Origin of the sequence: Frondihabitans sp. PAMC 28766 (assembly GCF_001577365.1) — a bacterium.
In the GTDB taxonomy this organism is placed as follows: Bacteria; Actinomycetota; Actinomycetes; order Actinomycetales; family Microbacteriaceae; genus Frondihabitans.
Genome location: NZ_CP014513.1, coordinates 1,461,121 through 1,572,579, shown reverse-complemented (window position 1 = coordinate 1,572,579; position 111,459 = coordinate 1,461,121). Strand labels below are relative to the sequence as shown.

Here is a 111,459-nt window from a genome sequence, read left to right as displayed (position 1 = left end):
GGCCGAACCAGATCCGGCCCAGCTCGATGGTGCCGGTGCGCGGCTGCCCGGTGTCGCGCTGCCAGCGGTCGATCGCGACGCGGGTGTTCCAGTCGAAGTGCTCGGTCGGCGCCTGGCCGAGATAGCCCCAGGTGTGCAGGTTCTCTTCGAGCTGCTTGATGTCGGGGCCGTCGTTCATGCCCTGCTCGAAGGCGCGCCACTGCGGCAGGGCGCCCGAGAAGTAGGTGACCGGCTGGTTGTCGACGCGGTAGAGCTCGTCTCGCGGCTTCACGACGGTGCCGACTGCGGGGATGCTCGTCAGGGTGCCGGAGGGCCCAACGGGCACGGTCGCGCCCGGAGTGCCGGCGAGGGTGCCCTGCTTCGTGGTCGTGCCGCGCAGGTCGCCCTCATCGACCACGGCCGTGCCGGTGCGCACCGTCTGTGAGACCGAATCGGCCTTCGCCTCGTCTCCGTGACGGTTGGACAGCAGGATGCCACCGGTCACCAGGACGGCCGCCCCCGCAATGCAGGCGGTCGCCGCGACCGCTCGTCGCCGCCTCACTTGCCGCCACCTCCGACGTTTCGCTGTTCGCCGAGCCCGCATGCGGACAACTCGGCCTCGGGTACCTCGTCGTCGAAGGTGATTCCGCCGCCGGAGTCCTTCACCGCGTAGCCCTTCTTCCGCAGGCAGTCGGCGGCCTTCGAGTAGACGCCCTCCCACTTCGTGGCCTCCTCGGAGAGCGGCTCGTCGCCCAGTTTCTGCTTCACCGTGGTCGTGCACTTCTCGTTCGCATCGTCGTACGCGTCCTGATCGTCGATTTTCTGCTGGCTCGCTCCGCCGTCGGGGTCCGGGTCCTTCCAGTCGAGTCCGTGGTCGCGCATGCACGACGCGAAGGCGAGCTGCCAGTCGAGGGCAGTGGCCTGCGCCTTCGTGTCTTTCGCCGGGGATTCCTCCTCCGCCGAGGAGGTGCACGAGGTCAAGCCGAGTCCGAGTGTCAGCACTGCGGCAAGGGCGATCGCGGTCTTGGTGAGTGTCATGGGGTTCCTTTCTCTGGTCGGGCTGGGAGCCGACACGGGCGTCGGCCATGAACCCACTTCATCGGGGTCGGCATTGCGAGAGCGTCAGTGATATTTCTTATCTTTCTCTGATGTCCGTCGCGTATCGTCGATGCGTCCGCCCGACGAGAGGAGTTTCGATGCGAGTGCTGATCGCCGAAGACGAGGTGTATCTGGCCGAGGCCGTCCAGACGGTTCTCAGTCGCGAGGGCATGGCCGTCGACGTCGTCCACGACGGTGCCGAAGCCCTCGAGCGCCTGAGCTACACCGACTACGACGTCGTGGTGCTCGACCGCGACCTGCCTGAGGTGCACGGCGACGACGTCTGCCGTGCCATCGCGACCGACGGGTCGGGCACGGCCGTGCTCATGCTGACCGCTGCGGGGCGTCTCGACGAGAAGGTGCGAGGGTTCGAGATCGGCGCCGACGACTACCTCGCCAAGCCGTTCGAATTCCGCGAGCTGGTGGCCCGGCTGCGGAGCCTCGCGAGGCGCCCGCGCGAGGCGAGGCCCCCGATCCTGGAGGCCGGCGATCTGAAGCTCGACGTCTTCCGCCGCGAGGTCTACCGCGACGGCCGCTACATCAAGCTCAGCCGCAAGGAGTTCGCCGTGCTCGAGGTGCTGCTCGGTGCCGAGGGCGGCGTCGTCAGCGCTGAAGCCCTGCTCGAGAAGGCGTGGGACGAGAACGCCGACCCGTTCACCAACTCGGTGCGGGTGACGATCTCGACGCTTCGCCGACGCCTCGGCGAGCCCGGCCTCATCGCCACGGTGTCGGGTTCGGGCTATCGCATCGCCGTGGCAGGGTCACGGTGATCGGCGGGTTCGTCGCCAGGTCAGTGGCTCGGTTCCGACCGGGTCGCAGCGCCAGGATCCGGCTCACGCTGGCCTTCGCCGCGGTGGTGACCGTCGTCGGCGGGTCGATCGTCGCCTCGGTCTACCTGGTGATGCGCTTCCTGCCGAGTTACCACATCACGAGTGCACGCCAGGCCGAGTCGGAGTACGTCGAGGGGCAGGAATCCGTCGAGGCCGGTTCCGGGCACGCGGTCATCGCTCCGTCGCTCGTGCCCTCGGCGGAGGGGCCGAGCGGAGTCTCTGCCGCCGAGGGTGGCGTGGGGATCGTCGCCCTGCAGAGCGCCGACGACATCCTGCGACTGCTGTTGACGGCGTCGCTGATCGTCTTCGCCGTGGTGCTCGTCGCGGGCGTCGTGATCAGCTGGATCGTGGCCGGGCGCGTGCTCCGCCCCGTCGAGCAGATCACCGCTGCTGCTCGCGACGCCGCCTCGGGTCGCCTCGACCATCGCATCGCCCACACGGGCCCTCCCGACGAGTTCGGGCGGTTGGCCGACACGTTCGACGACATGCTCGAGCGGCTGCAGCGCTCGTTCGAGGCACAGCGGCGGTTCGCCTCGAACGCGTCGCACGAGCTGCGCACGCCCCTGGCGACGACGCAGGCGCTGCTCGACGTCGCCCTCCTCGACCCCGACGACTTCGACCGCGAGACTCTCACCACGAAGCTGCGCGAGACGAACACCCGCAACATCGAGACGGTCGAGGCGCTGCTCGCGTTCTCCGACGCTCAGGCGGGGACGACGGCGACCGACCGTGTCGAGCTCGACGACGTGGCGCGCGAGGTCATGGCTACCTGCCAGGCCGACGCCGCCGAGCGTGACATCGTCATTCACTCCACGATCGCGGCGTCGACGATCCGCGGCGATGCGACACTCGTGCGCCTGCTGGTGAGCAACCTCGTCTCGAACGCGATCCGCTACAACCTCACCGGTGGCGACGTGTGGCTGATGGTCTCCGACCAGTCGGTTCGTGTCGAGAACACGGGCGTCGTCATCGCCGACCACGTGCTGCCGCGGCTGACCGAGCCGTTCTTCCGGGCGGCCGGCCGCGTGACGAACTCGCACGGGCTGGGGCTCGCCCTCGTCGATGCGATCGCGAGCGGCCACGGCGCCGCGCTCGAGCTGGCGGCACGCCGCACCGGCGGCCTCGTCGTCGAGGTCACCTTCACGAAGTAGCCACCGACGGCCCGGGGCCCTCCATTCCGCAGGAAAGACCGGATATTTCCGCGGGATCCTGCCGAAAAGAAAGGTCGAGGGCTACCAGTGCGGCGGCTTGTCGGCCTTCAGACGCTGGTCGTTGTCGTGCGAGTCGACGCGCCGGTCGACGGGGGCCGGGGCCGGGTCGGTGCCCGGCACGGGGTCCGTCGTGACCCGCCGCCCGCGCTTCCGCACCACCGGGGTCGGAGCCGCGGGCTCTGCGATCGGGCCGGAATCAGGATCCTGCGCACCCGCTTCGTCGCTGTGCACCACGACCGGCTCAGTGCGAGTTGACGTGCTGACGCGCCGACACCGAGCCAGGGCCGTCGGTCGGCCGCGTGCTCAGGCCGAGCACGTCGGCGATCCGGGTCGCGACGGCATCCGGGTCGGTGAAGAGCTGGAAGGCGTGCACGCGCACGTAGTGCCAGCCGAGACGGCGCAGGATCTCGGGGCGCTCACGCAGCGACTCGCGGAGGCTCGACGCGACGAGGGTGGAGTCGGTCTCGATGGTGACGCAGATGCCGTCGTTGGCACAGACCAGCCCGAGCTTGCCGCGGTGGCCGAGGGCGACCGGGATGCCCTTCCCCTCGAGGCGGCGAGCGAGGTCGACGAGCATGGGGTCGCTGTCGTCGGGCACGTGCTCGGCCGACGTTCGCACCTGCACCTCGCTCAGGATCTCGGCGAGAGCGACGGTGCCGTGGCCCATCCGGTCGGCGTCGATGTCGCTCGGCTGGAAGCAGGTGACGATCACCATCGAGCGGCGCGCGCGGGTCATCGCGACGGCGAGCAGCCGCTCGCCACCAGGCTGACCGAGCGCGCCGAAGTCGCTGAGCACGCGGCCGTGCGGGGTTCGACCGTAGCCGATGGAGAAGACGACGTGGTCGCGGCTCTGGGCGACGCTCTGCTCGAGGGTCGCCACCATGAACGGCTCGCGGCGGTCGCCGACGACGAACTCGGTGAGGTCTTTGTGGCCGCTGACGGCGGTGAGCACGGCCTGCTGCACGCGGATGGCGTGCTTCGCGCTGGCCGTGATGACCATGAGCGACTCGGTCGGGCGGGTGCGGGCGTGGTCGAGCACGAGGGCGACGACGCGGTCGACCTCGGCGTCGACGCTCTCGACGGCGCCGGACTCGGGGTCGGGCACGGCGGTGCCACCCGAGACGTAGTCGAGCGAGATGCTGCCATGGCCGAGGAAGGAACCGGCCCAGGGCAGCGACTCGATGCGCCCGCCGTAGAAGCGGCGATTGACGAGCTCGGCGAGGTCTTCGCCGCCGGCACGGTAGCTGCGCGTGAGCGACAGCGTCGGCAGAAGGGTGGCGAGCTGCGCGAGAGCGCTCTGCTCGTGCAACAGCGTCAGACGTGACTCGGCCGACGCGACTTCGCTCTCGTCGACGCGGTCGTCGCCGTCACGGCCGACCGAGGCCGCCCGCGAAGGGGGCGCGGGCGCCTCGTCGACGAACGTTGCGATGGCGATCGAGAAGTCGGACGGGGTCTCTGTGACCGGGTCACCGAAAGCGACGGTCTGCTTGCCGCGGCGGATTGCGCCCACGTTCTCAGCGAGGGTCGTGGCACCCGCGTCGACCAGGATCACGGTGTCGAAGGGCACCGTGTCGGCGATCCTGTGCACCTCGTAGGGCGACGCGACCCAGACGGGTGCGACCGAGCGGGAGAGGTGCGGGGCGGCGTCTTGAAGGTGGCGGCCGGTGACGTGGTCGTGGCGCAGCAGCTGCTTGAGCTGGGCGGCCTCTTCGGGCCAGTCGACGAGGCCGATCTTCCAATTCTCGGCGAGCTGCCAGCCGAGCGACTGGGCGCTGCCGGCCGCGTGCGCCTCGTCGACGAGACGGAAGTCGGCTTCGAGGCGGTCGAGCATGGCGGTGTTGGCACCGAGGAGGGCACGGTCGGCCTCGAGCAGCGACTCGAGCGCCGAGCGCCACCAGGCGAGCTCGAGCTCGGCGGCGACCTGGGCCTCGGGCACGTGGCGGTTGGCGAGATCGGTGATGAGCGGCGCGAGCTCGAGGTCGCGGAGCGTGGTCATCAGCTCGGTGCGCTCTTGGAGGTTGTTCAGCACGTCGCTCTCGGCGGCGAGCACCTCGAGCTTCTGCACGAGCTCGTCGGTGCCGATCACCTCGAGCAGGTCGTCGCTCGTCAGGGCGAGCGGCTTGTCGAGCTGGGCGAGGTCGTCGGCGACCTGCTTCTGCAGGCTCAGCGCGTCGGCGACGCCGGTCGGCACCTCGGGCGGCGTGCCGGCGGCGACGTAGCGCTGCCAGAGGATGCGCTGCTGCTGCACGCGCTGCAAGGCCTCGTGCAGGTCGGGCACATGCATGCCGGGCCGGACGTACTCGCGGGCGAGCTTTTTGAGGCGACGGCGATTGGCGCCCGACATCTCGCCGTCGTGGCGGTTCGAGGTCGCCTCGACGAGCTCGGAGACCGAGCGGTCGAACACGACGGGCAGGAACTTGTCGAGGGTGTCTTGGATGTCGGCGAGGAGGTTCAGATAGATGCCGACCTCCTGCACGCTGACGAAGGGGCGCATGCGAGTCGAACCGACCACCTCGGTGGCGCGCTCGAGCAGGTGCGGCACGTCGCGGTGGTAGAGGTTCTTGGCGAGCTGGTGCGCTTGGCCGGCGGTCAACCGGGTGCCCGCGCCATCGTCGAAGCGCGCGCCGTACCAGGGCGAATCGCCCGGGCCGTAGCGGAACTCGCCGAGGTTCGCGGCGTTGACCATCGTCTCGGCGACGCGCCCGCGCCCCTCGACCATCGACTCGACGCTGTGCCGGCTGAGCCGGGCGGTCGTCGCCGGGGCTGACGGCAGAAGGGCCAGGCGCGCCAGCTCGGTGAGGCAGTCGAGCACCGAGACCCCGAGGGCAGGATCACGACGACTCAGGGCGCCGCGGTAGTCGACCAGCACGCGGCGCAGGCGCACGAGGGCGTCGTCGACATCGGCAGTGCTCGGCTGACCGGCCTTCTCGTTGCGGCCGATGGCCTTGATCACGTCGCGGCGCAGAGTCGTCGGCGAGACGGCAACGCCGGGAAGGCCGACCTCGGTGAGGCGCGACGAGATCGCATTCAGAGTGGCGCGACGGGCGCTGACGACGAGCACGCGCTTGTTCTGCCCGACGAGGGTGCCGATCGTGTTGACGATCGTCTGCGTGCCTCCGGTGCCGGGCAGCGTCTTGACGACGACCGAGTTGCCGGCCGTGATCTGCGCCACGACGTTCTCCTGCTCGGTGTCGGCGTCCAGCAGGAGGGTGTCGGTCTCGGGGCTGCGCTCGTCTTGCGGCGTGGCCGTGACGGGACGGTACGCCGAGCGGATCTGCTGCAGCGCGGTCGGGTTGCCGGCGAGCGCGTCGAGCACGGGGTGGCTGAGGTCGGCCGCGTCGTCGACCATGGCCCGCGAGACCTCGGCGAAGGTGGAGACGACGAGTCGCGGCTGCACGCTGAAGCCGTCGAGGTGCGCCGTCAGCCCGCGCAGGCGGTCGATCACGGGGTTGGGTGTGAAGGCGCCGCCACGATCGGCGAGCGCGACGAACGCGGACGCGTCGAGGGCGATGCCGAACTGGTCGCGCAGGGCGTCGGCGAGCGCGGGGTTGAGCGACGGGCGCCCGAGTAGCTTGACCTCGAAGTCGCGGCCGTGACGTCGGATCGCGAGCGGTCGCAGCAGCAGCGGTGCCCGGAAGGTCTCACCGGCGTAGGCCCACTGGGCGATGCCGATGGCCAGGTTCACGGCGTCGATGCCGCGGACGGTGCTGAGTTCAAGGCCCTTGGCCGCGATCTCGCCGGCAGCGAGACGCGCCGAGCGCAGAGCGAGGTCGTCGCGGATCAGGCTCGAGAGCAGCGTGGTCTTGCCGGTGATGAACTGCGCGAGGCCGCCAGGATGCGTCGTGGACAGCTCGATCCGCGTGCGAGGCGCATCACGGAAGTGCAGCAGCGTCGACGCCCCGCCGACATCCGCCAGCCGACCCCGCCAGTCGTCCCACATCGGATCGGCGACATTGCCGACGGCGAGCCGCGGGTCGCCGAGGCTCAGAGTGTGGGGCTGCGTCGCGCCCGGGGTCGACGGAGGCAGGGGCGACTGCACACCGGAATCGATTCCGCCGTCGTCGCCATCGGGATTCTCCACGCGCCACACACTCCGACCTTAAGGCGTCCGGCCCGGGAATGCGGGGAGGACGGGCGGATTTTCGCGACCCGAGCGACGCTCGGGGATTTTCGTCGGTGTTTCGGGCATACTGTGCTCATATATCCCGAGTGATAGCCCGAATGATTATGAAATAGGAGCACATATGCCGTTCGAGCAGAAGTACACGCCGGAGACCCGCGAAGCGTCGCTCGCACGCGTTCTGGATCGTCGCGAGGCCGAGCCGGGCAACCGCAGCATCATTCGCGAGACCGCCGAGCAGTTCGACGTGGGCGAGCAGTCACTGCGCGGTTGGATCCGCGCCTGGGAGAAGGCGAACGCCCCGGCCGTCGAGGCGAGCGAGCCCGAGCCCGCCGCCGCACCGGCCGCATCCACCGCCACCGCCTCGGTGGCCGCCGCACCCGTCACGACCGTCGCACCGGCCGAGAAGGCGGCGGCCGACGGGCGCCGCGGACCGGGCCGCCCCTCCGCCGCAGCCGGCGCCGAGAGCCGCATCGTCGAGCTCGAGGCCGAGGTCGCCAAGCTGCGCCGCGACCGCGAGGCGCTCAAGGGCGCCCTCGCCGTGCTGCTCGACGCCTGACGCCTCTAAGCTGATCTCCCCCGGTTCACAAAGGCCGGGGTCCGCCTACGACAAGGGGTAACCATGCCAGGCAAGTTCGTTCTCACGAAGTCCGACTCCGGTTCGTTCCACTTCAACCTCGTCTCGCCCAACGGCCAGGTCATCGCCTCCAGCGAGAGCTACACGACCAAGGGTGCGGCACAGAACGGCATCGACGCCGTTCGCACGGTCGCGGTCGACGCCGTCGTCGACGATCAGACGGGCACGCGCAGCTGATCCACAGCACGGCCGCCGCTAATACGGCGCTGCTCGAGCGATAGCGTCGTCGTATGCCGTCGCCCTACGAGATCGTGCTCGGTGATGAGCTCGCGCGCCTGCACCCGCGGCTCGGGGAGTACTTCGGCGAGATCTCGGCCGGGTCGGTCGGCCGCGGGGCGGGCGTGTTCGACCGCGTCGGCACGCCGAGGCGCTGGCTCTGGCCCGTCCTGGCACTGCTCGCGCGAGAGGGAATCGCATTCCCCGTCTGGCAGGAGGGCGTGCCCTTCGACGTCGAGAACCGGCCCCTCCGCGACCAGCACGGCGACATCGCCGTCGGCGCGAGGCGGACCTTCCATCTCCAGGGTGGCACCCGGGTCATGGTCGACGCGATCACAGCAGACAACCGGGGCGAGGGCGGGGCGTGGCGTCTCGTCGACCACCTCGGACCGGGGCGCCGGCTGAGCGCCTCGCTCGGCGCGTCGGTGCGCGACGGGGCGCTGACGCTTCGGTCGACCGGAGTCGGGGTGCGTGTCGGAAGGCGACGCCTCCCGATCCTGCCGCTCGTCGCCCCGCTGGTGACGTTGACCGAGCGGTTCGACGACGACGCCCAGAAGCAGCACGTGTCGATAGCGCTGTCGATGCCCGTCATCGGGCGCGTGTACGAATACTCGGGCTTTTTCACATATAACGTCGAGACGGAACACCAGGGGAAATAATGCCGCTTCATATCGTGCTCGCCGGAGCATCGGGCTTCATCGGCTCGTATCTCGCCGAGTCGTACCGCGCGGAGGGCGCGCGTGTCAGCCTGATCGGGCGCTCTGGGCCCGACGCGCGCTGGGGCGACACCGCCGCTATGACGCGCGTGCTCGAAGGCGCCGACATGCTGATCAACCTCGCCGGCAAGAGCGTCAACTGCCGGTACAACGAGGCCAACCGGCGTGAGATCCTGCGCTCCCGTGTCGAGACGACGCGCGAGCTGGCCGAGGCGGTCGCCGGATGCGAGGCTCCGCCGGCCCTCTGGCTCAACTCCTCGACCGCGACGATCTACCGGCACGCCGAAGACCGCGCCCAGACCGAGTCGACGGGCGAGATCGGGCACGGCTTCTCGGTGTCGATCGCGACGACGTGGGAGGACGAGTTCTTCTCGCACGAGACTCCCGGCACACGCAAGGTCGCGCTGCGGATGGCGATCGTGCTCGGCGACGGGAGCGCCCTGATCCCGCTGATCTATTTGGCGAGGTTCGGCCTCGGCGGCCCGCAGCTCGACGGCCCGTGGCCCGAGACCGCCGCGCGTCGGGAGGCCGGCACGTATCACGCGTTCGGCGCCCGGGGCGGGCTGCAGAAGTTCAGCTGGATCCACGTCGAGGACGTGCTGCGCGCGATCGAGTTCATCCGTGAGCACGACGACATGGACGGCGTGGTGAACCTCGCGTCGCCGAACCCGAGTGACAACCGCAGCATGACGCGGGACCTCCGCCACGCCCTCGGCGTGCGAGTCGGGCTTCCGGCGTGGCGCTGGATGCTCGAGATCGGCTCGGCCGTGATCCGCACCGAGGTCGAGCTGGTGCTGAAGAGCCGCTGGGTCGTGCCCGAGCGCCTCACCGCGGCCGGCTTCGAGTTCGCGCATCCGTATCTCGACGTCGCCCTCGGGCAGATCGTCGACGAGCGCGCGGGGCGCTAAGCCGCCGCGGCCGGTGTCTCTTCCGGCTCGGCCGCACCGGCAGCCAGCTCGCGCTGGACCAGCAGGGCGAGCTCACGCAGCAGCACGAGGTCGACGCTGTCGGCCGACCGCGGCTCGGGGTCGGTGACGCAGAGCGCGCCGATGCGCACGCCGTCGGGCGACTCGACCGGGTGGCCGGCGTAGAAGCGGACCGCCGGGTGCGTCACGAACCGGTCGTCGTGCCACACGTCCGGTACCACGAAGGGCCGACCGCTGCGGATCGTGACCGCGCACATCGCGCCGCGCAGGGGCACCTCGCTGCGGCCGACGCCCGAGAACGACTTGTTGAACAGACGACCCTCGTCGACGATCGAGAACGCCGCGCCGGCCGTGCCGAGCAGCAGCCGGGCCCGCTCGGTGATGTCGTCGAACCGCTTCTCGGCCGGCGAGTCGAGGAGGCCCAGAGCGCGGATGGCCTCGAGCCGCACCTCGTCGCTCTGCGGCTGGTGGCGTGCGTCGCGCGCCGACGGGCCGCGGCCGACGTGATGGTCGAGCAGGGGTGCCAGCATCGCGGCGTGATCCTGGGCCCAGAGCCGGAAGCGGTCGGTGCCGGCGGGCGCCAGCTCGGCCGTGAGCTCGGGCGGCTCGACGAAGTGGGTGCGGGTGCGCGCCTCGCAGATCTGGCGCGTGACCTCGTCGAGGCGTTCTCCGTGCCGGTCGACGAGGCCGGCCTCCCGTACCGAGAACGCGGCGATGGAACTCGGCCGGTGGATCCCGACGAGCACGATCTCGCACGTCTCGTGCGCGTTCGCGTCGATGACGTCGAGCAGCTCGAGGAGCCCCTGCTTCCACCGGCCGAGCGAGGTGAGCCGCAGTGCGTCGCTGACGCCGAGCACGATGACGACGGCGTCGTAGCCGCCGAGGCGATCGACGGGCACGGCCTGGGCTGCGCTTCGGATCGTGACGACCGGGTCGGCGACCACGTCGACGTCGACGCCGCGGCCGGTCAGGGCGCTGAGCTTGCGGGCGAGGTGGCCGGGCAGCGCCAGGTCGTGGCTGCGGACGCCCCAGCCGACGGCCGCGCCGTTGCCGAAGATCAGGATGCGATCGGGGTCGATGCCGGGAGCGTGCGCCTGGGGTGCGTCATCCGGTCGCGGCACGCCGAGTCGCCCGCCGACGGCGCCGTACTTGCCGCGGAGGAAGGGCAGGGAGAGATGATGCAGGATCGAAGGCACCCTCTGATTCTGACGGTGCGCCACGGGTGTCGCACAGCCCCACAAGGGGAGTCCGCCGTTCTGAGGACTGTCTGGTCACGCCGAGGTCGGGGTGCTTGGATGAGCACGTGAGTCAATGGACGGACGGCCTTCCCCCGGCAGCGCATGAGCGCATTGCCCGGCAGCACGCCAGCGGCACGACCGGGTCGCTGTTCTCAGCGCCGGCTGCCGCAGCGGCGAAGAGCGCGGGGCTGGCCCCGGTAGGCGAGGTGTTCGGCTCGATCGCCATGAACCTCGGCTGGTCGGGCAACGGCTGCAACTACTACGGCATGCGCATGGGCGGCGGCATGGGCGGTTTTGGCGGAGGCCTCCTCGGCGGCAACGCCTTCGGCTATCAGACCCCCGTCACGACCTCGGGCGACCACGGCGGCTACGCCGGCTTTGCACCCTACGTGAAGGCGTTCGAACACGGCTGGCACGAGGCGATCAATCGGATGCTCGCCGAGGCCCGGATGCTCGGCGCCGAGGGCGTCGTCGGCGTCGAGGTGACCCGCGTGCGCATCGACGCGTCGGCGTACGAGTTCACCGCGATCGGCACGGCGGTGCGCAGCGTCGACACCTCGCTCGTCGCACGCCCGAAGGTGCAGGGCGAGATCTGGTACGCCAACCTCTCGGCCGAAGACGTCGCCAGCGCCATCCACTCCGGCTTCCAGCCGCGCGAGATGGCGCTCGGCCTCTCGGTGTCGACCAAGCACGAGGACTACCAGCTCAAGCAGCAGCGCTCGGCCTGGGCCGGCAACCAGGAGATCGACGGGCTCACCCTGCTCGTCAACGCCGCCCGTCACGACGCGCGCAACCAGCTGGTCGCCCGCGCCAAGCGCGACGGGGGCGCCGACCTCGTCATCACCCACCAGAGCGTCACCGAGTTCGAGACGCCCTGCGGCGAAGAGGTCGACCTGCACGCCGAGGCCGTCTTCATCGGCACGATCCTGGTGCCGGGGCCGATGCGCGACTTCCGCACGAAAGACCGACCGGCGACCGCGAAGGTGACGACCGTCCTGCCGCTCACCGACAACGACGTGCGCACCCGACGACGCTGACGCCCAACCTGAATCTCTCGCTCCACCTACCGACCGCCCGACAGAAAGAACACCGATGTCCGACTCCCCCGATCTCTCCGCAGTCTCGCTGCCAGCCGATGCGAGGGCGCGTCTCGCCGACGGCAAAGCGCGGCTCTTCACCTCCGACCTCTCGGTCAACGAGTTCCTGCTCGTGCGCCAGGCCGGCTTCAAACCGGTCGGCCTCGTGCTCGGCTCGAGCGTCTACCACGTGGGCATCCAGGTGGGCCGCTGGTCGAAGAACATGGAGATGGACAAGCTCAGCCAGGCGATGTACCACGCCCGCGAGCTCGCCATGACCCGCATGGAGGCCGAGGCCGAGGCGCTCGGCGCCGACGGCATCGTCGGGGTCCGCCTCGAGATCGAGTTCAAAGAGTATGGCAACGACCTCGCCGAGTTCATCGCCATCGGCACGGCCGTCGTGGCCGACGAGGCGCCGCCCGTGGGCAAGTGGCGCAACAACAAGAACCTCCCCTTCACCTCCGATCTGTCGGGCCAGGATTTCTGGACGCTGATCCAGTCGGGCTACGTGCCGCAGGGCCTCGTCATGGGCACGTGCGTCTACCACATCGCCCACCGCGGCATGATGGCGTCGATGGGCACGATGGGGCAGAACGTCGAGATCCCCACCTACACCGAGGCGCTCTACGACGCTCGTGAGCTGGCCATGGGCCGCATGCAGGCCGAGGCCGAACAACTGGCCGCCGAGGGCATCGTCGGCGTGCAGCTGCTGTCGCAGTCGCACCGCTGGGGCGGCCACACGACCGAGTTCTTCGCCATCGGCACGGCCGTGCGCCCGCTGCGCGACGATCACGTCATCGCGACGCCCTCTCTGGTGCTCCCTCTCACCGACGGGCGCTGACTTTGAGTCTGAACCCCCTCTCGGCCCAGCCCACCGACGACCCGCAGGCTCTCATGGCGAGCCTCGTCGAGGGTGCCGCCCGCGCTCTGCCGGGCGGCGTCGTCGACAGCGTGCTCGAGGTCGAGCGCGCCCGCAGCCTCAAGGATCGCCTCTCAGGGGGCGCTGGGACGATCACGCAGCTGAAGCTGACCACCCCGAAAGACGCGCTCACCCTCCGGCTCGACGGCAAACGTCTCGTCGGCGAATCCGCGTACGTCTCGGGCGGCGTCATCATCTCGCGCAAGACCCTGTCGCTCGGCGACTGGCTGACCGCCTTCGCGGGCGAGATCGCCGCCGTCGCGGCCGACGCCGCCGGTGACGCCGCGTCAGCCGCGCGCGCCCTCCAGGTGCTCGGCGTCGCGCCCGCCGGCTCCGACGTGGTCGTCGACGACTCCGATGTCGACACCGGCCTACGCCTCCTGTCGGCGCGCCTCGACGGGCGCATCCCGCCCACCGCGGGCGAGATCGTCGCCCGCATCGCGAGTGCGTTGCGCGACACGTTGCCGCGCGTCCTCGGGGGCGGAGACACCGAGATCCTGGTGCGTCGCACGGCGACCGTCTACCTGCCCGACACGATCAAGGCCTACGTGGCGCTGCCCGCCGACTGGGCCAGGTCGCACCGCTTCACCGACGGGTCGACCGCCGCCGACCTTCTCGTCGCGCAGCTCGAGACCCTCGACGAGGCGGTCGGCAGGATGCGAGACGCCGCGATCGAGCAGGACGCCTCGGCGCTGCTCGTCAACGGCGCCTTCCTGTCGGACCGCTTCGCCCAGTCGAGCCTGGAGATCTGACCCCTCGCCCTTGCTCTAGCTTTCGATCGCACCCGGGGTGGTCGTCGTGCCGCTGCCGAGTTGCCCGTCGCGGACCTGCTCGGAGCGGCTGCGCTCGAGGTAGCTGCGCGACCGCTCGATCTGGCCCTCGAGCGCCGTGACGGTGCTCTGCATACCCTCGACGGCCTTGGCACGGTAGCTGTCGATGTCGTTCATCGTCGCGAAGACGTTGTCGAAGGCGTGCTGCAGCGTCTCGACGCTGACGCCCGAGTTGGTCGCCTGCTCGTGGATCATGCCCGTCTGCTGCTTGAGCAGCTCGCTGGTGCGGCCGATCATCGTGTTCGTCGCCTCGTTGAGGGCGCCGATCTGGTCGAGCACGAGTCGCTGGTTTGCCAGGGCCTGCGCGACGACGACCGCTGTGCGGAGGGCTGCGACGGTCGTGGTGCGAGCCCGCTCGACGCCTTTGATCAGCTCGAGGTTGTTCTTGCGGATCATGTCGAGGGCGAGATAGCCCTGCACCGACACGGCGATCTGCGTCGTGAGGTCCTGCCGGCGCTGGCGGATCGGGAACAGCGCGTCGGCCAGCAGCGAGTCGGCGGCCTTCGGGTCGGTGGCGCGGAGCTCGTCGGCCTTCTTGCTGGTGGCCTCGTCGAGGGCCGCGGCGAGGGTGGCGTACTCGCTGAGCTTGCCCATCGTCGTCCAGAGGTTCTGGCGCTCCAGCTCGATCGACGCGTTGTCTTTGCGCAGGCCGTCCTGGCCGGAGACGAGCGCGTTGACGATGGCGTCGAGCTGCTTTTGCGACGACTCGTACCGCTGAAAATAGTGGGTGATCTTCTTGCTGCCGGGCAGGTGGCCGAGCACTCGGCGCACACCAGTCATCTCGGCACGCGCGGGGTCGAGATCGGTGATCGTGGAGCGGAGATCCTGCAGGCTCTTGGCCACCTTCGCTTGCGGGGCTGCGGCGTCGCCCTTGCCCTTGATCGCAGCCAGCGACGTCGACGGGCGCTCGAGCATGCGGTTCGAGACCGCCGAGCTCGACGTGATCTCTTTCTCGCCCATGCGAACGATGTCGTCGATCTTCTTGGTGAAGGCCGGGCTGCCAGGCTCCTCCTCGGCGAGGCTCGCGACGAACTGGGCGGCCTTCTGCTGAAGCTCGGACTGCTTGTCGGCGGGGATCGCGACCATGCCGACGGCCTGGTCGTTGTCGATCTCGGGCACCGCGGCGGGCGGTGTGAGAGCGATGCCTTGGGCGGGCTCCTCCGGTGGGGTCAGCGGCTGGCTCAGATCGAGGTCGGACATCGGCATCCCTTCGCGTGCTGCGCCGTCGGCGCGTCATCTGACAGCGTAGGACCCCGCCCTTCATCCCCGCCGAGAGAGACTCAGCGGGGTCGCTGCGCGCGAGTCGCGGCGCCGACGATGCCGAGGACGAGCAGCAGCGCGCCCAGAGCGACGAGCCCCGCGAGGCCGGCGCCCCCAGGGCCGAGGGGCGAGACCCATGAGGCGAAGGCGGCCTGGTTGGCAGCGGTCGACAGCACGGCCATCGTGGTGACACCGAAGGCGGAGGAGAGAGCTCCCCAGACGACGCCTGCCCAGCGGATCCGTGGGGCCGGGGCAGCGGCCCAACCGGTCGGGGCGACGGGGTCGGGGGCGGCCGTCTCCGGCGCGGGGCCGGTCGCCGATACGCCGAAGAGGGTCTCTCGGCGGTCAGCGGCTCGGTGGGCTGCGCATCGCCCGACGGGTAGGGCCTGGTGGGGTTGGTGTCGTCGGTCATGGTGGTTCCTTTCACGAGACGAATCGGTAGACGTCTTCTGGCAGCGAGCCGATGCCCGAGACGCCGACGAGCAGGGCTGCCGTGATGCAGACGAGGACGATGGCCACGAATGCCAGGGAGCCGCTTCGACGTCGCAGCAGGGCCGCCGTCAGCATCGAGAGCCCGACCACCGCCGTGGCAGCGGCGCAGCCGAAGGCCGCGGGGTAGTCGCTGAGCGCCGGGACGCTCCAGGCGAAGGCGGCGGCCAGCGCGCCCGCCATCAGAGCGACGCCGAGGGCGATGGCTACGAACGAGCCGCTCGTGCGCGGCTGCGACAGGCGCCGTAGCGTCGCCTGCTCGACGGCATCCGCTTGCCGACGGGAGGCGTCCGACCAGCGGCCCTCGCGCGCGGCGCGGGAGGCGTCGGCCTGCTGGCGCTTCCACCCCTCATAGCGGGCTCGCCACTCGTCCTGCCGCTCTCGCCAGTCGGCGACGACGGTGGGCGAGGCACCCTGTGCCGGCGGCACCGGCGCAGCCGGGGCCACGGGGGCCGCGAAGCCCACGCTGGTCTCGGTCGAGGCGGCCTCCGACGACGCCGGGGTCGCAGGATCCTGAGGGCCCGCCTGGGCGGACGCGGCCGGCAACCCCCACCCGGCTTGCGAGCTCGAGCCCGACTGCGCCCCCCAGCCCGACTGGGCTCCCCAGCCCGACTGGGCTCGGCGCCCGGCCGGCAGCACGCCGTCTGACGCGCCCCGCGTCTGCATCGTGAGCGGCGTGAGCGAGGGGCTCGCCGAGCACCTCGGCTGGCGTGTGGGCGTCGTGCGCTGGGCGTTCGCCCTGTCGATCCTCGCCGGGGGTGCCGGCATCCTGCTCTACCTGTGGCTGTGGGCTCTGACGCCTCTGCGCGCTGCACAGGGCGACGACCCGCATGCTGACGCCGACGATGCGGTTCGCCGCCGCATCCCGGTCCCCCTGCTGCTGGTGGGTCTCGCCGCCGTGCTGGCCGTGCTGTCGTTCGCCGTGTTCGTCCGGCCCGGCTCGACGTCGATCCTGGGCCTCACCGTGCCTCTGGTCATCGCCCTGGCGCTCGGTGCGGTCGCCTGGTCCCGCTGGGTCGAGCCCCCCCCCTCGACGTCGACGGGGTGAAGGGGGCGCGCGTCGTGCGCGTCGGAGTGGCTTTCGGGCTCGCCCTGCTGGCCTTCCTGCTCGCGGTGGCGTCGGTGGGGCCGGACGCGGGGTGGCTCTGGCTGCTGGTCGTCGTGACGGCGGCCGCTGCGGTCGCCGCTGCGGTGGGGCCCGAGCTGTTGACGCTGCGCCGCCAGGCGACCGCCCGCCGCACCGCTGTCGTGCGCGATGAGCAGCGCGCCGAGATGGCCGCGCATCTGCACGACTCGGTGCTGCAGACGCTGGCGCTGATCCAGAACCGCGCGGGCGCCTCGAGCGAGGTCGCCCGCATCGCTCGCGCCCAGGAGCGCGAGCTGCGCGACTGGCTCCATGCCGGCGCCTCATCCGTCGAGCGCGACCTGGCCACCGATCTCCGTGACTTCGGCGCAGCCCTCGAACTCGACTATCCGGCACGCATCGAGGTAGTGGTCGTCGGCGGCACCTCCGAGCTCGGCACCGGCGAGGTGGCGGCGTCGGCGCGCGAGGCCATGCTCAATGCCGCCCGGCACGCCGGCGGCGACATCTCGGTCTACCTCGAGTCGACACCCTCGTCGGTGGACGTCTTCGTGCGCGACCGCGGCGAGGGCTTCGCGATCGACGACGTGCCCGAAGACCGCTTGGGCGTGCGCGAGTCGATAGTGGGTCGCATGCGCCGGGCGGGCGGCACCGCGCGCGTCCGGCCAGGAGCCGGCGGCACCGGCACGGAGGTTTACCTGCACCTCGAACGGAGCGACGACGAATGAGCGACGACAGCACGGACTCCGGCTCGGCCGCGGCCCCGATCATCTCCGTGGTGATCGTCGACGACCACTCGATCTTCCGCTCCGGCCTGAGGGCCGATCTCGATGCCGACCTCGACGTGGTCGCCGAGGCTGCCGACGTCGACTCGGCGGTCGACGCGATCACGGCAGCGCAGCCGACCGTCGTGCTGCTCGACGTGCACCTGCCGGGCGGCGCCGGAGGTGGCGGCGCCGAGGTGCTCAGGCGCGCGGCGGCCCGCTGCCCGTCGACGCGCTTCTTGGCGCTCAGCGTGTCGGACTCGGCAGAAGACGTGGTCGGAGTGATCCGAGGCGGCGCGCGCGGCTACATCACGAAGGGCAGCTCGGGCGCGGAGGTCAGCGCCGCCGTCCGTGCGGTCGCCTCGGGTGACGCCGTCTTCTCGCCGCGTCTCGCCGGCTTCGTGCTCGACGCCTTCGGGGCGGCCTCCGGCGAGCAGGCCGAGCGCGTCGGCGAGCTCGACCGGTTGTCGGCCCGCGAGCGCGAGGTGATGCGTCTCATCGCCCGCGGCTACGCCTACAAGGAGGTCGCCGCCGAGCTCTTCATCTCGGTGAAGACCGTGGAGACGCACGTCTCGAGCGTGCTGCGCAAGCTGCAGCTCTCGTCGCGGCACGAGCTGACCGCCTGAGCGCTCGAGCGCCGCCTGCTCTGAGTCACCAGGGGGCCGGGCTCCGAGCTCCGGGCTCCGAGCTCCGAGCTCCGAGCTCCGAGCTCCGAGCTCCGAGGAAAGGGTGCTGCTTTTTTGGACTTACAGGTTCGCCTGAATTCAGGATCACGTCTCGAGATCGCGTTCAGGCGGCACTGAATTCAGTCAGACCTGTAAGTCAGAAAAAGAGATACCCCTTGGCCGGCCTTCTGGCCGGCGGTGGTTCTTCCGCGCGGCCCTGCGAACACGCGGCAGCACGGCAGCACCAACGCAGCTCACCAGGTGTCGGCGAAGTAGTCCATGGCGCGGTTGAAGGCGATCGCCAGGTCGAACCGAGGTCGCAGCAGCGCCTGCAGCTGCAGGCCCTCGTAGAGGGCGACGAGCTGATCGGCCACGGCTGCCGGCTCGACGTCGTCGGGGGCGAGGCCCCGACTCACGTCGTCGATGATGCTCTGCCGCACGAACGAGTGGAAGTCCTCGTAACGCTCGCGGAAGTACTGCGCCGCCGGGTGCGACTGGTCGGACGCCTCGTTGGCAAGGGCGACCAGCAGGCGCATCAGCCCGGGGTCGGACACGTTGTAGGCGACGAGCGTTCGCAGCATGACGATGGTGCCGCGTCCCTTCGATACTGCGGACACCCGCTCGAGCCGGCGGCGGTTCCAGCGGTCGACGACGGCGAGCACCAGGCCCGACCAGCTCGGGAACTCGTGCAGGACGATATCGGACGGCACGTTCAGCTCCTCAGCCACGTCGTCGACGGATGTCGATCGGTAGCCGAGGCGGGAGATGGCGACGATCGCGGCTTCCACGATGTCGATGCGGAGCTGCACGCTGTGGCTCGTGGCCGCGGGCTGCTCGAGAGCGAGGTCGTTCATGCTCCCAGCTTGACGGCTGGCCGCGGCCGAGTCAGCCCCCGCCGGGCCCCCAGAACGGGTCAGTTGCACAGAACGGGTCAGTCGCAACAGGGCGCGAGCCGGAGGGGCGCCGCGGCTCGGCTAGTGTGAGCCGGATGACGGACGCTCCCACCGCTGCCCGCTCCGACACCGATGTCGAGCCCGCGGCCCCTCCGGTCACGATGTTCGGGCCGGACTTCCCCTTCGCCTACGACGAGTGGCTCGTCCACCCCGACGGCATCGGCAGCATCCCGCCCGAACGTCACGGCGAGGCCGTCGCCGTGATCGGCGGCGGCATCGCCGGGCTGGTCGCCGCCTACGAGCTGATGCGGCTGGGCCTCCGCCCCGTCGTCTACGAGGGCTCGCGCCTCGGCGGTCGGCTGCGCAGCGTCCGCTTCAGCGGCCGCGACGCCGACGAGCACGACGTCGTGGCCGAGCTCGGCGGCATGCGCTTCCCCGTCTCGTCGACGACCCTCTTCCACTACGTCGACCTGCTCTCGCTCGAGTCCGCGCCCTTTCCCAACCCGCTCACCCCCGCGTCCGGCTCGACGGTGGTCGACCTCGAGGGCGAGACCTACTATGCGAAGTCCCTTGACGACCTGCCGCCGCTGTTCCGCGAAGTGGCCGAGGCGTGGGATTCCGCGCTCGATCGCATCCTGCATCTCGGTGGCCTGCAGGATGCCATCCGCGCTCGCGACGCGCACCGTCTCAAAGCGATCTGGGACGTGCTGGTCGAGGCCTGGGACGACCGCAGCTTCTACGAGTTCGTCGCCTCGAGCGACGAGTTCTCGAGCCTCTCGTTCCGTCACCGCGAGGTCTTCGGCCAGGTCGGCTTCGGCACAGGCGGCTGGGACAGCGACTTCGCGAACTCGATGCTCGAGATCCTGCGCGTCGTCGTCACGAACTGCGACACGGATCAACGGCTGATCGTCGGGGGCGCCGAGCAGGTTCCGCGGGGCCTCTGGGGGCGCCGGATTCAGGGCGCGGTTCACTGGCCCGACGGCACCAGTGTCGCGTCGCTCAACGACGGCGAGCCGCACCCCAGCGTCACCCGGCTCTCGCGCAGCGCTTCCGGCGATCTGGCGATCACGGACGAATCCGGCGAGACGCGACGTTTCGGCGCCGTCCTCGCGACCTGCCAGAGCTGGCTGCTGACCACCCAGATCCAGTGCGACGAGAGCTTGTTCTCGCAGAAGATGTGGATGGCGCTCGACCGCACCCGCTACATGCAGTCGTCGAAGACCTTCGTGATGGTCGACCGGCCGTTCTGGAAGGACGTCGACCCGGCCACCGGCCGCGACGTGATGAGCATGACGCTCACCGACCGACTGACCCGCGGCACGTACCTCTTCGACAACGGCCCCGACCGGCCCGGCGTGATCTGCCTCACGTACTCGTGGATGAGCGACGCGCTGAAGATGCTGCCGCACCCGGTCGAGCGCCGTGTCGACCTCGCGCTCGACGCACTCGCACACATCTATCCGGGCCTCGACATCCGGAGCCACATCGTGGGCGACCCGATCACCGTGTCGTGGGAGGACGACCCGCACTTCCTCGGGGCGTTCAAGGGCGCGCTGCCCGGCCATTACCGGTACAACCGGCGCATGTACGCGCACTTCGTGCAGGACGACCTGCCGGAGCCTCAGAAGGGCCTGTTCATCGCCGGCGACGACGTGTCGTTCACGCCGGCCTGGGCCGAGGGCGCCGTGCAGACGTCGCTCAACTCGGTCTGGGGCATCATGCGGCACTTCGGCGGCACATCGGCGCCGACGAACCCGGGCCCCGGCGACGTCTTCGACGAGCTCGGCCCGGTGCGCCTGCCCGACTGACCGGGCTAGTCGCCGGTCGCGCGCCCGCCGACCATCTGGTCGACGCTGCGCATCGACGTCGCGAGGATCGTCAGCACCGGGTTCACACCGCCGTTCGTCACGTGCACCGAGCCGTCCATCACGCGCAGGTTGTCGTGGCCCCAGACGCGGCCGAACTCGTCGACGGCGCTGGTGGCGGGGTCCGACCCCATGCGCAGCGTGCCCGCCTGGTGCTGGCCGACGCTCGGCCCCTCCGGCGCCCCGCCGAACTCCACGACGGAGGTCGCACCGGCAGCCCGCAGCCACTGGCCGCTCGTCTCGCTCGTGAAGTCGCGGGCTCGGACGTCCTCGCGGTGCATCTGCCCGCTGAGTCGCGCGACCGGGATGCCGTGCCGGTCGACCACCGACGGATCGACGCGCACGCGGGAGTCGGCCGACGTGACCTCCTGGATGGGCCCCATGATCCGAAGGCTTCGCCTCGCGAGGTCGCGCATGCCCCGCTTGCTGTCCAGGCCCGTGCGCGGGATGAGCCCCGTCGACGTGAGGTAGCGGTAGGCGTTCGACGGCGTCGGCACGAACTCGTTGACGATGATGCCGCCGCCGACGATGTCGCCGTTGTGGTGCCGGAAGTCGGTCGTCGCGATCGACGGCCCCGGCCCGACGAGGTCTTCGACGATGTCGTCGAACACCCCGATGGCACCCCCGTAGAGGTGGCCCTGCACGTGCCGTCCGACCTGGTCGCGGTTGTTGCCGAGGCCCTGCGGCTCGCGGTCGGATGCGCTGTTGAGCAGGAGGCGAGCCGATTCGATCGCGCCGGCCGAGACCACGACCTCGGCAGCCTCGAGATCCTGCGACCAGTCGTCGCCGTCGACGGCGCCCACGAGTCGCACGCCGGTCACCCGGCCGGATGTGTCGGTCAGGATGCGAGACGCTCGCGTCTCGAGCACGATGGACGCGTTGCCGGTGGCGAACGCCCTGGTCAGGAGGGTGTTCTGGCTGCCGTTCTTGGCGTCGACCGGGCAGGCGAAGCCGATGCACAGGCCGCACTGGCGACAGGCGAGGCGACCCAGGTAGTCCGTCGAGTTGACCAGCAGGGGCACGGTGACCGTCGAGAAGCCGAGCGAGGCGGCACCGGCCGCGAGCCGCTCGCGCGAGGGGCCGGCCGGCAGCGCGGGCATCGGCAACGGCCGATCGCGCGGGCCGCCCCACTTGCCCTCGTCGGGGCTGCCGGAGACCCCGACCTCCCACTCGGCGCGCTCGTAGAAGGGGGCGAGGTCGTCGTACGAGATGGGCCAGTCGGCGAGCGACGACCCCTCCGGCACCCCGTAGGTCGACGCCATCCTGAAGTCGGTCGGCCCGAAGCGCCAGGCCTGGGCGCCGTAGACACGGGTGCCTCCGCCGGCCGTCGAGGCGTTGTTGCCCCAGGCGCCGTCGGAGGGCCGCAGGGTCAGGCGGGTGCGGCCGTCGAGCGACTCCGAGACACGGGGGTTGCCCTCGTTGGCCGGCCCGGAGAGCGGCGCGACGCCCCAGTCCGATCGCGGGTTGCGGATCTGGTCGTGCGACATCTCGGCGATCGACGGCCAGCGCCCGGCCTCGACGACCAGCACGCGGCGCCCCGCCTCGGCGAGGCCCGCAGCCGCCACTCCACCGCCGGCGCCCGAGCCGATCACGATCGCGTCGTAGCGCGGGGCGAGGTCGCGCGGGTGCACGATCGTGTGCGGCGCCTCGGCGACGGGCACGCTCACGCCCCAGCCGCCCCGGGGCTCGGGGTCCAGTCGATCATGGCCCAGGATGCGGCGTCGGCATTGCCTCCGTTGCCGGGGTCGGCGTAATAGCCGCCCGCGACCAGCTCGGCGAACCACTGCCAGTGCGCGCTCGCGTCCCCCCGCTCGACGACGTCGGCGGCCTGCGCGATCCAGTCGAGCCGCTCGGCCAGCATCCGCTGGAGGAAGACGAGGCCGCCCGCCTCCGACGCCGACGGGTAGTCGTCGCTAGGCACTACCGCGTCGATCAACTCGGTGAGCCGGGCCCTGTTCGCCTCGACGAACTCCGACGCTGCGGTCGCCTCCTGCATGCCAACTCCTTCGTTGCACAAAACCGGTTTACTTCGCTGACTTTACTGACACGAATCTACGTGGTCAAACGACATCGCCCCGCCGTTCGACACGGCGAATGTGGCATGCTCGTGGAGTGAGAAATATCTAATGCCTAAGCGCAGGGTGTTCATCGATGAGACGAAGGCACGTGAGTATCTCCTCGTCGCGGCCATCATCCCGTCGCACGGCACGGACCGTGCTCGACAAGCCATGCGCACGCTTCTCCTTCGAGGACAGCCGAGGGTCCACATGAAGAAGGAGAGCGACTCCCGTCGCCGAAAGGTCTTGAGTGTCATCGCGGAGATCCAGCCGCTCGTCGTGATCTATCGAGCTGGCGCACCGCACCGCACTGATCTCATTCGTCGCGAGAAGTGCCTGCGCGCAATTGCCCGCGACCTGCTGGCCGACGGGGAGACGCACCTGTTCATCGAAACCGATGAGACTCTCATCAGGCGAGACCGTCAGTGCTTGGTCGATGCACTGCACGGGGCAGCCCCGACGGCAACTTATGAGCATCGGACAGCGGCAGCTGAACCACTTCTGTCCATTCCGGATGCCGTCGCGTGGGCGTGGGCCCGTGGGGGCGACTGGCGGCGGCGGATCGAGGGAGTGGTTCACACGGCCGTTGACGTGTGACCGGCCCGGACAGCGCAAAACCCGAGCGCCGCGTCCATTCCGAACGGGTCTCGGGTCTACTTCCTGAAGCTCAGCGCAGCAGGCAAAAAAATATTACCGCAAAACGGTGTCACGAAGTCAAGATGCCGAGAGGCGAACGCACGAACGACCCCGTGCTCGGGCGAGCGCGGGGCCGTTCGGCGTCGTGCGGGTGGTGCTAGTTCTTCGCGGCCGGGATGGTCGTGGGCAGCGTGCGGGCGATGGTCGCCTGGTAGACGCCGCCGCCGACGAGCGCGCCGACGAACGGGCCGACGATCGGCACCCAGAAGAAGATGTTGCCCCTCTGGTCGAGCCACGCGCTCTTGTAGCCGACGATGTACTCCATCAGGCGCGGGCCGAAGTCGCGAGCCGGGTTGATGGCGTAGCCGTCGTTGAGGCCCAGCGCGAAGCCGATGCCGACGACGACGAGACCCACGGCGATCGCCGACACGGCGGGCGTCGGGTTGGCCCCGAGCACGTCGGTGATCGCGAAGATCAGGAACACCAGGATCGCGGTGCCGAGCACCTGGTCCATGAACGCCTGGGGGATGTGCACGTCGTAGGCGTTGTTGCCGTTGCCTGGCAGCGTCGAGAACACGCCCTGGGTCTTGAACGTCTTGCCCGGGTCGATGTGCTTCAGCGAGTACATGTAGTTCAGGTAGATGAACAGGGCCCCGAGGAAGAAGCCGACCACCTGCGCGACGATGTACGGCCCGACCTTGCTCCACGGGAAGCCCTTGTACGTGGCGACGGCGAGGGTGACGGCGGGGTTGAGGTGGGCACCCGAGACGGCGCCGGCCACGAAGATACCGAACGTGACGCCGAGACCCCACGACCAGGCGATCGAGTCGTGACCACCAAGGGATCCTGCCCCGACGGTCACCTGAGCGACCACGCCGAAGCCGAAGACGGCGATCATCATCGAGCCGAGCATCTCGGCGAAGAGCTCGCCGAGGAGGGTCGGCTGGGCCTTGCGGCCGGGGTCGGCCATGCCGGCGAGATCGCTCTCGGTCTCGGCGGGCTTGCGGAAGGCGAAGATCGAGGCCATCAGTTCACGTCCCCGTCCACCCAGTCGAACGTCTTGGTGACGGCTTTCTTCCAGAGGCGGAGGGTGCGCTCGCGCTCGATCACGTCGAGGTTCGGCTCCCAGCGCTTGTCTTCCTGCCAGTTGGCGCGCAGGTCGTCGAGGGTCTCCCAGAAGCCGACGGCGAGGCCGGCCGCGTAGGCGGCACCCAGAGCCGTGGTCTCGGCCACGACCGGGCGGACGACGGGCACGTTCAGGATGTCGGCCTGGAACTGCATGAGCGCGTCGTTCGCCGTCATACCGCCGTCGACCTTCAACTCCGTGAGGTCGACGCCGGAGTCGGCGTTGACCGCGTCGAGCACCTCGCGGGTCTGGAAGGCGGTCGCCTCGAGAGCAGCGCGAGCGATGTGCCCCTTGTTGACGTAGCGGGTGAGACCGACGAGCGCGCCGCGGGCGTCCGAACGCCAGTACGGGGCGAACAGGCCCGAGAACGCCGGCACGAAGTACACGCCGCCGTTGTCCTCGACCGTCAAGGCCAGGGTCTCGACCTCGGGGGCCGAGTGGATGATGCCGAGGTTGTCGCGCAGCCACTGGATCAGCGAGCCAGTGACCGCGATCGAGCCTTCGAGGGCGTAGTGCGTGGGCTGGTCGCCGAGCTTGTAGCCGATGGTGGTCAGCAGGCCGTTCTCGGAGTGGACGATCTCTTCACCCGTGTTGAAGATGAGGAAGTTGCCGGTGCCGTAGGTGTTCTTCGACTCGCCCTTGTCGAACGCGGCCTGACCGAACGTCGCGGCCTGCTGATCGCCCAGGATGCCGGCGATCGGCACCTCGCGGAGAAGGCTGTTGTCGGAGACGACGCCGTAGACCTCGGACGACGACTTGATCTCGGGCAGCATCGACTTCGGCACGCCGAAGTCGGCCAGGATGTCGTCGCGCCAGGTCAGCGTCTCGAGGTCCATGAAGAGCGTCCGGCTGGCGTTGGTCACGTCGGTGACGTGCACGCCGCCATCGACGCCGCCGGTGAGGTTCCAGAGCACCCAGCTGTCGGTCGTGCCGAACAGCAGGTCGCCGGCCTCGGCCTTCTCACGGGCCCCCTCGACGTTCTCGAGGATCCAGACGATCTTGGTGCCGGCGAAGTACGTCGCGAGCGGCAGGCCCACGATCGACTTGTAGCGCTCGACACCGCCGTCGGCGGCCAGGCGGTCGACGATCGACTGGGTGCGGGTGTCCTGCCAGACGATGGCGTTGTAGACCGGCTGCCCGGTGTTCTTGTCCCACACGACCGCGGTCTCGCGCTGGTTCGTGATGCCCACGGCCTTGATGTCGTGGCGGGTGACGTTCGCCTTCGACAGGGCCTGGCCGATGACCTCGCGGGTGTTGTTCCAGATCTCGATCGGGTCGTGCTCGACCCAGCCGGCGCGGGGAAGATCTGCTCGTGCTCGAGCTGCCCCGTCGAGACGATCGACCCCGAGTGGTCGAAGATGATGGCTCGCGTGGACGTTGTGCCCTGGTCGAGCGCGATGACGTAATCGCTCACTGAATGAACTCCATTGTCGTTGTCAGGATCCGGCGCCTCCGGTGCAGAGCCGCCACCTGGAAACTAGTGGAGCGTGCACGCCCGCCAGAAGCGTTTGCACGTATGTGCACACCACCTGTCGTAAACATCCCCCGAACTGCACGCGCGCTGGGAATTCGTGCATCACGGCGCCCCCACCCGATGTCGTCGTCGGCCGGTCAGCCGAGCTGGCGGCGCGCCTCGTCGAGCGTGGCCATCACGGCGATCGTCTCGTCGAGCGAGTGCAGCGGCGACTCGGTGCGCCCCTCGCCGACGTAGCGCGCGAGGGCGACGGCCTCGCAGCAGAGCGACTCTCGTGCGACCCGGCCGAAGGGGTCGTGCCAGGTGTCGACGAGGTCGCCGGTGCCGTCGAAGAGACGCACGTCGTCGGCGAACCAGAAGGGGGAGGGGATCTCGAGGCGTCCCTCGGATCCTGCGATCACCGAGGCCTCGGGCGTGCGAGCCGTCAGCCCCGTGGTCAGCACGGCCTGGGCACCGCCGTCATGGGTCAGGATCATGGCGGCCTGGCGATCGACCCCGGTGGGGGCGAGGTCGCCCGAGGCCAGCACGCCGGTCGGCGAGCCGAGCACGAACGACGCCCACGACACCGGGTACACGCCGAGGTCGAGGAGCGCGCCGCCGGCGAGCGCCGGGTCCCAGAGACGGCTGGTCGGGTCGACCGGCGCGAGGCCGCCGAAGTCGGCGGTGACGAGGCGGATGTCGCCGAGTGTGCCGGCCTCGAGCACCTGCCGCACGACGTCGGACTGCGGGCGGTAGCGCGTCCACATCGCCTCCATCGCGAACACCCCGGCCGCGCGGGCGGCGTCGGCGATGCGCTGGGCGCCGGCGGCAGACGTCGCGATCGGCTTCTCGACGAGCACGTGCTTGCCTGCGGCGATGGCGAGAAGGGCGTGCGACTCGTGCTCGCTGTGGGGCGACGCGATGTAGATCACGTCGACCTCGGCGTCCTGCACCAGCTTGGCGTAGGAGCCGTAGGCGTGGGCCGCGCCGTGCTTGTCGGCGAAGGCCTGCGCACGCTCGAGCGAGCGCGAGCCGACAGCGACGATGCGCTGGCTCGTATGACGGGCGACGGAGTCGACCCAGTCGTGCGCGATGACACCGGGGGCGAGGACGCCCCAGCGCAGCACGGGCGCGTCGTGGAGGTCGGTGTGGCGGGGTGAAGGCAGCGTCGCAGTCATGCCTCGAGCATGGCAGGCGCGACCGCCTGGCGGGTCGGCGCGCCCCTAAAGTTGGTCCATGCTGCCGATCACCGAACTCCACATGCACCTCGAGGGCTCGTTCGAGGTCGAGAGCGTCATCGCCATCGCCCAGCGCAACGGCATCGCCCTGCCGAGCTTCGACCCCGAGGTGCTGCGCGCGAAGTACAAGTTCGCCGACCTGCAGGAGTTCCTCGACCTCTACTACGACAACATCCGCGTGATGCGCACCGCCGAGGACTTCCACGACCTCGCCGCGGCCTACTACCGCCGGGCTCACACCGCAGGCGTTCGTCACGCCGAGGTGTTCTTCGACCCGCAGACGCACACCGGCAACGGCATCGCGCTCGAAGCGGTGCTCGAGGGTTTCACCGCCGCCCGTCTCGAAGCCGAGCGCGACTTCGGCCTCACCGGCGGCCTCATCGCGTGCTTCATGCGCGACCGCGGCGCTGCCGATGCGGTCGACACGATCCGCGCGCTCCTCCCCCACCGCGATCTCCTGCTCGGCGTCGGCCTCGACTCGACCGAGGTCGGCAACCCCTCCTACCTCTACCGCGAGGCCTTCTCGATCGCCGCAGCCGAGGGCCTGCACCGCGTCGCTCACGCCGGCGAAGAGGGCTCGCCCGACTACGTCTGGGAGGCCCTCGACGTGCTCGGTGTCGAGCGGATCGACCACGGAAACCGCGCCCTCGAAGACCCGGAGCTCGTCGCGCGACTCGTGGGCGACAGGATCCCGCTCACCGTCTGCCCGCTGTCGAACCTCGCGCTGCACACAGCCCCGCCCGCGCTCGCCGACCACCCGCTGCCCGCGATGCTCGAGGCCGGCCTCCTCGTCTCGATCAACAGCGACGACCCGGCCTACTTCGGCGGCTATGTCGACGACAACTTCGCCGCCCTCGACGAGGCGCTCGCCCTCTCGCCGGCGACCCGCGAGCTGCTCGCACTGAACGCGATCGAGTCGTCGTTCGCGCTGCCCGCGCGCAAGGAGGCGCTGCGCGCCGAGGTCGCCGCCGCCGTCGCGCTGTAGCCCAGCCCAGCCTTACCTTTTCGGCGTGGCCGGCCCCTCCCGAAGGTCAGGACGTGCCGAAAAGATAAGGACGGACGGGGCGGGCGGGCGCGGGCAGGGCTGGTCAGGCGGGAAAGAGCCCCGCCGGGTCGCCGACGGAGTCGAGCCAGGCCGCGCGGCGGGCGAAGAGGTCGGGCACGAGCGAGCGCACGCGTGCGATGAGCGCCGCGAGGTCGGCGTTCGCCAGCACACCGTCGCGCGCGATGACCTGGCCGGCGACCATCGTCATGGCCACGTCGGAGCCCTGCACCGCGTGTACGAGGTTGTGGTGGATGTTGGCGTAGGGGCCGGAGCCGATCAGCGGAGTCATGCGCGGAGTGTCGCTGCGAACCGCGATGAGGTCTGCCTGCTTGCCGGGCTCGAGCGAGCCGAGCGTCGCATCCTGCCCCAGAGCCGTCGCCCCGCCGATCGTCGCCATTTCGAGCACGTCCCACGAGTCCATCGCCGAGGCGTCCATCGTGCGCAGCTTGCCCAGCAGCGATGCCGTCTTCAGCTCTTCGAACATGTCGAGGTTGTTGTTCTCTTTCTCGCCGTCGGTGCCGAGGCCCACCGCGATGCCGGCTGCGAGGTAGTCGGCGACAGGTGCCATGCCGCTCGCGAGCTTCATGTTGCTGACCGGGTTGTGCGAGATGCCGGTGGGGCGACCCCCGAGGAAGCCGATCTCGGCACGGTCGAGCCACACCGCGTGGGCGAACATCGTGCGCGGCGCCTCGAACCAGCCGATGCTCTCGAGCGCGAAGATCGGGCGCCTGCCGTAGCGGCGGTCGAACTCCTCGACCTCGAGCGACGACTCGGACAGGTGCGTGTAGAGCCCCGTGTCGTAATCGCGGGCCATCGCGATGGCCCGTGCCAGCCCCTGGTCGTCGGCGTAGAAGGGGCTCTCGAGACCCACCCACGGCGTGATCCTGCCGCCGGCCGCGCCGGCCCAGTCGCGCAGCATCCGCTCGTTGTCGTCGAGGCTGTCGAAGTAGTCGTAGTCGGGGTGCGCCCCGGTGTAGTTGACCGAAACGAGACGGTTGCCGAGCTCGGACGCCGCGCGCGCCGGTCCGCTCATGAACCGCCACATGTCGACCACGGTGGTGGTGCCCGACAGGATGCCCTCGGCGTAGCAGAGCCACGCGCTCGCCTCGGCGTCGTCGGCCGTGAGCACCCGGTGCATCGGGTCGATGTGCAGCCGCAGCCACTCCCAGACGGGCAGGCTCTCGGCGGTGCCGCGCAGCATGCCCGAGTGGTGGTGGGCGTTGACGAGCCCCGGCATCAGCACGGCTGCCCCGAGATCGTCGATGACGGCATCAGGATGCCGGGCCACCACCTCGGATCGCGGCCCGACCTCGATGATCGTGGAGCCCTCGACGGCCACCGCCGCGTCGGCCACCACCTCTCGCGCGGCGTTCATGGTGACGAGGTGGTCGGCGGTCAGAATGCGCATGGCTCATGATGCCCCGTGCGAGGGCCCGTGTAGGCACAAGAACCCTCTGTCCACCCGAGCCATCTCGCCCTAGGTTGAGAGCATGGGTCAGACATTCATGGTGCTCTTCGCGGGCGCCACCGTCATCGTGATCGCCGGGGCGATCGCGATCTTCGCCGCGATCATCTGGCGATCCATCCGTTCGGCCCAGCCGAAGCGCCCCACCACCCTCTCGACGCCGACCGCGTGCGCCTCGCCTGGCTGACGAGCGACGACACCGATCAGCCGCAGCCCGTCCGAGCCGGCGACCGCTAGCACTGGCGCCGTTCTCGGCCTGGCTCAGCTCGGGATGGGCGCGATCCGGCGGTTCTGCACGTGCTCGTAGACCACCGAGGTGCGCACGTCGGCGACCTCGGGCCGTGTGGTGAGCTCGTCGACGACGAACTCGTAGAGCGCCTGGTTGTCGGCGACGGCGACGTGCAGGCTGAAGTCTTCGGTGCCGCTCGTCACGAACAGCCCGAGCGTGTCGGGCGCGAGAGCGCCCAGTCACGGAAGCCCTCGATGTTGCGTCGCGACGGCGGCCGGATCCGCACGGCGATCAGCGCCTGAACCGCGCGCCCGATCTTCGCCAGGTCGACGTCGAGAGTCGCACCGCGGATGACACCGCGCTGTCGCAGCGAGCGCGTGCGGTCGAGGGCGGTGGTCGGCGAGATGCCGACGGCCGCCGCGACGTCGCGGTTGGTGCGCCGTGCATCCGCCTGCAGTTCGGCCACGATCGCCTGATCAAGTTCGTCCATTGGCACCGTATCCGCCTTCATCTCGTAGTTCGTACGAATCCCAGCCTACGAGGCGCACGAGCGATCTACGCTCGCCTCTGTCTCCGATCATTCGACCAGCAGGATGCCATGATTACTCCCGATACACGCCCGACCACCGTCGGCTTCGACTCCGACGAGATCGACACCTCCGCGCCCACCCGCGCCGCCCGCCTGAAGTGGGTGATCGCCGTCGACTCGTCCCTCCCGCCGGGGCGGGCCGTGAACGCCGCCATCTGCGCCGCGGCCTCGACCGGGCTGTCCGTGCCGGGGCTGCTGGGGCCGGAGGTGGTCGACGGGGCCGGCTCGTCGCATCCTGGCCTGCCGTGGGCGGGGTGCTCGATCCTCGGCGGCACGACCGAGCAGCTCGCCGCCTTGCGGCTGAAGGCGGTGGCGGGCGACACGGTGTTCGTCGCCGACATGCCGGTGCCGGCGCAGCACACCCTCGTCTACGACGAGTACCGCTCGCAGGTCGAGTCGTCGCCCGATCTCGCGTACTACGCCGTCAGCATCGTCGGCCCGAAGAACCGGGTCGACAAGCTGACGAAGGGGCTGACGCTGCTGCCGTAGCGCCTAGAACCACGCGATCCGGTTCGCGCCACGTGTTCTCGTGGTACGAACCGGATCGCGTGGTTCGAGGCGCCTCTCAGGCGGCGCGACGGAGCGACGCGATCAGCGGCAGCGCCGTGGCGAGAGCGATCACGATGATGATCACCGCGAAGCCGACGAGCGCCGCCGCAAGGCTCACCGAGAGGGTCGCGACGCCGATGCCGACCACCGGCACCGTCAGCCCGACGTAGCCGAGCAGGAAGATGCCCGCCAGCACCTCGCCGCGGTTCGCAGCCGACGCCAGGGATCCTGCGACCGCGAGAGCGGCCTTGAAGAGCGTGCCCGCGCCGCCGCCGGCGATCACGCCGCCGATGACGAAGAGCGCGAGCCCGGCCGACGCGACCACGGTCACGGCCAGCAGCGCGATGCCCACGACGAGCAGCACGGCGCCCAGCACGATCTGCGCTCGCACGCCGAGCGGTCGCACGGCGATCTGCGAGACGGCTGCGGCAGCGAACGTGGCGAACACGATCAACCCGGCGACCGCCTTCGAGGTGATCTGCAGCTGCCCCGAGACGACGATCGGCGCGAGCGACGTGAACAGGCCGAGCACCGAGAAGGCGGCGAAGGCGATGCCGCCGGCGAGGAGGAAGCGGCCGCGCGATTCGCGGGGCACGCTGATCCGCTGCGGGCGATACGCGCGTCGCACGTCGGGGCGGGTCGCCGTCTCGGGCACGAGCGCGATGCCGATGAAGGCGAGCACCAGCAGCACGATGAACACGACGAACGGCGTGACCAGCGGCAGGCTGACGAAGCGGGCGAGCACGCCCGAGATGAGCGCACCGACACCGAAGCCGCCGAGATTGGCCGCACCCGACACGATCTGGCCGCGGGCCGGGTCGGCCCCGGGCCGCGACTTCAGGTGCAGGTCGAGGATGTGCGCCGTCACGGTCGCCGTGAGCATGCCGATGCCGAGGCCGGAGACCACCCGCGCCACGATCAGGCCGGCGAGCTCGGGCCAGACGAGGAAGACGACGGCCGAGACGATCTCGAGGCCGATGGCGGGCAGCAGGATGCGACGGCGCCCGAGGGTGTCGCCAAGGTGCCCGGCGAGGAAGAGGCTGATGACCACTCCGACCGCATAGGCGGCGAAGGCGATGGTGATGGCGAAGGTCGAGAAGCCGTCGCGCTGCTGGTAGAGCGACCAGAGCGGGGTCGGCACGGTGCTGTAGGCCATGACGACGAGGAAGGCCGCCGCAGCGACCCAGAAGCCCGCGCGGTGGCCGAGACCTCGGCGGGCGCTCGGGCCAATCGCGGTGATGAGGGCGGATGTTGTTGACATGACATCAGTGTCGTCTTCCGCGTTCATCAAGTCCAACGGTCAATTGTGATGCGATTGATCGTTGCGCGCGATAATGATTGTGTGGACAACCGCCAGCTCGAAGTCTTCGCCGCAGTCGCTCGCGAGGGCAGCTTCACGCGCGCCGCCGCCGCCCTCCACCTGGTGCAGTCGGCAGTGTCGGCGACGGTCGCCGCGCTCGAGGCCGACCTCGGCGAGCGACTGTTCGACCGCACGACCAGACGGGTGCAGCCGACCGAGGCCGGGCGTGCGCTGCTGCCGCACGCGACGGCGATCCTGCAGGCCTTCCAGGCGGCCCGAGACTCGGTCGAGGCGGTGGGCGGAGGGCTATCAGGATCCATCCGCATCGGCTACATGACGAACGTCACCCTCTTCGACATCCCGGCCCTCCTCGGTCGGTTCGCCGCCGATCACCCCCGCGTCAACCTCCACCTCGCCCCCGCCCCGACGGGCACGGCGGGCCTCGTCGACGGGCTGCGGCGCGGCGACCTCGACGTGGCGTTCTTGTCGGCGGCGCCCGACCAGTACCCCGATCTCGCGATCGACGTGCTGGTCGAATCACCGGTGGGCCTGGGGGTGGCGACGGATTCGCCGCTGGCCGACCGGGCGAGCATTGCACTGGCCGACACCGTCGGCTTGCGATTCGTCGACTTCCGCGAGGGGTTCGGCAACCGCACCGTCGTCGAGACCGAACTGCGTCGCCGGGGCCTTCGTCGCGAGGTGCCGATCGAGACGTCCGACATCAACGACCTCGCAGCTCTCGTGCGCAACGGTCTCGGCGCGGCCTTCCTGCCGAAGTACCTCGTCGACGACGACCCGGGCATCCACTGGATCGACCTCGACGACGTGTCGTTCTCGATGCCGGTCAGCATCGGCGCGGCGCGCGACCGCGCCCTCAGTGCCGCCGCGGCCCGGCTCGAGGCTCTCGCGCGGGAGGGCACGCCAGCGAGTGCGGCTGCGTCACCGAGCCGGACGGCGACGTCGTCGTCGCCGCCGCCGCCGTCGTCGTCGAGCGAGGCGACGTCGCCGGTCTAGACGGCGCCGTCGAGCAGCTTGTTGTCGTGCGCGTAGACGACCAGCTGCACCCGGTCGCGCAGCGACAGCTTGCCGAGCACGGCCGAGATGTGCGACTTCACCGTCGACTCGCTGACGAACTCGCGCGCCGCGATCTCGGCGTTCGAGAGCCCTCGCGCTGCGAGGTCGAAGATGGCTCGCTCACGGGTCGTCAGCGACCGGAACTCGAGAGGCACCGGCGCCTTCGCCGGGATGGGCGCAGCGGCGACGTCGGCCGAGAAGAGCTGGTCGAGCTCGTCGGGCGCGATCACCGCGCTGCCGGTGTCGACCGCGCGGATCGCGGCCGTCAAGAACGCCGGCGTCGAGTCCTTGAGCAGGAAACCGCTGGCACCGGCCCGGATCGCCGTCGCAGCAGCCGCGTCGAGGGCGAACGTCGTCAGCACGATCACCTTCGGCGGCACCTCCGGCCCCTCGGGCCCGAACAGCGCGCGCACGGTCTCGACGCCGTCCATCACGGGCATGCGCATGTCGAGCAGGATCACGTCGGGCCGGGTCGCCTCGATCACGTTCAGCGCCTCGAGACCGTTGGCGGCCTCGCCGCACACCTCCATGTCGGGCTGCGCGTCGAGCACGACCCGCACCCCGCCTCGGAACAGCTCTTGGTCGTCGACCAATACGATGCGGATCACGGGGCCTCCTGGTGGCTGCGCGGGGTGGGGATGCGGGCACGAGCGGTGAACGTGCCGTCGACGGCCTCGGCCTCGAGGCTTCCGCCGATCGCGGCGAGGCGCTGCGTCATGCCGCGGACGCCGGTGCCGGCCGCGGACGACCGGGATCCTGGTGCCTGAGGGCCGGTCGCGGTCAACGCGCCAGACGCACCTGACGCACCAGACGCGCCTGGCGCACCTGACCCACCTGACGCACCTGACGCACCTGCCACGGCGACCGTGCCGCGCCCGGCGTGACCGGCGCGGCCTCGAGCACCTCGTTGTCGACCTCGAGCACGACGTCGTTCGTCCGCCAGGTCTCGCGGAAGTCGATGGGCCTGCCCGGGGCGCCGTGGCGGAGGGCGTTCGTCAGCATCTCCTGCGCCACGCGACGCAGCACCAGCGCTCGCGCCGGATCGAGGGCGCGGGCCTTGCCCCGCACGTCGTGCTGCACCGTGACCCCGGCGACGCGCACCTGGGCGATGATCGCCGCCAGATCTTGCGGCTCGTCGGCGTCTCGCGAGGTCGACGTGCCGCTCAGCACGTCGCGCACCTCGCCGAGCGACCGCCTGGCCGTCTCGGCGATGGTGGCCGTGACCTCGCGCACGCGGTCGACGTCGTCCAAGAACTGGGTGGAGTCCGCCTGGGCGATGATGACGGCGAGCGAGTGACCGACGATGTCGTGCACGTCGCGCGCCATGCTGGTGCGGAGGCGCTCGGCCTGCGCCACGTCGAGCGCCTGCACGGCCTCGGTCTCGGCCTGGATCCGCAGTTGCGACTCGTCGCTCCGACTCCGGAGGGCCCGCATCGTCACGCCCGCCAACCAGGCGAAGCCGAGCACGCCGAGGGGCGTGAGCAGTGCCACGATCGCCTGCCCCGCGGGGCCGTTCAGCAGCACCGTGAAGCGCGCACCGGTGCTGGCGAGGTAGAGCGACGCGATCGCGCCGCCCAGGGCGCTCGACACGAGCCCGCCGATGAGCTCCCACCGGTTGCCGATGCTCGCTGCGGTGTAGACGACGAGCACCATCGCCACCGTCGTCGCGTTCGGCCGCTCGTTGCCATGGATCTCGACGACGGCGAGCAGCCACGCCACCCGAGCCCGGCCGTCGGCGAGATGCTGCGCACCGCCACCGCCACGGCAGCCAGCAGGATCGCCAGGCTTCCGGGAGTGTGCACGCCCCACCCCAGTGGCACGAGGCACAGCACGACGACCCCCGCGGCAGCGACGAGGTCGACGCGGAAGGCGCGCCCCCGGAGGCGGTCGACGAACGTCGTCTCCATCGCACTCCCCTCGCTTCGGCGTGCGTCCATCCTCCCCGATTCATCGCCGCAGGTCTTAGTCCCTGCGGCTGATTCGCTTCGTCCTCGCGGCGTGCCCGCCCCGCCCCTGCCGCGCTCTCCCTCCTGCCGCTGAACCCGACGCGCAGCGACACCCGGGGTTTCGGCCGAGGTCCCAGCGCCGCGGCGCGGGGAGGTCGGCCGAAATACGGGGTGCCACCGACGGGGTCAGGCCGCGGGGTTCGCGTCGACCACCCATGTGACGCCGAAGCGGTCGGTCAGCATGCCGTAGAGAGCAGACCACGGGGCGGGCCCGAGATCCTGGCGGATCGTGGCACTCTCGGTGAGGCGCGACCAGATCGCGGTGAGCTCGTCGGCGTCGTCGCCGCGGACGGAGACGAACACGGCGTCGACGCCCGCGTCGTAGGGGCGCGCGCTCGGCACGTCGAACGCCATCACGCGAAAGCCCTCGGCGGATTCGACCTGGCCCCACATGACCTGGTCGGCCTCGCTGGCATCCTGCGCCGAGTGGGCGTCGCCGAACGTGACGACGACGAGCTCGCCGCCGAAGACGTGCTGGTAGAAGCCGAGCGCCTCGCGGGCGTTGCCGCGGAAGTTCAGGTGGGTCGTGGTGGTGATGCTCATGACTGCTCCTCGGTCGAGGTGATGTGACGGGCGGCTGCCCGACAGGTCGACTCTGACAGCAGAAGCGGTCAGATCATGACCGCTTCTCGCGAGACAATCGACTCATGACCACTTCGACCCGGATGCTGCAGCTGCTCTCACTCTTGCAGGCGCGACGCGACTGGCCGGGGCAGCTGCTGGCCGAACGCCTCTACGTCAGCGAGCGCACGGTGCGACGCGACGTCGATCGCCTGCGCGAGCTGGGCTACCGCGTCCACGCGGTCAAGGGACCCGACGGGGGCTACCGGCTCGAAGCCGGGTCGGAGCTGCCGCCGCTGCTGTTCGACGACGAGCAGGCGATCGTTCTCGCCGTCGCGCTGCAGACCGTCCGGCTGAGCGGCATCGCGATCGAGGAGGCCGCCGCGCGAGCGCTCACCACCGTGCGGCAGGTGATGCCGTCGCGCCTCCGGCATCGCGTCGACGCTCTGCAGGTGACGACGGTGCAGGATGCCGGGAACCCCAGCCCCGAAGGCATCTCACCCGACACTCTGGCCACCCTCGGCGCCGCCGTCCAGCGGAGCGAGGTCGTGCGGTTCGACTACGCCGACGACCTCCGCCGCGTTGAGCCGCACCATGTCGTGGCACGCGGCGGTCGCTGGTACCTCGTCGCGTTCGACCTCGATCGAGCCGGCTGGCGCACCTTCAGCGTCGACCGGATCTCGCTACGGACACCGAACGGCCCACGCTTCGAGCGACGCGAGGTGCCGGGCGGGGACGTGGGGGCGTATCTCACGGGGCGGTTCCGCGGGGAGACCGAGGCCGGCGTCTCGGGAGAGTGGGGCTCGTGGCCGTGCCGCGGCGTCGTGATCCTGCATCGCCCTGCCGCTGCGATCGCACCGTATCGGCGCGACGAGACCGTCGAGGATCTCGGGGGCGGGCGATGTCGCGTGACGCTCGGGTCGTATTCGTGGGAGGCGCTCGCCGCCGAGGTCGCGCGGCTCGGAGGGGACTTCGAGGTCGAGTCGCCGGCAGAGCTCGGAGAAGCGTGCGGCGTGCTGGCAGCGCGGTTCGATCGGGCTGCGGGGTGAGATGCCGGTCATCACGCCTCAGGATCGGTCGAAGTGCTGGTCGATAGCCAGACAGAGCTGGTAGATGCGGTCGTCTGGCGAGAGCTTCTTCCACTCGCCGACTTGCTCCTCGTACTGCGCGTCGGTCACCAACGATCTGTCGAGTTCATCCGGCGTCTCGAGAACGCTGTTCTCGTTCGACTCGATGTTCGACGCCTTCGCCTTCGCAATGCGGCCCTTCACCATTTGCTCGGAGCAGCGCTCTCGCTCACCCGGATGGAATTGCCACAGCACCTGGCTCGAGGCTGATGACGCCGCGGTTCCGGCGGCTCCAGGAACCGAGCGGCCGGCGCAGGCTGTCAGCCCAACCACCACGAGGACGGCGCATCCGATATCGGCTCGCCAACGCATCATTTGTTGATCCTGACGTTCGCGACGTCAGTGGTCGTGGGGCGGTCGAATCGCCAGCACGCGTTGAAGTTCGAATGGCCATCGCGATCAATGCTCCAGCGATAGCCGCCGAGGCCGAGGCCGGGGTAGTAGTTGACCGCCCCCACGTTGTTGCCCGGGCACACGTACTCGACCGGGAAGATGACGGACGACAACTGCAGGCTGCCTGACTTCTGGAAACAGGTCGTCGCGCCGCCCAACTTGATGACGCGGTAGAAATCCTTCCGTCCGTTGCAGGCGATCTTGTCCGTGCGCGGCGTCGGCGCCGACTGCGGGTGGACGGGCGGCGGCGCTTTACCCGGAACTGCGCCCTCCCAGCCCTTGACGTCGAGCGTCGAGACGTCCGTCCAGCCGGTCCCAGTGACCACGGGGCCGCTTTCGTCCGCTTGGGCTGAACTTGCACCTCCCAGCATCACAAGCAGGGCGGCGGAGCATGCGGCGACGCAGGCGGTAACTTTCTTCACCGAAATTGAGATCATCCGGTTAATCTTTCACATCTGAAGTACTCATGGGTGAGTCTACGCACAGAGAAGAGGCCGGCCGCACTTTCCGACCACGTCGACTGGCACACTTGTCGATCCAAGGCCTCCGGCTCGCCTCGGGATGGAAGGAGGCGGAGTCTTGCCGGGCGCCCCACCCTCCCAGCCCATGTTGTCGAGCGTCGAGACATCGCTGTAGCCGGTCCCGGCAATAACGGGCCCGTCCGATGGGGGCGCCTGCGCCGAGCCGAGCCGGGGAGAAGGGTGACGCCTAAAACAGTCGCGGCAGTGGTGGCAAGCAACGGAATAGTTCGTCTTTCGATCTTCACAGATCAATATGTCACACTTGGAGTTCCTGATGTAGAAGAGTTCTTCTATGCATTCCTCCCCACCAGGCCCCGCCCCCTTCAGCCGGCGATCCCTGCTAGCTGTCGCTGCATCGACGGCGGGCGTCGTCGCACTCCAGCTGACGAGACCGCAATTCTCCGCCCAGGCCGCGACCACTCCTCGAGAACGAACTCTGAGCATCAAGGCATCCGAAGTCGCCCCCGTCAATGTGTTCGAGAAGGGCTTCGGGCACGTCTCGACGGTTGATGTCCCTCAGTCGATCACGGTCACGGGCGTTGCCTCGTCCGGGGCGTCGCTGACTGTCGAGATGTCATTCGATCAACACCTCTTCAGGCCCGGGGGCACCGCAGTCGCAAGCTGTGGCTCGCGAATCATGACCGCCCCCGTGACGCCAATTACAGGAGGATGCCGCTTCGAAATTCGTGTCCCTCCAGGTCGCGGCGACGTAGTAGTCCTTCTGCCGTTGACCGTCGTCTCGGCCTACCCGCATGAGGACGTCGGGCCCGTATCTCCAGCGGTTGTCACGGTCTCGACTGCGGCAGGCGTGGTGGCGACTCTCCGCGCGAATCCTTCGGCACCGATCGACGCCATCACCGCAGGTGCTGAGCTGGAGGTCGGATGGGCCTCGACGGTTGTGCGCGATCAGGGGCGCAAGGCGAACTACCGTGTACCCAGCCTCATTCGCTGCACCAGTGTCGGGCCTCTGGCGCTCCCCGTCGGCACCATGATCGAAATTGCCACCGACAAGCGTCTTGCTTCACCGCCTCGCGTCGTCAGCGTCATCCTGGACGGTCGCGACCTCGGGGTCGCCGCCCTTGAGAGGTCCGTGAACGGCCGAATCTTGAGACAACGACGGGCCGATTCCTGGCCCCGACGGTCGCCGACATCGATCTCTGGGGTCCGGCCCTGCTGTTCCTCAAGGGACTGCGTTGGCCAGGTCGTGCTGCTGCCCAACCTGACCCCCGAGACCCTGAAGCGGCGGAACTCGGCGAAGAGCTGACTGGCGCTGTCAAGGGTTTCACCGACCAGATGTTGGCCTTTGCATCGAACGGCTTGTAAGCGGCCATGCGAGTCTCTACCGTCGCGGTGATCGTTCTGTCGGTTTTGGCCCCCCTTGCTGGAATAGCCACCTTCGCCCTTCTCACGCTCGCCGTGTTTCTGTGGGCCGAAGAGCTCCGCGGCGCGCCCGGGCCCGGCTCGGCGGTCTTCTACTTGCTCCAGGCGCTCCTGCCGGGCTTGATCGCAACTGCCGTGCTGGCGCTCAGCACCTTTCGATGGCGCGCGCCGGAACTCGCAGGTTGGGCCCGCTTTGCGGGAGGGGTCGGCGTACTCCTCGTGGGCGCGGCGATGTCCGGGGTCGCCGAGGTCGGTTTCATCCTGACCTCGGACTGGGGAGACGGCATCGGGCCGAATGTGGGGCTGGACACGACCGGTGGAAGGCCGTGGGTCGCTATCGCCATCATGATGCTCGCGCCGATCACCGTCTGGGGTCTCACTTTCGCGATGAGCGCCGTCTGCCGCTGGCGCTCCCCGGCCGTTCATGGTGCAGTGTGGCTCACTTCGTTCTGTCTGCTCGGTGCGGCAATGACGGTCGCGTCCATTTGGAGTACGTCTGCATGAGATCCGACGCCGACGCTGATGTTGATCTGCAGGAAGGGAATCCCAGTTCGCGGATCACGAAAATTAGCGCGCGGTCGCCCTCACATCCAGCATGGGCGCGTTCTGGTTCGCTTCACTCGCCTGGGGCGCAATTGTCTGGGAAGCGATCGGGAATCCTCCCGGTGTCAGCAGGCTCGATTCAAGCGCTCTTGCGCGCGTCAGCGCATGCCCGAAAGCTCTGCCCGCCGCGTTGGCATGTCTCCTCATCATGTCGATCATCACCGTGGAACTAGGGGCACGGGAGACACCTACGGCCCGGGCGACAGGAATCGGAAGCCTCGTCGGCCTGATGCTCGGAGCGGCGTACTGCCTCGTCGGCCTTCTGTCCGCGACTGCATGGACCTCGACGGAAATATCGGCGAGGTTCGACACCACGCGATCTTCTGGGGCGCTCGCCCTGTGGCAGGGAGCGATCCTGGCGCCGGCGATCATGGGTGCGATCGCCGTCTTCGTGGCTCTCTCGGCGTCCATCGATCTGGCTCGCTGGCCGCGCTCCGTCTGCCGGGCAGTCGGGATCGCAGGTCCCGCGGCAGTGGGCCTCGGCGACCTTTGCGTCCGAGTCGCACTGGCGCCGTCGTGACTCTCGTCCGTCTCCGATGCACCCCGAGCATGACGAAGGGCCCCTCGCACAGCACGGCGAGAGGCCCTTCGGGATGGAGCGTGGAGCGTGGAGCAGGTGTTACTTGGAGATCTGAGCGGTGATGGTGGCGACACCGACGAGGAGGTCCGCCTTGACCGCGGTGGTCTTGAACGTCGAGTCGAGCAGCGAAGCAGCCGTCGACGACACGTGGACGGTGGTGCCGGTCAGGATCGCGTCCTTGCCCTGCAGCTGCAGCGGCTTGAGCGTGCCACCGTGAAGGTTGAACAGCGGAGCCTGGACGGCCGCGACCTTGCCGTTGACCGAGACATCGCCGTAGAGCAGCGAGTTGCCGGGGTTGATGGTGAAGTCGGCGAGCGTGACCGACGTCGCACCCGACGTCAGAGTGAGGCCCGAACCGTCGTGCTCGAGGATGCCCTGCACGTACGGGCGGTAGTTGCTCTTCGGCGACCAGTAGACGACCGAGCCGCCCGTGATCGGGAAGGTGATGTCGCTACCGGTGAGCTTCGCCGTGCCGTACACCGACGGGGTCAGCTTCAAGCTCTTGAGCGCGGCGAGGAAGTTGCTGTCCAGCGCTACACCCGTGGTACCACCGAGAACGGCGGGAACGGCAGCGGCGGGGGCGGGGATGCTCTTCGCGGCGGCGAGGTGCGTCGAGGCCGCGTTGGCCTGAGTGACACCGACACCGGCGACACCGGCGACGAGAACGGCGGCAGCAGCGAAGCTGATTCCAGCTTTGGAGATCTTGCGCATTTTCTTATCCTTTGTTGGATGAAGCGTGAACGTCTCTTGGATGTTCAGTAGGCGTTTGCCCGATGTCAGGTATTCGCCACCCCCGCCCCAGCGGATTGCTCCGATTCGCACCGTTACCCACTCGTGACCAGTGAGCAGTGCTCATCCGAGGTGCGGAGGAGGTTCGGCTCCCCGGTGTTGACTGGGACAGCACGGCATCACAACTCACCCCGTTAGGAATCGCATGTCCACCTGGCTCATCACTGGCTGCTCGACAGGGCTCGGCCGCCACCTGGCCGCCGCCGTCCTCGCCGCTGGCCACAGCGCCGTCGTCACCGCTCGCAATGTCGACGCCGTCGCCGATCTGCAGTCGCAGTTCCCCGACTCGGCTCTCGCCGTCGCCCTCGACGTGACCGACGACTCTCAGGTCGCGGCCGCCGTCCAGGCCGGAATCGACCGCTTCGGCGCGATCGACGTGCTCGTCAACAATGCGGGCTACGGCTATCGCGCGGCCGTCGAGGAGGGCGAGGTCGACGCCGTGCAGCAGCTGTTCGACACGCACCTGTTCGGCTCGGTCGCCACCATCAAGGCCGTGCTGCCGGGAATGCGCGCGCGGCGCAGCGGCTCCATCGTCAACGTCTCGTCGATCGGCGCGCGGATCTCGCCTCCCGGCTCGGGCTACTACTCGGCCGTGAAGGCGGCTCTGGAGGCGCTGTCGGGCTCGTTGGCCAAAGAGGTCGAGCCCCTCGGCATCCACGTGACCGTCGTCGAGCCGGGCGGCTTCCGCACCGACTTCGCCGGCCGCTCGCTGACGCAGTCGGCCGAGCCGATCGCCGACTACGCCGAGACTGCGGGCCCGCGCCGCATCGAGAACGACACCGTGCACGGCACGCAGCCCGGCGACCCCGACAAGGCCGCCACCGCCATCATCGGCGCAGTCGAAGCCGAGAAGCCGCCGTTCATGCTGATCCTCGGCGACGACGCACTCGGCGGATTCCGTCAGGGGCTGCAGGGGCTGCTCGACGAGGCCGACGCCTGGGCCGACGTCTCGCGCAGCACCGGCTTCTAGCCCCGCCTCAGAAGTCGGCGACGGGCTGCCAGCCGCCCTCCTCGCCGCTGCGACGAGCCGCGTCGAGCACGGCGAGGGTGCGGATGCCGTCGCGCGCGGGGGACGGCGCCTCGCCCTCGCCGCGGACGGCCGCGGCAAACTGCTCGTAGAAGTCGACGTACGAGCCCTGCGCGGACGGGACGACCTCGTCGCCGTCGGCCGTGCGCAGCACACCCCAGCGTGACTCGGCTTCGTAGCCCCAGCCCTCGACGTCGTCGGCCGGGCGTCGACCGGCGAAGATCGCCTGGGCCTGCACGTCGGTGCCGTCCGACTCGTAGCTGCCGTCGGCGCCGTAGACGAGCAGCTGCTTCTTCTCGACGTGGTTGAGCTTCGACGCCGACACGTACGACGCCACACCGTTCGCGTGCTTCAGGATCACGACGAAGCCGGCATCCGTCCGCCCCTCTGGCAGGTCGACCCAGTCGAGCTGCGCCGACACCTCGTCGACGTCGCCGAAGAGCCACACGGCCTGGTCGACGATGTGCGATCCGAGGTCGCGCAGCAGGCCGCCGTCGGGGCCGGCCTCGAGAGAGACGGCGTCGTCGAGGTCGAAGCGGGAGTGGAAGCGCCAGACGTCACCGAGGCGACCGGAGTCGAGCACCTTCTTCAGGGTGAGGGCGTCCGCGTCGAAGCGGCGGTTGTGATAGACGGACAGCACGACGCCGGCCTTCTCGGCCGCCTCGGCGAGCTCGACCGCAGAGAGAGCACTGGGCGCGAAGGGCTTGTCGGCGACGACGTGCACGCCGGCTGCGACGGCCTCGAGGACGAGCGCGCGGCGAGTTGCCGGCGGGGTGGTGACGGTAACGGCGTCGACCCCGGCGGCAAGGAGGTCGGTGAGGCTGTCGAAGACGGCGACGCCGGGCAGATCCTGGATGATCTGCGCCTTCTTATCAGCCGAGCGCGCGACGACGCCGACGAGCTCGATGCCCCGTGCCGCCTTGACGAACGGGGCGTGGAAGTACTTGCCGCCGGCGCCGTAGCCGACGATCCCGAACCGGAGCGACGCCGCGCCGGATTCTGGCAGAGAGCGGGCGGAAGCTGAGTTCACGATCTGCGATTCATCCATGTCCTGACATTAAGCCATTGAGGGGGTAGTCTGCTGATGTTCCCTTCACCGCCTCGAGACAGAAAGTTGTACGACGGAGTATGACTCAGACAGACATCAGAGCACCGTTCGACGTCGTGACCATGGGTCGCGTCGGGGTCGACATCTATCCGCAGCAGGTCGGGATGCACCTCGAGGACGTCGAGTCGTTCAGCAAGTCGGTGGGCGGCAGCGCGACGAACGTCGCCATCGCAGCCGGGCGGTACGGCCGTCGCAGCGCCGTCATCACGCGCACCGGCGACGACCCGTTCGGGCGCTACGTCGTCCGCGAGCTCAAGCGCCTGGGCGTCGCCACCGACTTCATCTCGACGATCGCCGGTCTCAAGACGCCGGTGACCTTCTGCGAGATCTTCCCGCCCGACGACTTCCCGCTCTACTTCTACCGGGCCCCGAAGGCCCCCGACCTCATGATCACGGCCAAGTCGCTCGACCTCGCCGCCATCGAGCAGGCCCGGGTGTTCTGGACGACGGTCACCGGGCTCTCCGAGGAGCCGAGCCGCCAGGCCCATCACATCGCCTACGAGGCTCGAGGCCGTCGCCCGCTCACGATCCTGGATCTCGATTACCGACCGATGTTCTGGTCGTCGCCCGAGGTCGCCACCCGCGAGGTCGCCCGTGCTCTCGAGCACGTCACCGTCGCCGTGGGCAACCGCGAAGAGTGCGAGGTGGCGGTCGGCGAGACCGACCCGTATCGCGCCGCCGACGCGCTTCTCGAACGCGGCGTCGAGCTCGCCATCGTCAAGCAGGGCCCCAAGGGCGTGCTCGCCAAGACGGCCGACGAGACCATCGAGGTGCCGGCCCACCTGGTCAAGGTCGTGAACGGCCTCGGATCGGGTGACGGCTTCGGTGGTGCGCTCATCCACGGCCTCATCGAGGGCTGGAGCCTCGACACCGTCCTGCGCTTCGCGAACGCGGCCGGCGGCATCGTCGCCACCCGCTTCGAGTGCTCCACCGCCATGCCGACGGCCGCCGAGGTCGAAGCAGTGCTGGAGGAGGCCCTTCATGTCTGACGTCACCACCGCCGACATCGCTCGCCTCCGCGAGATCCGAGCGACCGACCCCGGGATGATCGGCACCGCGCTCCGCGAGCGACGCCGCCGGCCGCTGCTCGAGGGCGACAACAAGCTCTTCATCGTCGCCGCCGACCACACCGCTCGCGGTGCCCTCGGTGTTCGCGGCGACTCCCTCGCGATGTCCGACCGCGGCGAGCTGCTGCGCCGCCTCGTGGTCGCCCTCGAACGCCCCGGCGTCGACGGGGTGCTCGGCACCCCCGACATCCTCGAAGACCTCGCCCTCCTCGGCGCCCTGGACGGCAAGGTCGTCGTCGGATCGATGAACCGCGGCGGCCTGCAGGGGGCCTCCTTCGAGATGGACGACCGCTTCACCGCCTACTCGGCCCAATCGATCGTCGACGCCCGCTTCGACTTCGCGAAGCTGCTCGTGCGCATCAACCTCGCAGACCCCGGCACCGCCGACACGATCGAGGCGACGGCACGCGCCGTCACCGCGTCGGCCGCACTCTCGCTGCCGATCATGCTCGAGCCGTTCGTCTCCGAGTGGGTCGACGGTCGCATCGTCAACGATCTCTCGACCGAGGCCGTGATCAAGTCGGTCGCGATCTCGTCGGGGCTCGGCGAATCGACCGCGTACAGCTGGCTCAAGCTGCCCGTCGTCGACGACATGGAGCGCGTCATGGCCGCGACGACCCTGCCCACGCTCCTCCTCGGCGGCGACCCCGCCGCGCGCCCCTCGAGACGTACGCGAAGTGGGCGACGGCACTCGAGCAACCCGGCGTCCGCGGCCTCACTGTGGGCCGCACCCTTCTGTACCCCCCGGACGGCGATGTCGCAGGTGCAGTCGATATCGCCGCGGGGCTGGTCCATGCCGGCGTCCCCGCCCAGTCCAACGCCTAGTTCCTTCATCCCGCACGACAGATCGGAAGTCGCACAATGACAACCACCGCCCCCTCGACGACCTCGAGCAGCACCGAGATCCCGACCATCACCCACTGGATCGACGGCAAGCGCGTCGAAGGCACCTCCGGCCGCACGAGCCCGGTCTTCGACCCCGCCCTCGGCATCGCGACGAAGAACGTCGCCCTCGCCAGCCAGGAGGAGATCGACACCGCGATCGCGTCGGCCAAGGCCGCCTTCCCGAAGTGGCGCGACCTCTCGATCACCAAGCGCCAGCAGATCATGTTCAAGTTCCGCGAGCTCGTCAACGAGCGCAAGGGCGAGCTGGCCGAGATCCTGACCGCCGAGCACGGCAAGGTCATCTCCGACTCCCTGGGCGAGATCCAGCGCGGCCTCGAGGTGCTGGAGCTCGCGACCGGCTTCCCGTCGATCATCAAGGGCGACTTCAGCCAGCAGGTCTCGACCGGCGTCGACGTCTACTCGACCAAGTCGCCACTGGGTGTCGTCGGCATCATCAGCCCCTTCAACTTCCCCGTCATGGTGCCGATGTGGTTCTTCCCCATCGCCATCGCGGTCGGCAACACCGTCGTGCTCAAGCCCAGCGAGAAAGACCCCTCGTCGAGCATCTTCCTCGCCGAGCTCTTCAAGGAGGCGGGCCTGCCGGACGGCGTGTTCACCGTCCTCCAGGGCGACAAGCTCGCCGTCGACGGTCTACTGAACAGCCCCGACGTCGCCAGCATCTCGTTCGTCGGCTCGACCCCGATCGCCAAGTACATCTACGAGACCGCATCGAAGAACGGCAAGCGCGTCCAGGCCCTCGGTGGCGCCAAGAACCACATGCTGGTCCTCCCCGACGCCGACATGGAGCTCGTCGCCGACTCCGCCATCAACGCCGGCTTCGGCTCGGCCGGTGAGCGCTGCATGGCGATCAGCGTGCTCGTCGCCGTCGGCGACGTGGGCGACAGGGTCATCCCGATGATCAAGGAGCGCATGTCGAAGCTCACCATCGGCGACGGCCGCCGCAACTGCGACATGGGCCCCCTCGTCACCGAGGTTCACCGCGACAAGGTCGCCTCGTACGTCGACATCGCCATCGAAGACGGCGCAGAGGTCGTCGTCGACGGCCGCGGCATCGAAGTCGACGGCGCGAAGGACGGCTTCTGGTTCGGCCCCACCCTCATCGACAAGGTGCCGCTCACGAGCCGCGTCTACACCGAAGAGATCTTCGGACCGGTGCTCAGCATCGTCCGCGTCGACACCTACGAAGAGGGCGTCGAGCTGATCAACTCCGGTGCGTTCGGCAACGGCACCGCGATCTTCACCAACGACGGCGGCGCCGCGCGTCGCTTCCAGAACGAGATCGAGGTCGGCATGATCGGTATCAACGTGCCGATCCCCGTCCCGGTCGCCTACTACTCGTTCGGTGGCTTCAAAGACTCGATCTTCGGCGACTCGAAGGCCTACGGCACGCAGGGCTTCCACTTCTTCACCCGCGAGAAGGCCATCACCTCGCGCTGGTCCGACCCGTCGCACGGCGGCATCAACCTCGGGTTCCCCCAGGCATGAGCGAGTGGTTCTACCCTCGAGGCTCCCTCGCGCGGACAGGCTGGGAGGGTGTGGTCGACGACACTCTCGACGGCTGGCAGCACACGGGTATCCGCATCGGTCAGTTCGACGGCGGTGTCGCCGAGTTGACCCTCGACGAGCCCGGCATCGAGCGCATGGTCGTCCCGCTGGTGGGCGACGTGCACGTCGAGTGGACGAATGCGTCAGGATCCGGGTCCATCGACCTCGAGGGTCGGGCGTCGGTCTTCGACGGCCCGCCCGACGTCGCCTACCTCGGCGTCGGCACCACGTCGACCCTCACCGGCTCCGGCCGCGTGGCGGTCGCCGAGGCGCCGGCCACCGAGGTGCTCGACGTCGAGGTGCTCCGCAAGGCGGACATCCCGATCGAGATCCGCGGTGCCGGCCGCTCGACCCGCCAGGTGCACAACTACGGCACCCCTCAGGGCCTGCACGCGCAGAAGCTCATCGTCTGCGAGGTGCTGACCCCGGCCGAGAACTGGTCGTCCTTCCCGCCCACAAGCACGACGAGGCCGTCTCCGGCGTCGAGTCGCGCCTCGAAGAGATCTACTACTTCGAGACCGAGGTCTCGCGAGGTGTCGACGCTCCGGCCGAGGCGGCCCCGTTCGGCATGTTCGCGACCTACTCGTCTCCGGCCGGCGAGATCTCGATCGACCGGATGGTCCACTCGGGCGACATCGCGCTGGTGCCGTTCGGCTACCACGGCCCGGCGGTCGCGGCCCCCGGCTACGACCTCTACTACCTCAACGTGATGGCAGGGCCCGACCCCGAGCGGGTGTGGAACATCACCGACGACCCGGCCCACGGCTGGGTTCGCGACCTGTGGGCGACCCAGGATCCTGACCCCCGCCTTCCGTATTCACCCGCAGCACCGAAAGGCTCAAGTCGATGACGACAACGCGCCAGCAGCAGACCAAAAAACTCACCGTCGGGCAGGCCCTGATCGAGTTCCTCGCGAACCAGTGGACGGTCGACGGCGACATCCGCGAGCGCACCATCCCCGGCGTGTTCGGCATCTTCGGCCACGGCAACGTGGCCGGCGTCGGCCAGGCGCTCAAGCAGTACCACGAGACCGACCCGGGTCTCATGCCCTACCACCAGGCCCGCAACGAGCAGGCGATGGTGCACCAGTCGGTGGGCTACGCACGCATGCACCGCCGCCGTGCGACCTACGCGTCGACGGCCTCGGTGGGCCCCGGCGCCGCCAACCTCCTGACGGGCGCGGCGCTGGCCACAGCGAACCGCCTGCCGGCTCTGCTGCTGCCGAGCGACACCTTCGCGACCCGCGTGTCCGACCCGGTGCTGCAGCAGATGGAGCACCCGCACGACACGAGCCTGCAGGTGAGCGACGCCTTCCGCCCGCTCTCGCGCTTCTTCGACCGCGTCGAGCGCCCCGAGCAGCTCTTCTCGATCGCCCTCGCGGCCATGCGCGTGCTCACCGACCCCGCCGAGACCGGCGCGGTGACGATCGCCCTGCCCGAAGACGTCCAGGCCGAAGAGATCGACGTCCCCGTCGAGTTCCTGCAGCCCCGCGAGTGGCACATCCGCCGCCCGCTGCCCGAGAAGGGCCCGCTGGCCCGAGCGGTCGAGGCCATCGAGAACGCCAAGCGCCCCTTCATCGTCGCCGGCGGCGGCGTGCTCTACTCGGGCGCCGAAGACGAGCTGCGCCAGTTCGCCGAGGCCACCGGCATCCCGGTCGGTACCTCGCAGGCCGGCGGCGGGGCCCTCCTGTGGGACCACGCCCAGAACCTCGGCGGCGTCGGCGCCACCGGCACTCTCGCGTCGAACGACCTGGCGGCCGAGGCCGACGTCGTGATCGGCATCGGCACGCGCTACAGCGACTTCACCACGGCGTCGCGAACCGCGTTCCAGGATCCTGACGTGAAATTCGTCAACATCAACGTGCAGTCGTTCGACGCCTACAAGCACGGCTCGCAGCTGCCGATCGTCGCCGACGCACGCGAGACCCTCTCGGCTCTGCTCGACGCCCTGGCCGACTTCCACGTCGACGAGGCCTACGCGCAGCGCATCGCGAGCGAGAAGGCGAAGTGGGACGACCTCGTCGACGAGAGCTTCCTCCCGTCGCACCTGGCGCTGCCCGGCCAGTCCGAGATCATCGGCGCCGTCCAGGCCGCGTCCGACCCGACCGACGTCGTGGTGCAGGCGGCAGGATCACTGCCGGGTGACCTCCACAAGCTCTGGCGTGTTCGCGACGCACTCGGCTACCACGTCGAGTACGCGTTCTCGACGATGGGCTACGAGATCGCCGGCGGCCTGGGCGTCAAGCGAGGCGCCCCCGAGCGCGACGTCATCGTGATGGTCGGCGACGGCAGCTACCTGATGCTGCACACCGAGCTCGTGACAGCAGTCGCCGAGGGCATCAAGATCATCGTGGTGCTGATCCAGAACCAGGGCTACGCGTCGATCGGCCATCTCTCCGAAACGGTCGGGTCGGAGCGCTTCGGCACTCTGTACCGCAAGTTCGACGAGGCTCACCAGGACTTCCAGGGCTCGGAGATCCTGCCGGTCGACCTGGCGGCGAACGCCCGGAGCTACGGCATCGACGTCATCGAGATCGACCCGTCGGCCGAGGTCGACGCGATCGACGCCCTGTCGGCCGCGATGGCCACGGCGAAGGCGTCGACCACGTCGACGTTGATCCACATCAACTCCGACCCCCTGATCTACGCGCCCGACGGTGCCGGCTGGTGGGACGTGCCGGTGGCACAGGTCTCCGCCATCGAGAGCACCCGGAAGGCGCGCGAGCAGTACGTCGTCGAGCAGGCCAAACAGCGCCCGCTGCTCGGCTGATCACCATCAACACCCCCTTCAGAAAGAAGACAGAGCAGTCATGACTACCACTCTCCCCGCGACCGACCTCGGAATCCGGATCGGCACCGCTCCTGACAGCTGGGGCGTCTGGTTCCCGGAGCACCCCAGCCAGATCCCGTGGGACCGCTTCCTCGACGAGGTCGAGAAGGCCGGCTACGAGTGGCTCGAGCTGGGCCCGTTCGGGTACCTGCCGACCGACCCGCACCAGCTCGAGGACGAGCTGGGCAAGCGCAACCTGAAGCTCTCGGCGGGCACCGTGTTCACGGGCTTCCACAAGGGCGACGATCAGTGGCAGCGCGCGTGGGACCAGGCGCTGAACGTCGCGGGTCTCTCGGCCACACTGGGCGCCGAGCAGCTCGTCGTGATCCCCGACCTGTGGCGCAGCGATGCGACGGCCGAGGTGCTCGAGGCGCGCACGCTGACGAACGAGCAGTGGGACAAGCTCGGCGCCGGCCACGACAAGCTCGGCAAGGCCCTGCTCGAGGAGTTCGGCATCCACCAGCAGTTCCACACCCACGCGGACAGCCATGTGGGCACGTACCAGGAGACCGAGCGCTTCCTCGCCGTCACCGACCAGCAGTACACGAACCTGTGCCTCGACACCGGCCACTTCGCGTACTACGGCGGCGACAACGTGCGCCTCATCGAGGCCTACCCCGAGCGCATCGGCTACCTGCACCTCAAACAGGTCGACTCCGACCTCCGCTTCACGGTGCTGAAGAACGACATCCCCTTCGGCGACGCCGTCGCGATGGGCGTCATGGTCGAGCCGCCGAAGGGCATCCCCGAGCTCGCCCCGATCATCGAGGCCGTCGCGAAGCTCGACCCGAACATCTTCGGCATCGTCGAGCAGGACATGTTCCCGGTCGAGTCGATCGACCTGCCGCTCGGCATCGCGACGCGCACGCGCGAGCACATCTTCGCGACTTCCCCGTACGCCCGGGTCCACTAAAAACCACCGTCGTTCTCAGACACGTCTGGAAAGAAGCACATCATGAGCAACTCCCCCGCTCCCCTCAAGGTCGCCGTCGTCGGCGCCGGCATGATGGGCGCCGACCACGTCAGCCACATCACTCAGCGCATCTCGGGTGCCGAGGTGGTCGCCGTCGTCGACCCCGACACCGCCCGGGCCACGGCCGCTGCCGCCACCGCCCCCGGCGCCGTGACTTTCGCCTCGTTCGAGGAAGCCCTCGCCGGCACCGAGATCGACGCCGTGATCATCGCGACGCCCGGGTTCCTCCACGAACCCGTGATCCTGCCGGCTCTCGAGAAGGGTCTCGCGATCCTGTCCGAGAAGCCCCTCAGCGACACCGTCGAGTCGAGCCTCCGCATCATCGAGGCCGAGCAGAAGCTCGACCGCCCGCACATCCAGGTCGGCTTCATGCGCCGCTTCGACAAGGGCTACAACGAGCTGCGCGACCTCGTGAAGTCGGGCGACAACGGCGCCCTTCTCGCGCTGCACTGCGCGCACCGCAACCCGTCGACGCCGCCGAACTACTCGGAGTCCGCTCTGATCACCGACTCGGTGATCCACGAGATCGACACCGTGCCGTTCATCGTCGGCGAGCCCATCGTCTCGGTCGAGGTCAAGAAGCCGCGCCGCAACTCGCTCGCACCCGACGGCCTGCTCGACCCGCAGTTCGTGCTGCTCGAGACCGTCTCGGGTGTGCTCGCGATCGTCGAGATCAACGTCAACGTGCAGTTCGGCTACCAGGTCACGACCGATGCCGTCTTCGAGAGCGGAGTCGCCTCGATCGGCCGAGCCGAGACCGTCTCCATCGCCTCCGCCGGTCGCATCGGCCAGAGCGTCACCCCCTCGTTCAAGGAGCGCTTCGGTGCCGCCTACGACGTCGAGGTGCAGCGCTGGGTCGACGCCGCCCACAAGGGCGAGATCGACGGCCCGTCGGCCTGGGACGGCTACCTCGCGTCGGTCGTCGCCGACGCCGGTGTGCTCGCGCAGCAGTCCGGCAAGAAGGAGCCCGTCGTCTACGCGCTCGAGAAGCCGGCCTTCTACGAGAGTGCTGCCTCGGGCGCCGAGTCGCTCGCCTCGGCCTGAGAGGCCGCCGCACCATGGTGAAAATCGCCCTCGACCCCACCCCGTTCCACCACGACTACTCGCTGCTCGAGTTTCCGCAGAAGGTCCGTGACCTCGGATACGACCACCTGCAGCTCACGCCGCACAAAGACTTCATCCCGTTCTACCGCCACCCGAAAGCCGACGACGACCTCGTCGACGCCTTCGCCGCGGCGTGCACGAAGGCCGGAGTCTCCATCGCATCGGTGCTGCCGGTGCTGCGGTGGTCGAGCCCCGTCGAGGCCGAGCGCCTCGCCGCCGTCAAGCAGTGGAAGCGCGTGATCGAGATCACCTCTCGGCTAGGCGTCGAGCTCATCAACACCGAGTTCAGCGGCCGGCCGGAGCTCTCGGAAGAGAGCGAGCGGGCGTTCTACTGGTCGATGGAGGAGCTGCTGCCGCTGTTCGAGCGCGAGGGCATCCGCGTGCTGATCGACCCGCATCCTGACGACTTCGTCGAAGACGGCCTCGAGGCGGTCCGCGTGATTCGCGGGCTCAACTCCAAGCTGGTCGGCATGGCCTTCGTGGCGTGCCACACCTTCCACTACGGCGACCAGAGCGACGCGATCTTCGAGGCCGCCGGCCAGTCGATCGGGCTCGTGCACATCGCCGACACGTACGACCACCACCGGTCGCACGGCCTCCGCTACATCACCAACCCGCCCGGCAACCCGGCTCGCGTGCACCAGCACCTGCCGATCGGCCGTGCCGACGTCGACTGGGACCAGTTCTTCGGCGGCCTCGGCGGTTTGGGCTTCTGGGATCGCGACGACACGGTCGCGGTCTCGAGCGTCTTCGCCGAAGACGAGAACGCCGACGAGGTGTCGCGCTACCAGCTGGCCGAGATCAAGCGTCGAGCCGGCCTCGTCTGATCCCTCTCTCCGTTTTACCTATAGGTGCGGCTTCGCCGCGCAGTTATTTCCTGGCGCGAATGGCGCGCCTATAGGTAAAACGGCGGGGGGCTTTGTTAGGACATTATGCCGAACCGGCCTACACTCGAAGAAGAGATTGGAGAACCCATGACATCGACACTGGCCACCGCCTCCGTCACCGGTGACGGAGCAGACCCGCGGCCCAGCACCCTCCGTGCCGCCCAGGACACACCCACGAGCCTCTGGAACGACTCGGCCGACCCCCGCGAGCTCAGCACGTCGATCACCGAGTTCGGCGCCGTCGGCGCCACCTGCAACCCCGTGATCGCACTGACGTGCATCAAGAACGACCCCGAGACCTGGATCCCGCGTATTCGCGAGCTGGCGGCCGAGTTCCCGACCGCGGGCGAGTCCGAGCTCGGCTGGAAGGCCGTCGAAGAGCTCTCGATCGGCGCCGCAAAGTTGCTCGAGCCGGCCTTCGAGGCCTCGGGTGGCCGCAACGGCCGCTTGTCGATGCAGACCGATCCGCGCTTGCACCGCGACAAAGACGCTCTCGTCGCGCAGGCCAGGTACTTCTCCGGCCTCGCCAAGAACATCATCGTCAAGATCCCGGCGACGAAGCTCGGCATCGAGGCGATGGAAGAGGCCGTCTATCAGGGCGTCTCGATCAACGCGACCGTCTCGTTCACGGTGCCGCAGGCCGTCGCCGTCGGTGAGGCCCTCGAGCGCGGGCTCGCCCGACGCAAGGCCGAGGGCGTTCCGGCTGACGCGAACCCCGACAAGACGGAGTTCGGCAACGTCGTCACGATCATGGGCGGCCGTCTCGACGACTGGCTCAAGGTGGTCGTCAAGCGCGACAAGATCATGATCGACCCCGGCTACCTCGAGTGGGCGGGCGTCGCAGCGCTCAAGAAGGCGCACCACGTCTTCACCGAGCGCGGCTACTCGTCGCGGGTGCTGTCGGCGGGCTTCCGCAACTACATGCAGTGGTCCGAGCTGGTGGGCGGCGACCTCGTCGTCTCGCCGCCGTTCCAGTGGCAGGTCGACATCAACGCCAACGACATCCCGGCCGAGAACCGCATCGACGTCCCTGTCGATCCCGGGGTCATCGCCGCGCTTCGCGCCAAGGTGCCCGACTTCACCCGGGCCTACGACGTCGACGGCATGGAGCCGCACGAGTTCGAACGCTTCGGCGCCTCGGTGACGACCCTGCGCCAGTTCCTCGACGCCGACGCCCAACTCGATGCACTCGTCCGCGACATCATCGTGCCGCCCAACTAGCGTTCGCCGCACTGTCGGGCGCTCACCCTTCGGGGTGGGCGCCCGTTTCGCATTTCCCCGCGGGAATCATTCGGAACGCTCGATACTTTGTTAGTATGTATTTACAAACTTTTGAATCGAAGGATCACAGCATGCCTCTCGTTCGCATCGACGTCACTCTGGGCCGCACCGAAGGAGAGCTTCGGCAGGTCGCCGACGCTATCCACGAAGCCATCGTCGAGGTCTACGGCATCCCCCCGCGCGACCGCTTCCAAATCGTCAACGAGCTGCCCACCGGCCGCATCATCGCGCAGGATGCAGGGCTCGGCTTCGAGCGCACCGGCGACGTCGTCATGATCCAGATCTTCACCCAGCGCGGGCGCTCCGACGAGACGAAGGCGGCCCTCTACGACCGCATCGCCAACGGTCTCGCCGGAATCGGCGTCAAGGGCGAGAACGTCTTCATCGGCTACGTCGAGAACGGCCCGCAGGATTGGTCGTTCGGCTTCGGCGTCGCCCAGTACATGACCGGCGAGCTCGGCGTCCCGCAGGTCTGACTCACCGCCCGCGCAACGCCTGCACTCAGACCTCGGGTCGCGCTGTCGCCGCGGGCCAGGCTGATATGAGAACCGTCTCACGCGGGGGCGGGTGGCTACTTCTCGACGAGGGTGATGCTGAACGAATAGCGGTCGGGGCGGTAGATGTGGTGCCCGACCTCGACCGCGCGGCCGGAGGCGTCGTAGGCGGTGCGGCTCATCGTGAGCACCGCGCCGTTCTCGTCGATCTCGAGCAGCGAAGCCTCGTCGTCGCGGGCGGCCCGGGCGCCGATGCGCTGCTTGGCGACGCGCATGACGACCCCCTGCGCGCGCAGGATCTGGTAGAGACCGGTCGCCGCGAGATCCTGCCCCTCGAGGTCGGCCACGGTCGTCGGCAGGTAGTTCTCGAGCAAGCCGATCGGCACGTCGTCGGCGAGCCGCAGGCGGCGCAGACGCGTGACCTCCTCGCCCACGGCGAGGCCGAGGTCTTCGGCCACCGACTCGTCGGCCGGGACGATCCGCTGCTCGAGCACGCGCGTCGAGGGGCGCTGCCCGCCGCTGGCGAGGTCGTCGAAGAGGCTGGTGAGCTCGACGTTGCGGTTGACCGGCCCGTGCACGACCTGCGTGCCGATGCCGCGGCGGCGCACGAGCAGGCCCTTGTCGACGAGCTCTTGCAGAGCGCGGCGGATGGTGGGGCGCGAGAGGCCGAGCCGCTCGCCGAGGGCAACCTCGTTCTCGAGGCGTGCGCCGGCCGGGATCGTGCCGGTCGCGATGGCCTCCTCGATGCGCTGAGCGACCTGGAAGTAGAGCGGGATCGGCCCCGTCCGGTCGAGATCGAAGAAGAGGTCGGGCGGGAGTTCGCCGGCGATCTGAGCTGTCATGAGTGGGTTTCTTCCTCCAGGGATGCATCGCCTGCCACCTTTGGCCGCCCGAACATCCTTGTCAGGTCAATATTCCATGCTTGACGGCTGTTGCCAAGTCTCGGGGCGGCTCGGCCCCCCTGACAGGCGACTGATGACAGCCTCGGCTCGCTGCACGAACGAGTCGACGACGAAGCCGCACGCTCCCGCGGCACCTGCGGGGGCGCGAAATCGCGACCGACTGCCGCTGGACACCTCCCCGCGGCAGTAACGGGTGTGACTGAAGGGCGGAATCGGGCGCGATTTCGGCCCGGCCCCGGAGCGACGAGGGGGCGCCGACCCCGGTCAGGCGGGGAGGGCCGTCGCGGCGGCGGAGGCGCGACGAACGCGGATGTCGCCGGCCTTGGTGCGGGCCCGGATCGTGACGGCCTGCTCCGAGGGAGCCGGCGCCTCGGCGCCGTCGAGCTCGTTGCGCACGTGGCCGAGCTTCGACGAGAGATCGAGCCAGGCGGCGACCCCCGGCAGCACGCCGACCTCGATCTGGCCGAGGCTGCTCTCGGCCTCGACCGAGCCGGTGGACACCTCCCCCAGCGTGATGCTGCCCATCGCCGTTCGAGCCGAGACCGGCCCCGAGGATCGGTGCACCTCGATGTCGCCCGCCGAGACCTTCGCCTCGAGAGCGCCGGCGCTCTCGCCGATCGTCACCGAGCCGTGCGACGAGCCGACGACTCCCCCGGCGGTGATCGAACCGACCCGGATGCGACCGCTGTCGGTGGTGACGTCGGCCACCCCGTCGACCGTGCCGACGGTGACGTTGCCGTGCGACGACCGCACCGAGAGGTCGCCGGTGGCTTCGAGATCGACGCTGCCCGCGGCAGTCTTCGTGCGGGTGTTGCCGAGGAGGCCGGTCGACCGGATGGCGCCGACGGCGAGCTCGGCGGTGAGCCGCGACGAGGTGGGCAGCTCGACGGTGACGTCGATCGACTCGGCCGGGCCGAGCACGCGCGCCTTCGGGCCGGTGACGGTGACGCGCCCGTCGGAGTGGTCGACGCGAGTCGCCTCGGCGCCCCGGCGATCGCTCTCTTTCGCGGGGTTCGTCGGCCGGACTGTGACGATCGTGTCGTCGCGTTCGGTGGCGACGACGACGATCTCGCCGACCTGCACGTCGAGGGCGACGTCGATCGGGCCGGGGGTGGAGAAGGTGGGCATGATGATTCCTTTCGCTGGTGATGTACGACCTGGTCAGCGCGCCCAGCCGGCGAAGCTGTCTCCGCTGTGCGGTGACCGGGCCGCCGATTTGCGCTGCTTGGGCTGAACGGCCGCCGCGACGGCGCGGACGAGCCAGGTGTTGACCGAGACGCCGTCGGCGGTGGCCGCCTCGTCGACTCGGGCCTTGAGGGCGTCGGGCAGGCGGAGCGTGGTGCGCGAGGTGCTCGTGTCGTCGACGTCGATCACCTCGGGGTCGTCGACCTCGGCGACCGCCGTCACCACAAAGCCGGCCTCCCGCCCACGAAGGCGCAGCTCGACCCCTCCCGGGGCGATCTCGCGGGTGATCTCGTCGGCCGCGGCCGACAGCGCGTCGAGGAGGACCAGCCGCGCTGCCGAGTCGAGAGCCGCACCCAGACGCTCGACGACCTCGCGAGTGTCGGCATCGGCGAGGGCAGTCGCCTCGAGGAGGCGGCGGCGCAGGTCATCGACATAGGGGCTGAGTTCCATGACGCCATAATGACACCATTGTGGTGTCATTGCAACGACAAGTGGTGCAGTGGCACGCGAGGACGCATGAGGCGCTCCAGGGGCGGCGCGTGCCCGACTAGGCTTCTCGAGTGGCTGCAGACTCCGACTCCCGCCGGCTGGCCATCGTCGTCAACCCCGTCAAGGTCAATCTCCGGCGGTTGCGAGCAGCCGTCACCGCCGAAGAGGCACAGGCCGGGTGGGGCACCTCCGAATGGTTCGAGACCAGCGCCCACGACGACGGTCGCAGCGCTGCGCTGGCCGCAGCCGCCTCGCATCCTGATGCCATCCTCGTCGTCGGTGGCGACGGCACCCTTCGCGTCGTCGCCGAGAGCATCTACGAGACCAGGATCCCGATCGCTGTGCTTCCGGTCGGCACCGGCAACCTCTTCGCGCGCAACCTGCGGCTGCCGCTGAACGACATCACCCTCGGCGTGCGCACGGCGTTCAGCGGTCGCGACCGCCCGGTCGACATCGCCTTCGCCGAGCTGAGCCGCGACGACGGCACGTCGACGACCCACGCCTTCCTGGTGATGGCCGGTGTCGGCATCGACGCGCGGATGGCCGGGCACACGAACCCGAAGCTCAAGAAGCGAGTGGGCTGGGTGGCCTACACCGACCCGATCGCCCGCTCGGTGTTCGGCAACCGCCAGATCGATCTCTCGTACGAGATCGACGACGAACCACGGCGCACGATGCGCGCCCATTCGGTGATCGTCGGGAACTGCGGAACCCTCACCGCCGGCATCCTGCTGCTGCCCGACGCCTCGGTCGACGACGGTCTGCTCGACGCCGTGGCGATTCGCCCGAAGGGCGGCGGCGACTGGACGAAGATCGTCTACCGCCTGACCTTCAACCGGCTGTTCCACCGCACGGCGTTCGGGCGCCTGCTGTCGGTCTTCCTGCCGACCTCGCGCACGGTGCGGTATCGCCAGGGGCGACGCCTGCAGATCCATTTCGACCGGCCCGAAGAGATCCAGCTCGACGGCGACCCGTTCGGGCTCGTCAGCGCGGTCGCCCTGACACTCGAGCACAAGGCTCTCGAGTTGCGTCTGCCCGGCGCCGCCTGAGGCCCGTCCGGGCGATCCTTCGACGTCGAGCGACCCGAAAACCCGCCCCTGGCGCGATCGGCCCCCTCTGCTAAGGTAAGGCTTACCTTCCTCCGCCGGGGTCCTCGCGACCGTCAGCACCGGGGTGAGGCTCGCCACGCAGAAGAATCGTCATGATCGCAACCCTCGTCATCGGCCTGAGAGAAGGCCTCGAAGCGACGCTCATCGTGAGCATCATCGCCGCCTTCCTCAAGCGCAACCGCATCCCGGTGTGGCCGATGTGGCTCGGCGTCGGCGTTGCCGTCTTCCTCAGCATCGCGGTCGGCGTCGTCCTCGACCTCGTCGAGCGGGCTCTGCCGCAGGCGCAGCAGGAGGGCATGGAGGCGGTCATCGGCACCGTCGCCGTGATCTTCGTCACCACCATGATCGTCTGGATGCGCAAGCACGCCAAAGACCTCAAGGGCGAGCTCGAGGCCGAGGCCACGGCCGCCGCCGGTCGGGGCACCGCGTGGGCCCTGGCCGGCATGGCCTTCCTCGCCGTGCTGAAAGAGGGCTTCGAGACCTCCGTCTTCCTCCTCGCCACCTTCCAGGCCGCGTCGAACACGACCCTCGCAGCACTCGGCGCCCTCATCGGCGTCGCGGCCGCCGTCGTGATCGGCATCGGTCTCTACAGCGGCGGCGTGCGCCTGAATCTCGCGAAGTTCTTCACCGGCACCGGCATCTTCCTCGTCGTCGTGGCCGCGGGCCTCGTCGTCACGGCCCTGCGCACGGCGCACGAGGCCGGCTGGATCCTGATCGGCCAGCAGAAGACCGTCGACCTCAGCTGGCTCGTGCCGAACGGCTCGGTGCGCGGCGCCCTCCTCACGGGCGTGCTCGGCATCCAGCCCGACCCGCGGGTCATCGAGGTGCTCGGCTGGCTCTGCTACCTGGTGCCCGTGCTGCTGATCGCGGTGTGGCCGCGTGCCTGGCGGCCGTCCGTGGCTCGCGTGCCGCGAGTCCGCGCCATCCTGGCCGGCTCCCTCGCCGTCGCGGCGATCGCACTGGCGATCGGTGTGCACGCCCCGCAGGCGTCGGCGCCCCAGAGCACCAAGGTCACGGCAGGATCGACGACTGCCGAGGCCACCGCGAACGTCACGTCGTCGACGGCGAGCCTTCGCGTCAGCATGGCCAACGACAGCGGCACGGGCGGCACGACGGTCACGTTCCCCGCCTCGGCCCGCCGCTCGACGACTCACGACGGCGTCGCTGCCACGCGGTGGACGAAGACCGAGAACGTCTCGACGGCCTCGCGACCCTCGACCGTCAGCGTCGACGGTCTGGTGACCCTCTTCGGCCGCATTCCGGTGGGCATCTCGCCCGACACCCAGCCCGGCCCCTTCCAGGCGCGCTGGTCGCAGACCGCGACGACGACCCTGTGGAGCGTCGGCTCGGGCATCCTCGACACGAAGCGCACCGGCGTGACCGTGCTGACGATCTCCGGCGGCGGCCTGACGACCTCGCGCACGTACACCCTCGCTGCGGCGGGCTGGACGACGCCCGCCGCGGGCGTGCAGCACGTCGCCTCCCGCATCGCGTCGTCGGCGACCAGCACGTCCGAGCTGCGGCTCTGGAGCACCTGGCTCCCGCTCGCTCTCGGCATCGCCGCCGTCTGGCAGGCCGTCCTCGCTCTTCTCGGACGACGCCGCACCGCGCTGACGCCCGAGACCGCTTCCTCTCCCTCCACTCCCGACCCTGCCGACGCTCTCGCGGCGCAGGGCAACCCTGCAAGGAGCAACACCTATGCCGTTCGGTGACCCGCAGCACAGCCGCCGCAGCAGCCGCACCAAGTCCGTCCTCGCGATCGGCGCACTCGCCGTGAGCACGGCTCTGGCCCTCGCTGGCTGCTCCACGTCGAGCACCGCCGGCTCGGGCGACACCACGACGTCGTCGAAGGGCGTCCACAAGGTCGACGTCCAGCTCACCGGCGGCGGCAGCGACAAGTGCGCCGTGTCGACCACCTCCGTGCCGGCCGGCCCGGTCACCTTCTCGGTGACCAACAAGTCGTCGACCGGCATCACCGAGGTCGAGCTGCTGCAGGACCAGCGCATCCTCGGCGAGAAAGAGAACCTCGCGCCCGGCCTCGGCACCGAGACATTCACGGTCACGCTCGGCGGCGGCAAATACCAGGTGTACTGCCCCGGCGCCACGAAAGAACTCACCGATCTGACCGTCACCGGCAAGGCGAGCAAGGCGTCGAACAGCTCGGCCGCCACCCTCCTCGCCCAGGGCGCGAAGCAGTACGCGACCTACGTCGACGCGCAGGTCACCACGATGGTCGCCACCACCAAGGCACTTCAGGTCGCGGTCGACGCGGGCGATCTCGCCGGCGCGAAGACGGCCTACGCCGAGGCGCGTCCCTATTACGAGCGCGTCGAGAGCGACGTCGACGGCTTCGTGAAGCCCGGCTTCAAGGCCACCGACAACGCCGGCAACCTCGACTACCTGATCGACATGCGTGCGTCGAACCTCGACCCGAAGGTCGGCTGGCACGGCTACCACGCCGTCGAGCGCGACCTCTTCCAGGGCGGAGCCATCACGGCCTCGACCAAGACCTTGGCCGCCGAGCTCACCTCGAACGTCGAAGAGCTGCAGAGGCTGGTGCCGACCCTGAGCTACAAGCCCGAAGACCTCGCCAACGGTGCCGCCAGCCTCCTCGAAGAAGTGCAGACCGAGAAGGTCACCGGCGAAGAGGAGGCCTTCAGCCACATCGACCTCGTCGATCTCGCCGCCAACGTCGAGGGTGCCGAAGAGGCGTTCGCCTACCTGCGACCGGGCCTGCAGAAGCTCGACCCGTCGATCACCAAGACGATCGCCGCGCAGTTCACCGCGACCGACAATCTGATGAACAAGTACCGTGACAAGAACGCCCTCGGCGGCTACATCAGCTACGACGCCGCGACCAAGACGGCCGACGCCAACACGATCTCGCAGCAGGTCCAGGCGCTGCAGGACCCGTTGTCGCAGCTGGCCGCGAAGGTCGCCACGGCGTGACCGACGAGCGTCACCTGGGCGACGCCGACTCCACCGAGTCGTCGCCCGGCGTCTCCCGCCGCGCCCTGTTCGGCGGCGGCCTGGCCGCGGCCGGGGCGGGCGTCGGGGCCCTCGCCGGCATCGGCGGGTCGCTCGCGGCCCAGGCCGCGTCCGCGCCCCCGGCCGACGAATCGATCGACCTCTCGAACAGCCACCCGTTCTACGCGACGGCGGCGCGCCAGCCGCAGGGCGGCATCGAGACCGAGCCGCAGCGATACTGCGTCTTCATGGCCTTCGACATGGCCTCGACGCTGACCACCGATCTCCAGGTGCTGCTCGCGCGCTGGTCGGCGTCGATCTCGCAGCTGCAGAGCGGCAAGACCATCGGCACGGTGCAGCCGGCTAAGGGCGCCGGCGTCGGCGTCGACACGGGCGAGGCCCTCGACCTCGGCCCCGCCTCACTCACCGTCACTCTCGGCCTCGGCCCGGGGCTCTTCGACGAGCGCTTCGGCCTCGCGTCGAAGAAGCCGGCTCACCTCGCGCAGATCCCGGCGCTCCCCAGCGACGACCTGGCCGCGGGCACGACCGGAGGCGACCTGTCGCTGACGGCGTGCGCCGACGACCCGCAGGTGGCATACCACGCGATCCGCGACCTGGCCCGGATGGCGCGGGGTACAGCGACCGTGCGCTGGACGACTCTCGGCTTCGGCCGTGCCTCGGCCGGCAAGAATCAGGCGACGCCTCGCAACCTGATGGGCTTCAAAGACGGCACCCGCAACATCACGACGGCGTCCGACTTCGAGAAGTTCGTCTGGCTCGACAAGAGCGCCGGTTGGATGGCCGGGGGCGCCTACCAGGTGGTGCGCAAGATCCAGATCAACATCGAGATCTGGGACGCCGACGTGATCAGCGACCAGCAGCGCGTGTTCGGCCGCACGAAGGTCGACGGTGCCCCTCTCTCGGGCGGCACCGAGTTCACGACGCCGAACTTCCACGCGAAGGGGACGGACGGCACGACGAAGATCGACCCGCGCGCCCACATCGCCCTGGCCGCCCACGAGAACAACGGCGGCGTGAAGATCCACCGCCGCCCCTACAACTACACCGACGGCCTCAACCAGTACGGGCAGCTCGACGCAGGGCTCCTCTTCACCGCCTACATGAACGACCCCGAGCACTTCACGCGCATCCAGACGAAGCTCGGCTCGTCCGACCGCCTCAACGAGTACGTCTCGCACATCGGGTCGGCCGTGTTCGCCGTGCCCCCGGCGCCGCGCTCGGGAGAGTACGTGGGCGAGGCCCTGTTCGGGTGAACCCGGAGGCCGCTCGGCGGGGTCACCCCGCAGCGGGCCGAAGCTCGGCCGGTGGCGGCGGCAGGGGCGTCATGATCCTGCCGCCCCGGCTCCGTCGACCGCGCAATGGAATCGTAAAGGGCACGAAAATGCGCGGGTAGAAGCGCTTGACAGACTTCGCGTCAGCGGATCTCGTAGGTGCCGTCGAGGCGCGCGCGGGCGACGAGGTGGCCGGGGAGGGCTGCCACGACGTCGCCCCGAGTGAAGGCATCGGGCAGGGTGAGCGGGGCGTCGACGGCGAAGAGCTGGAAGACGTAGGAGTGCGGACCGTGCGACGGCACCGGCATCGGGCCGGCGTAGCCGCGGCGACCCATCGCTCCCTTGCCGTGACGAAGGCCGTCGATCGGGCTGGGGTGAGCCAGCGCGTTCTCGGGCAGGCCCCCAGCGCGGGGTCGATGCCGACCGTCAGCGCGTGGTTCGCCGCTTTGCCGAACGGGACGTCGGGATCCTGCACCACCAGCACGAGCTCGACCGTGCCGGCCGGCGGCGGCGTCCAGGCGAGAGCCGGCGAGATGTTCGGCCCCCGGAGGTGCCCGCGGTGCTGCGCGGGGATCGGGGTGCCGTGCTCGAAGGCGGGGCTCGTCAGCTCGAAGGTCTCGGGCGCTTCGAGGTCGCGGCGGGCCCAGGCGAGGGTGTGGTGGCCGGCGCGGCGGCCTCGCAGCAGGACTCCGAGAGGATTCGGCATGGCATTCCTTGAGGTAGACGAAAGAGATCGTTTAGGTATACTAAACAATCGTGGACGATGACGCAACGGCTCCGACAGCCGCCGAGCTGGGGGCGCAGATCCGCCTCACGGTCGGGCAGCTTCAGCGCCGCTTCCGCAGCGAGCGACCGGACGGCGACCTCGGCGACGCCACCCTCGAGGTGCTCACCCGCCTCTTCAAAGACGGGCCGCGGTCGCTCACGGCGCTGAGCGACCACTTCCGGGTGTCGCCTGCGAGCATGAGCCAGACCGTCAACCGGCTGACCACAGGCGGGTACGCAGTCCGCGCGCCGGATCCCGACGACCGTCGGCGGGTGCTGTTCAGCACGACGCCAGCCGGCGACCGACTGGCGGGCGCCGCCCGGGCCCAGCGCAACGCGTGGCTCGACGAACAGCTGGCGGCGCTCGGGCCCGACGACCGCTCTGTGCTCGAGCGCGCTGCGGCCCTGCTCGGCCGGATGGCGGCATCCTGACGGGCACATCCTGAACGTCGGTGCTCGACCCACCGGCTTGCCGAGTAGCTGCAGAACCCCGGCAATCGGCAGAGAATCCAGCCCGCGGAGTGGATGACGTGCCGGCTGTCGGAGTTCAGGCGGTGGCGGACTCGATGTGGCGGATGATCGCCTGCGTGCTGTTCTCGAGGTGCAACTCCATCGCCGCACTGGCAGCGGAGCCGTCGCCGGCACGGATGGCGTCGAAGATCGCGGCATGCTCGGCCCACGCGGTCGGCGCCCACGCAGCCTCACGGCCGGTCCGGGCCCGGGCCAGCCGGAACTGCGTCGCGACCTCGTCGGCGACCGTCTCGAGTCGGGGGTTGTGCGACGCCTGAATCACGACGTGGTGGAAGTCGAGGCCCGGCGGGTAGCTCGAGCCGGTCTGCATCGCTTCGTCGCCGCTTTCGAGCATCTCTTCGAGCGTGCCGGTCTCGATGGCCGAGTCGGCCCGGTGCAGCACCTTCTCGATGGCCGCCAGCTGCTCGTCGGTGGCGCGGGCGGCAGCGAGTCGCGCTGCGCGGGCCTCCAGCGCGATCCGCACCTCACCCAGGTCGCGCACGGACTCGGCGTCGAAGTCCGTCACGAAGGCGCCGCGCCCGGCGACGAATCGCACGAGCCCCTGGCCGGCGAGCGCCTGGAGGGCCTCACGGATCGGCGAGCGGCTGATCTTCAGCTGCTCGGAGATCGCGAGCTCGTTGAGGCGCTCCCCCGGCCCGAAACCTCCCGACAGGATCATCTCGCGCAGCAGGCCGACCGCCGTCGTCGCGTAGTTGGTCGTCTGGAAGGCGTCGGGCACGAGCACCTTCTTCGCCCCGGGCTGCGCTGACTCTTTCATGAGGCGATCAGACTACAGGATTCCTGTCGACAGCCGTCAATCACTCTGGCGCAAACGACGGAAAGGGTCTAGACATGCTCTCAGCGACCCGAGATTGCCGATTGACGTCTGTCGACAGCCATCACTATTCTGGCCGCACCGGACGAAGGAGTATCGATGAGCACAAGTGTCTCGACGACACCGACCGGATCGCTGGCCGCCCCGGGCACGACCGAGCACCTTCTCGACGAGCTCGCCCAGCTCGAGACCCGCATCGACGACGACGCCCTCGAGGCCGCCCGGGTGCTGGCCGAGGACTTCCTCGGCGTGGCGGTGGCCGGGTCGCAGAACGCCGAGGGCCGAATCGTCCACGAGTACGCGGTCGCCATGGGAGCCCCCGGCCAGAGCGGTGTCCCCGGCCGTCGCGGCACGTTCGACGCCGGCACCGCCGCCCTCGTCACAGGAACCAGCGGCTACAGCATCGGCCTCACCGACACCCACGCGATGTCGATCACCCACCCCGGCGCCTCGATCGTCTCGGCTGCCCTCGCCGTCGCGCAGGCGACCGGAGCCTCCGGCGACGCGTTCCTCCGCGCCGTCGTACTCGGCTGCGAGGCGGTCGTCCGGATCGGTGCCGTCGTCAACCCGAGCCACCGGGCGCGCGGCTTCCACCCGACCGCCACCTGCAACGTCTTCGGGGTCGTGATCGCGGCCGGCCACCTGAGGGGTCTCGATCGCGAGCAGCTCGCCGACGCCCTCGGCATCGCCGGCAGCATGTCGGGCGGCCTCTACGAGTTCCGGCACGAGGGCTCGATGCTGATGGCCTTCCACGGCGGCTGGCCCGCCCGCAGCGGTATCACGGCCGTCGAGCTCGCAAGCCGCGGCTTCACCGGGCCGCACACCGTGCTCGAAGGCCCGGAGGGGTTCTTCCGCGGATTCTCGGACGACATCCACCCCGAGCTGCTCGCCGTGAACCTCGATCGCCCCGGCATCCTCGAGATCGGTCTGCGCCCCTACAACGCCTGCCGCTACGGGCACGCCGGGATCGACGCCTTCAGGATCATCACGGATCGTCACGGTGCGATCTCGCCCGACGACATCGCATCGCTCGTCGTGTTCACCCACAAGACCGCCGTCGACCAGGAGACCGAGCCGACCAGCGTGGTGGGTGCCCGCCTCAGCACCAAGTTCACCGTCGCCTACGCCGTCGCCCACGGGCCGAAGGTCAGCGAGGTGACCCCGACGACCTCGTCGACCCGGTCGTCGCCGCGCTGATCGCCCGCACCGAGGTCGTCGAGGACCCCGCGCTCACGGCGAGCTTCCCCGAGAAGTGGGCCTGCCGCGTCGAGGTGACCCTCACGGACGGCACCGTCCTGACCGAGCAGGTCGACACCCCGAAGGGCGAGCCGGCCAACCCGATGTCACCGGCCGAGATCGGCGAGAAGTTCCGCCGCCTCACCACGCCCGTCCTCGGCTCGGCGGGGGCATTGCTGCTCGAAGAGGAGTTCCTCTCGCTTCGCGGCGCCGCGGATCTGACCCGACTCGGCCGCGCCCTCGCCGGAGCCCTCGTGTGACCGCACCGACCATCTCCACCCCGAAAGGACCCCTCATGCCCGCTGCCACCCAGCTCGCCCAGCACTTCGCGACCGTCTCGTCGTCTTCGTTGCCCGCGCCCCAGATGAACGAGATGCGCCGCCTGCTGCTCGACTACCTCGGCGTCGCCCTGTCGGGAAGCCAGTCGGAGTCGGGCGAGATCGCCGCGAAGGTGATGACGAGTCTCGGCGGCGTGCCACAGGCGACCGTGCTCGGCCACGGCGCGAAGATCCCCGCCGTGCACGCCGCCTTCGCGAACGCGGTCTCCGAGCACTCCATCGAGATGGACGACGTCGACGTGCTGGCCCTCTTCCACCACGGGCCGCCCATCGTCTCGGCCGCCCTCGCCGTCGCCGAGTGGCAGGGCAGCACCGGCCTCGACCTGCTGGGCGCCATGCTGTGCGGCTGCGAGATCATGAACCGCGTCAGCCGCGCGACGAACCCGGCCCTCCGCAACCGTGCCTTCCACACGACGCCGACGGCCGGCGTCTTCGGCGCGACGGTCGCGGCCGGTCGACTGCTCGGCCTCACCCCCGAGCAGCTCACGAGCGCGCTCGGCCTCGCCGGGGCCCAGGCCTCCGGCCTCATGGAGATGTACGGGCCGTCGATGCAGAAGCGCGTCAACCCGGGCCCCACCGCGCGCAACGGCATCACCGCCGCGATGCTCGCGAAAGAGGGCTTCACCGGCGCCGACACGATCTTCGAAGGCGAGCGCGGCTTCGGCTTCGCGTTCGCCGGCGGCATCGACGTCGACATCCTGCTCGAGGGCCTCGGCACCGACGTCCCGGTCGCGGTCGAGTACAAGGCGTACTCGGCGGCTCGCCCCATCCACAACTCGATCGACGCGGCCCTGCAGCTCCGGGCCGAGGGAGTCCGCGGCGACGACGTCGAGAGCATCGTCGTCTACCGCCACCCCGACTGGGCCGACTACCACCTCAATCGCTCGCCCCAGACCTTCCACGAGGCACAGGTCAGCCTGCCGTACGCCACCGCCGTGGCACTGGTCGAGGGCGCCGCCCTGCCCGCGCAGTTCGGCGACGACATCATCAACCGCCCCGACCTGGTCGCCCTCACGCAGCGCATCTCGGTCGAGACCGACCCGACGCTGCCGAAGGGCGTCTCGTGCCGCCTCGAGCTGACGACGAAAAACGGCAGCCACCTCACGGCCCAGGTCGACGACGCCAAGGGGTCGCTCGGCAACCCGATGACCGACCAGGATCTCGAGGCCAAGTTCACCCGCCTCGCCGGCCCGGTCGTCCCCGAGGGCAAGACGGCCGAGATCATCCAGGCCGTCACGGGCGTCCGCGATCTCTCCGGCGTCGGCGCCCTGATCGAGCTCTGCGCAGCCAAGGAGCACGCCCATGCAGCGTGAGGACCGCCTCCTCGAAGGCGCCTTCGACACCCACGCCCACGGCCATCCCGAGTTCACGCTCGGCATGGGCCCGCGCGTCGACAACATCGAGTGGGCGAAGCTGGCGTCAGCCGCAGGGATGCGGGGGTTCATCGTCAAGTCGCACGTCTTCCCCACGACGAACGTGGCGAACATGCTTCGCATCCTGCAGCCGGATCTCGACATCTTCGGCGGCATCACCCTCAACCCGCCGGTCGGTGGCCTGAGCCCACTCTCGGTCGAACTGGCCGCGCAGACCGGTGGCCGCATCGTCTGGATGCCGACCTGGTCGGCCCTGCAGAGCCCGCCGAAGCCGAGCATCTTCCGCGAGCGCATGAAGCCGTGGATCACGACCCTCGAGACCGACCCCGACTCGGTGCCGGATCTCGGCATCCTGGGCACCGACGGCGGCCTGCTGCCCGAGGTGGTGCGCATCATCGAGCTCTGCAAGCAGTACGACACGGTGCTCGCGACCGGGCATCTGCCCATCGAGGCGAGCCTGATCCTCGCCGAAGAGACCGAGGCGCAGAAGGTGCGCCTGCTGCTCACACACCCGCTGAGCGGCTCGGTCGGCGCCAGCACCGAGCAGCAGCGCACGATCGTCGCGCACGGCGGCACCATCGAGCACGTCTTCATCGGCAGTATGCCCATGCACCAGCGGATGGACCCGCAGCGCATCGTCGACGCCGTCGAGGCGGTCGGGGCCGAGCACTGCGTGATGGGCAGCGACGCGATCGAGGCCTGGAACCCGCCGGCCCCCGAGGTGCTGCGGATGTTCATCGGCACGATGCTCGCGATCGGCGTCTCGGAGGGCGCGGTGCACGCCATGACCCACGAGAACCCCGAGAGGCTGTTCCGGCTCGACGCCCGGCCGATCTCTCCGTCGACACAGGAGGCAGCACAGTGACCACCACAATCGATCGCACCGAGACGTCGACCGAGGTCCTCGGCGACTACGTCGCGAACACGAGCCCGACAGACATCCCCGACGGGGTGCTGCGGCACGCCGTCGTCTGTCTTCTCGACACGGCAGGATGCGGGCTCTACGGCTCGACCCTCCCCCAGGCCTCGATCGTGCGCGACATGCTCGTGACCGGCGGGTCGTCGGGCGACGCTGTCGCGTGGGGCGGCGGGCCCCGGCTCAGCGCCCCCGATGCGGCTCTCGTCAACGGCACGGCCGTTCACGCCTTCGAGCTCGACGACCTGCACCCGCGGTCGATCGTGCACCCCGGGTCGGTCGTGACGAGCGCGGCTCTCGCGGCTGCGGCCCTCCGCCCCGAGACGACCGGGCGCGAGCTCCTGACCGCCACAATCCTCGGCTACGAGGTCGCAGCACGGGTCGGTTCGACGATGGGTGCGGCGCACCTCCTGGCAGGATGGCACCCGACCGGCACGCACGGCACCCTCGGCGCCGCCGCCGCAGCCGCGAAGATCCTGGGGCTCGATGCGGGTCAGGTGGCCAATGCGCTCGGGACAGCAGGATCGCAGTCGGCCGGCCTCATGGCCGCGCAGTACGAGTCGATGGTCAAGCGCTTCCACGCCGGGCGTGCCGCGCAGAGCGGTGTCTACGCGGCGCTTCTCGCATCGCGGGGCTACATCGGCATCCGCGACCTGTTCGAGGCGGAGTACGGCGGCTACCTCGGCACCTTCTCGCCACGGGTCGACGCCTCCTGGCTGACGCGCGGCCTCGGCTCGACGTGGGAGACCCTCGCCGTCGGCTTCAAGCCGTACTCGACCAACGGCAGCTGCCACCCGTCCATCGACATCCTCCGGTCGCTCTACGCCGAGGAGGGGGTGCGCCGCGACGACGTCGCCTCCGTCGAGATCACCGTCTCGACCGCCACCGTCAAGCACGTCGGCTGGCCGTACGTGCCCGACACCGTCACCACGGCGCAGATGAACCTGCCCTACATCACGGCTGTCGTGCTGACCGACGGCGAGGCCTTCGTCGACCAGTTCACCCCGGAGAGGATCGAGGACGCGACGCTCGTCGAGTTCGCCTCCCGCGTGCACGTGATCGCCGACCCCGAGATCGACGCCCGCGGCGACGGCGCCCGACACGAGACCCGCCTCACCGTCACCCTGAACGACGGTCGCACCTTCGGCGCCTCCCGCGACCATGCGCACGGCAGCTCGCACGACCCGATGTCGGAGGACGAGGTGCGCACGAAATTCCGGCGCCTCGCCGCCACGACGCTGTCGCAGCCGCATGTCGGAGAGCTCGAGCGCACCGTCGACGGCCTCGCGGATGCGCCTGATCTCGCGGGCCTCACGGGGCTCCTCGGACGGGATGACCGCGCATGACCGAGATGCTCATCGCCGACGCGCGGCAGCTCGCCATCGACGTGCTGCTGCGCCACGGGCTCAGCGACGACGACGCGGCCATCGTGGCCGATCACCTCGTCGACGCCCAACTCACCGGCTACACGTTCGCGGGTCTCCCCGACTGCTCGTCGTGCTCGACCGCCTGCGCCGCCAGCGCGACGTGCCGCTCGAGCCGATCGAGATCGAGCGTGAGACACCGATCTCGGCGACCATCGCCGGGCACGGCCACCTCGGCTACGTCGTCTGCCGCCGAGCGATCGACATCGCCATCGAGAAGGCGGAGGTGACGGGGCTCGCGGTCGTCGCCGCCAACGACTCCTACTACAGCGGTCGCAGCGGCTACTACACCGAGCTCGCGGCCCGCCGCGGCCTCGTCGCGATCCACGCCTCGAGTGCCTTCCCCATGGTGGCTCCGACCGGCGGCATCGCGCCGTTGCTCGGCAGCAACCCGATCACGATGGCGTTTCCGACCACCGAAGACCCCCTCGTGATCGACCTGAGCACGGCCGCCTCGACCTGGGGGGCGCTGCAGCTGGCTCAGCGGGTCGGCGAGACGCTGCCCGAGGGGGTGGCGATCGACGCCGAAGGCAAGCCGACGACCGACCCGACCGAGGCCCTGCTCGGCGCGATCCTGCCGTCCGGTGGCCACAAAGGCTACGCGATAGCGGTGGCCGTGCAGGCCCTCGCCGTCCTCGCCGGCGGCGACGCCGTGCCCGAGCCCTTCGGCAACTTCGGGTTCTTCTTCGTCGTCATGAAGCGAGACCTGTTCGTCTCGGCCGAGAAGTACGACGACCACATCCACACCCTCGTCGACGCCATCCGCACGTCGACCCCGGCGCCCGGCGGAGAACCCGTGCGGGTTCCCGGCGAAGGGGCGGCACGACGCCGCGCCGAGGCCCTCCGACGCGGAACGGTCGTCGTGCCCGACCGCGTGCACCGCGACCTGCTCGACCTCCTCCAGACCGTTCGCTGAACACCTCACCCACCCGTACACCCCGAAAGGAAGACCATGGACAGTCCCAACGTCGCGACCCTGGTGATGCCGAAGGACAATGCGCGCTTGACCGGCCACTACGCGAGCTTCGCTGCGGCCATCGCCGGATCGCAACTCTTCGAGTACTTCGACTTCTACACGATCGGCTTCGTCGTCGCGCTGATCAGCGTGCCCTGGCACCTCACGTTCGGCGAGGTGGCCACGATCCTGCTGGCCACCGGTGTCGGCACCATCGTCGGCTCGCTCCTCTGGGGCTGGATCGGCGACCGCTTCGGTCGGCGCGCGGCACTCATGTCGGCGATCCTGTGCTTCGCTCTGGCGACGGGCATCTCGGCGCTGACACCGGTCGGCTGGTGGCTGCTGCTGTCGGTCTTCCGCTTCTTCGTCGGGATGGGCACCGGCGGCACGAACGCCGCCGGCCCGCCCCTCTTGATCGAGTCGACCCCGGCGAAGTACCGCACGATCATGGGCGGGATCGGCACCGTGTCGCTCGTGCCGATCGGCGGTCTCGTGACGAGCGTCATCGTCGCGAGCCTCGGCCCGGTGCTCGGATTCCGCGGGCTCCTTCTCATCGGCCTGATCCCCGTTCTCGCCGCGGTCTGGGTGTTCTTCGTCGTGCCCGAATCGCCGCGCTGGCTCGCCAGCCGGGGCCGCACCGAGGAGGCGCGGAAGAACGCCGACCACCTGTTCGGCCCCGGCAACTGGACCGAGGTGCCAGCCACCGACGCCGTGCAGCGCAAGGAGTCGTACGGCACCATGCGCCGCTTCCCCCGCCAGATGGCGACCGTCATGCTGCTCTGGCTGCTCGTCGACATCGTCTTCTCGGGCGTCGGCCTCTGGGGCCCGACGATCGTCAGCGAAGTCCTCAAGGTGACGCCGCAGCACGCGGCCGGCCTGTTCATCATCGTGACTCTCGCCGGCTTCCTCGGCCGGCTCACGGTGCCGCTGATCGCGAACCGCTTCGGGCGCAAGACCGCCGGTGTGATCACGGGGCTCGCCGGTGGCATCCTGCTGTGCCTCGCGGGCTTCTTCCACGTGTCGGAGTTCGGCACCGTCTCGGCGTTCTTCGTCTTCCTGGTCTGCGGCTACATCTTCGCCGACGGCTCGTTCACGAACATCGTGCCGCTCAGTGGCGAGATGTGGCCCGCATCGCTGCGGGTCCACGGCCAGGGCCTCGGCAACGCGATGGGCGGCGTCGGCAAGATCATCGGCCCGCTGGCGCTGGCGATCTTCGCGAACAGCAGCAACCTCGTCTCGCCTGCCGCCACCACGAGCGCGGTCAAACCGTCGTTCCTGTTCTTCGGGATCGTGATCCTGCTGACCGCCGTGGTGTTCGCGTTCATCGCGCCGGAGACGAACAAGAAGACGCTCGAGGTGCTGAACGGCGAGGCGGCCCCCGAGGCTCTCGCGGCCGACGGCAGCCTGTTCGGCGGCGACCCTGTCGATGCGCCGACGGCACCGAAGGCGACCACGCGCTGAACGCCGAGAATCGGCGAGAATCGGCGGTGGCGGTGACCCGAGGGTCATCGCCACCGCCGATTCGCTGTGGCCCGCCGTCACAGACCGTTGACCACCCACGTGATCCGCCGCTTACGGAACAGCCACTGGTCGGCGACGATCTCGAGCACGTCGCTGTAGCGCCCGAGGCGGAGGCCCCAGGGGCCCTCGCCCTGCCGCTCGTGGATCACGAGGTCGCTCTCGACCCGCGCCGAGTAGCCGTCGTAGTCGATGATCTCGTTGCAGGTGACGTGGCGCCGGAAGAGCTCGGGGTCGTTGGCGAGCCCGCCACCGCGGATCCTGCGCAGGATCTCGTCGCGGCCCGTCACCGGGTCGGCGTCGCCGTCGTGGAACACCCCGTCCGGGGCGAAGAGGCCGCTCCACTCGTCGAAGCGGCGGTCGTCGAGGTACCGCCCCGCGAGGGCGAGCGTGCGGCGCACGCCCTCGCGGTCGATCACTTCACGCCCCAGAGCTGCTCGTACTTCTTCTCGTAGCCGGCGAAGGTGGCCTGGAAGTCGTTGGTGCCGAGCTTCGTGATGAGCTTGGGGTTCGACGAGGTGAAGACCTGCAGCGGCAGGTTCTCGTTGACCAGCGGCTTGCCGTCGAGGTAGCGGATCATCTCGTCGAAGGCACCCCAGGTGCCCCACGCCGTCGAGCTCGCGACGTCGTACTTCAAGATGTTGTCGTCCTGGACGAGCTGCAGCGGGGCGGAGTCGCCGAGCTGCGAGTACATCGTCACCTTGGTCTTGTCACCCGCGGTGTCGAGGGCGGGCACGATGTACGGTGCGGGCGGGTCGAAGCCGATCATGATCGAGTTGATGCTCGGGTCGGTCTGCATGGCCGAGACGACCTCGGTGGGAAGCTGGTTGGTGATGACGTTCCTGGTGAAGTTGATCGGGTTGGCGTACTTGATCGAGCACTTGCTGCAGCTCGCGAACTGCGCCTTCGACGCCTTGAGCACGGCGACCGGCTCGGCGAACTCGGCGTCGTTGAGCACGAGCGCGTTGACGGTGCCTGAGTGGTCGATCATGGCGGCGTCGGCCATGAGCTTGCCCTCGTCGGTGACGTTCGCGTGGACGTCGGCGTCGACCTGGCCGGATCCGCCGATGTTGTAGTTCGACCCCTGGCTGACCACGGGGATGTGGCGAGCCTTAGCCTCGTTGATGGCGGCCGGGACGAGCGACTCGTCGACGCCGCCGAGGAAGATCGCCTTGACGTTCTCGTTGAGCAGGGTCTGGATGGCCTGCGCGTAGCCGGTCGGGTCGTTGACGACGATCGACTTCGCCTTCCAGCCGAGCGCCTTCGCGACCTGGGTGAAGGCTTCACCGCCGGCCTTGCAGCCCTCCTCGGTGTACGAGCAGTTGACGGCACCGACGAGGATGCCCTTCGGCGCGGCCGCGGCCGTGGTGGGGCCGTCCCACGAGACGGGCTTCTCGGCCGCGGCGAGCTCTTTCGAGTACGACGAGAGGTAGGAGGGCACTTTGGCCGAGCCGCCGGACGCCGACCCGGAGGGGGTCGTACCGGACGAACAACCGCTGAGGACGGCGGCACCGAGGGCGATGAGCCCCAGGGCCGAGAGTGTTCGGGTGACGCGTGTGTACCGCATGGTGGCACCTTTCGACGACGCTGACGATGGTGGAGTAAGGGAGTGACACGGTGACTTTGTTCAGCATGCTGAACGCTGTTCACTATGTCGATGGAACTGTCTCACGCTCGCCGACCGCTGTCAATGCGATCCGACCGAGCGTTACAGAAGTGCAGTCGCGGTGGCGAACGGCTCCTCGAGGGCGACGAGATGCGACGCCGCCTCGAGGTCGACGAAGACGGCGCGAGGGATCTCGAGGGCCAGCCGGCGCATCTGCTCGGTGGTCGTGACGGGATCCTCCGTGCCGTTGACGACGGTCACCCGCGTCGAGATGCGATGGGCGTCGGCCCTCCGGTCGAAGACCCGCAGGGCGTCGGCGCAGAGGGCGTACGACTCGTCGTCGACCTCGGCGAGCTCGCGCAACGCCCGCTCGACATCGTCGGGCCGGCGATCGGCGAAGCCGCGGGCGAACCACCGCGCGGGTGTCGACTCGACGAGCCGAGCGGTGCCCGACGAGCGGACGACGCGCGCCCGCTCGTCCCAGACGTCGGCGCTGGCGATCCTGGCGTCCGAGCTCACGATGCCGAGGCTCGACAGGGCGGCAGGATGCGACAGGGCGAGTTCGATCCCCACGGCACCGCCCAGGGACAATCCGGCATAGTGGAACCTCCGCGCCCCCGCCTGACGGCCGATCTCGACCACTGCCTCGGCGAGATCGTTCATCGAGAACGGCCGCGTCGTCGCGGGCGACGCCCCGTGGCCCGGGAGGTCGTACCGGATCACCCGCAGACCCGGGCGGTTCTCGCGGACGACGGCACTCGCCTCCTGCCACACCCAGGCCGATGTGCCGAGCGACGGCCCGAGCACGAGCAGATCGTCGCCGTCGGCGTGACCGACCGGCGGGTCCTCGATCCAGGAGAGCTCCGGCACCGTCACGCCGCGGGGCCGATCCAGACGGTCTTGGCGTTCACGAACTCACGGATCCCGTACCCGCTGAGCTCGCGCCCGTAGCCCGACTTCTTGATGCCGCCGAAGGGCAGCCGGGCGTCGGACGCCACCTGGCCGTTGACGAAGACGGCACCCGCGTCGATCTCGGGGATGAGCCGCTTTGCGTGCTCGATGTCGGTCGTCCAGAGGGCTGCACCCAGGCCGAACTCGCTGTCGTTGGCCAGCCGGACGGCCTCGTCGGCGCCGCTGACCCGGGTGATGCTGGCGACGGGGCCGAACGTCTCCTCGGTGAAGGCCGCCTGGCCGGGCAGGACGCCATCGATGATCGTGGGCGGGTAGAAGAAGCCCGGGCCGTCGACGGATTCGCCACCGAGCACGACACGGCCTCCGGCGGCGACCGTCCGGACGACCTGGTCGTGCAGCGCATCGCGGAGGTTGGCCCGCGCCATCGGCCCGATCGTCGTCGCCTCGTCGAGAGGGTCGCCGAGCACCAGGGCGCGGGTCTTCTCGGTGAAGAGCGCGACGAACTCGTCGGCCACCGACTCGTCGACGATGAACCGCTTGGAGTTCACGCAGCTCTGACCGACCGTGCCGAAGCGCGCGGCGACCGCGACGGTGCTGGCCTTGTCGAGGTCGGCGTCGGCCAGCACGATGAACGGGTCGGACCCGCCGAGCTCGAGCACCTGCTTCTTGAGCGCCGCACCGGCCTGCGCGGCCACGATGCCACCGACCTCGGTCGACCCGGTGAGCGTCACCGCGGCGATCCGAGGGTCAGCGATCAGGCCCGCCACCTCGGACGTCTCGATGAGGAGGCTCGAGAAGAGCCCCTCGGGCGCGCCGGCCTTCCGCACGATCTCCTCGACGAGGCGAGCGCACCCCGGCACGTTGTTGGCGTGCTTGAGGATCGCGCCGTTGCCGGCCGCGAGCGCCGGCCCGGCGAACCGGAAGAACTGCCAGAACGGGAAGTTCCACGGCATGATCGCCAGCACGACGCCGAGCGGGTCGAACCTCACGCCGCTCTCGGCCGCATTCGACTCGATCGGGTCGAAAGCCAGGTAGCGCTCGCTGTTCGCGGCGTAGTGGTCGAGCGTGACCGCGCACTTCTCGACCTCCGACCTCGCCTCGCCGATCGGCTTGCCCATCTCGAGCGTGATGGTGCGGGCGAACGACTCCTTGTCGGCTCGCAGCACCTCGGCGATCCGGGTCAGCAGTGTCAGCCGCTCGGCGATCGGCGTGCGACGCCAGCCCTTCTGCGCCTCGACAGCGGCCGTCAGGGCGGCATCGACGCGTTCGGGGCCGTCGAGGTCGAATTCGGCGAACTGCTCGCCGGTGGCGGGGTTGATGGAGACGGGCATGGCGGTGGTCCTTTCGACGGGCGGGAAGATCGCGGGGTGGCTTTCAGCAGGAGCGCAGGAGGCGAGACAGCTCGGAGACGGGCACAGGGCCGGCGTCGACGATCAGCGAGACGATCGCCTCGACGTTGTCGACCGCCCAGAACCCCGTGGTCAGGGCGCGCAGCTTGTCGGCCATCTTCTCGACGGTGGGGATCTGCAGGGCCGACCAGTCGACCTCCACGGTCTCGACCTTTCCGTCGTCCATGGTGATCTCGAGCTTCGTGATGAGACGCCCCTCCTCGCTGATCAGCTCGATCCGGTGCGAGAGGTCCTCGACCTCGGGGTCGTCGTACTTCTTCAGCACGTAGTCGAGCGAGTCGATGGCGCGGCCGAGGAGACCGGAGGCGATGCAGAACTGGGTGCTGTCCTGGGCGGCCGAGTAGGTCCGGTACGGCCCCGCGAGGTCGGAGCCCGGGAACTCTTTGACGCCGGGCTTCAAGAGGGCCCGCACCGACTTGATCCTGGTGCCGTCGATGCCCTGCTGGTGAGCGGCGACGGCGGTGTTGGTCGAGCCGATCTTGCCGCCCGAGATCGGGTAGGGCTTCGCCGAGACCCCGGTGATCTGCCAGTCGCTCGGGAACTCGACGACGCTGCCGGCCGGGATGTCGGCGAAGCCCTGCAGGAACCCGGCGGGTCCCTCGAACACGAGGTCGCCGGTGCGGACGCCGCCGCGGGCGAGGTGGATCGCGAGGATCCCCTGGCGGGCGGCGATCCCGGCCTGCACGTACGGCTCCATCGTGCCGTGGGCGAAGCCCTCCAAGAAGCCGAACGACATGTTCGCCGCCATCGCGATCGCGGTGATCGTCTCGTCGCGACCGAGCGACAGGATGCTCGCGGCGGCGGCGGCCGCACCGATCGTGCCGAACATCGACGTCGTGCGCAGCTTGCGCTTCTTGATGCCGGCCGCGGCGATGACGCCCATCCGCAGGTGCACCTCGTAGCCGACGAGCACGCCGCGCAGGAGGTCGTCCATCGAGACGTGGCGGCCGATGATCGAGGGCGCCGACTCGGCCGCGGCGAGAGCCGCCGGCACGATGACCGCGCCCGGGTGGTCGGACGAGCCCAGGTGGATGTCTTCGAAGAGGATCGAGTGCACGGCCGTGCCGTTGATCAGGGCCGCCTCGCTCGCGGCGGTCGTCCGGCCCGTCGGCAGCACGGTGCAGCCGCCCTGGGTCGCGAACGACTCGCCGGCGGCCACGAGCGCCGAGGTGGTCGGCACCTCGCGCGAGGCGACTGCGGTGCTCAGCGCGTCGAGCAGCCGGTCGCGGGCCGAGTCCTGGATCTTCTCGGGCACGGCGTTCCAGTCGAGCGTGGTGATGAAGTCGGCGATGTCGTCGATCAGTGGAGACATGTGCGGTACCTCTCTAGTGCTTCTGTCGCGGTTCTTTCCGGGTGATGGCTCGACGCAGACCGGCGCCGCACGGAAGTGCGGCCCGGAACGGTCGGAAGAGCGGGTCAGGTCGCCTCGTGCACGACCTCGAGTCGGCGGTCGCGAAGGAGCCAGCCCGACGGCGTGCGCACGAGCACGTCGTGGTAGATCCCGAACATGCGGAGGGCGAAGCCGTGCTCGGCGTCGAGGAAGGTGAGGTAGCAGGTCAGCGACGCGTTGTCGCCGTCGACGTCGACGATGTGGTCGGAGGTGGTGTGGCGGCCGTGCACCGGGTAGGTCGTGAACATGGCCCGCAGGGCGTCGTGCCCGCGGTGCACCACGTCGGTGTCGCTGCGGCCGAAGCTGCCGTCGGGGGTGAAGCAGGCGAGCCACGACTCGACGTCGTCGTCGTCGCCGGCGCGACCGCAGAGGGCCACGAGCTGGCGGATCGCGTCGACGTCGTTCATGCGGCGACCTCCGTTCGACTCGGCGCCCCGGCCAGGAACGAGCGCGGGTTGACCCGCATCATCTGGTCGATGTCGTCGGGCGACACCCCGAGCTCGCCGAGCCGGCCGAGCACGTACTCCGAGATGAACCGGTGATGCCAGTCGGGCAGAACGCGCTCTCGCACGTCCTTCTCCCAGTTGACGGTGTAGCAGTTCGTGTCGTGCGAGAGCACGATCCGCGAGGCGTAGCCGCGCTTCACGAGCTCGGCCACCACACGGCAGCGGTTCTCGGTCGGCAGGATGGTGTCCATCCCGAAGCGGTCCATGCCGATGTACGACCCGGCGTCCATCAGCTCGGTGAGGTAGCCGAGATCCTCGGAGTCTCCTGAATGGCCGATCAGCACGCGGCCGAGGTCGACCCCTTCCGAGCCCAAGATCCGCTGCTGGTCGTGCCCACGGAAGGTGCCCGCGTCGGTGTGCGTGCTGATGGGTGCTCCCGTGCGGAGGTGCGCCGTCGCCGTCGCCCGCAGCACCCGGTCGACATCGTCGGTCACGCCCCGCTCGCCCGTCGCGCACTTGATGACGCCCGCCTTGACGCCCGTCTCGGCGATCCCCTGGACGATGTCGCGGACGAGGAAGGCTTCGAGCGGGTCGTCGCCGCCCATGAGACGCCCTGGGCCGCGGCGGCGGAAGAACGGAGGCAGCTCGTCCATCGTGTAGATGCCGGTGGCGACGACGATGTTGAGCCCGCTGCCCTCCGCCGCCCGTCGCACCAGGTCGACATTCCGCCCGAGGCCCAGCACGGTGAGGTCGACGAGGGTGTCGATGCCGGCCTCCTTGAGCCGTCGCAGCTGGTGCTGGGCGTCTCGCACCTCGGAGTCCTCGTCGAACCAGCCGGGGTAGTTGGCGTCGAGCTCGGGCTCGACCAGCAGCACGTGCTCGTGCAGCAGGGTGCGCCCGAGGACGTCGGCGTCGATGGGGCCGCCGATCGTCTCGACGAGCCCGCTGCCGGCGGTCATTTGGCGCGTCTCGCCAGCAGCTGGGCGGTGCCGACAGCCAGCAGCAGCACTCCGCCGTCGAAGAGCGGCTGCACCCAGTAGGCGGCGCCGTTCAGCTGGAGGCCGTCGATGCCGACCGCCACGAGAGCGACGGCGACGCCGGTGCCGAGCACGTTGAAGCGGCCCGTCTTGATGGTGGTCGCACCGAGGAAGCCCGCGGTGATGGCCGGCAGCAGGAAGTTCGGGCCGATGCCCGCGCTGGCCGAGCCGACCCGGCCGAGCTCGAGCCATCCGGCGAGCGCCGCGAGCACGCCCGCGATGACGAAGGTCGAGCCGACGGAGCGCCCGATCCTGACGCCCGCCAGCTGGCTGGCCCGGGGCGAGAGGCCGACGGCCAGGAGGCGGCGTCCGTACGTGGTGTGCTCGCCGATGATGTAGAAGAGGATGAAGAGGACGATCGCCGGGATCAGGATCAGCGGCACGCCCCCGACGGTGCCCTGCGCGAAGTTGATCAGAGCGGGCGGGATGTTCTTGATCAGGATCTCGCCGTGGGTCAGCTCGAGAGAGATGGCGCTGACCACCGTGCCCATGCCCAGGGTGGAGATGAACGAGCTCACCCCGAGGATGGTGATGAAGAAGCTGTTGACCAGCCCGATCACGGCCCCCATCACGAGCACGATCAGGAGGGTGAGCGGGAGGGGCACGCCGTCGTTCGCGAGCACGGCGGTCACCACCGCCGACAGCTCGAGCGTGTAGCCGATGGAGAGGTCGAACTCTCCGGCGAGGAGGGGCAGCAGGCCGGCCAGCGCGAGGATCAGGGCCACGCTGTTCCCACCGAGGATGAGCTGAAGGTTCGCTCCGGTCAAGAACGTCGAGCTGTTGAGCACCGCGAACACGATGATCAGCAGGATCGCCACGGCGACCACGGCGTACTTCGACAGGAGGGTGTTCAGCCAGACCCGCTGCCCGGCTTTGTCGACGTCCTGGTGCATGAGCTCCTGCGGTCGGGTCTTGGGGAGGCGCCGTCTCAGAGGCTCCTTCTCGTCCGATCCGTTCGGAGCGTCGGTGCTGGGGGTGTCGAAGTCATTGTTCGTGTCCGATCGTGGTGCCGCCCACAAGGAGGGCCTGTTCGATGTTGTGTGTGGAGAGACGTTCGTCTTCGAACGTCGCGACGATCCGGCCTTCGCTCATCTGCAGCACCCGGTCGCACACCTGCACGGCCTCTTCGATGCTGGAGGTCAGCACGAGCACGGCCGAGCCGCGGCGCCGCAGCTCGTCGACGAGCCGGTAGATGATCGCGCGGGCGCCGGCGTCGACGCCCTCGGTGGGCTCGTCGAGGACGAGCACCCGCGGCGGGTTCGCCATCCAGCGGGCGACGAGCACCTTCTGCTGGTTGCCGCCGCTCAGCTGGGCCATGAGGGCCTGGATGTCGGCCGGGCGCACGTCGTAGTCGCGCACCAGGGCCGTCGCCTGCTCGACCTCGCGGCGCTTCGAGATGAACCCGCCGTTCGACACGGCGGGCAGGTTGATGAGCGTCGCGTTCTCTTTGACCGTGCCGGCGGGCAGGATGCCCGAGCCGAAGCGATCCTGGGGCACGTAGGCGACCTTGTTCTTCATGGCCTCCTGCACGGTGAAGCGCCGCATGCGCACGCCGTTCAGCTCGAGGGTGCCGCCGCTCAGCTTCTCGAGCCCGAAGAGCGCGCGGCCGAGAGCGCTGCGACCGCAGCCGGCCCGGCCGATGATGCCGACGATCTCGCCCGAGCGCACGCTGAGCGAGACGTCGTGGAGGCGTTCGCTCTCGAGGTGCTCGGCTGCGATCAGCGGCTCGCCGAAGACGCCCGTCGACTCGGAGTCGGTGGCCACGATCTCGTGGCCGGCGACGAGGGTGACGAGGCTGTCGACGGTGAAGGCCGAGATCGCGTCGGAGGCGACGACCTTGCCGTCGATGAGGACCGTGACCCGGTCGGCGATCTCGAAGATCTCCTCGAAGCGGTGGCTGACGTAGAGGACGCCGGCGCCGAGGGCCTTCACCTTGCGCACGATGTCGAGCACGCTGATGACCTGGTCTCGCGGCAGTGCCGCGGTGATCTCGTCGAGGATCAGCAGACCGAGGTGGTCGAGGCCGTCGTACAGGGCGCGCGCGAACGAGACGGCGACCCGCTCCCAGACGGCCAGCGAGCCGACGAGGACGTCGGGCGACCGGTCGAGACCGACGGCTTCGAGAGCCTGGATGCAGCGGGCCCGCGACTCCTTCCAGTTCACGAGCACACCGCGGTGCTCGAACCCGGCGGCGAGCGCGACGTTCTCGAGGATGCTGAGCTCGGGGATGAGGCCGAGGTCCTGGTGCACGACGCGGACGCCGAGATCGGCGACCGACTGGGCGGTCGGCGAGGACGGGAAGTCGTGGCCGCGGACGGAGAGCGTGTCGACCTGGGTCGCCTCGTGGAAGCCGGAGAGGATCTTGACCATCGTCGACTTGCCCGAGCCGTTGGGCCCGACGAGAGCGTGGATCTCGCCGACGCCGACGACCAGGTCGGCGTCGGTCAGGACGGTCCGGCTGCCGAAGCGCTTCGTGAGCCCCGTGGCGACGAGAGCGGGCGCGGTCTCGGTCGTCACTTGACGCCCCAGAGCGTCTTGTACTTCGCCTCGTAGCCGGCGTAGGTGGCGGCGAAGTCGTTGGCGCCGAGCTTGTCGACGGCGTCGGGATGGGCCGACGAGAAGAGCTGGATGGGCAGGTTCTCGTCGACGAGCGGCTGGCCGTTCAGGTAGCGGATGATCTCGTCGAACGACCCCCACACGCCCCACGGCACGCTGGCCGCCACGTTGTACTTCAGGATGTTGCCCTCTTTGACGAGCTGCAGCGGGGCCGAGTCGCCGAGCTGCGAGTACATCGTGACCTTCGTCTTAGCGCCTGCCGCGTCGAGGGCCGGGACGATGTACGTCGCGGGCGGGTCGAAGCCGAGCATGATCGAGTTGATCGCCGGGTCGCGCTGCACGGCGGTGACGACCTGACCCGGCAGCTGGGTGCTGATGATCGTGCCGGTGAAGTTGATCGGCGACGCCTGAGTGATCTGGCACTTGGTGCAGGCGGCGAACTGCTTCGAGACCGCGTTCAGCACCTGGACGGGCTCAGCGAACTCGGCGTCCTTCAAGAAGACCGCGTGGACCTTGCCGGCGTGGTCGACCATCGCCGCGTCGGCCATGAGCTGGCCCTTCACGGTCGGGCTGCCGTGGACGTCGGCGATGACCTGCCCCGGGCCGCCGATGTTGTAGTTCGAACCGACGCTCACGACGGGGATGTGTCGAGCCGCGGCGGCCTTCATCTGGTTCGGCACGAGCGTCTGGTCGACGCCGCCGAGGTAGATCGCCTTGACGCCCTGGTTGATCAGGCTCTGCATGGCGTCGCCGTAGCCGGTCGGGTCGTTGACGATGATCATCTTCGCCTTCCAGCCGAGCGCCTTCGCGACGGCGCTGAAGGCCTGGCCGCCCGATTTGCATCCTTCGACGGAGTACGAGCAGTTGACCGCACCGACGGTGATGCCGGTCGGCGCTTTGGCGGGCTTCGTCGGCCCGGCCCAGGTGACGGGCTTCGCAGCGTCGTCGAGGGCCTTCTGGTAGGGCTTCAGGTAGGAGGGCAGGGCGCCCGAGTTGGCTGCCGTGCCGGGCGTCGACGCAGCGCCCGAGCTGCACGCGGTGAGCCCGAGAGCGCCGACGGCCAACAGGGCCGCAAGGGCGGCTACTCTGACGGAGCGCAGATGACGCATGAGGGAACACCTTTCGACGACGTTGACGAGGTACTTCTCAGGTGTCCGTGTTCAATATGCTGAACAGTGTCCAACCTGCTGACAGAACGATGGCAGTATCGGCCCCCGCTGTCAAGCTGCGTCGCCGGGTCGAGCTAGCGGGAGCTGCCGCCGAGCCGTCTCGAGAGCTCGGTGGCGATCGCCGTCGCCGATTCGCCGAACGCCCGTTCGCGCTCTGCGGTCAGGTGGGTTCCGAGCACACCGATCGCGATGGCCGCAACCGCCTCGTGCCGGCTCGCCGCCGAGAACACGGGCGCCCCGAAGCACGTCATCGCCTCGCGCAGCTGCCCGTTGTCGATGGAGTAGCCGCGGTCGCGCGTCTCGGCCAGCTCGGGCAGCAGCTGGTCGAGACCGCTGACGCTCGCCGCCGTGTTGGGCGCCGGCCACTCCTGCGAGAACAGGTCGACGACGCTCTGCTCGTCCATCGTGCTCATGATCGCCTTGCCGGTCGCGGTGAACGGCGCGGGGAAGCGCAGACCCTCGCGGAAGCGCACGCCGAGCGGATCCGTCCCCGGGCGACAGCCCACGTACATGACCTCGCGCCCGGTCAGGATCGAGAGGTTGATGGCCTCCGGCCGGTCGAACGTGTCGGCGACCTCCGAGAAGGCCTGGCTCAGGCTGTTCTGGGTGTCGAACGCGTTCGACCAGACGAGCACGTGCGGGCCGACGGCGTACGACGTCTGCCCGACGCGCACCAGGAGGCCGAGATCGACGAGCGTGCGGCAGAGCCCGTGGACGGTGCTGCGGGGCAGGCCGAGCTCGCGCGCGAGGTCGGAGACGCCCCGCGGCTGCGTGCCGTCGCAGATGGCGTCGATGATCGATTTCGCACGGACGAGCGCCGGCACCGGCTTCGTCTCGAGGTTGGCCGTGGTCATGCGGACAGTGTCGCACGCCGTTCGGCGCACGACGATGTCGATGTCAGCTCGCGCCCTCCGTCGCCCGGGCGATCTCCTGGTCGCCGACGGGCACCGGCAGCGACATGGGGTGCCCGCCGGTCATCTCCTGCAGAATCCTGAAGACCTGGCGGCTGTAGCCCGACTCGTTGTCGTACCAGACGTAGAGCACGACGTGCTCGGAGCCGTCGGCGATGGTCGCGAGACCGTCGACGACTCCGGCACGACGGGTGCCGAGAAAGTCGGTCGAGACGACCTCGGGCGACTCGATGTAGTCGATCTGCCGACGCAGGGCCGACGACAGCGACACGTCGCGCAGATAGGAGTTGATCTCGTCCCGCGTAGCCGCCCGGTCGAGGGTCAGGTGCAGGATCGCGAGGGAGACGTTCGGGGTCGGCACCCGCACAGCGTTGCCCGACAGCTTGCCCGCCAGCTCGGGCAACGCCTTCTCGGCAGCCCGCGCGGCTCCGGTCGCCGTGATCACCATGTTCAACCCGGCGGCCCGCCCGCGGCGGTCGGCCGAGTGGAAGTTGTCGACGAGGTTCTGGTCGTTCGTGAACGAGTGCACCGTTTCGACGTGGCCGTGGGCGACGCCGAAGCGGTCGGACATCACCTTGAGCACGGGCACGATCGCGTTCGTGGTGCACGAGGCGGCGCTCAGGATCGTGTCGTCGCTGATCCGGTCGTGGTTGATGCCGTGCACGATGTTCTTGATCCCCCCTTTGCCGGGTGCCGTCAGCAGGACGCGATCCACGCCTCGGCTCAGGCGGTGCTGCTCCAGCCCCTCGGCATCACGCCAGCGGCCGGTGTTGTCGACGACGATCGCGTCGTGGATGCCGAACGCCTCGTAGTCGACCTCGGCGGGCGAGTCGGAATAGATGAACTGGATCAGGGTCCCGTTGGCGAGGATCGTCTCGTTCGCGACGTCGACCGAGATCGTGCCCTCGAACGGGCCGTGGATGGAGTCACGCCGCAGGAGGCTCGCCCGCTTGACCAGGTCGTTCGGCCCGCGCCGCTTGACGACGACGGCTCGGAGCGTGAGGGGAGCCGCCTCGCCGGCGCGCTCGATCAGGATCCTGGCGAGCATCCGGCCGATCCGGCCGAACCCGTACAGGACGACGTCTCGCGACTGGACGGCGAGCCGGCTGCTCACCGGGCCGTTGCCCGACCCGCGGGCCAGGAACAACTCGTCGGCGACGAACTCGGAAAGCGACGCGCCGGTGATGTCCTCGCGAAACCGCAGGGCGAGCTCGGCGACGTCGACGGAGGCGGGAGCCAGGTCGAGGCGGGCGAGCTCGGTGAGGATCGCCAGGGTCTCGGTGACCGGCAGCTCGGTCTCCTCGACGCGGCGGGTGAATCGGTGGGCCTTGAGGATGCCGACCGGCGATTGGCCGAGCAGCGGCCGGCCGTAGAGCGAGACGACGACGTCGTGGTGGCGATAGAGGCGCCCGATGAGGGGATCATCGACTCGGCGGCCGCCAGCTTGTCCGCCCAGGTCAGCTGCAGGGTCTCGCGGAGCTCGGGGTCGGTCATGCGCCGGCCTCCGAGTCGAGCCACTTGGCCTCGAGGTGGTCGGCCGTCACACGCCTCTGGGTGCCCGACAGCGAGCGCAGGATCAACGACTCGGTGCGGATGACGCCGTTCTCGCGTCTCACTCCCGCCACGAGCGCGCCGTCGGTGACACCGGTTGCGACGAAGTACGTGTTGTCGCCCGCCACGAGGTCGTCGCCCGTCAGCACGCGATCGAGGTCGTGCCCGGCGTCGATGGCCTTCTGCCGCTCGGCGTCGTCGCGGGGCCGGAGCCGCCCTTGGATGACACCGCCGAGCGCCTTCACGGCGCACGCGGTGATGATGCCCTCGGGGGTGCCGCCGACGCCGATGCACATGTCGATGCGCGAGTCGGAGCGCGCGGCGTTGATGCCGCCCGCGACGTCCCCGTCGAGGAGCAGGCGCGTGCTGGCACCCGTCGCACGGATCGCGGCGATGAGGTCGACGTGGCGCGGGCGGTCGAGCACCGCGATCTGGAGGTCGTCGACCCGCACGCCTTTGGCAGCGGCAAGGGCGCGGATGTTCTCGCCGACCGGTCGATTCAGGTCGATGACGCCGGCGCCCTCCGGGCCGGTCACGATCTTGTCCATGTAGAACACGGCGCTCGGGTCGTACATCGAGCCGCGGTCGCTGACGGCGATGACCGAGATGGCGTTCTGCCGGCCGGCCGCGGTCAGCGAGGTGCCGTCGATGGGGTCGACGGCGATGTCGCAGGCCGGCCCGTCGCCGGTGCCGACCCGCTCGCCGTTGAAGAGCATCGGGGCGGCGTCCTTCTCGCCTTCGCCGATGACGACCGTGCCGTCGAAGTTCACGGTGTTCAAGAACTGCCGCATGCCGTCGACGGCCGCCCCGTCGGCGAGGTTCTTCTCGCCGCGGCCGATCCACGGTGCGGCACGGATGGCCGCCGCTTCTGTCGCCCGCACCAGCTCCATGCCGAGGTTGCGGTCGGCGCGGCCGCCGAAGGGCCGGCTGTCGTGCTCACCGGTGGGATGCGAGAGGAGAGTCATCAGGCGGCCACCTGCGTCGAGGCCGAAGCCGTCTTCGAGCGGGAGGCCGCAGCGCGCAGCCCGTAGCGCATCGAGCGCAGCACGTCGGCGAATTCGTCAGGCACCCGGTCGCCGAAGCCGGCGAAGAACTCCTCGGTGAGGTCGCACTCGTCGAGCCACGACTCGGGGTCGACCGCGAAGAGGGCGTCGAGATCCTGCGCTTCGAGGTCGAGGCCGTCGAGGTCGAGGTCGCCCTCGCGCGGGAGCCGACCGATGGGGCTCTCGACGAAGCTGATGCGCTTCTCGATGCGCCGCACGATCCACTCGATCACGCGGGAATTCTCGCCGAAGCCCGGCCACAGGAAGGCCCCGTCGGCGTCTTTGCGGAACCAGTTGACCTGGAAGATCTGCGGCGCCCTCGTGCCGAGCTGCCGCCCGATGTCGAGCCAGTGCGACCAGTAGTCGGCCATGTTGTAGCCGGCGAACGGCAGCATCGCGAACGGGTCGCGGCGCAGCTCGCCCACGGTGCCCTCGGCAGCGGCGGTCTGCTCGGACGAGATCGTCGCGCCCATGAAGACGCCGTGCGTCCAGTCGCGCGCCTGCGCCACGAGGGGCACGTTCGTCGCGCGGCGCCCGCCGAACAGGATGCCGTCGATCGGGAAGCTGGTGTGGGCGTCCTCCGCCAGCGTCGGGCAGCGGTCGATCGACACGGTGAAGCGCGAGTTGGGGTGCGCGGCGGGGCGGCCCGAGTCGGGCGTCCAGTCGTCTCCCGTCCAGTCGATGAGGTGAGCGGGGGCCTCTTTCGTCATGCCCTCCCACCAGACGTCGCCGTCGTCGGTCAACGCGACGTTGGTGAAGATGGTGTCGGCCTCGATCGTCTCCATCGCCGTCGGGTTGGTGTCGTAGCCGGTGCCCGGCGCGACCCCGAAGAAGCCCGCCTCGGGGTTGATCGCGTGCAGGCGCCCGTCCTCGCCCTTCTTGAGCCAGGCGATGTCGTCGCCGATCGTCTCGACCGTCCACCCCGGGATCGTCGAGCGGAGCATGGCGAGGTTCGTCTTGCCGCACGCCGACGGGAAGGCGGCGGCGAGGTGGAAGGCGTGGTTCTCGGGGCTGGTGACCTTGATCAGCAGCATGTGCTCGGCCAGCCAGCCGTCGTCACGACCCATCACCGACGCGATCCTGAGGGCGAAGCACTTCTTGGCGAGCAGCGCGTTGCCGCCGTAGCCCGAGCCGAACGACCAGATCTCTCGGGTCTCGGGGAACTGCACGATGTACTTCGTCGGGTTCGACGGCCAGACCGGGTCGGCGGTCTCGGCCCCCTCCGCGTCGCGCAAGGGCACCCCGACGCTGTGCACCGTGGCCACCCACGGCACGCCGGCGTCGATCTCGCGCAGGATCCGGTCGCCCAGGCGGCTCATCTTCGCCATGCTGATGACGACGTACGGTGAGTCGGTGAGCTCGACGCCCAGCTGGCTCAGCTCGCCGCCGATCGGCCCCATCGAGAAGGGGACGACGTAGAGGGTGCGGCCGCGCATGCTGCCTGCGAAGACGCCGTCGAGCTCGACGCGCATCTGGGCAGCGTCGCGCCACTGGTTGGTCGGGCCGGCATCGGCAGGATCGACGGAGCAGGTGAAGGTGCGGTTCTCGACCCGGGCCACGTCGTCGGCCGACGTGCGGGCGAGAAAACTGCCGGGGCGCTTCGACTCGTCGAGCGGGATCAGCTTGCCCGCGGAGACCATCTCGGCGGTGAGCCGGTCGATCTCGTCGGCCGAGCCGTTGCACCACAGGATCCGGTCGGGCTGGGTCAGCCGGGCGACGTCGGCCACCCAGGTTTCGAGCCGCACTCGCGGGGCCCCGGACACGACGTTCTCGGTCGTGCGGTAGGGGCGGTTGGGGTTCGTGATCATCCTCGATCTCCTTCGTCGGCTCTCGTGGCCTCATGTCGAGCCTGCGATAAAGCACGCAGCGATCGACAGAAAAAGGATAAAAAAATCGCCTGTTTTTTCGATACAGTCAATCCATGTCACTCACTGTCGATGTGAACACCCTCGGCCACCGCATCCGCCACTACCGGCTCGAGCAGCAGCTCACGCTCAGCGAGCTCGGCTCCCAGGTCGGTATCTCGACCAGCCAGCTGTCTCTCGTCGAGAACGGCAAGCGAGAGCCGCGCGTCTCGCTGCTGGGCGACATCGCCCGGGCCCTCGGCGTCTCGGTCGGCGAGCTCATGCGCGACGAGGCGCCCGACCCCCGCTCGGCCCTCGAGATCGAGGTGGCCAGGCTTCAGGCCGGCAGCCTCTTCGCCTCTCTCGGCCTCCCGCCGATCAAGCCGACCGCGGGAACCCCTTCCGAGACCCTCGAGGCGGTGATCGGGCTGCACCGCGAGCTCGAGCGCCGGTCGAAACTCGCCATCGCGACGCCGGAGGAGGCGCGGCGTGCCAACACCGAGATCCGGCTGCGGATGCGGGCACAGGCCAACTACATCCCGGAGATCGAGGCGATCGCCGAAGAGCGGGTCATCGCCACGGGCCACACGACCGGGCCGCTGTCGCACCGCGAGGTGGCGACCATGGCCGAACAGCTCGGCTTCTCGCTCGTCTACGTGCAGGATCTGCCCCACTCGGCCCGCAGCGTCACCGACCTCGCGAACGGGCGGATCTACCTTCCGCCGGCATCGATCCCGGGCGGGCACGGTCTCCGCTCGATGGCCCTGCAGGCGATGGCCCACCGCATCCTCGGGCACCACCGGCCCGTCGACTACGCCGAGTTCTTGCAGCAGCGCCTCGAGATCAACTACTTCGCGGCCGCCTGCCTGATGCCGCGGTCGGCCGCCATCGACTTCCTCGAGCAGGCGAAGAAGCAACGCGCCCTCTCGGTCGAGGACTTCCGCGACGCCTTCGGCACGACCCACGAGTCGGCGGCCCTCCGCCTGACGAACCTGGCTACGTCGCACCTCGACATCACAATGCACTTCCTCCGGATCGGCGACGACGGCGCCATCCAGAAGGGCTATGAGAACGACGGCCTGCCACTTCCCGTCGACGTCACCGGCGCCATCGAGGGCCAGGTGGTCTGCCGCAAGTGGAGCGCCCGCACGGCGTTCGACCACGACAACCGCACCACCGAGTTCTACCAGTACAACGACACCCCCGCCGGCACGTTCTGGTGCGCGACGCAGACCGGCTCGACGCCGGGCGGGCAGTTCTCGATCACGACCGGGGTGCCGTTCGCCGACGCGAAGTGGTTCCGAGGCCGCGAGACCACCTCGCGGGGCCGCTCGACCTGCCCCGACGAGGCGTGCTGCCACCGCCCCGACGCACAACTCTCGGAGCGCTGGGCCGACAACGCCTGGCCGAGCGCCCGCCTGCACGCGCACATCCTGTCGCCGCTTCCCACCGGCGACTTCCCCGGGGTCGACGACACCGAGGTCTACGCCTTCCTCGACCGGCACGCGACGTCGCTGTGACGAGGGGCTCGTCGGCTCACCCCGTCTCTAAGTCGCCGGCGGCTTGAGCCGCACCATTCCTTCCTGCACGATCGTGGCGACGAGCCGGCGGCTCCGGTCGTAGAGCGACCCTGAGACGAGCGCCCGGCCCGATCCTGCCCACGGGTTCTCCTGCACGTAGAGCAGCCAGTCGTCGACGGGTGCGTCGGCGTGCCACCACATCGAGTGATCGAGACTCGCCACCCGCAGACGCGGTTCGTCGAAGGTCATGCCGTGACGGCGCACCGGCAGCTCCATCAGGGTGAAGTCGCTGCCGAACGCCAGGGCGGCGCGGTGCACCGGGGCCGCCGCAGCAAGAGGCGACGGCGCACGCAGCCAGACGGCTTGACCCGTCGTGGCGCTCGAACTCGGCCCAGAGGGAACCCGCCTGATGTCGAAGATGCTGCGATGCGACATCGCCACCCCGTCGCCGTCGGAAAGGTCACGCGGCAGCGACTCGGGGTCGGGGAAGTCGCCGACGAGAGCCGACTGGTGGTCGACGCCCGATGCAGGCGCCTGGAACGACGCCTCCATCGTGAAGATGATGTCGTCGCCCTGCAGTGCGGTGACGCGTCGGCTCGAGAACGACCCTCCGTCGCGGAGGGTCTCGACCCGATAGAGCACAGACCGACGCGAATCGCCCACGGCAAGGAAATACGCGTGGACCGAGTGCACGGAGCGCTCGACCGGCACGCTCGCGGTCGCGGCGACGACGGCCTGTCCGAGGATCTGGCCGCCGAACAGCCGTCCACCCCGCCCCGGGTACGAGGCGCCTTCGAAGGCGCCTCGACCGAGGTACTTGAGGTCGAGCAGGTCGGTGAGTCGCGAATCCAGCCCGCGCGCGCCGGCGGTCATCGTTCGAGCACGACGGCGAGGCTCCGCGCCACGTTCCGGTTGTCCTCTCCGGCCTGGTTGGCGTCGCCGAGGATCACGTCGTCGATCAGCGACGGGTAAACGTCCGGGTGCCGGGCCATCAGATCGCGCAGCACCGTGGCGGCGAGATCGTCGGGTCGCACTCCGGCGAGCGCCCTGCCGAATCGGCCGAACGGCGTTCTCAGCCCGTCGTAGACGAAACTTGCTGTCATGGGATGGTCCCCTCAGATGTTGCGGCCGCCGGCGATCTCGACGACCACCCCGGTGACGTAGCTGGCGAGGTCGCTGGCAAGGAAGAGGGCGACCTTCGCGACCTCTTCCGGTTCGCCGAAACGACCGAGTGGGACGTCTGCGAGCCGCTGCGCCCGGATCTCGTCGCTGAGCTTCTGGGTCATCGCGGTCTCGATGATGCCGGGCTGCAGGGCGTTGACCCGGATCCCGGCGAAGCCGACCTCTTTCGCGGCGGCCTTGGTCAGGCCGACGATTCCCGCCTTGGCGGCGCTGTAGTTGGTCTGGCCGGGGTTGCCGACCTTGCCCGAGATCGACGACATGTTGATGATCGCGCCGCCCGTGCCCTGCTCGCGCATGATCGACGTGGCCGCCTTGGTGCCCAGCCAGGTGCCTCGCAGGTGCACGTCGATGACGAACTGGAAGTCGTCGACGCTCATCTTCCGCATCGTGAGGTCGCGAGTGACTCCGGCGTTGTTGACCATCACGTCGAGGCGGCCGAACGTCGTCGTCGCGGCGGCGAGCAGCGCGTCGACGTCGTCGGGCACCGTCACGTCGCATGCCACCCCGAACGCTCGAGGGCCGATGCCGAGCCGAGCTGCCGCGGCCATGGCCCTATCGCCGTCGAGGTCGCCGATCACGATCGAGGCGCCGTTCGCCGCGAACAGCTCGGCGATGGCGTAGCCGAGACCCTGTGCCGCACCGGTGACGACCGCGATCCTGCCCTCGAGCAACCCGCCGCCCGGTTCAGACATGGGTCGCCACGCCGACGCGGTCCGGCACGAGCAGCGTGATCGAGTCCGCGACGCAGCCCGGCGTCGTGGCGCCGTCGATCTCGACGGTGTGACGCACCACGATCCGCATGCCGCGCTCGCCCGGGTCGGCCGAGAGGAGCGTCGCCCGGTCGCGCACCCGCGAGCCCGACGGCACGATGGCGGGGAACCTGACGCGATCGAGGCCGTAGTTGACCAGCATCCTGAACCCGGCCAGCGCGTAGGCGTCCCGCGCGAGCTTCGGAATGAGCGACAGCGTGAGGTATCCGTGGGCGATGGTCTCGCCGAACGGGCCCCCCGAGCGGCGTCGAGGTCGACGTGGATCCACTGGTCGTCGCCTGTCACGTCGGCGAACCCGTCGATCACGGCCTGCGACACCTCGAACCACGACCCTGTGCCGAGCTCGCGGCCGACCGCGCCGACGACTTCGTCCGTTCCCGTCAGCGTCAGCATGCCCGGCTCATTTCGTCAGCCCGCCGGCGACCATCTCGCGGAGGTCGAGCTTGCGGATCTTGCCGGTCGGCGTCTTCGGCATCGATTCGAGCACCGTCAGCGCGATGGGGACCTTGAACGACGCCGCCTGCGGCCGGAGCCACTCGATGATCTCGTCGGGCGACGTCTTCGAAGCGTTGCGCAGCACGACGAAGGCCACTGGCAGCTCGCCGAGGTCGGCGTCGGGAGCGCCGACGACGGCGGCCTCGAGGACAGCGGGATGTGCAGAGATCAGCCGTTCGACCTCGCCGGGGTAGATGTTCTGGCCGCCCCGGATGATCAGTTCCCGCTTGCGGTCGACGATGCTGAGCCGGCCGTCCGCGAACGTGCCGATGTCGCCCGTGTGCAGCCAGCCGTCGACGACCGGGCGAACCTCCTCGGTGCCGATGTAGGCCGAGAAGACGGATTCGCCGTGGATCAGGATCTCGCCCCGGCCGTCGTCCCCCGCGGAGTCGTCGAGGCGCACCTCCACCCCGGGCATGATGCGCCCGGCGGACGCGAACTCGCCCGTGTTGTGGCCGATCGTGCCGACCCGGTTCTGCGAGGCGATCGCGGTGCCCTCCGTGAGGCCGTAGCCGAAGATGAGGAAGGCGTTCGGGAAGACGGCCCAGGCGTCGGTGGCGATCTGCGACGGCGATGCCGCCGCGCCGATGCCGACCGTCGCGGCTTCGTCGTAGCGGATGCCGGCCTGGAACAGCCGGGTCACCATCGTCGGCACCATCGGGATGAACGTGGGCTTCGTGTCGTCGAGCGCGCTCTGGAAGCCCTCAGGCGTGAACCGCCGGAGCAGGCGCAGGGTCGCCCCGGTCATCGCCATCAGGTTGATGCCCTGGTTGAGGCCGTAGGTGTTGAAGATCGGCAGCGGCAGCAGGATCCTGTCGTGGTTGCCGACGTTCATCCACCGGTAGGTGGCGTCGTAGTTGGCGGCGAGATTGCGCAGCGAAAGCCTCACGCCCTTCGGCCGGCCTGTCGATCCGGAGGTCTGCAGGATCATCGCGGCGTCGTCGGCATCGAGGTGTTCCATCGTCGGCAGCTCGCCCGACACGGCGGGGCTCGAGAACTCTCCCGACACCTCGTACAGGGCGGGTGCCGAGTCGAGGACGAGGTGCGTGTCGGCGATGACCACCTCGAGGCCGATCCCTCGGACGATGTCGTCGATCTCGCTCGGCTTCATGGCGCGGTTGAGCGGCATCACGACACCGCCGAGATAGAACACGGCGTACTGGTGCACGATGAAGTTCGGGGTGCTGTCGATGTAGACGCCGACGAGCGTGCCGCGATGCACGATGTCCGACAGCGCACCGGCCGTGCGCCGGATGGCGTCGGTCATGTCGCCGTAGGTGTAAGTAGCCGAGTCGGTGACGACGCAGGCCTTGTCGGCCTGCGAGAACGCCCAGTCGAAGAGCGGGAGCGCGCGGTTCACGACTGGTTCTCTTCCGAGTTGAACCACGCGATGGCGCCCTTGAGGCCCCGCTCGGTGATCATGTCGGTCATCATGTGCGTCGAGGCCGACGTGTGGGCGAGCGCGTCCCACTCGGCACCCATCAGGATCGAGTCGCGGAAGCCCTGCTGGTCCATCACACGGTTGAGGGCGAGCTTCTTCATGCGCAGCAGCTCGAGCGGCATCCTCGAGATGCTCGCCGCGATCTCGAGCGCCTTGTCGAGCACGGATCCGGGCGCCACGGCGTGGTTCGCCCAGCCGAGCGACGCGGCCTCGGTGCCCGACAGGCGGCTGCCGGCGATGAACGAGAGCTCCTTGGCCTTTTTCGGCCCGATCAGCCACGCGCTCGGCGGGCTCAGGAGGCCGCCGCCGAGAGGGATCGACGGCCAGCCGATCACCGCGGTCTCGCTCACGACGGTGATGTCGGTGCAGACGGAGAGCATCGTCGCCCCTCCCATGCAGTAGCCCTCGATCGCGCTGATGACCGGCTTCGGGGTGTCCCAGACGGCGAGCCAGCGATCGATGTTGGCGCGCAGCGACTCCCAGTCGTTGTAAGGAGCGAGGCCCGCGGCCGCCTCTGAGTAGCCGTTCGACGGCTCGACGTCGTAGCCGACGCTGAAGTTCTGGCCGGCTCCGGAGATCACGATCACCGAGACGGACTTGTCGCGGCCGAGAGCGGCCATGGCCTCCGAGAACTCGTCGAGCATCGGATCGTTCAGAGCGTTGAGCTTCTTGGGGCGATCGAGGATCACTTGGGCGATTCGACCATCGACGGTGGTGGTCACGAATTCGGGCACGGTTATTCTCCTGTGAAGACGAGGTCGTCGAGACTGCGCTTCGCGAGAAACGCCTCGACGGCCGATTTGTGGTCGGATGTGGAAGACAGCACGGCTTGGGCGAGCGTCTCGCGATCGAGAGCGTCGGCGAGCGTGCCGTCGACCGAACGATTCGCGAGGAGCTTGGTCAGGCCCAGAGCCAGGGGGGCGCGCTTGGCGAGGTCGGCGCAGTACGCGACGGCGTCGGCGTCGAAGTCGCCGTCGCCGTCGAAGACTTGGGAGACGAAGCCCAGCGCGGTCGCCTCGTCGGTGCTGAAGCGGTGCGCCGTGAGCAACGCCGCCTTCGCCCGATGCAGGCCGATGGCCTGGGCGAGAAGATACGTGCCGCCCATGTCGGGCATCAGCCCCATGCGGATGAACGACTGCTGGAACCACGCGGGGCTTGCGACGATGATGTCGGACGCGAGAGCGAGGTTGAACCCCGCCCCGGACGCCAGGCCGTTGACCGCGGCGACCACGGGCTTCTGCAGCCCCGCGATGCCCTCCGTGATCTCGCGCCCGAAGGTGAGCACGTCGATCGTGCCCGCGGCGGATCGTGTGCCCATGGCGCGAATGTCGCCACCCGCCGAGAACGCGCGGCCCGTGCCGGTGAGGAGGACGACGCGCGCCTCCCTGTCGGCCGCGGCGTCCTGCAGCGCGGCGACGAGCTGCGCCTTGACGCCCTCGTCGAGGGCATTCAGGGTGTCGGGCCCGTTCATGCGAAGCCGGAGGACTCCGGTCGCGGGGCGGTCGATGTCGAGGCGCGTCACCGGTCTCCTCCGAAGAGGGAGTCGAGCTCGAGCACCTGGTCGAGGTGGTGCTGCAGCCCGACCTCCCAGGTGTAGCCGACGCCGCCGTGCACCTGGATGCCCAGCTCGATGCTCCGGCGAGCGAGCGTGAATGCCTGCGCTGCCCAGACATCGGCGCGGAAGGCCTCGTGCCGGGCCGCGATGGCCGCGGTCCACGCCTGCTCCCGGGCGATGTGTGCGTCTGCGAGCATGTGACGTACCGCCTGGAAGCCCTTGATGGGCTGGCCGAACTGCTCACGGGTCCGGGCCCAGTCGATCGAGCGCGTCAGCACGATGTCAGCGCAGCCGACCGCCACTGCTGCGAACACGGCACGTGCTTCGGCGAGCTTCTCCCCTCAAGGGCAGGATGTTCAGCGTGCACGGCCCCGAGGGGCACCAGATCCGCGAAGACGAGGGTCTCGACCCCTGCGGCGTCGACGACGGCGCCCTCACCGTCGACGATGGCGACGTCGCTGGCGAAATAGGGTGCCACCAGGCGGTCGTCCCGCCGCACGAGCGGCACGGCACCGCGGTCGAGCACGTCATCGCCGAGGTCGAACCAGCGGCCCGCCAGAAGGGTCGCCACCAGCGGGGTGGAGACGGCGAATCGACCTGTGGTGCGGGCGACCTCCTGGATCTCCCGCAGCTCCATCCCGTTCTCGGCGTCGGCCGAGATGCTCGCCCAGCCGCCGTCGGCCAGGACGGCCCAGGCGGCGGAACTGGGCCCGGCCGGAGCGCCCGCGCCTCGATCCTGGAGGATCTCCGCCACGTTGTCGGAGGCCATCGTTCCGACTTCTGCCACGATCGTTGCCATGATTACCTCGCCACTTTCAGAACCCGGTCGGTGATGATGTTGCGCTGGATCTCGTTCGTGCCCGAGTAGATGGACATCGCCTTCGACGCCAGATAGCTGTGCCGCCAGTAGTCGCGGTGAATGGGGCAGCGGGTGTCGATGCCGAGCCGCGTCGCATCCTGGATCAGTTCGCTCCACTGCACCTTCAGCACCGAGCCGGCGGTGAACCAATCCTCGCCGGCCGCCTTCTCTTCGGTGGCACGGAGGATGTGCCATCGGAGCAGCTCCTTGCGATCCTGCAGGCGAATCGCGTCGTGCGGTTTGTCGGCCGAGCAGCAGGAGCCGAGCAGATCGATCTCGGTGGTCGCCTCGACGAGCCGCGTTGCGGCCTCGGTGGTGCCGCGCTCGTTGCTCAGCACCGTCATGGCGACAGCCCAGCCCTCGTGCTCGCCGCCGATGAGGTCTTCGTCGGCGACGAACACGTCGGTGAAGAAGACCTCGTTGAACTCCTGCTCGCCGTTGATCTGGCGGATGGGGCGGACGTCGATGCCGTCCTGCTCCATGTCGAGGAGGAAGAAGCTGAGGTTGTGGTGCCGGGGAAGCTCGGTCGAGCTCTTCGCGAGCATGAGGCAACGCTTCGAGTACTGCGCGAAGCTGGTCCAGATCTTCTGGCCGGTGATGCGGTAGCCGCCGTCGACCTTGACGGCTCGGGTGCCGACGGCTGCGAGGTCCGACCCGGCGCCGGGTTCCGAGAAGCCCTGGCACCAGATCTCCGACGAGTCGAGGATGCGGGGCAGGTACTTCTGCTTCTGCGCCTCGGTTCCGGCGGCGATGATCGTGGGCCCGGCGAGCACCCGCCCGATCCTGCCGAAGCCGTCGGGCGCGTTCGCCTTCGACGACTCCTCGTAGTAGATCAGGTCTTCGATCGGGCCGAAGCCGCGACCGCCGTACTCCTCGGGCCAGGACAACCCCGCGAAGCCTCCCTCGAACAGCGCCTCGTCCCACGAGCGCTGGATGCGCTGCACGTCGTCGGGCCCGAGCGCCTGTCGGGTGTCCCGCCACTCTGTGGGAATTGCCTCGGCGACCCAGGTGCTGACCTCCGCTCGGAAGCGGTCGGCCGCGGGGTCGTCGAATCGTGTCATTGTCATGACGTCGATCTCTCCTTCTGTCAGGTGATCATCGGATGGTCGGAGCGAGCTCCGACCAGGTGCAGGGCCAGATCGGCGTACTCGTCGCCGATCTGATCGGGGGTGAGGCGGCCGCCGGGGCGGTACCAGTTGATGACGGACTCGCCCATGCCGAGGATCGCGAAGGTCACCGGCGTCACGTCGAGTTCTCGGAACTCCCCCGCCTCGACTCCCGAGCGCAGGATGTCCTTGAAGATCTGCTCGTACGACTTGAGCATCGTCACGAGGCCCGCCCGCACGTCGGGGTCGAGGTGGATCAGGCCGTCGCGCACGAGCACGAGATCGTCCGAGCTGCAGTAGTGCGCCGTGTGCGCGCCCACTGCGGCGTAGAGCCGCTCGGTCTCGGAGGGCCCCGCGGCCTTGAGCGCGGTCTCGACCTTGTCGAGCAGCACCTCGGTGCCGTTCCGCATCATCTTCTCGACGAGCGCCTGCTTCGACGACGTGTAGTTGTAAATGCTCTGGGCCTCCATGCCCACGGCGCCGGCGATCTGGCGCAGAGTCATGCCGACGTAGCCCTTCCTGTTGAAGAGCTTGCGCGCCTCGTTCAGGATCCGGGTCTCGGTTTCGTTCTTTTCGAGCAGCACTATTTCTCTCCCACTGACAGGTGACGGTCGATGAGATCCGGGTTGGACACCAGGTGTTCCGGGGTGCCCGACCAGACCATCTCCCCAGTCTCCAGGACGTGCACCTCGTCGGCGAGATCGGTCACGAATCGGAAGTTCTGCTCGGCCACGACCACGCCGAGGTCGAAGACCTCGGGCAGCCGGGCGATGGAGGCCTGCAGCTGCTCGACGATGAGGGGTGAGAGGCCCTCGGTCGGTTCGTCGAGAAGCAGGAAGTCGGGTGCGCTCATGAGTGCCCGGGCGATCGTCACGGCCTGCTGCTCGCCGCCGCTCAGCTCGTAGCCCTGTCGCTTCATGAGGTCGCGCACGAGTGGCACGGCGTCGAGCACGCGCTCGAGCTGGTCGGACGCCACCCCCGGCGCCGCGCGATGTCGAGGTTCTCGGCGACGGTCAGCCGGGTGAATATACGGCGAGTGTCGGGCACCCAGGCGATGCCCAGACGGGCGACCTTGAAGGTGGCCAGTCTGCGCAGCGATCGACCGTCGATGGCCACGTCGCCGCGCACCGTGATCTCGGGGTCGGCGACGATCGACTTGAGTAGCGTCGTCTTGCCGGCGCCGTTGCGACCGAGGAGACCAACCGTGCGTCCCTTCTCGACGCTCAGGTCGATGCCTTTGAGGGCCGAGGCGAGGCCGTACGAGGCGGACAGCCCAGTGACGGTGAGTGTCGATGTCATCTGTCCTCCCGATACGAATTGCCGAGGTAGATCTCCCGGGTGAGCGGGGCGTCGCGCACCTCGAAGGGCAGGCCCTGCATCGCGATGCGCCCGTTGGCGAGCAGCACGACCTTGTCGGCGAGCGCGAAGACGACGTTCATGTCATGGGCAGTGATCACGCAGGTCATGTCGGGCCTCGAGGTGCGGAGGTCCTTCAGCAGCTGGATCGTGCCGGGGATGTCTTCGGCGCCCATGCCGGCCGTGGGCTCGTCGAGGAGTAGCACGGAGGGGTCCTGCGCGAGCGCCATCGCGATCTCGAGGCTCTTCCGGTCACCGTGCGAGAGGGCGGCCGAATGTCGTCTCCGGGCCGAGGTGAGCCCGACCGCTTCGAGCGCGCGGTCGACAGTGTCGTCGGCTCGCGGCGACTTCGAGACGAGGTTGCGGTAGCGCGACTGGTGCGCCAGACGGGCGATGACGACGTTCTCCTCGACGGTCTTCTCGAGGAAGTACCGCGCGACCTGGAAGGTGCGGGCGACCCCCTGCTCGGCGAGGTGCCGGGCACCGGCGCGGGTCACGTCTTTGCCGAAGAGCGACACCCGACCCTTCGTCGCGCGGGTCTCACCGGCCATCACCCCGAAGAGGGTCGTCTTGCCGGCGCCGTTAGGGCCGATGATGGCGACGGTCTCGCCCGCCTCGATCGAGAGCGAGACGTCTTGCACGACGGGCGGGCCGCCGTAGTTCTTATCGATTCCGACGAGGTCGAGGGCGATCATCGTCTCCTCCCTCGGGGTAGTCGCGCGAGAACGGGGAACCGGTTGGTGAGTCGCTCGAGGAGACCCAGCACGCCCTTCGGGAAGACGAGCACGACTACCAGCAGGATGATGCCCAGGTAGAGCGTGCCGTTCGACGAGTTCCCGAAAACGGCCGTGCTGAGCAGCTGGAAGATCAGTGCGCCGATGGCCGGCCCCCAGAACCGGTACATGCCGCCGAGCAGCGCCATGATGATGATCTGACCGCTGAATGTGAACGACAGGGTGTCGGGTGTGACGATTCCGCCCTGCTGGGCGAAGAGCGCCCCGGCCAGGCCCGCGACCGCCCCGGAGAGTGTGAATGCGGCGAGTCGCAGCCCCTTGACCGGCAGCCCGATGGAGGCCGCCTTCACCGGGTCGTCGCGGATGGCGTTGAGACTCGCCCCGAACGACGACAGGTTGATGCGGCGGAGCACACCCATCACGACGGCGATCACCACGATCGTGTAGATCCAGAAGTCGTTGTTCGACGCGATGTTGAAGCCGAACACCGACCCGCGCGTGATCCCGACCAGACCGTTGTCGCCGCCGAGGGGCCCGATCTTATAGGTAAGGAGGTAGGCGATCTGCCCACGATCATGGTCAGCATGGCGAACTCGACCTTGACGAGCCGCCCGCCGAGCAACCCGATCACCACAGCCGCGATCGCGGCGACGACCGCCGACGCCCCCAAAAAGATCAGGGCGTCCCACGACTCGGTGCGCAGCAGTGCTGTCGCGTAGGCGCCCATCCCGAAGAACGCGGCGTGCCCGAACGTGTAGGTGCCGGTCCATCCGAAGAGGATTCCGAGGCTCGTCGCGAGCAGCGAGTAGATCACGCCGATCGTCAGCGTGTACTGCCAGCTCGACGGGAGGATGAAGTAGCCGATCGACAGGACGACCGCGAAGATCGCCGGTTCGTAGATCGGGCGGATGTCCCAGGTGCGTCGGCCGGCCAGGGCTTTCGGGGCGGGGCGGGGCGAGAGCACGGTGCCGGGAGCGGTCTTGGTCGTCACGCGGCGGCTCCGATCCGGGCGTTGCCGAGGAGCCCGCGGGGGCGCACCAGCAGGATGACGGCCACGAGGATGTAGAACGTGAAGCCGCTGAGGAAGGGGAAGTACGCCACGGCCAGGGCCTCCGTGATGCCGACCAGGATCGAGGCGATCAACGAGCCCGTGATCGAGCCGAGGCCTCCGATGATGACGACCGCGAAGCTCTCGAGGATGTACGAGTCGCCGAGGTTGGCCGAGACCGAGACCGTCGGCGCGATGAGCACGCCGGCCAGCCCCGCCAGAGCGCTCCCCAGGCCGAACACCAACAGCATGACGCGCTTGGTGTTGAGACCCACGGCCTCGCCCATCACCTGGTCCTGGGCGATGGCCTTGACGTCGCGACCGAAGCGGCTTCGGTTGAGCAGGAGATACAGCCCGACGGCGAACACCGCGCCGATGACGACGAGCAGGATCGAGTACGCCGGCAGCGCGGCCCCGAGCACCTCGACATTGCCGCTCAGCGGCTTGGGCTGGTTGACCGTCGCAGGGCTGTCGCCCCAGATCAGCTCGGCGGCGCCTTCGACGATCAGCAGGATCGCGAACGTCGCGAGGAGCATCGTGATGTGGTCGCCGCGGTAGAGGCGCCTGACCACGGTGCGCTCAACCACCAGGCCGAGCACGCCGACCACGACGGCTCCCACGAGCGCCGCGCCGATGAAGACGGGGATCGACGGGAACACCGTGCCGATCACCGAGGTGGCGACGAGCGCACCGACGGCGAAGAGCGAGCCGTGGGCGAAGTTCAAGACCCCGAGCACTCCGTAGATCAACGTGAGCCCGCTGGCGACCAGGAAGAGGGGCACACCGAAGGCGATGCCGCTCACCAGGGTCGAGATCAGCTCTGTCATGTCAGTGCCCCGTCTTCACGACGGTCGTGCTGAGGATCTTGACGTTCTCGGGGCTCTTGGTGTCGCCGACGGAGTTGGTGACCACGACGGGCGCGTCGGCCTGGTGAGTCGTCTTGTTGATCGTCAGCGTGCCCGACAGGGTCGTGAAGCTGAGGCCCGGAAGCGTCGCGAGCACCTTTGCGTAGTCGTCGGTGCCGGCCTTCTTGATGGCGGCGGCCATGGCCTTGACGCCGACCCACGAGTCGTAGCTCCAGTCGATGGGCAGCTTGCCGGTCTTGGCCTTGTAGTCGTTCACGAACTGCGTGTTCGCCTTCGACGGGAACGCCTTGTAGTTGTAGTCGTAGGCGTTCCACACGTTCGGCGCGAGACCGTTCAGCGTGCGGGCCACCGGGTAGTAGCCGCCGGGCTGCAGGATCACCGCGAATTTCTTCGAGATGTCGTAGGACTGCGACTGCTTGAGGAAGGTGCCGGTGCCGCTGCCGAAGGTGCCGAGGTAGAGGGCGCTCGTCTTGGGGGTTCCCACCTTGCCGATCAGCGACTGCACCTGGAGGCTGAAGTCGGACTGCGCGATCGGCACGAACGTGCTGCTCGTGACCTTCAGCGGCACGCCGTCCTTCTTGAGGGAGCTCTGGTAGAGCGCCCACTGCGACGTGCCGGTGATGTAGTTGTACCCGAAGGCCGAGTAGTTCGTGACCGACGGGAACTTCTTCGCGATGGTCTTCGCGAGGTTGATCACGAGATCGTCGTCGTCGGTGCTGGTGCGGAAGACGTTCGCGTAGGGCGCCGCCTTGCCGTTCTGCCCGGTGAGGCCGTCGTTGGTGCAGCCGGTGTCGACCAGCGCGACGCTGAGACTCGGCAGGGTCGGCGCGACGGCGAGGCATCCTGCGCTGTCGAGCATTCCGACGACGAGGTGCACGCCGCTGTTCGAGAGGTCGCGAACCGCGGTGGCAGCCGTCTGCGGCGTCTGCTGCTCGTCTTTGTTGACGATCTTGATCTTCCGGCCGAGAACGCCACCGGCCTTGTTGATCTCAGCGGCGGCCACCTCGGCGCCGGCGACCTGGTTCTGGCCGATCTCGGCCAGCGGGCCGGTCTGCGGGCCGACCACGCCGATCGTGATGGGTCCGGAGTTCGACCCGCTGCCCCCTGATCCGTTCGAGCAGCCGCTCAGCGCGATCACGCAGGCGATGACGGCCCCGAGTGCGAGAACCGGTTTGGCTGGAAAATTCTTCATTGAATTGATTCCTCACTGTGTTTGCGGTGCTTCAGAGAATCGCGATCGCGTTTCCCGGGGAGCCGGCCGAACCGCTGAGATTCAGTGGTGCGGAGGCGATGAAGAAGGTGTGCCTGGCGGCTTCCCGGCAGGCGGTCGAGAGGCGTTCGAGGTCGAACAGCTCTCCGAGCGGGATGCCGAGCAGAGGCAGCAGACGGCGGTGCAGCGATCCGACCGCGGGGTCTCCGGGAACGGGTTCGACTGCGGGGGTGTCGGTGGCGATGGCCGCGACGTTCCAGTTCCACAGCAGACGAGCGGTGGCTTCGCCGGCGTGTATTCCGGGGATCCTGGTGACCGGTTCGGCATCGGCCGGCCGACTCGCGTACGCCGCGGGCCAGCCGGTGCGGACGAGCACGATGTCACCGCGATGCACGGTGACGCCCTCGGCTTCGGCGACCTCGACGAGCAGTTCGGGCGTGATGACGAACTCCTCGTCGACCGGGATGCTCGACCCCTGCGACTCGAGGTGCGCGGCCACGTCGAGCAGGACGCCTCGACCGGCGATGCCGCGCCGAGCCCACACCTCGATGCCCAGCCCCGTCTGCCGGGGGTCGCTCGTGTCGAGGACACCGCCGTAGAAGCCGAACTCGCGAGCGCGGACGTGGCCGAAGCCGTCCCACTGCGTCGAGCCCTGAGGGAAGTAGTTGTCGATCTTGTCGTCCCACGTGTTCCGGTCGACTTCGAAGTGGTCGTGGCGAATGGGCTGGCGGCCGAAGAGCGGGGGGTTCGGCTCGTCGACGGGGAGGCTGAGGCCGATGGTCACACCAGAGACGATGCTGCGCCCAGCGGCGGCGACGACATCGGGCGTCAGGTAGTTGAGGGCGCCCAGCTGGTCGCCCTCGCCGAAGAAGCGCCACGAGTAGGCCATGTCGAGACGATCGAGCCGGGGCAGCTCGTCGTAGGCCGGAACATCATCGTTCATCACGGAGACAGATTGACTTACGAACGCTCGTAAGTCAAGATTCCCGATGAACGATCTTCCCCGGCCTGCAACGAGGCACGCCGGGAACCGGGAAGGGATTCTTCGATGGTGAAGACGAGATTCACCGATGGATTCGGCGTCCGCGCGCCGATCATGCAAGGGGGCATGCAGTGGATCGGCAACGCCGATCTCGCCGCTGCCGTGTCGAACGCCGGCGGGCTCGGCACGATCACCGCCCTCACGTTCGCGACCCCCGAACTCCTCGCGGACGAGATCGCACGCTGCCACGACCTGACCGATCGGCCCTTCGCGGTCAACCTGACGACGCTGCCCTCGATCAGCCCGCCGCCGTACGCCGACTACCAGCGCGTCATCATCGACGGCGGCGTCGCAGTCGTCGAGACCTCCGGGTCGAACCCGGCATTGTTCGTCGACACCTATCACGACGCCGGCCTCAAGGTCGTGCACAAGGCGACGAGCGTGCGCCACGCCGTCAAGGCCGCCGAGGCCGGAGCCGATGCCGTTGCGGTGATCGGCTTCGAGGCGGCCGGGCATCCCGGCGAGCTCGACGTGCCCCTGTTCGTGCTGCTGGCCGCCGTGGCCCGCCAGGTCGAGATCCCCCTCCTCGCCGCCGGTGGCGTCGCGACAGGAGCCGGGCTCGCCGCCGCCCTCGCGCTCGGGGCCGACGGCGTCCTCATGGCGACGCGCTTCATGGCCACCGTCGAGACGCCCATTCACGAGAATGTCAAGAACGAGCTGGTGGCCCGCGACGAGCTCCAGACCAACCTGATCTTCCGCCCGCTGCGCAACACGGCGCGTGTCTCGCGCAACTCGGTGTCGGACGAGGTCGTCGCGATCCTGGCGTCCGGAGGCGACTTCGCCGCCGTCCGCGACCTCGTCGCCGGGCGCCGCGGGCGGACGGTCTACGAGACAGGCGACCTCGAGGCCGGCGTCTGGTGGGCCGGACTCTCGCAGGCGCTGATCGACGACGTGCCGACCTGCGCCGAACTCATCGACCGAATCGTGGGCGATGCCGAATCCGTCATCCGTCAACGCCTCGTCCGTGCGATCGCCGATCCGGTCGGCTCCACGGCGTCCTCCACCGCATCCCCCGAGAAAGGCAGCGCACTGTGAAGATCGTCGTCCTCGTGAAACAGGTTCTCGACACCTGGGGCGAACGCCGCCTCGACCTCTCGACGGGTCTCCTCGACCGATCGTCGAGCGACCTCATCATCGACGAGGTGGGCGAGCGAGCACTCGAGGCCGCTCTGGCCTACAAAGACGCGAACGACGCCGACGTCATCGTGATGACCATGGGCCCGCGGGAGGCGACCGACGTGCTGCGCAAGGGTCTCGCCATGGGGGCCGACACCGCCGTGCACGTGCTCGACGACGAGCTCGCCGGCTCCGACATGGTGCGGACAGCCACCGTGCTGGCCGCCGCCCTCCGCCGAACGGGCTTCGATCTCGTGATCACCGGCAACGAGTCGACGGATGGCCGAGGCGGTGCCATCGCCCCGATGCTCTCCGAGATCCTCGGTGTGCCGCAGGTCACCTATCTCAACTCGCTGGCCATCGCCGCGGACGGCATCTCGGGCGAGCGCGGAACCGAAGCGGGAACGCAGGATGTCCACGCCTCGCTTCCTGCGGTCGCCTCCGTCACCGAGCGCTCGCCCGAGCCGCGATTCCCCGGCTTCAAGGGGTCGATGCGAGCCAAGAAGAAGCCTCTGGACACCTGGGCGCTCTCCGACCTCGGCGAGTCCGGCTCGCCGGCAGCGCGCTCCGTCGTCCTGTCGACGGCCGAGCGGCCCGCACGGACGGCGGGCCGCAAGGTCGTCGACGACGGCTCGGCCGCGCACGAGCTGGCCGCATTCCTGTCCGACGAACACCTGATCTAGGAGCCACCGATGCCTTCCATCCTCTTCCTCGCCGACACGACGTCCGATGGGCAGTTGTCGGACACGGTCGCGCCGCTTGCCGCCACGGCCACCCGCCTCGGCACGGCTTCGGCCGTGGTCGTGACGCGGGCGCCCGCGCACCCTGAGATCGTGGCGGAGCTGGGTCGCCTCGGTGTCGCCGACGTCCGGCTGATCCAGAGCGACGCCGTCGGAGAACGGCTGACAACCCCTCAGGTCGCCGCAGTCGTCTCGGCGGCTCGCGAGGTGTCCGCCGATGTCGTGCTCGTGGCCAACTCGATCGCCGGGCGCGAGATCGCCGCCCGCACGGCTATCCGGTTGGGCGGGGCGCTCGTCGTCGACGCGGTCGACGTCCGAGTCGACGCCGGCCCCGCCGTCGCGACCACGTCGGCGTTCGGCGGGGCCTTCGCCGTGGAGAGCACCGTCGAGGGTGGCCCGCTGGTCGCCACCGTCCGGCGGGACGGAGCCGATGACGACCCCGTGCCCGTCGAGCCGACGGTCGTCGCCGGCACCGTCGACGTCGACGGCGAGGCGGCCACCGTGATCGACGCCATGCACGAGGTCGTGCAGACGTCGTCGCGACCCGACCTGCGAGGCGCCGCCCGGGTCGTCTCGGGCGGCCGAGGGCTGCAGTCGAAAGACCGCTTCGAGCTCGTCGAGCGGATGGCCGACGCCCTCGGGGCGGCGGTCGGCGCCTCGCGCGCGGCGGTCGACGCGGGCTTCGTGCCGCAGAGCTCGCAGGTCGGCCAGACGGGCGTGACAATCTCTCCCGATCTCTACGTCGCTCTCGGGATCTCGGGGGCGATCCAGCACAAGGCCGGCATGCAGACGGCCAAGACGATCGTCGCCATCAACAGCGACCCCGATGCCCCCATCTTCGATATCGCCGACTTCGGCATCGTCGGCGATCTCTTCACGATCGTGCCGCAGGTCATCGACGAGATCGCGGCCGTCCGCGCATGACGAGCGTCAGCCGCACGGCCTCGAACCGCTGGTTCAAGCTCGTCTGGATCGTGCCGGCGATCGTCGTCGGGCTCGCCCTTCTCGTCCTCGCGGCTCGCGGCATCCGCGCGAGTGTGCCCGGGCAGTCTTTCTTGGCGGGCTATCCGGGCGAGAGCCGGCTGCCGTCGTTCGCTCCGGTCGGGTTCCCCACGTGGGTCGGCTGGCAGCATGGTCTGAACGTCTTCTTCCTCGTCTTCATGGTGAGGTCGGGGTGGATGGTCCGGACGGTGCAGCGGCCCGGCATGTACTGGACGCGCAACAACCGCGGCCGGATCCGCACGAAGGGCGCACCGACGCGCATCAGCATCAACCTGTGGCTGCACCTCAGCTTCGACGTGCTCTGGGTGCTCAACGGCATCGTCTTCTGGGTGCTCGTCTTCTGCACCGGCCAGTGGACCCGTATCGTGCCGACCTCGTGGGGAGTCTTCCCCAACGCCGTGTCGGCCCTGCTGCAGTACGCCTCGCTCCAGTGGCCGACCGAGAACGGCTGGTCGAACTACAACTCGCTGCAGGTGCTGAGCTACTTCCTGGTCGTCTTCATCGCGGCACCCGTCGCGCTGTTCAGCGGGCTCAGGATGTCGCCGGCGTGGCCGAAGAACGCGCCGCGCCTCTCGAAGGCGTTCCCCCTCGCGTGGGCGCGAGCGACGCACTACCCGACGATGATCTTCTTCGTCGCCTTCGTGATCGTCCACGTGACGCTCGTGTTCGCGACCGGGGCCCTCAACAACCTCAATCACATGTATGCGAGCCGCAACGACGACAGCTGGGTTGGCTTCGCCTTCTTCGCCGGGTCGTTGGTGGTCATAGTGGCGGCCTGGATGGCGGCACGGCCGATCGTGCTTCGGTCGCTGGCGTCGTTGACAGGATCGGTCACGCGCTGAGCTCGGGCGTCGTCCCGGCCACGATGGGCGGCGTCGTCAGCTCCAGTGCGGCCGGCGCTTCTCAGCGAAGGCAGCCGCCCCCTCACGGGCATCCGCCGAATCCGTCACGCTGCGAGTCAGGTCGTCACCCGCCGGCAGGAGCCCGGCGACACCTGCACGCTCGATCGCGTCGACGATCCCACGCGTCGTCGCGATCGCCTGAGGCGAGTTCGCAGCGATGGCCTCAGCGAACTCGCGAGCGAGCAGGAGCGCCTGACCCGGCTCGGCCAAGGCTGCGAGAAGGCCCCAGGCATCGGCCTCGGGCGCTGTGAAGAATCGCCCGGTCAGCAGGATGTCCATGGCTCGGGCACGAGGGATGCGCCGTGGCAGCAGTTGTGCGCCGCCGCCGATCGCCACGAGACCGGACCGCACCTCGGGCAGCCCGAAGGTCGCGTCACGCGCTGCGACGACGAGGTCGCAGGCCAGGACGAGCTCGAAACCGCCCGCGACGGCATACCCCTCGACGGCCGCGATGACGGGTTTCGACGGGCGGATCGCGGTCATGCCGCCGAAGCCGCGCCGGCCTCGGGGAACGACCCCCGTCGCCGCGAACGCCTTGAGGTCGAGGCCGGTGCAGAAGTTGCCCCCGGCGCCCGTCACGACCATCACGCGAAGATCGTCGCGCTCGTCGAAATCGTCGACCGCCCGCTCGAGCTCGGCGTTCAGACCCGCATCGACGGCATTCATCACGGCCGGGCGGTCCAGGGTGAGCACCCGCAGGGGCCCGCTGTCGTCGATACGGACGACGCTGTACGGCATCACGCCGGCACCTCCACCCCGACCATGCTCCGCGCCGCCGCCACGATCGCCTCATGAGGGTCGCGCGGCGACCAGCCGAGCTGCGTGCGAGCGCGCTCGTTCGACGTCTTCTTCGAGTAGCCGAGGTCGCGTACGACGGGTCGGAAGCCCTTGTTGAAGATCGCGTTGATTCGCACGACGAAGTTCGGGGCCACCCGGGTCGGCACCCGTGACGCGTCGGTGCCGAGGCCCCTGCGGATCGTCGCGCCGATGTCGGGCATCGACACGGCCGGGCCGTTCGAGAGCAGGAAGCGCTGACCTGCGGCCTCCTGCGTCGTCATCGCCAGGATATGCGCGGCCGCGACGTCGCGCACGTCGACGATCGGCACGTACAGATGCGGCAGCACCGCCATCGTGCCGGTCAGGATCGACTGCACGAGGTGGTTCGCACCCGAGATGTCTCTGCCCATGATCGGCCCGACGACCGCGACGGGCAGCGTCGTGACGAGCTCGAGCGAGCCGCCCTCCGCCTTCACGAAGTCCCACGCGGCGCGCTCGGCGAGCGTCTTGCTCGTGCCGTAGGCATCGACGCCCGGGCCGTCGAGCACCGTCCAGTCGGCCTCGGTGAAGACGTGGTCGTCGTGCGGCCAGCCCCAGCTGACCGCGTGGAAGGCCGACGTCAACACGACGCGACGCACCCCGGCGTCGCGGGCCGCGCGCAGCACCCGGAGTGCGCCCTCGCGCGCCGGCACGATGAGGTCGTCGGGGTTCTCGACGTCTCCGGGCTGCACCGGCGAGGCCACGTGCAGCACGGTGTCGACGCCGTCGACGGCTTCCAACCAACCCTCGTCATTCGTGAGGTCGGCCGCGACGAAGCTCAGCCGCTCCCCCGCCGCCATCCCCGCGGCGCTCAGCGTCGATCGCACCGAGGCCTCCCGCGCGAGTGACCGCACCGTGGTGCGCACCTCGTACCCCTGGTCGAGAAGCTGCAGGATGCAGTGGCCGGCGATGAAACCGGAGCCCCCGGTGACGAGGACACGGGTGGTGGGCATGGCTACTCCTTCGATGGCGTGGGGGTGGCGGCCTCGGCTGCGACCAGGTCGAGGAGGCCCGGGAAGCGCTGGTCGAGGTCGTCGCGGCGGAGGGTGATGCTGCTGCGGTTGCCGAGGTCGAGGTCGTAGACGAGGCCCGCCTCGCGCAGGACGCGGAAGTGGTGGGTGCGCGTCGACTTCGTGACGGGCAGGCCGAACGACGTGCAGGTGCGCTCGACTCCCGGCGGGTCGAACAGCAGGTCGGTGACGACCTTGCGGCGGGACGGGTCGGCGAGGGCCGCCATGACGGCGCCGAGCGACATGTCGTCGACGTCGGGATGCTCGAGGGGTTCGGTCACGGGTTCGCCTCCAGTTCGTCGCGCTCGTGTGACTTCGGGTCGAGGTACGACTTGCACCGTACCTGGGATCCTGCTCTACTTCGAGGTACGACGATTGTCGCACCTTGCCGGAGAGAGTGCTGGATGACCCGAGTCGACGCCCCCGTCACCACCGCCACGCCCGCGCGGCTCGCGCTGCCGGCGATCCTGCTCGGCGTCTTCGTCGTGCCGATGAGCATCACGGGCACGACGGTGGCCCTGCCACGGATCGCCGACTCGCTCGGCACGGACCCGACGCTGCTGCACTCGGTCGTGAACGGCTTCAACGTCGCGTTCGCGGTGTTCATGCTGATGTGGGGCGCGCTCTCCGACCGCATCGGGCACCGCACGACCCTGCGCGCCGGGGTGCTGCTCGTACTGCTGTCAGCCGTCGCGAGCGCGACGTCGCCGTCGCTCGGGGTGCTGGATCTCGCGCGCATCCTGGCCGGGGTCGGGGCCGCCGCTGTCTTCACCGGCGCGAGCGCCACGCTCGGCACCCTCTGGTCGGGCACGGCCCGCACCCGCGCCTTCTCGATCTTCGCCACGATGCTCGGGTTCGGCATCGCCCTCAGCCCGACGATCTCGGGCGCCCTGATCACCGCGGTCGGCTGGCGCGGCATGTTCGTCGTGCACGCCATCGTGCTGACCGTGTCGCTGATCGGCGTGCTGGCGCTCGTGCCGCCGATCGCCCGACACCACCTCGCCTCCGGGCGAATCGACCTGAGGCCGCTGGCGAACCCCGCGTACATCGCCTGGTGCCTCGTGCCGGTCTCGGGCTCGATCCGGTTCGTCGCGATCCTGGCCTACCTGCCGACGGCGTTCTCGAGCGTGGCGGGGCTGCCGACCGGGCTCGCCGGCCTGGCCGTCCTGCCGCTCAGCCTGCCGGTGCTGGCAGCCCCGATCGTGGCTGGTCGCCTGCTGGCGCGGGGCACTGTCACGCCGATGCAGGTCGCGTATGCCGGCATCGGCATGCTCACCGTCGGTGACGCCGGGCTGCTGCTGTTCGGGCCCGGGATGCACTACGTCGCGCTCGTGGTGCCGATGATCCTGATCGGGGCCGGGTTCGGCTGCACCCTCGGAGTGGTCGACGGCAACGCGCTCGCACTGCTGCCGGCGCAGAGCACCGGTCTGGCCGCGGGGGTGCTGAACTTCGTGCGGATGGGCAGCGAAGCGGTGTTCCTCGCGGTGTTCGCGGCCGGCATCAGCGCGCTCGTCGCCCGTCAGCTGCCAGGCTCCGTCGCGGCCGCGGTGGCGTCAGGGTCACCGGGGCATGCGGCGGTCTACACCGCGGCATTCCACCTGGTCGTGCTCGGGCTCATCGCCTGCCACGTGGTCGTCGGCGCCGCGATCCTGGTGCTCGACGGTCGGCGGCGCTGAGCGCCGCCGCCGAGCGCCGCCGCCGAAGCACCTCCGATCAGACGAATGGAGCGCGCCAACGAGCCAGTCCGTGTCGGATCGGAGGTGCCTCGGCGACGGACTCAGTTGGCGAGCTGCCGCGGCAGCGAATCGATCCGCGCCATCTGCCCGTCGTCGAGGGCGAAGCCGTCGAGGGCGATGTTCTGCCGGATGCGCTCGGGGTTCGACGACCGCGGGATGGCGACGATGCCCTTCTGCACGAGCCAGCGCAGGGCGACCTGCGCGCAGGTCACGTCGTGCTGGGCGGCGACCGCGACGAGCTCGGGATCCTGCAGCACCGGCCCGCCCTGACCGAGCGGCGAGTAGGCGGTCGTCACGATGCCCCGCTGACGGTTCTCGGCCACGAGGGCCTTGCGCTGGCGGCGCGGGTGCAGCTCGATCTGGTTGACCGCAGGCACCACGTCCGACCCGGTGGCCAGCGCGTCGAGGTCGGCGGCGTCGAAGTTGGAGACGCCGATGGCGCGCACCTGGCCGGCGTCCAGCAGGTCTTCCATCGCCTTCCAGGTCTCGAGATTGCTCTTGGCGTTCTGC

General features: G+C 69.3%; 111 protein-coding genes and 6 pseudogenes (2 of these 117 cut by a window edge). 50 read left to right on the top strand and 67 right to left on the bottom strand.

The window, feature by feature from the left end:
• Together AX769_RS22960 and AX769_RS23825 are read right to left on the bottom strand one after the other, a co-directional pair.
• Positions 1 to 541, bottom strand: partial view of a peptidoglycan-binding protein gene (locus AX769_RS22960; RefSeq protein ID WP_157887508.1) — the 5' portion only. Its footprint begins 515 nt before the window's first position; the window shows 541 of its 1,056 coding nt (coding positions 1-541); it begins with the start codon at positions 539 to 541; its stop codon lies beyond the left edge, outside the window.
• Complete coding sequence (locus tag AX769_RS23825; protein WP_066277835.1) at positions 538 to 1,017, bottom strand: hypothetical protein; 480 nt, start codon at positions 1,015 to 1,017, stop codon at positions 538 to 540. Before AX769_RS23825 ends, AX769_RS22960 begins: the two co-directional genes overlap by 4 nt.
• A 158-nt stretch (positions 1,018 to 1,175) precedes the next feature.
• On the opposite strand from AX769_RS23825, the gene AX769_RS07730 reads away from it, so the two are divergent.
• Positions 1,176 to 1,847 (top strand): response regulator transcription factor, encoded by a 672-nt coding sequence (locus AX769_RS07730; RefSeq protein WP_066277833.1) that lies wholly within the window; start codon positions 1,176 to 1,178, stop codon positions 1,845 to 1,847.
• Positions 1,848 to 1,870: 23 nt separating this feature from the next.
• On the top strand, positions 1,871 to 3,058 hold the full coding sequence (locus AX769_RS07725; RefSeq protein ID WP_157887507.1) for a HAMP domain-containing sensor histidine kinase: 1,188 nt from the start codon (positions 1,871 to 1,873) through the stop codon (positions 3,056 to 3,058).
• 81 nt (positions 3,059 to 3,139) lie between these two features.
• Here AX769_RS07725 and AX769_RS07720 read toward each other — a convergent pair whose 3' ends face one another.
• Entirely contained in the window at positions 3,140 to 3,352 is a 213-nt protein-coding gene (locus tag AX769_RS07720; protein WP_066277830.1) for a hypothetical protein, read from the bottom strand.
• A gap of 7 nt (positions 3,353 to 3,359) precedes the next feature.
• Complete coding sequence (locus AX769_RS07715) at positions 3,360 to 7,208, bottom strand: AAA family ATPase (protein ID WP_082763564.1); 3,849 nt, start codon at positions 7,206 to 7,208, stop codon at positions 3,360 to 3,362.
• Between the two features lie 154 nt (positions 7,209 to 7,362).
• Here AX769_RS07715 and AX769_RS07710 point away from each other — a divergent pair, with 154 nt between their 5' ends.
• The 4 genes from AX769_RS07710 to AX769_RS07695 all read left to right on the top strand — a co-directional run bounded on the left by AX769_RS07710 (position 7,363) and on the right by AX769_RS07695 (position 9,715).
• Positions 7,363 to 7,797, top strand: a complete 435-nt coding sequence (locus AX769_RS07710; RefSeq protein WP_066277827.1) for a hypothetical protein — start codon at positions 7,363 to 7,365, stop codon at positions 7,795 to 7,797.
• Positions 7,798 to 7,860: 63 nt separating this feature from the next.
• Positions 7,861 to 8,052, top strand: coding sequence for a YegP family protein (locus AX769_RS07705; protein WP_066277822.1), 192 nt, complete (start codon positions 7,861 to 7,863; stop codon positions 8,050 to 8,052).
• A 53-nt stretch (positions 8,053 to 8,105) separates the two neighbouring features.
• A complete protein-coding gene (locus AX769_RS07700) occupies positions 8,106 to 8,750 on the top strand; it encodes a DUF4166 domain-containing protein (protein ID WP_066277820.1) in 645 nt (214 codons plus the stop codon).
• Positions 8,750 to 9,715, top strand: coding sequence for an epimerase (locus AX769_RS07695; protein ID WP_066277816.1), 966 nt, complete (start codon positions 8,750 to 8,752; stop codon positions 9,713 to 9,715). Before AX769_RS07700 ends, AX769_RS07695 begins: the two co-directional genes overlap by 1 nt.
• Here AX769_RS07695 and AX769_RS07690 read toward each other — a convergent pair.
• On the bottom strand, positions 9,712 to 10,929 hold the full coding sequence (locus AX769_RS07690; RefSeq protein WP_066277814.1) for a GAF domain-containing protein: 1,218 nt from the start codon (positions 10,927 to 10,929) through the stop codon (positions 9,712 to 9,714). The genes AX769_RS07695 and AX769_RS07690 overlap by 4 nt on opposite strands.
• 107 nt (positions 10,930 to 11,036) lie before the next feature.
• Between AX769_RS07690 and AX769_RS07685 the strand changes: the two genes are divergently transcribed.
• The 3 genes from AX769_RS07685 to AX769_RS07675 are packed head-to-tail and all read left to right on the top strand — an operon-like array spanning position 11,037 to position 13,718.
• Positions 11,037 to 12,008: a heavy metal-binding domain-containing protein gene (locus AX769_RS07685; RefSeq protein ID WP_157887506.1), complete on the top strand. Its 972-nt coding sequence runs from the start codon at positions 11,037 to 11,039 to the stop codon at positions 12,006 to 12,008.
• Positions 12,009 to 12,063: 55 nt separating this feature from the next.
• Positions 12,064 to 12,888 (top strand): heavy metal-binding domain-containing protein, encoded by an 825-nt coding sequence (locus tag AX769_RS07680; protein ID WP_066277811.1) that lies wholly within the window; start codon positions 12,064 to 12,066, stop codon positions 12,886 to 12,888.
• 2 nt (positions 12,889 to 12,890) lie between these two features.
• Entirely contained in the window at positions 12,891 to 13,718 is an 828-nt protein-coding gene (locus AX769_RS07675; protein ID WP_066277809.1) for a hypothetical protein, read from the top strand.
• 15 nt (positions 13,719 to 13,733) lie between these two features.
• Here AX769_RS07675 and AX769_RS07670 read toward each other — a convergent pair whose 3' ends face one another.
• From AX769_RS07670 to AX769_RS07665, 3 genes are all read right to left on the bottom strand, one after another.
• A complete protein-coding gene (locus AX769_RS07670; RefSeq protein ID WP_066283315.1) occupies positions 13,734 to 14,996 on the bottom strand; it encodes a toxic anion resistance protein in 1,263 nt (420 codons plus the stop codon).
• 80 nt (positions 14,997 to 15,076) lie between these two features.
• Positions 15,077 to 15,232, bottom strand: a complete 156-nt coding sequence (locus tag AX769_RS23820; protein WP_157887505.1) for a hypothetical protein — start codon at positions 15,230 to 15,232, stop codon at positions 15,077 to 15,079.
• A 247-nt stretch (positions 15,233 to 15,479) separates the two neighbouring features.
• A complete protein-coding gene (locus tag AX769_RS07665) occupies positions 15,480 to 16,211 on the bottom strand; it encodes a hypothetical protein (RefSeq protein ID WP_066277807.1) in 732 nt (243 codons plus the stop codon).
• Position 16,212: 1 nt separating this feature from the next.
• Here AX769_RS07665 and AX769_RS25100 point away from each other — a divergent pair, with 1 nt between their 5' ends.
• The 3 genes from AX769_RS25100 to AX769_RS07655 are packed head-to-tail and all read left to right on the top strand — an operon-like array spanning position 16,213 to position 18,016.
• Positions 16,213 to 16,593, top strand: a complete 381-nt coding sequence (locus AX769_RS25100) for a PspC domain-containing protein (protein ID WP_239451970.1) — start codon at positions 16,213 to 16,215, stop codon at positions 16,591 to 16,593.
• A gap of 14 nt (positions 16,594 to 16,607) precedes the next feature.
• Positions 16,608 to 17,354 carry a sensor histidine kinase gene (locus tag AX769_RS07660; protein WP_239451969.1) on the top strand — a complete coding sequence of 249 codons (747 nt, stop codon included), beginning with the start codon at positions 16,608 to 16,610 and terminating at the stop codon, positions 17,352 to 17,354.
• Positions 17,351 to 18,016 (top strand): response regulator transcription factor, encoded by a 666-nt coding sequence (locus tag AX769_RS07655; protein WP_066277800.1) that lies wholly within the window; start codon positions 17,351 to 17,353, stop codon positions 18,014 to 18,016. The genes AX769_RS07660 and AX769_RS07655 overlap by 4 nt, the downstream gene beginning before the upstream one ends.
• 293 nt (positions 18,017 to 18,309) lie before the next feature.
• Here AX769_RS07655 and AX769_RS07650 read toward each other — a convergent pair whose 3' ends face one another.
• Positions 18,310 to 18,909: a TetR/AcrR family transcriptional regulator gene (locus AX769_RS07650; protein ID WP_066277798.1), complete on the bottom strand. Its 600-nt coding sequence runs from the start codon at positions 18,907 to 18,909 to the stop codon at positions 18,310 to 18,312.
• Positions 18,910 to 19,043: 134 nt separating this feature from the next.
• Between AX769_RS07650 and AX769_RS07645 the strand changes: the two genes are divergently transcribed.
• On the top strand, positions 19,044 to 20,756 hold the full coding sequence (locus AX769_RS07645; RefSeq protein WP_066277795.1) for an NAD(P)/FAD-dependent oxidoreductase: 1,713 nt from the start codon (positions 19,044 to 19,046) through the stop codon (positions 20,754 to 20,756).
• A gap of 5 nt (positions 20,757 to 20,761) precedes the next feature.
• Here AX769_RS07645 and AX769_RS07640 read toward each other — a convergent pair whose 3' ends face one another.
• Positions 20,762 to 22,480, bottom strand: coding sequence for a GMC oxidoreductase (locus AX769_RS07640; protein WP_204249337.1), 1,719 nt, complete (start codon positions 22,478 to 22,480; stop codon positions 20,762 to 20,764).
• On the bottom strand, positions 22,477 to 22,809 hold the full coding sequence (locus tag AX769_RS24655) for a hypothetical protein (protein WP_204249336.1): 333 nt from the start codon (positions 22,807 to 22,809) through the stop codon (positions 22,477 to 22,479). The genes AX769_RS07640 and AX769_RS24655 overlap by 4 nt, the downstream gene beginning before the upstream one ends.
• Positions 22,810 to 22,954: 145 nt before the next feature.
• Between AX769_RS24655 and AX769_RS07635 the strand changes: the two genes are divergently transcribed.
• Positions 22,955 to 23,467, top strand: coding sequence for a hypothetical protein (locus tag AX769_RS07635; RefSeq protein WP_157887504.1), 513 nt, complete (start codon positions 22,955 to 22,957; stop codon positions 23,465 to 23,467).
• Between the two features lie 196 nt (positions 23,468 to 23,663).
• Here AX769_RS07635 and AX769_RS07630 read toward each other — a convergent pair whose 3' ends face one another.
• The 3 genes and pseudogenes from AX769_RS07630 to AX769_RS07620 form a co-directional block, all read right to left on the bottom strand.
• Positions 23,664 to 24,533, bottom strand: a complete 870-nt coding sequence (locus AX769_RS07630) for an MIP/aquaporin family protein (protein ID WP_239451968.1) — start codon at positions 24,531 to 24,533, stop codon at positions 23,664 to 23,666.
• Positions 24,533 to 26,046, bottom strand: a pseudogene (gene glpK, locus AX769_RS07625) (glycerol kinase GlpK). Before glpK ends, AX769_RS07630 begins: the two are co-directional and overlap by 1 nt.
• A gap of 197 nt (positions 26,047 to 26,243) precedes the next feature.
• Positions 26,244 to 27,263: a Gfo/Idh/MocA family protein gene (locus tag AX769_RS07620; RefSeq protein ID WP_066277790.1), complete on the bottom strand. Its 1,020-nt coding sequence runs from the start codon at positions 27,261 to 27,263 to the stop codon at positions 26,244 to 26,246.
• A gap of 58 nt (positions 27,264 to 27,321) precedes the next feature.
• Between AX769_RS07620 and add the strand changes: the two genes are divergently transcribed.
• Positions 27,322 to 28,308: an adenosine deaminase gene (gene add, locus AX769_RS07615; protein WP_066277787.1), complete on the top strand. Its 987-nt coding sequence runs from the start codon at positions 27,322 to 27,324 to the stop codon at positions 28,306 to 28,308.
• 103 nt (positions 28,309 to 28,411) lie between these two features.
• Here add and AX769_RS07610 read toward each other — a convergent pair whose 3' ends face one another.
• A complete protein-coding gene (locus tag AX769_RS07610; protein WP_066277785.1) occupies positions 28,412 to 29,776 on the bottom strand; it encodes an amidohydrolase family protein in 1,365 nt (454 codons plus the stop codon).
• 82 nt (positions 29,777 to 29,858) lie between these two features.
• On the opposite strand from AX769_RS07610, the gene AX769_RS23815 reads away from it, so the two are divergent.
• Positions 29,859 to 30,020 carry a hypothetical protein gene (locus tag AX769_RS23815; RefSeq protein ID WP_157887503.1) on the top strand — a complete coding sequence of 54 codons (162 nt, stop codon included), beginning with the start codon at positions 29,859 to 29,861 and terminating at the stop codon, positions 30,018 to 30,020.
• Between the two features lie 74 nt (positions 30,021 to 30,094).
• On the opposite strand, the gene AX769_RS25095 is transcribed toward AX769_RS23815, so the two are convergent.
• Both AX769_RS25095 and AX769_RS25090 read right to left on the bottom strand, forming a co-directional pair.
• A complete protein-coding gene (locus AX769_RS25095; protein WP_239451967.1) occupies positions 30,095 to 30,265 on the bottom strand; it encodes an Lrp/AsnC ligand binding domain-containing protein in 171 nt (56 codons plus the stop codon).
• On the bottom strand, positions 30,262 to 30,552 hold the full coding sequence (locus AX769_RS25090) for an Lrp/AsnC family transcriptional regulator (RefSeq protein ID WP_239451966.1): 291 nt from the start codon (positions 30,550 to 30,552) through the stop codon (positions 30,262 to 30,264). Before AX769_RS25090 ends, AX769_RS25095 begins: the two co-directional genes overlap by 4 nt.
• A gap of 108 nt (positions 30,553 to 30,660) precedes the next feature.
• Here AX769_RS25090 and AX769_RS07595 point away from each other — a divergent pair, with 108 nt between their 5' ends.
• Complete coding sequence (locus AX769_RS07595; protein WP_066277780.1) at positions 30,661 to 31,140, top strand: DUF2000 domain-containing protein; 480 nt, start codon at positions 30,661 to 30,663, stop codon at positions 31,138 to 31,140.
• Between the two features lie 76 nt (positions 31,141 to 31,216).
• Here the strand turns inward: AX769_RS07595 and AX769_RS07590 are convergent, their stop codons facing one another.
• Positions 31,217 to 32,461 carry an MFS transporter gene (locus AX769_RS07590; protein ID WP_066283309.1) on the bottom strand — a complete coding sequence of 415 codons (1,245 nt, stop codon included), beginning with the start codon at positions 32,459 to 32,461 and terminating at the stop codon, positions 31,217 to 31,219.
• 81 nt (positions 32,462 to 32,542) lie between these two features.
• On the opposite strand from AX769_RS07590, the gene AX769_RS07585 reads away from it, so the two are divergent.
• The gene (locus tag AX769_RS07585) at positions 32,543 to 33,514 is read left to right on the top strand and encodes a LysR family transcriptional regulator (protein WP_066277778.1); all 972 of its coding nucleotides are present in this window, start codon (positions 32,543 to 32,545) and stop codon (positions 33,512 to 33,514) included.
• Here the strand turns inward: AX769_RS07585 and AX769_RS07580 are convergent.
• The 4 genes from AX769_RS07580 to AX769_RS07570 form a co-directional block, all read right to left on the bottom strand.
• Positions 33,511 to 34,182, bottom strand: a complete 672-nt coding sequence (locus tag AX769_RS07580; protein WP_066277776.1) for a response regulator transcription factor — start codon at positions 34,180 to 34,182, stop codon at positions 33,511 to 33,513. The two genes, AX769_RS07585 and AX769_RS07580, sit on opposite strands and share 4 nt — an antisense overlap.
• Positions 34,179 to 34,358: a hypothetical protein gene (locus AX769_RS23810; protein ID WP_239451965.1), complete on the bottom strand. Its 180-nt coding sequence runs from the start codon at positions 34,356 to 34,358 to the stop codon at positions 34,179 to 34,181. Before AX769_RS23810 ends, AX769_RS07580 begins: the two co-directional genes overlap by 4 nt.
• Positions 34,355 to 35,383: a sensor histidine kinase gene (locus AX769_RS07575; protein ID WP_157887502.1), complete on the bottom strand. Its 1,029-nt coding sequence runs from the start codon at positions 35,381 to 35,383 to the stop codon at positions 34,355 to 34,357. The genes AX769_RS23810 and AX769_RS07575 overlap by 4 nt, the downstream gene beginning before the upstream one ends.
• A 323-nt stretch (positions 35,384 to 35,706) precedes the next feature.
• Positions 35,707 to 36,123 (bottom strand): VOC family protein, encoded by a 417-nt coding sequence (locus AX769_RS07570; RefSeq protein ID WP_066277771.1) that lies wholly within the window; start codon positions 36,121 to 36,123, stop codon positions 35,707 to 35,709.
• A 104-nt stretch (positions 36,124 to 36,227) separates the two neighbouring features.
• On the opposite strand from AX769_RS07570, the gene AX769_RS07565 reads away from it, so the two are divergent.
• On the top strand, positions 36,228 to 37,190 hold the full coding sequence (locus tag AX769_RS07565) for a YafY family protein (RefSeq protein WP_066277768.1): 963 nt from the start codon (positions 36,228 to 36,230) through the stop codon (positions 37,188 to 37,190).
• An 18-nt stretch (positions 37,191 to 37,208) separates the two neighbouring features.
• Here the strand turns inward: AX769_RS07565 and AX769_RS23805 are convergent, their stop codons facing one another.
• On the bottom strand, positions 37,209 to 37,583 hold the full coding sequence (locus tag AX769_RS23805) for a hypothetical protein (RefSeq protein WP_157887501.1): 375 nt from the start codon (positions 37,581 to 37,583) through the stop codon (positions 37,209 to 37,211).
• Positions 37,580 to 38,098, bottom strand: a complete 519-nt coding sequence (locus AX769_RS07555; protein ID WP_157887500.1) for a hypothetical protein — start codon at positions 38,096 to 38,098, stop codon at positions 37,580 to 37,582. Before AX769_RS07555 ends, AX769_RS23805 begins: the two co-directional genes overlap by 4 nt.
• Before the next feature lie 1,434 nt (positions 38,099 to 39,532).
• Between AX769_RS07555 and AX769_RS07545 the strand changes: the two genes are divergently transcribed.
• The gene (locus AX769_RS07545; RefSeq protein ID WP_157887499.1) at positions 39,533 to 40,066 is read left to right on the top strand and encodes a hypothetical protein; all 534 of its coding nucleotides are present in this window, start codon (positions 39,533 to 39,535) and stop codon (positions 40,064 to 40,066) included.
• Positions 40,067 to 40,313: 247 nt separating this feature from the next.
• A complete protein-coding gene (locus AX769_RS07540) occupies positions 40,314 to 40,685 on the top strand; it encodes a hypothetical protein (protein ID WP_157887498.1) in 372 nt (123 codons plus the stop codon).
• A gap of 99 nt (positions 40,686 to 40,784) precedes the next feature.
• Here AX769_RS07540 and AX769_RS07535 read toward each other — a convergent pair whose 3' ends face one another.
• Positions 40,785 to 41,456: a hypothetical protein gene (locus AX769_RS07535; RefSeq protein WP_066274755.1), complete on the bottom strand. Its 672-nt coding sequence runs from the start codon at positions 41,454 to 41,456 to the stop codon at positions 40,785 to 40,787.
• A gap of 223 nt (positions 41,457 to 41,679) precedes the next feature.
• On the opposite strand from AX769_RS07535, the gene AX769_RS07530 reads away from it, so the two are divergent.
• Complete coding sequence (locus AX769_RS07530) at positions 41,680 to 42,504, top strand: oxidoreductase (RefSeq protein WP_066277751.1); 825 nt, start codon at positions 41,680 to 41,682, stop codon at positions 42,502 to 42,504.
• 7 nt (positions 42,505 to 42,511) lie between these two features.
• On the opposite strand, the gene AX769_RS07525 is transcribed toward AX769_RS07530, so the two are convergent.
• Positions 42,512 to 43,609 (bottom strand): Gfo/Idh/MocA family oxidoreductase, encoded by a 1,098-nt coding sequence (locus tag AX769_RS07525; protein ID WP_082763561.1) that lies wholly within the window; start codon positions 43,607 to 43,609, stop codon positions 42,512 to 42,514.
• A gap of 80 nt (positions 43,610 to 43,689) precedes the next feature.
• On the opposite strand from AX769_RS07525, the gene iolC reads away from it, so the two are divergent.
• The 10 genes and pseudogenes from iolC to AX769_RS07475 all read left to right on the top strand — a co-directional run bounded on the left by iolC (position 43,690) and on the right by AX769_RS07475 (position 54,737).
• Positions 43,690 to 44,658, top strand: coding sequence for a 5-dehydro-2-deoxygluconokinase (iolC, locus tag AX769_RS07520; protein ID WP_066277749.1), 969 nt, complete (start codon positions 43,690 to 43,692; stop codon positions 44,656 to 44,658).
• Positions 44,651 to 45,561, top strand: a pseudogene (locus tag AX769_RS07515) (deoxyribose-phosphate aldolase). The gene iolC and the pseudogene AX769_RS07515 overlap by 8 nt, the downstream one beginning before the upstream one ends.
• Before the next feature lie 36 nt (positions 45,562 to 45,597).
• On the top strand, positions 45,598 to 47,127 hold the full coding sequence (locus tag AX769_RS07510; protein WP_066277746.1) for a CoA-acylating methylmalonate-semialdehyde dehydrogenase: 1,530 nt from the start codon (positions 45,598 to 45,600) through the stop codon (positions 47,125 to 47,127).
• A pseudogene (iolB, locus tag AX769_RS07505) lies at positions 47,124 to 48,037 on the top strand (5-deoxy-glucuronate isomerase). Before AX769_RS07510 ends, iolB begins: the two are co-directional and overlap by 4 nt.
• The gene (iolD, locus tag AX769_RS07500; RefSeq protein WP_066277743.1) at positions 48,034 to 49,956 is read left to right on the top strand and encodes a 3D-(3,5/4)-trihydroxycyclohexane-1,2-dione acylhydrolase (decyclizing); all 1,923 of its coding nucleotides are present in this window, start codon (positions 48,034 to 48,036) and stop codon (positions 49,954 to 49,956) included. Before iolB ends, iolD begins: the two are co-directional and overlap by 4 nt.
• Before the next feature lie 40 nt (positions 49,957 to 49,996).
• Entirely contained in the window at positions 49,997 to 50,929 is a 933-nt protein-coding gene (locus tag AX769_RS07495) for a sugar phosphate isomerase/epimerase (RefSeq protein ID WP_066277741.1), read from the top strand.
• Positions 50,930 to 50,971: 42 nt separating this feature from the next.
• Positions 50,972 to 52,033, top strand: a complete 1,062-nt coding sequence (locus tag AX769_RS07490; RefSeq protein WP_066277739.1) for a Gfo/Idh/MocA family protein — start codon at positions 50,972 to 50,974, stop codon at positions 52,031 to 52,033.
• Positions 52,034 to 52,050: 17 nt separating this feature from the next.
• Positions 52,051 to 52,920 carry a sugar phosphate isomerase/epimerase family protein gene (locus AX769_RS07485; RefSeq protein ID WP_066283306.1) on the top strand — a complete coding sequence of 290 codons (870 nt, stop codon included), beginning with the start codon at positions 52,051 to 52,053 and terminating at the stop codon, positions 52,918 to 52,920.
• A gap of 147 nt (positions 52,921 to 53,067) precedes the next feature.
• On the top strand, positions 53,068 to 54,201 hold the full coding sequence (locus AX769_RS07480) for a transaldolase family protein (protein WP_082763560.1): 1,134 nt from the start codon (positions 53,068 to 53,070) through the stop codon (positions 54,199 to 54,201).
• 131 nt (positions 54,202 to 54,332) lie between these two features.
• Positions 54,333 to 54,737 carry a tautomerase family protein gene (locus AX769_RS07475; protein WP_066277737.1) on the top strand — a complete coding sequence of 135 codons (405 nt, stop codon included), beginning with the start codon at positions 54,333 to 54,335 and terminating at the stop codon, positions 54,735 to 54,737.
• Positions 54,738 to 54,832: 95 nt separating this feature from the next.
• Here AX769_RS07475 and AX769_RS07470 read toward each other — a convergent pair whose 3' ends face one another.
• The 3 genes from AX769_RS07470 to AX769_RS07460 all read right to left on the bottom strand — a co-directional run bounded on the left by AX769_RS07470 (position 54,833) and on the right by AX769_RS07460 (position 57,292).
• Positions 54,833 to 55,597: a GntR family transcriptional regulator gene (locus AX769_RS07470; RefSeq protein WP_066277735.1), complete on the bottom strand. Its 765-nt coding sequence runs from the start codon at positions 55,595 to 55,597 to the stop codon at positions 54,833 to 54,835.
• Between the two features lie 324 nt (positions 55,598 to 55,921).
• Positions 55,922 to 56,785 carry a DUF4097 family beta strand repeat-containing protein gene (locus AX769_RS07465; RefSeq protein ID WP_066277734.1) on the bottom strand — a complete coding sequence of 288 codons (864 nt, stop codon included), beginning with the start codon at positions 56,783 to 56,785 and terminating at the stop codon, positions 55,922 to 55,924.
• A 33-nt stretch (positions 56,786 to 56,818) separates the two neighbouring features.
• Positions 56,819 to 57,292, bottom strand: coding sequence for a toxin-antitoxin system HicB family antitoxin (locus AX769_RS07460; protein ID WP_066277733.1), 474 nt, complete (start codon positions 57,290 to 57,292; stop codon positions 56,819 to 56,821).
• A gap of 110 nt (positions 57,293 to 57,402) precedes the next feature.
• On the opposite strand from AX769_RS07460, the gene AX769_RS07455 reads away from it, so the two are divergent.
• The 4 genes from AX769_RS07455 (at position 57,403) to AX769_RS07440 (ending at position 62,681) form a co-directional block, all read left to right on the top strand.
• The gene (locus AX769_RS07455) at positions 57,403 to 58,380 is read left to right on the top strand and encodes a diacylglycerol kinase family protein (protein WP_204249335.1); all 978 of its coding nucleotides are present in this window, start codon (positions 57,403 to 57,405) and stop codon (positions 58,378 to 58,380) included.
• Between the two features lie 152 nt (positions 58,381 to 58,532).
• Positions 58,533 to 60,152 (top strand): iron uptake transporter permease EfeU, encoded by a 1,620-nt coding sequence (gene efeU, locus AX769_RS07450; protein ID WP_066277730.1) that lies wholly within the window; start codon positions 58,533 to 58,535, stop codon positions 60,150 to 60,152.
• A complete protein-coding gene (gene efeO / locus AX769_RS07445; protein WP_066277728.1) occupies positions 60,139 to 61,389 on the top strand; it encodes an iron uptake system protein EfeO in 1,251 nt (416 codons plus the stop codon). The genes efeU and efeO overlap by 14 nt, the downstream gene beginning before the upstream one ends.
• On the top strand, positions 61,386 to 62,681 hold the full coding sequence (locus tag AX769_RS07440; protein WP_066277724.1) for a Dyp-type peroxidase: 1,296 nt from the start codon (positions 61,386 to 61,388) through the stop codon (positions 62,679 to 62,681). The genes efeO and AX769_RS07440 overlap by 4 nt, the downstream gene beginning before the upstream one ends.
• A gap of 161 nt (positions 62,682 to 62,842) precedes the next feature.
• On the opposite strand, the pseudogene AX769_RS22955 reads toward AX769_RS07440, so the two are convergent.
• Positions 62,843 to 63,405 (bottom strand): annotated as a pseudogene (locus tag AX769_RS22955) (YbhB/YbcL family Raf kinase inhibitor-like protein).
• A gap of 50 nt (positions 63,406 to 63,455) precedes the next feature.
• Here AX769_RS22955 and AX769_RS07425 point away from each other — a divergent pair.
• The gene (locus AX769_RS07425) at positions 63,456 to 63,896 is read left to right on the top strand and encodes a MarR family winged helix-turn-helix transcriptional regulator (RefSeq protein WP_066277718.1); all 441 of its coding nucleotides are present in this window, start codon (positions 63,456 to 63,458) and stop codon (positions 63,894 to 63,896) included.
• A gap of 115 nt (positions 63,897 to 64,011) precedes the next feature.
• Here the strand turns inward: AX769_RS07425 and AX769_RS07420 are convergent, their stop codons facing one another.
• Positions 64,012 to 64,752, bottom strand: coding sequence for a GntR family transcriptional regulator (locus tag AX769_RS07420; RefSeq protein ID WP_066277715.1), 741 nt, complete (start codon positions 64,750 to 64,752; stop codon positions 64,012 to 64,014).
• Between the two features lie 156 nt (positions 64,753 to 64,908).
• Here AX769_RS07420 and AX769_RS07415 point away from each other — a divergent pair, with 156 nt between their 5' ends.
• From AX769_RS07415 to AX769_RS07385, 7 genes are all read left to right on the top strand, one after another.
• Positions 64,909 to 66,006 carry an MmgE/PrpD family protein gene (locus AX769_RS07415; RefSeq protein WP_066277713.1) on the top strand — a complete coding sequence of 366 codons (1,098 nt, stop codon included), beginning with the start codon at positions 64,909 to 64,911 and terminating at the stop codon, positions 66,004 to 66,006.
• Positions 66,003 to 66,305, top strand: coding sequence for an MmgE/PrpD family protein (locus AX769_RS25685; protein ID WP_082764032.1), 303 nt, complete (start codon positions 66,003 to 66,005; stop codon positions 66,303 to 66,305). The genes AX769_RS07415 and AX769_RS25685 overlap by 4 nt, the downstream gene beginning before the upstream one ends.
• Before the next feature lie 35 nt (positions 66,306 to 66,340).
• Positions 66,341 to 67,696, top strand: coding sequence for an MmgE/PrpD family protein (locus AX769_RS07405; RefSeq protein WP_082763557.1), 1,356 nt, complete (start codon positions 66,341 to 66,343; stop codon positions 67,694 to 67,696).
• Positions 67,686 to 68,621, top strand: a complete 936-nt coding sequence (locus AX769_RS23795; RefSeq protein ID WP_066277706.1) for a DUF6282 family protein — start codon at positions 67,686 to 67,688, stop codon at positions 68,619 to 68,621. The genes AX769_RS07405 and AX769_RS23795 overlap by 11 nt, the downstream gene beginning before the upstream one ends.
• Positions 68,618 to 70,018 carry an MmgE/PrpD family protein gene (locus AX769_RS23790; RefSeq protein WP_066277703.1) on the top strand — a complete coding sequence of 467 codons (1,401 nt, stop codon included), beginning with the start codon at positions 68,618 to 68,620 and terminating at the stop codon, positions 70,016 to 70,018. Before AX769_RS23795 ends, AX769_RS23790 begins: the two co-directional genes overlap by 4 nt.
• Positions 70,019 to 70,169: 151 nt before the next feature.
• Complete coding sequence (locus AX769_RS07390) at positions 70,170 to 71,012, top strand: Ldh family oxidoreductase (RefSeq protein ID WP_066277702.1); 843 nt, start codon at positions 70,170 to 70,172, stop codon at positions 71,010 to 71,012.
• Between the two features lie 36 nt (positions 71,013 to 71,048).
• Positions 71,049 to 72,512 carry an MFS transporter gene (locus AX769_RS07385; protein ID WP_066277700.1) on the top strand — a complete coding sequence of 488 codons (1,464 nt, stop codon included), beginning with the start codon at positions 71,049 to 71,051 and terminating at the stop codon, positions 72,510 to 72,512.
• A 77-nt stretch (positions 72,513 to 72,589) separates the two neighbouring features.
• Here the strand turns inward: AX769_RS07385 and AX769_RS07380 are convergent, their stop codons facing one another.
• The 14 genes and pseudogenes from AX769_RS07380 to AX769_RS07315 form a co-directional block, all read right to left on the bottom strand.
• On the bottom strand, positions 72,590 to 72,988 hold the full coding sequence (locus AX769_RS07380) for a nuclear transport factor 2 family protein (RefSeq protein ID WP_066277699.1): 399 nt from the start codon (positions 72,986 to 72,988) through the stop codon (positions 72,590 to 72,592).
• Positions 72,985 to 74,136: a substrate-binding domain-containing protein gene (locus AX769_RS07375; protein ID WP_066277694.1), complete on the bottom strand. Its 1,152-nt coding sequence runs from the start codon at positions 74,134 to 74,136 to the stop codon at positions 72,985 to 72,987. Before AX769_RS07375 ends, AX769_RS07380 begins: the two co-directional genes overlap by 4 nt.
• A 141-nt stretch (positions 74,137 to 74,277) precedes the next feature.
• Positions 74,278 to 75,051: an alpha/beta fold hydrolase gene (locus tag AX769_RS07370; RefSeq protein ID WP_066277692.1), complete on the bottom strand. Its 774-nt coding sequence runs from the start codon at positions 75,049 to 75,051 to the stop codon at positions 74,278 to 74,280.
• Positions 75,048 to 76,418 (bottom strand): NAD-dependent succinate-semialdehyde dehydrogenase, encoded by a 1,371-nt coding sequence (locus AX769_RS07365; protein ID WP_066277690.1) that lies wholly within the window; start codon positions 76,416 to 76,418, stop codon positions 75,048 to 75,050. The genes AX769_RS07370 and AX769_RS07365 overlap by 4 nt, the downstream gene beginning before the upstream one ends.
• Positions 76,419 to 76,461: 43 nt before the next feature.
• Positions 76,462 to 77,808: an MmgE/PrpD family protein gene (locus AX769_RS07360; protein ID WP_066277688.1), complete on the bottom strand. Its 1,347-nt coding sequence runs from the start codon at positions 77,806 to 77,808 to the stop codon at positions 76,462 to 76,464.
• Between the two features lie 104 nt (positions 77,809 to 77,912).
• On the bottom strand, positions 77,913 to 78,293 hold the full coding sequence (locus AX769_RS07355) for a nuclear transport factor 2 family protein (RefSeq protein WP_066277686.1): 381 nt from the start codon (positions 78,291 to 78,293) through the stop codon (positions 77,913 to 77,915).
• Positions 78,290 to 79,291 carry a phosphotriesterase gene (locus AX769_RS07350; protein WP_066277684.1) on the bottom strand — a complete coding sequence of 334 codons (1,002 nt, stop codon included), beginning with the start codon at positions 79,289 to 79,291 and terminating at the stop codon, positions 78,290 to 78,292. Before AX769_RS07350 ends, AX769_RS07355 begins: the two co-directional genes overlap by 4 nt.
• Positions 79,288 to 80,262: an ABC transporter permease gene (locus AX769_RS07345; protein ID WP_157887497.1), complete on the bottom strand. Its 975-nt coding sequence runs from the start codon at positions 80,260 to 80,262 to the stop codon at positions 79,288 to 79,290. Before AX769_RS07345 ends, AX769_RS07350 begins: the two co-directional genes overlap by 4 nt.
• A gap of 91 nt (positions 80,263 to 80,353) precedes the next feature.
• Entirely contained in the window at positions 80,354 to 81,886 is a 1,533-nt protein-coding gene (locus tag AX769_RS07340) for a sugar ABC transporter ATP-binding protein (protein ID WP_066277677.1), read from the bottom strand.
• Positions 81,883 to 83,034, bottom strand: a complete 1,152-nt coding sequence (locus AX769_RS07335) for a substrate-binding domain-containing protein (RefSeq protein ID WP_066277674.1) — start codon at positions 83,032 to 83,034, stop codon at positions 81,883 to 81,885. Before AX769_RS07335 ends, AX769_RS07340 begins: the two co-directional genes overlap by 4 nt.
• A 134-nt stretch (positions 83,035 to 83,168) precedes the next feature.
• Positions 83,169 to 83,948 carry an IclR family transcriptional regulator gene (locus AX769_RS07330; protein WP_066277671.1) on the bottom strand — a complete coding sequence of 260 codons (780 nt, stop codon included), beginning with the start codon at positions 83,946 to 83,948 and terminating at the stop codon, positions 83,169 to 83,171.
• Between the two features lie 43 nt (positions 83,949 to 83,991).
• A pseudogene (locus tag AX769_RS07325) lies at positions 83,992 to 85,430 on the bottom strand (glyceraldehyde-3-phosphate dehydrogenase).
• Between the two features lie 65 nt (positions 85,431 to 85,495).
• On the bottom strand, positions 85,496 to 86,521 hold the full coding sequence (gene glpX, locus AX769_RS07320) for a class II fructose-bisphosphatase (RefSeq protein WP_066277665.1): 1,026 nt from the start codon (positions 86,519 to 86,521) through the stop codon (positions 85,496 to 85,498).
• On the bottom strand, positions 86,521 to 88,407 hold the full coding sequence (locus AX769_RS07315) for a phosphoenolpyruvate carboxykinase (GTP) (protein ID WP_082763550.1): 1,887 nt from the start codon (positions 88,405 to 88,407) through the stop codon (positions 86,521 to 86,523). The genes glpX and AX769_RS07315 overlap by 1 nt, the downstream gene beginning before the upstream one ends.
• A gap of 113 nt (positions 88,408 to 88,520) precedes the next feature.
• On the opposite strand from AX769_RS07315, the gene AX769_RS07310 reads away from it, so the two are divergent.
• Positions 88,521 to 89,963, top strand: a complete 1,443-nt coding sequence (locus AX769_RS07310) for a helix-turn-helix domain-containing protein (RefSeq protein ID WP_066277662.1) — start codon at positions 88,521 to 88,523, stop codon at positions 89,961 to 89,963.
• A 27-nt stretch (positions 89,964 to 89,990) separates the two neighbouring features.
• Here AX769_RS07310 and AX769_RS07305 read toward each other — a convergent pair whose 3' ends face one another.
• From AX769_RS07305 to AX769_RS07215, 18 genes and pseudogenes are all read right to left on the bottom strand, one after another.
• Positions 89,991 to 90,836, bottom strand: coding sequence for an acyl-CoA thioesterase II (locus tag AX769_RS07305; RefSeq protein WP_066277660.1), 846 nt, complete (start codon positions 90,834 to 90,836; stop codon positions 89,991 to 89,993).
• Positions 90,833 to 91,066 carry a hypothetical protein gene (locus AX769_RS07300; protein ID WP_066277658.1) on the bottom strand — a complete coding sequence of 78 codons (234 nt, stop codon included), beginning with the start codon at positions 91,064 to 91,066 and terminating at the stop codon, positions 90,833 to 90,835. The genes AX769_RS07305 and AX769_RS07300 overlap by 4 nt, the downstream gene beginning before the upstream one ends.
• Positions 91,067 to 91,078: 12 nt before the next feature.
• Entirely contained in the window at positions 91,079 to 91,837 is a 759-nt protein-coding gene (fabG, locus tag AX769_RS07295; RefSeq protein ID WP_066277652.1) for a 3-oxoacyl-ACP reductase FabG, read from the bottom strand.
• Positions 91,830 to 92,183, bottom strand: coding sequence for a MaoC/PaaZ C-terminal domain-containing protein (locus tag AX769_RS07290; protein WP_369824072.1), 354 nt, complete (start codon positions 92,181 to 92,183; stop codon positions 91,830 to 91,832). Before AX769_RS07290 ends, fabG begins: the two co-directional genes overlap by 8 nt.
• Positions 92,184 to 92,315: 132 nt before the next feature.
• Positions 92,316 to 93,770 carry a class I adenylate-forming enzyme family protein gene (locus tag AX769_RS07285; RefSeq protein WP_066277645.1) on the bottom strand — a complete coding sequence of 485 codons (1,455 nt, stop codon included), beginning with the start codon at positions 93,768 to 93,770 and terminating at the stop codon, positions 92,316 to 92,318.
• The gene (locus tag AX769_RS07280; protein ID WP_066277643.1) at positions 93,767 to 94,585 is read right to left on the bottom strand and encodes an enoyl-CoA hydratase/isomerase family protein; all 819 of its coding nucleotides are present in this window, start codon (positions 94,583 to 94,585) and stop codon (positions 93,767 to 93,769) included. The genes AX769_RS07285 and AX769_RS07280 overlap by 4 nt, the downstream gene beginning before the upstream one ends.
• 2 nt (positions 94,586 to 94,587) lie before the next feature.
• A complete protein-coding gene (locus AX769_RS07275; RefSeq protein WP_066277641.1) occupies positions 94,588 to 95,373 on the bottom strand; it encodes an enoyl-CoA hydratase/isomerase family protein in 786 nt (261 codons plus the stop codon).
• Entirely contained in the window at positions 95,370 to 95,720 is a 351-nt protein-coding gene (locus AX769_RS07270; protein ID WP_082763548.1) for an acyl-CoA dehydrogenase family protein, read from the bottom strand. Before AX769_RS07270 ends, AX769_RS07275 begins: the two co-directional genes overlap by 4 nt.
• Positions 95,678 to 96,193 carry a hypothetical protein gene (locus tag AX769_RS23785; protein WP_162269012.1) on the bottom strand — a complete coding sequence of 172 codons (516 nt, stop codon included), beginning with the start codon at positions 96,191 to 96,193 and terminating at the stop codon, positions 95,678 to 95,680. The genes AX769_RS07270 and AX769_RS23785 overlap by 43 nt, the downstream gene beginning before the upstream one ends.
• 14 nt (positions 96,194 to 96,207) lie before the next feature.
• Entirely contained in the window at positions 96,208 to 97,332 is a 1,125-nt protein-coding gene (locus AX769_RS07260) for an acyl-CoA dehydrogenase family protein (protein ID WP_204249334.1), read from the bottom strand.
• Between the two features lie 20 nt (positions 97,333 to 97,352).
• Positions 97,353 to 97,955, bottom strand: coding sequence for a TetR/AcrR family transcriptional regulator (locus tag AX769_RS07255; protein WP_066277631.1), 603 nt, complete (start codon positions 97,953 to 97,955; stop codon positions 97,353 to 97,355).
• Positions 97,955 to 98,670 (bottom strand): annotated as a pseudogene (locus tag AX769_RS25080) (ABC transporter ATP-binding protein). The gene AX769_RS07255 and the pseudogene AX769_RS25080 overlap by 1 nt, the downstream one beginning before the upstream one ends.
• Entirely contained in the window at positions 98,667 to 99,422 is a 756-nt protein-coding gene (locus tag AX769_RS07240) for an ABC transporter ATP-binding protein (protein ID WP_066277619.1), read from the bottom strand. The pseudogene AX769_RS25080 and the gene AX769_RS07240 overlap by 4 nt, the downstream one beginning before the upstream one ends.
• Complete coding sequence (locus AX769_RS25680) at positions 99,419 to 99,949, bottom strand: branched-chain amino acid ABC transporter permease (RefSeq protein WP_066277617.1); 531 nt, start codon at positions 99,947 to 99,949, stop codon at positions 99,419 to 99,421. Before AX769_RS25680 ends, AX769_RS07240 begins: the two co-directional genes overlap by 4 nt.
• Positions 99,892 to 100,452, bottom strand: a complete 561-nt coding sequence (locus tag AX769_RS25675; protein WP_066277616.1) for a hypothetical protein — start codon at positions 100,450 to 100,452, stop codon at positions 99,892 to 99,894. The genes AX769_RS25680 and AX769_RS25675 overlap by 58 nt, the downstream gene beginning before the upstream one ends.
• Positions 100,449 to 101,336: a branched-chain amino acid ABC transporter permease gene (locus AX769_RS07225; RefSeq protein WP_066277615.1), complete on the bottom strand. Its 888-nt coding sequence runs from the start codon at positions 101,334 to 101,336 to the stop codon at positions 100,449 to 100,451. The genes AX769_RS25675 and AX769_RS07225 overlap by 4 nt, the downstream gene beginning before the upstream one ends.
• Position 101,337: 1 nt before the next feature.
• Complete coding sequence (locus tag AX769_RS07220) at positions 101,338 to 102,567, bottom strand: ABC transporter substrate-binding protein (protein ID WP_066277614.1); 1,230 nt, start codon at positions 102,565 to 102,567, stop codon at positions 101,338 to 101,340.
• 31 nt (positions 102,568 to 102,598) lie between these two features.
• Complete coding sequence (locus AX769_RS07215) at positions 102,599 to 103,528, bottom strand: cyclase family protein (protein WP_066277611.1); 930 nt, start codon at positions 103,526 to 103,528, stop codon at positions 102,599 to 102,601.
• A gap of 105 nt (positions 103,529 to 103,633) precedes the next feature.
• Between AX769_RS07215 and AX769_RS07210 the strand changes: the two genes are divergently transcribed.
• The 4 genes from AX769_RS07210 to AX769_RS07195 are packed head-to-tail and all read left to right on the top strand — an operon-like array spanning position 103,634 to position 107,327.
• Positions 103,634 to 104,662 carry a nitronate monooxygenase family protein gene (locus tag AX769_RS07210; RefSeq protein ID WP_066277605.1) on the top strand — a complete coding sequence of 343 codons (1,029 nt, stop codon included), beginning with the start codon at positions 103,634 to 103,636 and terminating at the stop codon, positions 104,660 to 104,662.
• Positions 104,659 to 105,426, top strand: coding sequence for an electron transfer flavoprotein subunit beta/FixA family protein (locus AX769_RS07205; protein ID WP_066277602.1), 768 nt, complete (start codon positions 104,659 to 104,661; stop codon positions 105,424 to 105,426). Before AX769_RS07210 ends, AX769_RS07205 begins: the two co-directional genes overlap by 4 nt.
• A 9-nt stretch (positions 105,427 to 105,435) precedes the next feature.
• Positions 105,436 to 106,407 carry an electron transfer flavoprotein subunit alpha/FixB family protein gene (locus AX769_RS07200; protein ID WP_066277600.1) on the top strand — a complete coding sequence of 324 codons (972 nt, stop codon included), beginning with the start codon at positions 105,436 to 105,438 and terminating at the stop codon, positions 106,405 to 106,407.
• Positions 106,404 to 107,327 (top strand): cytochrome b/b6 domain-containing protein, encoded by a 924-nt coding sequence (locus AX769_RS07195; protein WP_066277598.1) that lies wholly within the window; start codon positions 106,404 to 106,406, stop codon positions 107,325 to 107,327. Before AX769_RS07200 ends, AX769_RS07195 begins: the two co-directional genes overlap by 4 nt.
• A 36-nt stretch (positions 107,328 to 107,363) precedes the next feature.
• On the opposite strand, the gene AX769_RS07190 is transcribed toward AX769_RS07195, so the two are convergent.
• Genes AX769_RS07190 through AX769_RS07180 form a run of 3 tightly spaced genes read right to left on the bottom strand, consistent with a single transcriptional unit; the run spans position 107,364 to position 109,494 of the window.
• The gene (locus AX769_RS07190) at positions 107,364 to 108,125 is read right to left on the bottom strand and encodes a crotonase/enoyl-CoA hydratase family protein (protein ID WP_066277596.1); all 762 of its coding nucleotides are present in this window, start codon (positions 108,123 to 108,125) and stop codon (positions 107,364 to 107,366) included.
• Positions 108,125 to 109,156 (bottom strand): aldehyde reductase, encoded by a 1,032-nt coding sequence (locus AX769_RS07185; RefSeq protein WP_066277594.1) that lies wholly within the window; start codon positions 109,154 to 109,156, stop codon positions 108,125 to 108,127. Before AX769_RS07185 ends, AX769_RS07190 begins: the two co-directional genes overlap by 1 nt.
• A gap of 2 nt (positions 109,157 to 109,158) precedes the next feature.
• Positions 109,159 to 109,494, bottom strand: coding sequence for a helix-turn-helix transcriptional regulator (locus AX769_RS07180; RefSeq protein WP_239451964.1), 336 nt, complete (start codon positions 109,492 to 109,494; stop codon positions 109,159 to 109,161).
• 123 nt (positions 109,495 to 109,617) lie between these two features.
• Between AX769_RS07180 and AX769_RS07175 the strand changes: the two genes are divergently transcribed.
• A complete protein-coding gene (locus AX769_RS07175; protein ID WP_066277591.1) occupies positions 109,618 to 110,889 on the top strand; it encodes an MFS transporter in 1,272 nt (423 codons plus the stop codon).
• A gap of 101 nt (positions 110,890 to 110,990) precedes the next feature.
• On the opposite strand, the gene AX769_RS07170 is transcribed toward AX769_RS07175, so the two are convergent.
• Positions 110,991 to 111,459, bottom strand: partial view of an aldo/keto reductase gene (locus AX769_RS07170; RefSeq protein ID WP_082763543.1) — the 3' portion only. The gene runs 329 nt beyond the window's last position; the window shows 469 of its 798 coding nt (coding positions 330-798); the start codon falls outside the window, past its right edge; the stop codon is at positions 110,991 to 110,993.

What these genes read in the sequence shown, in the direction of transcription:
- AX769_RS07210 (WP_066277605.1), top strand. Translation starts at nt 103,634, where the DNA reads ATGGTGAAGACGAGATTCACCGATGGATTCGGCGTCCGCGCGCCGATC.
- AX769_RS07645 (WP_066277795.1), top strand. Translation starts at nt 19,044, where the DNA reads ATGACGGACGCTCCCACCGCTGCCCGCTCCGACACCGATGTCGAGCCC.
- AX769_RS07225 (WP_066277615.1), bottom strand. Translation starts at nt 101,336, where the DNA reads ATGACAGAGCTGATCTCGACCCTGGTGAGCGGCATCGCCTTCGGTGTG.
- AX769_RS07335 (WP_066277674.1), bottom strand. Translation starts at nt 83,034, where the DNA reads ATGCGTCATCTGCGCTCCGTCAGAGTAGCCGCCCTTGCGGCCCTGTTG.
- AX769_RS07495 (WP_066277741.1), top strand. Translation starts at nt 49,997, where the DNA reads ATGACTACCACTCTCCCCGCGACCGACCTCGGAATCCGGATCGGCACC.
- AX769_RS07220 (WP_066277614.1), bottom strand. Translation starts at nt 102,567, where the DNA reads ATGAAGAATTTTCCAGCCAAACCGGTTCTCGCACTCGGGGCCGTCATC.
- AX769_RS07315 (WP_082763550.1), bottom strand. Translation starts at nt 88,407, where the DNA reads ATGATCACGAACCCCAACCGCCCCTACCGCACGACCGAGAACGTCGTG.
- glpX (WP_066277665.1), bottom strand. Translation starts at nt 86,521, where the DNA reads ATGACTCTCCTCTCGCATCCCACCGGTGAGCACGACAGCCGGCCCTTC.
- AX769_RS25090 (WP_239451966.1), bottom strand. Translation starts at nt 30,552, where the DNA reads ATGGACGAACTTGATCAGGCGATCGTGGCCGAACTGCAGGCGGATGCA.
- AX769_RS07185 (WP_066277594.1), bottom strand. Translation starts at nt 109,156, where the DNA reads ATGCCCACCACCCGTGTCCTCGTCACCGGGGGCTCCGGTTTCATCGCC.
- AX769_RS07700 (WP_066277820.1), top strand. Translation starts at nt 8,106, where the DNA reads ATGCCGTCGCCCTACGAGATCGTGCTCGGTGATGAGCTCGCGCGCCTG.
- AX769_RS07465 (WP_066277734.1), bottom strand. Translation starts at nt 56,785, where the DNA reads ATGCCCACCTTCTCCACCCCCGGCCCGATCGACGTCGCCCTCGACGTG.
- efeO (WP_066277728.1), top strand. Translation starts at nt 60,139, where the DNA reads ATGCCGTTCGGTGACCCGCAGCACAGCCGCCGCAGCAGCCGCACCAAG.
- AX769_RS07510 (WP_066277746.1), top strand. Translation starts at nt 45,598, where the DNA reads ATGACAACCACCGCCCCCTCGACGACCTCGAGCAGCACCGAGATCCCG.
- AX769_RS07360 (WP_066277688.1), bottom strand. Translation starts at nt 77,808, where the DNA reads ATGTCTCCACTGATCGACGACATCGCCGACTTCATCACCACGCTCGAC.
- AX769_RS07460 (WP_066277733.1), bottom strand. Translation starts at nt 57,292, where the DNA reads ATGGAACTCAGCCCCTATGTCGATGACCTGCGCCGCCGCCTCCTCGAG.
- AX769_RS07480 (WP_082763560.1), top strand. Translation starts at nt 53,068, where the DNA reads ATGACATCGACACTGGCCACCGCCTCCGTCACCGGTGACGGAGCAGAC.
- AX769_RS23805 (WP_157887501.1), bottom strand. Translation starts at nt 37,583, where the DNA reads ATGATGCGTTGGCGAGCCGATATCGGATGCGCCGTCCTCGTGGTGGTT.
- AX769_RS07570 (WP_066277771.1), bottom strand. Translation starts at nt 36,123, where the DNA reads ATGAGCATCACCACCACGACCCACCTGAACTTCCGCGGCAACGCCCGC.
- AX769_RS07215 (WP_066277611.1), bottom strand. Translation starts at nt 103,528, where the DNA reads ATGAACGATGATGTTCCGGCCTACGACGAGCTGCCCCGGCTCGATCGT.
- AX769_RS07590 (WP_066283309.1), bottom strand. Translation starts at nt 32,461, where the DNA reads ATGTCAACAACATCCGCCCTCATCACCGCGATTGGCCCGAGCGCCCGC.
- AX769_RS07300 (WP_066277658.1), bottom strand. Translation starts at nt 91,066, where the DNA reads ATGACAGCAAGTTTCGTCTACGACGGGCTGAGAACGCCGTTCGGCCGA.
- AX769_RS07190 (WP_066277596.1), bottom strand. Translation starts at nt 108,125, where the DNA reads ATGCCGTACAGCGTCGTCCGTATCGACGACAGCGGGCCCCTGCGGGTG.
- AX769_RS24655 (WP_204249336.1), bottom strand. Translation starts at nt 22,809, where the DNA reads ATGCAGGAGGCGACCGCAGCGTCGGAGTTCGTCGAGGCGAACAGGGCC.
- AX769_RS07490 (WP_066277739.1), top strand. Translation starts at nt 50,972, where the DNA reads ATGAGCAACTCCCCCGCTCCCCTCAAGGTCGCCGTCGTCGGCGCCGGC.
- AX769_RS07680 (WP_066277811.1), top strand. Translation starts at nt 12,064, where the DNA reads ATGTCCGACTCCCCCGATCTCTCCGCAGTCTCGCTGCCAGCCGATGCG.
- AX769_RS07555 (WP_157887500.1), bottom strand. Translation starts at nt 38,098, where the DNA reads ATGATCTCAATTTCGGTGAAGAAAGTTACCGCCTGCGTCGCCGCATGC.
- AX769_RS07405 (WP_082763557.1), top strand. Translation starts at nt 66,341, where the DNA reads ATGCCCGCTGCCACCCAGCTCGCCCAGCACTTCGCGACCGTCTCGTCG.
- AX769_RS07670 (WP_066283315.1), bottom strand. Translation starts at nt 14,996, where the DNA reads ATGTCCGACCTCGATCTGAGCCAGCCGCTGACCCCACCGGAGGAGCCC.
- AX769_RS07420 (WP_066277715.1), bottom strand. Translation starts at nt 64,752, where the DNA reads ATGAAAGAGTCAGCGCAGCCCGGGGCGAAGAAGGTGCTCGTGCCCGAC.
- AX769_RS07565 (WP_066277768.1), top strand. Translation starts at nt 36,228, where the DNA reads ATGACCACTTCGACCCGGATGCTGCAGCTGCTCTCACTCTTGCAGGCG.
- AX769_RS07195 (WP_066277598.1), top strand. Translation starts at nt 106,404, where the DNA reads ATGACGAGCGTCAGCCGCACGGCCTCGAACCGCTGGTTCAAGCTCGTC.
- AX769_RS07595 (WP_066277780.1), top strand. Translation starts at nt 30,661, where the DNA reads ATGATTACTCCCGATACACGCCCGACCACCGTCGGCTTCGACTCCGAC.
- AX769_RS07540 (WP_157887498.1), top strand. Translation starts at nt 40,314, where the DNA reads ATGTCGATCATCACCGTGGAACTAGGGGCACGGGAGACACCTACGGCC.
- AX769_RS07530 (WP_066277751.1), top strand. Translation starts at nt 41,680, where the DNA reads ATGTCCACCTGGCTCATCACTGGCTGCTCGACAGGGCTCGGCCGCCAC.
- AX769_RS07650 (WP_066277798.1), bottom strand. Translation starts at nt 18,909, where the DNA reads ATGAACGACCTCGCTCTCGAGCAGCCCGCGGCCACGAGCCACAGCGTG.
- AX769_RS07365 (WP_066277690.1), bottom strand. Translation starts at nt 76,418, where the DNA reads ATGCCCGTCTCCATCAACCCCGCCACCGGCGAGCAGTTCGCCGAATTC.
- AX769_RS07350 (WP_066277684.1), bottom strand. Translation starts at nt 79,291, where the DNA reads ATGACCGCCGGCAGCGGGCTCGTCGAGACGATCGGCGGCCCCATCGAC.
- AX769_RS07705 (WP_066277822.1), top strand. Translation starts at nt 7,861, where the DNA reads ATGCCAGGCAAGTTCGTTCTCACGAAGTCCGACTCCGGTTCGTTCCAC.
- AX769_RS07470 (WP_066277735.1), bottom strand. Translation starts at nt 55,597, where the DNA reads ATGACAGCTCAGATCGCCGGCGAACTCCCGCCCGACCTCTTCTTCGAT.
- AX769_RS07610 (WP_066277785.1), bottom strand. Translation starts at nt 29,776, where the DNA reads ATGCGCATTCTGACCGCCGACCACCTCGTCACCATGAACGCCGCGCGA.
- iolD (WP_066277743.1), top strand. Translation starts at nt 48,034, where the DNA reads ATGACGACAACGCGCCAGCAGCAGACCAAAAAACTCACCGTCGGGCAG.
- AX769_RS07305 (WP_066277660.1), bottom strand. Translation starts at nt 90,836, where the DNA reads ATGACCGCCGGCGCGCGCGGGCTGGATTCGCGACTCACCGACCTGCTC.
- add (WP_066277787.1), top strand. Translation starts at nt 27,322, where the DNA reads ATGCTGCCGATCACCGAACTCCACATGCACCTCGAGGGCTCGTTCGAG.
- AX769_RS07240 (WP_066277619.1), bottom strand. Translation starts at nt 99,422, where the DNA reads ATGATCGCCCTCGACCTCGTCGGAATCGATAAGAACTACGGCGGCCCG.
- AX769_RS07710 (WP_066277827.1), top strand. Translation starts at nt 7,363, where the DNA reads ATGCCGTTCGAGCAGAAGTACACGCCGGAGACCCGCGAAGCGTCGCTC.
- AX769_RS23795 (WP_066277706.1), top strand. Translation starts at nt 67,686, where the DNA reads ATGCAGCGTGAGGACCGCCTCCTCGAAGGCGCCTTCGACACCCACGCC.
- AX769_RS23825 (WP_066277835.1), bottom strand. Translation starts at nt 1,017, where the DNA reads ATGACACTCACCAAGACCGCGATCGCCCTTGCCGCAGTGCTGACACTC.
- AX769_RS07475 (WP_066277737.1), top strand. Translation starts at nt 54,333, where the DNA reads ATGCCTCTCGTTCGCATCGACGTCACTCTGGGCCGCACCGAAGGAGAG.
- AX769_RS07655 (WP_066277800.1), top strand. Translation starts at nt 17,351, where the DNA reads ATGAGCGACGACAGCACGGACTCCGGCTCGGCCGCGGCCCCGATCATC.
- AX769_RS07260 (WP_204249334.1), bottom strand. Translation starts at nt 97,332, where the DNA reads ATGACAATGACACGATTCGACGACCCCGCGGCCGACCGCTTCCGAGCG.
- AX769_RS07310 (WP_066277662.1), top strand. Translation starts at nt 88,521, where the DNA reads ATGTCACTCACTGTCGATGTGAACACCCTCGGCCACCGCATCCGCCAC.
- AX769_RS07175 (WP_066277591.1), top strand. Translation starts at nt 109,618, where the DNA reads ATGACCCGAGTCGACGCCCCCGTCACCACCGCCACGCCCGCGCGGCTC.
- AX769_RS07525 (WP_082763561.1), bottom strand. Translation starts at nt 43,609, where the DNA reads ATGGATGAATCGCAGATCGTGAACTCAGCTTCCGCCCGCTCTCTGCCA.
- AX769_RS07415 (WP_066277713.1), top strand. Translation starts at nt 64,909, where the DNA reads ATGAGCACAAGTGTCTCGACGACACCGACCGGATCGCTGGCCGCCCCG.
- AX769_RS23815 (WP_157887503.1), top strand. Translation starts at nt 29,859, where the DNA reads ATGGGTCAGACATTCATGGTGCTCTTCGCGGGCGCCACCGTCATCGTG.
- fabG (WP_066277652.1), bottom strand. Translation starts at nt 91,837, where the DNA reads ATGTCTGAACCGGGCGGCGGGTTGCTCGAGGGCAGGATCGCGGTCGTC.
- AX769_RS07730 (WP_066277833.1), top strand. Translation starts at nt 1,176, where the DNA reads ATGCGAGTGCTGATCGCCGAAGACGAGGTGTATCTGGCCGAGGCCGTC.
- AX769_RS07375 (WP_066277694.1), bottom strand. Translation starts at nt 74,136, where the DNA reads ATGCGGTACACACGCGTCACCCGAACACTCTCGGCCCTGGGGCTCATC.
- AX769_RS07630 (WP_239451968.1), bottom strand. Translation starts at nt 24,533, where the DNA reads ATGGCCTCGATCTTCGCCTTCCGCAAGCCCGCCGAGACCGAGAGCGAT.
- AX769_RS07695 (WP_066277816.1), top strand. Translation starts at nt 8,750, where the DNA reads ATGCCGCTTCATATCGTGCTCGCCGGAGCATCGGGCTTCATCGGCTCG.
- AX769_RS07345 (WP_157887497.1), bottom strand. Translation starts at nt 80,262, where the DNA reads ATGCACCAGGACGTCGACAAAGCCGGGCAGCGGGTCTGGCTGAACACC.
- AX769_RS07355 (WP_066277686.1), bottom strand. Translation starts at nt 78,293, where the DNA reads ATGAACGACGTCGACGCGATCCGCCAGCTCGTGGCCCTCTGCGGTCGC.
- iolC (WP_066277749.1), top strand. Translation starts at nt 43,690, where the DNA reads ATGACTCAGACAGACATCAGAGCACCGTTCGACGTCGTGACCATGGGT.
- AX769_RS07535 (WP_066274755.1), bottom strand. Translation starts at nt 41,456, where the DNA reads ATGCGCAAGATCTCCAAAGCTGGAATCAGCTTCGCTGCTGCCGCCGTT.
- AX769_RS07665 (WP_066277807.1), bottom strand. Translation starts at nt 16,211, where the DNA reads ATGCAGACGCGGGGCGCGTCAGACGGCGTGCTGCCGGCCGGGCGCCGA.
- AX769_RS07620 (WP_066277790.1), bottom strand. Translation starts at nt 27,263, where the DNA reads ATGACTGCGACGCTGCCTTCACCCCGCCACACCGACCTCCACGACGCG.
- AX769_RS07200 (WP_066277600.1), top strand. Translation starts at nt 105,436, where the DNA reads ATGCCTTCCATCCTCTTCCTCGCCGACACGACGTCCGATGGGCAGTTG.
- AX769_RS07330 (WP_066277671.1), bottom strand. Translation starts at nt 83,948, where the DNA reads ATGACCACGGCCAACCTCGAGACGAAGCCGGTGCCGGCGCTCGTCCGT.
- efeU (WP_066277730.1), top strand. Translation starts at nt 58,533, where the DNA reads ATGATCGCAACCCTCGTCATCGGCCTGAGAGAAGGCCTCGAAGCGACG.
- AX769_RS07385 (WP_066277700.1), top strand. Translation starts at nt 71,049, where the DNA reads ATGGACAGTCCCAACGTCGCGACCCTGGTGATGCCGAAGGACAATGCG.